This window comes from Peribacillus sp. NPDC056705, from assembly GCF_043656335.1.
This window is the reverse complement of record NZ_JBHTYI010000001.1, coordinates 369,743-482,095: the sequence shown is the minus strand read 5'-3', so window position 1 is coordinate 482,095 and position 112,353 is coordinate 369,743. Positions and strand designations below refer to the sequence as shown.

The window sequence follows — 112,353 nt, the reverse complement described above, 5'->3', positions numbered from 1 at the left end:
CATGGGAGCTGTTTCAAGAAGCCTGTCCCTGAATGGGATTGAGCAGGTGAGTTCAAGAGAATCAACTTATAGTTGCGCTCCACTGCACTCCCTATAGCCTCTTCCAGAAGCTTTGTAAAAATGCCTTTCCTCCGATAATCAGGATGGACCATCCCGCACATCTCCGCTTTGTTTCCAAAATCGTAAAGACCAATAAACCCAACCAGCTTCAATCCATCATAGTGAAAAAAGTCATTCTTTTGCACACCATTCCGACTGCGAAGCGTTTCCCAGTTCAGCTTTAAAGTAAAACCTTCCCGTTCACATTCTTGCTGCAGGATTCGAATATCTTCTAGCTGTTCATCCTTCAAATTCTCCACCCCTTTTCCATATTATCAGTTTATTACCAAAAAATAAGAAAAGCAGCACCCTTTTACTTGGATGCCGCATACTATTCATAAGTTTATTGATGAATGTTGTTTTTTTAAAAGTATTTTCACTTTAATCCATAAAACAAAAATCGTACGAGGGGAGGATTTCCTATCTAATTCCATTGTCGGATGAATTATAGTAGTAAAATGATTCCAAATGACGATTATTTTTTACCTATTTTGTGCTATATTCCAAATAATGGTTTACATTATCTCACTTGACTTTAAAGGAGGGGTTTACTTAAGTCTTGATTTTTCAGAGTACCCATTTCTTTATACCCGAATTCCGGACCCTTTTTAGAATAGAATCCGAAATTCGGTGTTTATCACCTGGCACATTACGTCCTGAGGTTATCGATTTCTCGTTTTATGAGCGGACTTTTTTAAGTTCTCTACGTCCGTTGTCAGTTCTTTTAATTTTTTACCGAAGCGGAAGAGCAAAAACATAGAAACGACGAATGGATAGCCAAATTCGCTAACTAATGAAACCCACATAGTAGCATCCTCAATCATCATCCTCTTCACCCCTTTTCTTGTATCTGATATCTAAAGTGAAACTTGTTTAAAAAAATCAATCTAGCACTATTGATTCATGGAAAAAAGAACAGATGTTCCTATATAATTGATTTATTCCCCTTGTCTATCACTTTATTAATAAAAGGAGGGATAACGATGAACCACTTTACTTCTCATTTTTTTTCTCATTCCTTGGAGTTTCTGCAGCAACAGTACTCATCTTTCTTTGCACAGCCGATCATTCATTTATTTTTACAAAATCCAGAGCATTTAAAGATTTTCACTGAAACTCTTGATTCCCCTTCTTCACACAACATTGATCTTCTCAACGAGACTTTCAGAATTTTCTATTACCGGGCTAAAGTATACAAATACATGTGCTCTTTAATTTACTTTTTCTCTGTTGATTTTGATAAAAGGGCACGGAAGCAACGGGAACGCTATCGAATGGTACTTGATGCAACACCAATGGATACTGGCGGTTTGATCGATCGAATCGGCACGTTGGACGTTCAACTTGAAAAGATGGGGGAAACGAACGAACTCGCTTCACACATAAGTGATGAAGAGATAATCAAAGCCTTGAAGACGTTAACAGCCAAACAAAGCCTGGTATTGACCATGATCTTTTCCTACGGCCTATCGAACAAGGAAATTGCTGCCTATTTCCATGAGTCGCCGCAGAATATCTCAAGCATCCGTAAACAAGCTCTAAAAAAACTTCGAAAGCACTATATGGATGAGGTATATGTTAGAAAGGAGAAAAGCCATTGTGGATAAAAAACTGTCAAAAGAAGAATTGTTGGATCTCATAGACTCTTTGAATCCTAAAATAAAAAAATCGTTAAAAAACACGAACTATCAAGACCGGAATGATCTGGAGCAAGAAATTAAACTCAAGATCATTGAATCATATGAAAAAATCGCAGCAATCGAGGCCCCTAATTTTGAGGAGTTCCTTGCAGAATTCTTTACTAAGCAAAAACAATGAAAAAGTACCAAGTCCAGAGCAAGGATGCTGGGCTTGGTATTTTTTTCAGATATCAATATGATGGTTTCAATGTCAGCTTATCCCCTTTTGGATCGTCCAATGTGGTTTTGTGATAAGTACCTTCTGCCCAATCATCAAGCTGATCGTGGTACCACTCACTTTTAACGTTACCTGATTGACCCGGGCCAACGAGGTGATATCCTTGATTCATGTCGGATAGGTCGATGACGAATCTCCAAGAGCCGCCGTGATTAACGGTTCCATCATCTAAGAATGCCGCTGCCTGTACGGTAACACTGCTACCGCCTACCGGTATTCCGCCGTCGCTGTTAAATAAATAATTTAACGGGAAGACACTCGATAGCGGGTGGTTAAACCTGACCTGATGATAGTCTCCCCATTCCCAATCGGCTATATCGTCACCTTGTGATTCTTCAAGCTCGGTTAACGTCATTTGTAACGACTTGGCAAGCACCTGCTCAAGTCCGCCTGCCTCTTCAATCCAAGGGCCCGGCTCACCGTCCAGTGCCCGCCTTAGTAGTTCATCAACAGCCGAACGCCTTCCATTAAAGAGGTTGAGGGTTTCCTCCGGTATTTCTTCCGTAAGCAGAACATCCCCTATTTTTTTCATCCAAACATTAAAAATCATCGGTGCCGCTTCATCAACGGAATCAATATGATTCCATTTCTTCAGAATCGTCAGTGCCTGGTCTTCCTGTTTCCCCCATGGACCTTTCAATACATCCACGAATTGAGGAACAAACTCCTTGGCTTGCAAATTCACCTTATCCATCTGAAGGCTTTGCATATCCTCGGCAGTAAGCTTTTTATTGGCTTTTAAAAACTCCTGTATCCTCATCTGACGGTACGGCTGTGCCCAGTTATTGCTGATGTGGTAAGGGTAGTCATCCGAGATGACTTTATTATTCGCTGTGGAAATGAATCCCTCTTCCGGATTCACCGTTTTTGGAAGTTCATCAAACGGAATGAAGCCTTTCCACTCAAATTCATCCGTCCAGCCAGGTACAGGCAGCATACTATCGCCTTTTTTCCGGATTGGGATTTTCCCATTCGCCTTATAGGCAATGGTCCCATCGGCTGAGGCAAAGACGAAATTCTGTGCCGGCGTTTCGAATTTCAAGAGGGCCTTTTCGAATTCTTTCCAGCTTCCCGCTTTATTCATATTCAGTACCGCTTCAAGCTCGGCGGATGGATCAAGTGCCGTCCACCTTAATGCAAGCACGGTAACTTTTCCGCTTTTCCCGGCAAACTCGGAGACCACAGGTCCATGGCGGGTAACCGTCACTTGATAATCAAGTGTTTTACCATCCTTCACTTTGATGGGTTCGTCCAAGATATCGGCTTTTTCCCACTTCCCTTTGTAGGAGAATTCCTTCTCGTTTTCCGGGTTTCTCCTCTCGATATACAGATCCTGAACATCCGGGCCGGTATTGGTCACACCCCAAGCGACCTTTTCGTTATGGCCTAGTATGATTCCCGGAATCCCGGCAAAAATAACACCGCTCACATTGACTGCAGGGGCCTCCAAATGCATTTGATACCAAACGGATGGTGTAGCCAAGCCCAGATGGGGATCATCCGCCAATAGCGGCTGACCGGAATCCGTTTTCTTGCCTGAAACGACCCAATTATTGCTGCCGTTGAATTCATAGGGAATAACGGCCCCGGCAAAACTTTTTTCAATATCCAGTTCTTCCTTGCTGATGATATAGGGAGCGCTCTTTGGATAATTAGGAAATAAATCATATGCTTTTTCCTTCGGGAACGTTTGCAGCAAATACTGCCTAAACGCCTGATCCTCCCAGTTCCCGCCTAAATCAAAGGCCATATATTTACCGATGGTCAGCGAATCGACGGGTGTCCAAGGCTCTGGTTCGTATCCAAGAAGGGTGAACTCCGCCGGCCATTTCCCATTCTCCTTCAATTCATCGATATAAAGGTTCACCCCCTCGGCAAACACATCCAAGGCTTCCTTCCCGTCACTTGAATATGCTGCATAAGAGGCTTCAGCCGCCCGCCTCAACCCAAGTGTGCGGAAATACTTATCATTTTTGACAGTTTTCTCACCAATCACTTCACTCAATCTTCCTGACGCCTGACGCCTGCTTAAATCCATTTGAAATAAGCGGTCCTGTGCTTGGATATACCCTTGGGCTAAATACAAATCATGTTCATTCGCTGCGTTAATATGCGGGACCCCACTTGAATCCCTCACCACCGTAACCGGTTTCAAAAGACCTGGAAGCGATATTTCCCCCTTTGTTTCCGGCAAGGACCTTGAAAGAAATACATTTGCAGCAATCAGGACTGACAGCAAAAGAATGATCAGGATACCAAAACTCCATAGCGCACGCTTTCTCCACTTCCGTTTTGGCTTTTGCTGAGGTATGGCAACTTCCATCGCTTCATCTTCCTCTCCCCTTAAAACTCTCTTTCTATTTTAGATATTCCGCGTTTAACCCCCTCTTTCCTACCAACTTCCTTACATTCTCTCTTTTTATTTCCGAAAGTTAGGAAAGGTACAAGGTCGGACTTTACTCGCACAAGGACGGTTTATTCCGAGCAAGGCCGAATTCCTATCGAAATCGCTCCGATAAACATTGAATCAAATGCAAAAACACCGATACAATGTATCGGCGTTTTTGCATTTGATGCTAGCTATTTGCAAGAATGTATTCAATCACTTTATCTGCATCGTCTGTATAAAAGAGAGCTTTATCAAAGTCATGGGCCGCCTTCGTCTCGGCTTCCATGTATTCAATCGGGGAGAGGAGACCAAAGAGCCTCTTCCATTTATAAGTTTTCTCCAGAAGTTTTCTTTCCCTTTTTATATCCTCTGGTATGAATTCATTAATGATAAAACATGGATCGGAAAAGGATGGGTCCTGAAAACGTTCGTTCAAGGCCCGCAATTTATCCCGATCCCATTCCACCCTTACCAAGTCCGATATGACCGAGACATTTTGGACCGAGTCGAGGATGTGTTTGGACAAAACATCATATTCTTCATCTTCCAACCCTTTATCCGTCATGATCCCTACACAATACCATTTTTCGTTATGATCAGGTTCTTCACTTTTCTTGAAAAACACGCTTCATCCACCTTCCTTACACGCTTTACATGTCCTATTTATTTCAAATGAAAATCAACATGTCCGCCCACGTCATTTCACTATAACACGGAGAAATGGCGATGGGCGATAAAATATGAGAGACGCAGGAATGACATAGAAAAAAGATACCCTGAAAAAGGATACCTCCATCATAATGGCTGAACAGCCAGTCCCCTTTGTTTAAACAGATGTTCCATAGCCTGCCTGAACGATAGAAAGGCTTCTACCCGATTTGCAAAATCAAGTGTGACGATCTCTTTCACGACATCAGGGGGAAAGCCGGCAAAAATCGTTTCCGTCCCCATCAATGCCAGTGCCCCCACTAATCGATCCAGCAGGGAGAGCATATTGTTTTCCTTCGTAAAGGTAATTCCGGAGAAATCCATGATCAATACTTCCGCATGCAAATCTGCACATTTTTGCAGAACAGTCGATTGCATCGACTCCATTCTCCAATCGTCAATGCGTCCGATCAATGGCAAGAGCAGCACATCCTTTAATACGGTCTGAACGATCGGGGTGGACAGTTCTTCCATGACTTCTTGGTTTTCTTTTATCTTCCGCAAAGAATTGTTTGCCATTTTCGCCATTTCTTTATAATGATTCACGTAACTGATACTCACACAGTGTATGAATTGGTCCAGGATTGCATCTATTATCGAGCTTGCCTTTAGCAGAATTTCAATGGAGTAATAGCGATTGCTTACCTCTTCTTCAATGAAACTCCAGAAAAGACTGCGTATCAGCTGAGCTTCCTCAATATTCTTATCTAAAGGAATGCCCATGTCCACGATGCGCTTTCCTATTTCCATACCCGTTATTTTCATACTTTCCATCGCTTGTGCTTTTCCATGGATCAAGGCATCTGCATGTATTTGAATAAGCTTTGAACGCACCTCTTTACTCGTTTCAAAATCATAAAGCGGTTCCTCTTCTTCAAACAACTCGATATGCTCCACTAAGATATATTTGAATTTTTCAATTTTTTCACCGATCATTCTTAATTCTTCCATATGGACCTCCCATACAGGGCTTTTATCACATTTTATCAATAATGAATGGTTAAGGATATAAAATCCTTCTATTACCAGTATGATAATAGATGTTTACCCTCTTCTAGATAAGGGTATCATGATATATGACTTGGAGGGATTACCATGAAAAAAGATCAACAAGACTTTGAATCTGAAAACATGAGCGATTTAGTCGAACTCATAAACAGTAAAAATAACAGCCGCAGAATCTTGGATGTACTTCGGCGTAATAAAAAAGATAAAAGTAAAACCAAAGATAAAAAATGAAAAAGCCCAGTCCAATACGGTCTGGGTTTTTGAGCGGATAAAAAAAAGAGCTGAGTTGCTTTATTATGCAACCCCAGCTCCTCCTTCATTAAATATTGATAGCCTCTACCTTTTTCTCCGGATTTCCTTCACATGGTTTCCTTCAGTAGTAATATAGACTGTTTCATCAATTTTGTATTTTAAATAACGGTCACAATCAATTTCCAACGTTTTCCCATTGTTGAATTTCATTGCGCAATTGGATCCCCCTTCGGTTTCCGACACATCAATGACTTCGTTCGTCTTAAAACCGATTGCCTTGCCATCGGAGAAATGAGGATAGTATTTTTCAACAATCTCCACCTTTTCCAATCTGCCCGGACTTGTTAAGTATACAACGAATAATATAATTAAAACGGCTATCAACCCAATGAGAATTACTGCTTTTCGTTTCACTCTATCTATTACCCTCTTCTCTTATCAATCTATTATTCAATATCCATTTTCACTATATTATATTCAGGATTCCGGAAAAACATGATAGAAAAGATCACTTTATTTAAACGGTTTTCACTTTTCCAGCCATCATTGCACAAATGGCCGCCAGGATGATCAGAATGGATACAGCCGAAATGACCCCTCCCCAGCCGAACTTCATCAGGAATAAACCGCCTGATGCCCCCACTACACTTGATCCCGCATAGTAAAACAGGAGATATAAAGCGGACGCTTGTGCCTTTTCGCTCTTATCAGCCAACCTTCCGACCCAGCTGCTCGCAATTGAATGAGCTCCAAAAAAACCGAATGTAAACAGTGCAAGCCCCATTATTTTAAGCAAAAGCGGATCCAATAAGGTTAAAAGGGCGCCCATCAGCATGATTGCGATTCCGATAAGAAGTACATGCCTCCTGCCATATTGATCGGCAAGCTTCCCCATCCATGTGGAACTGAATGTCCCCACAAGATAGATAATGAAAATGAAGCCAATCAATGTTTGTGATAAATGATATGGCGGTCCCATTAAAGGTATGCCCACAAAGTTATAGACAGTGACGAACGAGCCCATTAATAGGAAGGCCATGGTGAACAAGAGTACTAGTCTGCCATTCCTTAAGTTATTAATAAGGGAGGTTCTGATTCTCGAAAATGTGGCCCCTACGCGGATGGCATGCTGCGAAGGCGGAAGCATCCACCAAAAAGCCAGACTGATGATCAAACTTAAAGTCCCAAGGCTTCCAATCGCTATGTTCCATGAGAAATGGTCGGTCAGCACCCCGACAATCAGCCGTCCAGCCAATCCGCCGATACTCGAACCACTCACATAGATCCCCATCACATAGCCCAGGCTTTTCGGATGAAATTCTTCATTGATATAGGCCATCGCAATTGCCGGGAAACCTGCAAGCACCGCTCCTTGAATCGCCCGTATTGCGATAAGGATGTATAGGTCATCCTGGATGAAGCTGACGCATATGGATAACAATGCAGACAGAGTGAGGGCCGTCCCCATTATTTTTTTCCTATCGATATTTTCTGAGAAAAAGGAAACAATCAATAAACAGATGGCAAGCGTTCCTGTTGCGAATGATAATGTAAGACTTGCCATTGCAGGAGAGACTCCGAATTGCTTTGCGAAAACCGGAATGACCGGTTGGGTACTATACAGATCCGCAAACGTTACAAAGCTACCAAGAAATAAAGCCAAGATTGTTTTCCTGAATGATTTACCAGCAGGCTCGATATAATTCACTTTTGTTCAGACCCTTCACTATTTAACTTTCCCCCTATGTTAATACGAACTTCCCGAGTTGTCTATTTCGCCACTTTTGTCCAAAGGGAAAGTTTTGTTCCGCAAATTCACAAAAACCCTTCACTGCATGCAGTAAAGGGTTTTTCATTAATATGAACGTTCATCATCCCGTTCACTTTTTTTAAGGAGCCAATACACTGGCATACCTATAATGAGGATGATCACCGAGTACAAGGCATTTAAAGGTGTATCGATTAATGTACTTACAACAATGTATATTGCTCCAGCAATCGCCACGATGGGGATGAATGGGTAAAACGGCACTTTATAAGTTTTCGCATCCGGATCTTTTTTGCGTAAGATAAAAACTGCGAAGAAAGCTAATCCATAAAAACAGAAGACAGAGAATACAGCCATATTGGTAAGTTTATCAGGGTCTGTTGCAACCATCATGATGATTGCAATGATCACCTGCAATATCGTCGCATTTATAGGCGTTTTGAACTTGGGCGATATTTTTCCGATTTGTTTATGGCCTGGCATCATTTTATCAGTCGCCATCGCCAAGGTAATGCGCGGAAAAGTCAAAAGCTTTCCGTTCAAGCAACCGAAGATTGAAATCGCAATTCCGATTGATATCAATTTTCCGCCCAATTCACCAAATAGAAGCGTTGCCGCAACATTCGCTGCATTCGTGCCATGAGCTATGACTCCCTCCGCCCCCAATACATGAAGCATGGCAAGGTTCACAGCCAAGTAAGCGACCATGACCACGACTAATCCCGTTATGATTGCCCGCGGCAGCGTTTTCTGCGGGTTTTTCATTTCCCCAGCCATGAAGCCGACATTCATCCAGCCATCATATGCCCAGAGCGTAGCCAAAATTGCTCCGGCCATACTGATTTTCATTGAACTTTCACTATCGATATTGAATACAGGCATATCACCTTGTGCGATACCGAACACCGCTATGAAAATGATGGGGATCAGTTTAGCAACGGTCGATAAGGTTTGTATGATACCGCCGTATTTTGTCCCCAGAAGATTCATGCCTGCTATAAATACGATCGTCAGAATCCCTATCGCCAAAGTGTAGCCAGAAGCGATATTAAATATTCCTGCGACTAATAACCCGAAGTATAAACTGAGTGCGCCCATGACTGCAGGTCCATATACCAATGTCTGAACCCAGCCGCATAGGAATCCCCATGCTTTTCCGTACACTTCTTCCATATAAACATATAAGCCTCCGGTTTTAGGGATCCGTGTACTCACTTCCGCAATCGTCAACCCGCTTGCAAGGGTAATGAGGCCGCCTATCAGCCAGGCTAGTAAGGCCATGGTTGAATTACCGCTTAACTCAAGCACGTCACCAGGTCTCATGAAAATACCAGAACCGATAACTGTACCAACTACAATTGATGTTCCAACCCAAAAGCCAACCGTTTTCTTCAATTGGTCATCCCTCATGTTGTCCTCCCCAGATGTACACCTGTACTTTATTTATACTAAAATTATATCATATAAATTATATGAAAATAGTTTATGTAATCATTTGAATATTGAGAAAAATAATCAAACACGTTGGTATCACTACGCTCAGGGAGCTTTATCGCACTTATATTTTTTTTACTAATTATGTCTGGAACCACTCCAAAAACCGAATATTTTTTTATTATCAAAAGATTTATTGACAATTAACTCGGTAATAACGAATTAAAAACACCAAAATAAAATTATTATTCGTAATTATTTTTCTGGGAATTCAGCTTTTTTTCGACCGCAAAAAAAGCCACCCCGAGTCAACGGGGTGGCTCCTCTCCTATTTCACGCTTTATTTCGTATTACCAAATAATGAATAGAAGCACAACCGCCAAGACGATCCGGTAAATGGCAAAAGGAGTCAATTTAACTTTATTGATTAAAATCAAGAAAAAGCGGATACAGAATAATGCAAAGATAAATGCACTGATGAAACCTGCAATAAAGAATGGCAGAACTTCAGGCGTGAAGAACTCCCAATATTTCACAATTTTCAACAGACTGGCACCTGCCATGATCGGCACTGCCATGATGAACGTGAAATCGGAAGCGGCCCGATAACTCATTCCTAAAAGCACTCCTCCGGAAATGGTTGAACCTGAACGCGAGAATCCCGGCCACAGTGACAAACATTGAATTAACCCTACACCGAAAGCTTGTTTATAAGTGATTTGGTCAACCGTTTCTGCAGTCAGCTTTGGACGGAATTTATCCGCAGCAATCATCAAGAATGCGCCAAGGAACAATCCGACGATGACCGTCTTCATCGTAAATAAATGTTCATCAATGTAATCTTCGAATATTAGACCTAAAACGCCAGCCGGCAGCAATCCGACAAAGATCTGCAATAAGTTAAGCTTTGGGCCGTTCGCAGCGGATGTGCCCTTCAGCTTCCTTAACCCAAGCAAGTCCATGAACCGTCCCCAGAAGAGCACGACAACGGCGAGTATCGAACCAAGCTGGATGACCACCTTAAAGGCATTGGCCACTTCACTCCCGAAAAGATCAGTTGATTTCAGCCATAAATCATCGACGATGATCATATGCCCTGTAGAAGATACAGGAGCAAACTCAGTTAATCCTTCTACAAGACCAAGGACAACTGCAACAAAAATTTCCCACATATTCATTTTGTTCACCTCATATTTCGAACACCTATTAATGGAAATACCATATGTATTTTACTCGTTGTTTAAAACATTGTCTATTAAACATTGCTGAAACAATTCAGGGATACATGTATGATAGGGTTCAAGATAAAGTTTAAAGGGGATGTGATGATTTTGCAAAACATACTTATTTTTGCACATAGGGGGTCCAAGGGGACGCATCCTGAAAATACCATGGCTGCATTTCAAAAGGCGGCAGAAATCGGGGCAGAAGGGATCGAGTTCGATGTCCATCTCAGTTCTGATGGGGAATTGGTCATCATCCATGACGAAACACTTGATCGAACGACCACCCTTACTGGTTATGTAAAAGAGCATTCGGCACAAAGGCTGAAAACGGCTGATGCCGGGAGCAAGTTTTCCAAGGAATTCCTTGGGGAGCGAATCCCTTTTTTAATGGACGTTTTCGACTGGGCTAAGGGCAACGCTTTATTGATGAATATCGAAATCAAAACGGATAAACTCGCTTACGAGGGAATCGAACAGAAAATCATTGATCTAATTCGTCAATATCAAATGAAAAATCGGGTGATCCTCTCTTCCTTCAACCATCAATCCATTGAAAAAGTGAAGATGCTTGCCCCAGACCTTGAACGTGCATTATTGTTCGAGGGGCTTCCTGAAAACTACGAAGAGATCTTACGTGATAAAAAAGAAGCGGGTTTTCATCCGGATAAAAACAGCCTGACCCCGGAAGTTAATGAAAAAGCGAAAAAACTTGGATATAAAATCCGTCCTTGGGTCGCCAATGATGAAGCCGACATCGTCAAGCTGGCAGAGTTGGGAGTCGACGTCATCATGACCGATTTCCCTGAAAAGGCAATCAAGATTTTAAAAGCCCGGCAGTCGCATGGCTGAACAATGCGAAAGAGAAGGAGCGATGCTCCTTCTCTTTCTAATCCATATTTATTCAATTAATTAACGAGAAAAGTTTGAACCGCCTAGTTGTTGTTCAGCCATTTGAACCAAACGTTTTGTGATTTCCCCACCAACAGATCCGTTAGCGCGAGAAGTAGTGTCAGCACCTAGGTTTACACCAAATTCACTAGCGATTTCATTCTTCATTTGTTGTAGAGCTTGCTCTGCACCAGCTACTACTAGTTGATTTCTGTTATTGTTGTTTGCCATGTGTTTTCACCTCCTACTAATATTAATTAGCATTTTAAGCTTAAATTATTATTGCCAATTTATTGAATTTTTCCAATTGGGATTCTCTCAATCCTAAGCTCTTTATCATGAATTTCTTTTTATGCTCATAAACTGTTAGGAAACTTTCAGTAGGAGGGAAAAGAATTGCAAATACATGTGGTTAGGCCAGGCCAGACGTTATATGGCATCGCCCAGACATACAGCGTAACCGTTGACAGGCTCATCGAATCAAATAAGATCCCTAACCCAAATAATCTTGTTTCGGGGCAGGCCCTTGTCATTCCGATCGTCGGCAGTTATTATTTCGTTCAACCGGGTGATAGTTTATATTCGATATCTCAAAAAGTTGATGTCCCTGTTCAAGAATTGGCAAAAATAAATGGCATTTCCGAAAATCAAAACCTATCCGTTGGATACCGGATCTATATTCCGGCACGAAAGAAAAGGACCGCCGAATTCAACGGGTATGTCGAGCCGCGGGGTACATCGGTTGCACCGGCCCTTGAAACAGCCGCCAGGGAAGCCGGGCCCTATTTAACCTATTTAGCCCCTTTCAGCTTCCAGGCGCTTCGTGACGGCTCCTTAAAGGAGCCTTTGCTCAATGAATTCCCTGCCATCGCCAGAGAAAATAAAAATGTCCTGATGATGGTCATCACGAATCAGGAAAATGACCAATTCAGCGATGAGCTTGGGCGAATCATTTTAACGAATACTTCCATTCAGAATAAGTTCCTGAACAATATCGTTACAACGGCAAAGAAATATGGATTCCGGGATATTCACTTTGACTTTGAGTTTTTAAGGCCGGCCGATCGGGAAGCGTATAATCAATTTCTCCGAAAAGCCAAGGAACGATTCAAGAAAGAAGGATGGTTCATTTCCACGGCACTTGCCCCTAAAACAAGTGCTGAGCAAAAAGGCCGTTGGTATGAGGCACATGACTATAAAGCACATGGTGAAATAGTCGACTTCGTTATCATCATGACTTATGAATGGGGATATAGCGGGGGACCGGCAATGGCTGTGTCACCTATTGGACCTGTTCGGGATGTTCTCGAATATGCTGTCACCGATATTCCCTCCAACAAGATCCTGATGGGGCAGAATCTATATGGCTATGATTGGACCCTGCCTTTTGTACAGGGATCCACTGCCAAGGCCGTGAGTCCGCAGCAGGCCATCCAGATTGCGGCGGCCAATAATGTTGCCATCGAGTATGATGAAACCGCACAGGCCCCGCACTTCAACTATACCGATATAGAGGATAGGAAACATGAGGTGTGGTTTGAAGATGCCAGATCCATTCAGGCTAAATTCGATTTAATCAAAGAACTGAACCTAAGGGGAATGAGTTATTGGAAGCTCGGCTTAGCCTTCCCTCAAAACTGGCTGCTCATCAGTGATAACTTTAACGTCCGGAGAAGGGTCTAAAAAAAGATGAAGGAATACCGCAACGCAAACGGGCATATAATCAATCATCGAGCATGAAGTCCAGTTCAGGATACGTGACTCAACCATAAAAGCCTTCCGACATCATCCGGAAGGCTTTTATCATTCACCTGGAATATAATGGCAACTTCCCAATATTCATCATTCAAAGTTTGTCTGGCCGCACCCTTATGAGTCAAGCCTTTTTTGACCATACTAAAAGGAACAGCTTAGGGGGGGGAAAAACATGATTCGAATCGGTCCATACACCAGCATCGTTCCCAGATTCCCGCGTTTCATCAGGTTGCTATCCACCATCGCATTATTTTTACTTTCATTCGGGGTCTTGATACACTTTGTGGAGCCGGAGAGATTCCCTACTTTACTTGATGGCATCTGGTGGGCAATCGTGACTATGTCAACGGTGGGATACGGAGATTTCACTCCCGTTACAAATCTTGGTAAAGTCATTGGGATGGTCCTCATTTTGTCAGGCGCCGGCCTGATCACCTCTTATTTTGCGTACATTGCAAAGATTTCCATTTCCAGTGAACAGCAATTTCTAACAGGAAAGAAAGTATTCGGCGGCGACGGACATTTTATCATTGTGGGCTGGAATGGCCGTTCCCAGAGGATCATCCAAAACATTCATGATCGTAACCATCATCAATGCATTGTCCTTATAGATGATACGCTGCAAAAGCACCCGCTTCCAAGAACGAATATCCACTTTATCCAAGGAAAGGCTACATTGGATTCCGTTTTGCAGAAAGCAAATGTAAAGCAAGCCATACGCGTCCTGATCACGGCTGACCTTAAGCAAGACGAGCTGCAAACGGATATGTTTTCGATATTAACATTACTGGCCGTCAAAGGGCTGAATCCTCATGTATATTGTCTTGTGGAGATATTAACGCATGAACAAAAGGAAAATGCTTTACGGGCTGGAGCGGACGGTATCGTGGAAACGAATAAATTTGCGAGTGAATATATGCAGGATTGCTTATCGAAGGGGATCCTTGCGGATGCCGAAGAGCAAACAGACCGGAATGGATTGAACATCAAGCAGTTGTCCGTCCAGGATGACTGGGTTGAATTGACGTTTAAACAGTTGAACGTTAAACTATTCGATCAAGATATTTTATTGGTCGGCATCATTACAGGAGGCAAGACATTATTCAAGCCCCCTGGAGATGTAATCATACATGGTGATGACACCTTGCTCATCATTGAAGATTAATGTAATAAAAGCTTTTCCAAATCACGGACAAGCGCTTTTCCTAATGAGATATAGTTTTCCGGAAATTCGGCATCCGGATCTTCAGGCTCGGCAAACTGATTGAAGGAAGCGGAGAGGTTTCCGATATTTCCTTCATCATCCATCCCGTCCTCGTACTTGTGAGATAGCAAAAACGGTTGTAATAGTTCGACCATTACCCCATCCTTATCGAGCGAACCATCAACAGCCTTGAAAGGGACTCGCAAGAATTGGTAGCCATCTCTGCCATCAATCTTATAATCAAAAGATCCGTGGTCATAATCCCATCCCCCGCCTATCACGTATCCTTCCGGTTTCAACTTCGTCTCCAGATCGAACAAACCGAATGTTTTCCCTTCCAACTGAGAAGAAATTTTAATCATTGTATAAAACCTCTTTCGCTAATTTTCTATTAGCTTAACCAAAGTGCCTTAAAAAAAACCTGAAATGCCCCTTTTGTTCCCTCGATTGGCGAAAGTTTGCTTCCAAGACACCCTTATGCTTTTGTGAAGTTCCTCTCTCTTCGTCGCTTCCTTGATGACACTGCTTTAGCTTTCAACAAAAAAAGGCATCAAGCAGGATGTTATTCCGGCTTGATGCCTTTTATATTATAAGCGCTTTTCGAGCTCCGCTTTTTTCTTTTCATAACCCGGCTTTCCTAAAAGAGCAAACATGTTCACCTTATAGGCTTCCACTCCAGGCTGATCAAATGGATTTACACCCAGTAAGTATCCGCTCATTGCACACGCCTTCTCGAAGAAATACACAAGGTAGCCAAAAGTATAAGCATCAAGCTGAGGAACCGTTACGATCAGGTTTGGAACGCCACCGTCCGTATGGGCTAACAGCGTACCCTCAAATGCTTTATCATTCACGAATTGTACCGTTTTACCTGATAGGTAATTCAGGCCATCCAAGTCATTTGCCGCTTCTTCAATCAAGATTTCATGACGGGCCTTTTCCACTTTGATGACTGTTTCAAAAAGATCACGCCGACCTTCCTGAACATACTGTCCTAATGAATGCAGGTCAGTCGAGAAGTTAGCCGATGAAGGGAATATCCCTTTTTGATCCTTTCCTTCACTTTCCCCAAATAATTGTTTCCACCACTCAGAGAAGTATTGAAGTCCAGGCTCATAGTTTATCAGCATTTCAATCGTTTTCCCTTTATTGTAAAGGATATTCCGAACCGCCGCATATTGGTATGCCTGATTCTCGCCTAACTCGGAAGAACTGAAGTCCACCCTGGCGCGCTCGGCTCCCTCCATGATTTGATCGATATCCGCACCGCTGACCGCAATCGGAAGCAGACCTACAGCCGTTAAGACCGAGTAACGTCCGCCAACATCATCGGGAATGACGAAAGTTTGGAAACCTTCCTCCGTCGCTACCGTTTTTAATGCACCCTTCTCTTTATCAGTGGTAGCATAAATGCGGCCCTTAGCTTCTTCAACGCCGTATTTTTGTTCCAGCAGTTTCCGGAAAATCCTGAAGGCCAGTGCAGGCTCCGTGGTCGTACCGGATTTAGAGATGACATTGATCGAGAAATCCCTATTTTCCAATAGGTCCATTACGTCCTGCATATATGTAGAGCTTATATTATTACCCACAAATAAAATTTGCGGAGCATTTCTTTTATCCGAAGGTAAAATGTTATAAAAACTATGTTGAAGCATTTCAACTGCTGCCCGCGCTCCCAGATATGATCCACCGATTCCGATAACCAGCAGCACTTCTGAATCTTCTTTTATTTTCGCCGCAGCTTTTTTGATTCTTGAGAACTCTTCTTTATCATAATTGGCGGGTAAATCAAGCCAGCCAAGATATTCATTGCCTGCCCCTGTCTGCTCATGCAGGGAATGGTGTGCCACTTTTACAGCATCCTGTAAATAGGTAATTTCATGCTCCCCGAAAAACGGCAGGGCTTTTGAATAATCGAAACGAATATGGGCCATTCAAATTCCTCCTTGAATTCTTTAGTTTCCCTTTCACTTTATCTGATGTAATTCTCATAATCAAGAAATCGATCAAGTAAACAATGAATTATGCATATAAAGTAATCTCCCACCTGACAAGGCGGGAGAATGGATCATATCACTTGTTTATAATGAAGCCCGTAAAATGGCAAGAACATCTTCACGGTTCAGCACTTTGAATCTTCCAAAATCCCCTCTGCTCATCGCTTTATCAGCCATGACTTCCAATTGTGAGTCATCGATGCCATAATCGGAAAGATTGGTCGGCGCCCCTAAGCTGCTCCAAAATGACCTAAGTCTTTCAATGCCTTCAAGGGCAGCTTCCTCATCTGTCTTCCCTTCAGGATCCACATGGAATACACGGACTGCCACTTGTTTAAAGCGTGCGACATTTTCATGCAGCACATGCTTCATCCAATTTGGGAATAAGATGGCCAATCCCCCTGCATGCGGGATGTCATAAACAGCTGAAACGGCATGTTCAATGTTATGCGTTGCCCAATCACCGCTGTAACCGACCCCAAGCGACCCATTCAAGGCCAGGTTTCCGGCATACAGGATGGTAGCCCGGTGCTCGTAATTCTCCAGGTCTTCCAATAGTTTAGGTGCCGTTTCAATCACCGTAGATAACAGCGATTCACAAAAACGGTCCTGTAGCGGCGCATGCGTTTCCGGATGGAAATACGTTTCGAACACATGTGACATCATATCGACCATTCCGTATACCGTTTGGTCTTTTGGTACTGAAAAAGTATTTTCAGGATCCAAAATGGAGAACTGCGGAAATACCAATGGACTTCCCCATCCATATTTCTCTTTCGTTTCCCAGTTTGTTATGACAGATCCCGAATTCGCCTCAGAGCCGGTTGCAGCTAAAGTCAGCACCGTTCCGAATGGAAGCGCCTCTTCGACTGGTGCCTTCTTAATGACAAGATCCCATGGATCCCCCTCATATTTTGCACCCGCAACGATGGCCTTTGTAGCGTCGATTACGCTTCCTCCCCCAACAGCCAGGACAAAGTCGATACCATGTTCTTTACAAAGATCAACACCTTTCCGGACTGTCGAGATGCGTGGATTCGGTTCAACTCCGGAAAGTTCGTGCACCTCTGCATCAATCACTTTCAAGGTATTGACCACTTTTTCATATAAGCCATTTTTCTTTATGCTTCCTCCACCGTATACAAGTAAAACTTTATCGCCATACGCAGGAATTTCAGTTTTTAGGCTTTCAAGCTGACCTTTGCCGAAAATGACTTTAGTAGGATTTTTATAAGTGTAATTCTCCAATGGATATCTCTCCTTTAATGATGCCATATTGACTCCGATTTTGAATTGTCCAAAGTGCATGTGCTAGTTTTTCTTTTATTCATTATGACCAATGTTCCATTTAAATACAAAATATCCGCCCGGAACTTTTGGAGTGATGTATATTTACATGATGAAAAAGCATGATAAATAAAGAACTGATTTTTTTCAAAAAAAGGAGGCAGTACAATGAGTGGAATACAAAGAACTGCACTTGTTCTTACAATAATTGGGGCAATCAACTGGGGATTAATAGGTTTTTTCCAATTTGACTTGGTCGCTTCGATTTTCGGGGGGCAAGGTGCTGGATTAGCCCGTATCGTTTATGGGTTGGTTGGAATCGCCGGTCTCATTAATCTTGGTCTTCTCTTTAAACCAAGCCCTGAAACTTCCAGAGAGCCTGAAACTAAACCGACTCGTTGATGTCATCGACATTGTTTATGTTTTATAAAATAAAGCCGGACCATGGATAAACACATGACCCGGCTTTATTTCATTCATATGCCCCACTGGACAAAAAAAACCGGCTGATCGAAGGATCTGCCGGTTCCCAAAATTATTTTTTGATTAAGTCTTCGCGTTGAGATTGTTCAATCCACTCTTGAAGTTTGTCTTTCAATGTGTTGAAACCTTCAGTAGATTCGATGTGAGATGTCGCTTTAACAGAAGCTTGGCGTTTTTTCGGAGCTTTTTTCGGAGCTTCAGTACGCTCAGGAGCTTCTTCTGTAGCGCGGATCGATAAGCCGATTTTTCCAGCAGCTGAATCGATGGAAAGCACTTTAACTTTCACTTCATCGCCCACTTTTAAATGTTCGTTGATATCTTTAACGAAGCCGTGAGTAATTTCAGAAATATGAACTAAACCTTGAGTTGATTCATCAAGAGCAACAAATGCACCGTATGGTTGAATACCAGTTACTTTACCAGCAACTACCGCACCAATTTCGAATTTTTCAGACATGGTAACACTCCTATTTTATATATATTTTTTCGTCTTTTCACGCAATAAAAAATTATATCACATAATTGGAAAATAATCAAAGTTAAGTATACCATACTTTTTGGGATTTTACTCATTAAAAATGTTTGTTTTTTGGAAATAATAAATATTATAAGTTCTTTATGTATAACTTATCCTAAAAATTTGCAAATAACCTCTATTCCCCTTAAATATTTGCTCATTTTTCTAAAGATTGCAATAGTGAGCACTACCCATTTCCCCAGAATCATAGTAAGATGAGGAAATGTTTTAAATAAGTATTATACAGCTAGATATTCTTTACATCCAAAGGAGTTTTTCCATCATGTCAAAACAAGATCAATGGACTTCAAAACTTGGGTTCATCCTAGCAGCCGCGGGTTCCGCTATTGGATTAGGCGCCATCTGGAAGCTCCCATATATGACTGGGGCAAATGGCGGAGGGGCCTTCTTCCTGCTCTTCATTTTATTCACCATACTTATCGGTGCACCGATATTAATAGCGGAATTCACGATTGGCCGCAATGCACAGAAAGATGCCATTAGCGCATATAAACATATCGCCCCTGGAAAGCCTTGGGCGTTGATTGGATATGGCGGTGTCGTCGCTTCAATCATTCTTCTTTCCTTCTTCAGTGTTGTCGGAGGCTGGATCATCTCGTATTTAGCAAGAAGCTTTACAGGTTCTCTCTCAAACTTGACGCAAGAGGAATATGGGAACTTCTTCAATACGATAATCAGTAATCCATATGAAACGGTTATCGCTCAGTTATTATTCATGGTCTTTACCATTTGGGTCGTGCAAGGCGGGGTTTCCAAGGGAATTGAAAAGGCTAATAAATATATGATGCCTTCCTTGTTCATCCTTTTCATCATTCTTCTTATCCGTTCCTTGACTCTGGATGGGGCGATGGAGGGTGTTAAATTCTTCTTGAAGCCGGACTTTTCCGCATTAACAGGGGAAACGATCCTATTGGCACTTGGCCAATCCTTCTTTGCACTAAGTGTCGGTGTTTCCGTGATGGTAACCTACGCATCCTATTTAAGTAAAAAAGAAGATATTACAAAATCGGCCTTTTCGGTAGTTGGACTGAATATCTTCATTTCCTTGCTGGCAGGTTTGGTCATCTTCCCGGCCGTTTTCGCACTGGGTTTCAGCCCTTCAAGCGGGCCTGGACTGGTTTTTGTCGTGTTGCCTGCCGTATTCAATGAAATGGCGCTTGGCGGGATCTTCATGTTCATTTTCTTCATATTATTATTATTTGCCACCCTTACGACGGCATTCTCCATTCTCGAAATCACCGTTGCAGCCATGATCAAGGGTGATGCTGCAAAGCGGAAGAAGGCTTCTTGGATAGCTGGTATCACCGTTTTCCTGATTGGGATTCCTAGTGCATTATCATTTGGGGTGCTTTCGGATGTGAAGATTTTCAATTTATCCATATTCGATTTCGCTGATTATCTGACAAGCAATATCGCGCTGCCAGTCGGTGCCTTGTTCATATCTCTTTTCATCGGCTATCAAATGAAAAGGATCGAGGTACAAAAGGAGTTCGAATCTGGCCCTGATTCCGGCCGATCACTTTTTAAACTTTGGTATTTCCTGATTCGCTACGTCGTGCCGATCATGATCATACTCGTATTCCTTAAGTCCACTAATCTCATTTAACATCCGACGTGCCGTTTCGATATTTCTCGATGCGGCATTTTTTTCACAAAACCTACATATTCCGTGACTTTCCCTAAGTAATAATATGGTAAAATAATGACAAGAAGAAAATATATTTCCTGAAAAAGGAGTGTCTGACTATGTCAAATATCGCGAAGAATATCCGGCAATACCGAGAGAATCACAACCTCACTCAACAGGAACTTGCTTTGAAATTACGAATCGGCACGAAGAAGATAGAAATGTATGAATCAGGTGAATCGATTCCAGATACACAAACCATTCTACGGCTTTCCACCGTTCTTGACATTCCTGCTTCAGAATTCCTGAAGGATGCCCAAACTGGGAACGCAGCTGGTATCGACGAGAACATAAAAAAACTGATTGAAGAAATCGGAACAAAAAAAGCGGAGCTCATTCTAAGAACAGCCAAGGACTTTAGTGAAGACCAAATTCTGAATGTTATGCATACTTTATATAATACACAAGCTTAATTCAAAAAAAGGGTCATAGTATGTGTATTTTTTTTCAGGGTACTGGATATACTATGATTAACACTTTCTATGTTAATCCATTAGATTAACTCTTTTTTCTAATTCCCCCTATGGAAAGGGATCCGGCTGCTTGGAACGGCCGGATCCCTATTTTTTTGCTTTTATTTGCAATGATTCTTCATGAAACGTTCCATCCTTCTAAGCGCTTCTTGAAGCTGTTCCATCGAGGATGCATAGGAACAGCGGATATGACCTTCTCCGCTTTCCCCAAATACATCACCCGGCACAACGGCTACAAGTTCTTCCGTCAGAAGTTTTTCAGCAAATTCCATTGAAGTCATTCCCGTTTTCTCGATTGAAGGGAATGCATAAAAAGCCCCGCCAGGATTATGGCAATCCAGCCCCATATCGTTAAATGATTTCACGATATAATTTCGCCTTCTTCGATAACTGCGGCGCATTTCCTCCACATCCTGCATTCCGTGCTTTAAAGCTTCCAATGCAGCATGCTGCGCAACGGTCGGCGCACACATCATCGCATATTGATGAAGCTTAAGCATCGCTTCGGAAATTTCCTTAGGTGCACAAACGAACCCAAGACGCCATCCAGTCATCGCAAACCCTTTCGAAAACCCATTGATGACAATTGTCCGCTCAAGCATGCCGTCAATGGCAGCAAAAGAAGTGAATGTCTCATCATATGCAAGTTCTGCATAGATTTCATCGGAAATCACCAGCAAGTCATGCTTTTTAACGATGTCAGCAAGCATCACTAATTCTTCCTGACCAAGTTGGGTTCCTGTCGGGTTATTCGGCGAACAGATTAATACAGCCTTCGTTTTAGGCGTGATCGCCGCCTCGAGTTGTTGGGGAGTCAATTTAAAATCATCTTCCTTGGATGTTTGGACCGTGACCGGTATTCCCCCTGCCATGGTCACAAGCGGTGCATAGGCGACGAAACACGGTTCGACGACAATGACTTCTTCACCCGGATTCAAGATGGTCCTCAGGGCAATATCGAGGGCTTGGCTTGCTCCGACCGTGACGATGATTTGATCCTCCGGTCTATACGAAACATGGAACTGCTTCTCCATATACCCGCTGATTTCCGACCTTAATTCATATAATCCGGCATTGGCCGTATAAGAGGTATACCCTTCCTCCAAGGAGTTGATCGCCGCTTCCCTCACTGCCCAAGATGTAACGAAATCCGGTTCACCCACACCAAGGGAGACGACCCCTTCCAAATTGGCAGCCAAGTCGAAAAAACGGCGGATGCCTGATGGTTTAATCTCTGCAACCGTTTTTGAAACATAACTCGTTTTAATCATGGTGACACCACTATCCGCTTATCTTCTTCAGTTTGCTCGAAAATAGTGCCATCATGCTTGTATTTTTTCATAATGAAGTGAGTCGTCGTAGAAATGACGGAATCCAATGTCGAAAGCTTTTCCGAAACAAAGCTTGCCACTTCATTCATCGAACGTCCTTCGACAATGACCGAAAGATCATAAGCCCCAGACATCAAATAAACGGACTGGACTTCTTTGAATTTGTAAATCCTTTTTGCGACCTCATCGAAACCGACGCCGCGTTTAGGAGTGACTTTTACATCGATCATAGCTGTGACACCATGGTATTCATCCACTTTAGCCCAGTTAATGACTGTTAAATAACGGACAATGACCCGCATATCTTCTAATTTCTTCAATGTAATTTCAATGTCCGATTCTGATTGATCGGTCATTTTAGCCAAATCCTTCATATCAATCCGGCTGTTAGTTTCAATGATTCTCAAGACTTCCAATTCCTCTTCATTCAAGTGCATTGGAAAACCCCCCTTTTGGAATTCACTAATTTAGATGTGATGGTTTGGCTGGCAGATAGTCTCACGAATTACCTTATTAGACTTTTTTAAAAACCTATATGACAATATAATTTAATAAGTCCTATTCTGTCAGGATAAACTTACACTATTATATCAAAATTGGTTGGTGACCTGTTATAGTAATTGTCTTTTTTCATCGTTATTATTACAATTACTGTTATGCAACAGTATTAAAGGACCTTTTTTGGAATATCAAGGAAAACACGAATTTTTATCATGGACCAATTACGGAGGAGGAGCTTTTATGGAAAGTCATACAATCAAAGGCGTCGAACAGGTGGATAATATGGATATCTATTTTGAATATGACCGAATCGACGATTCCCTCCCCACCCTTGTCCTGCTTCATGGATTTTTATCGTCGAGCTTCAGTTTCCGTAAATTAGTGCCCTATTTAATCAAGGAATACAATGTGATTTCCATAGACCTCCCGCCATTCGGGCAAAGCGGAAAAGATTATCGATATACATATTCATTCCGGAACATCGCCAAATCAGTCGTTATGTTCTTAGAAGGAAAAGACATCAGGAAATTCAGCACCATCGGCCATTCCATGGGCGGGCAGATTTCCCTGCAGCTCATCAAATCGTATCCTGAGCTTGTCGACCATGCCATTCTTCTTGCTGGTTCAGGCTATCAGCCCAGCTATTCGGAGAAAATGAAGATGGTCAGTTACCTGCCCTTCTTTTCATTCGGGATAAAAAGGTATCTACAAAAATCAGGTATCGAAAAGAATTTGAAAAATGTCGTCCATGACCCGGCCATGATTGACGATGAAATGCGGCAGGGATATCTAGGGCCCTTCATAAAGAAGCATGATATTTTCCGGGCATTGGGGAGGATGCTTCGGGACAAGGAAGTCGATTTATTGAAGGAGGACCTTAGTGATATTCATACACCATGCCTGCTTATTTGGGGAAGGCATGATCGAGTTGTGCCATTGAATATTGGCCAAAGGCTCCATGAAGACCTGCCTAATTCCAAGCTTGTTGTCCTTGAGGAATCCGGGCACCTTCTTCCAGAGGAGAAACCGGAAGAAGTGTATCAATTAATTAAAGGGTTTATTGGAGTGGCCACCCCAACGTAAACTCACGAGTAAATGGCACAATCTCACGAGTATATCGCGCAAATTCACGAGTATTGCACAAACTACAAGTATACTGCACAAACTACGAGTGTAGAGCAAAAAAAACTAAAAAAGGTGCCCCTGATGGGTACACCCTTTTTCACCTTAGATCGAACAACTGGCATCATTTTTTATGATGAGCAGCTGTTGTGCAACTTCAAGGCACTTTTCCATCTGAACGGATTCATCGAACGAGAACTCGTAAATGGATTTTATTTTTTCCGCCAGTTCCTTTGGTTCATCTATATCCCGGATTGCTACGACCGTATCTGCAATTTCCGGTTCATAAAGATCCCACCCTATCTTGAATGGATCCCATTCTTGCAATACGGCAACCAACGCTAGATTCATTTGCTGTGTATCCATTAATCATCACCTGCTCAATATTTTCAAAGAACATGATTTCATAGTATCATAACAACAAGCTTTTCGCGAAATGACAAATTTTTATTCGGTGGTGGATATTTTGAACAAGTCAATATTCGAAGAACAAATAAACAGGGAAAACTCAGGGTCTGCAAAATGGGATAAAAACTCGCTCACATCATTATATGGTCGCGAAGATGTTCTCCCAATGTGGGTTGCCGATATGGACTTCCCATCTCCTGAGGGCATTCAAAAGGCATTGATGGAACGTTTGAACCATCCAATTTTCGGTTATACGGTCCCTTCTGGAACGGTTTTCACCGAAATTCAAAGCTGGCTTAAAGACCGGCACTCCTGGCAAATCGATAAAGAGTGGATTTCATTTAGCTCTGGCGTCGTTTCTGCAATCGGTACAACGATCCAAGCATTCACGTACCCGGGCGATAAAATATTGTTACAATCTCCAGTCTATACCCCCTTTTTTGATATGATCAAAAATAATGACCGGGTCGTGGTCAATAGTCCCCTTATCATGAAAGAGGACCGCTTCGAGATTGATTTCACCGATTTTGAGGACAAGCTGAAAAGCGGAGTGAAGCTATTCCTTTTTTGCAGTCCGCATAACCCGGGCGGACGCATTTGGACAAAGGGCGAACTGTTACGAATCGGGGAGTTATGTGCAAAATATAACGTAGTCATCGTCAGTGATGAGATACATGCTGACTTATTCCATAAAACATCAAGGCATTATCCGATCGGCTCGCTTTCAAAAAATTTGGCGGACATAACCGTTACATTGATGGCACCAAGCAAAACATTCAATATTGCCGGCATTCAGGCTTCATTCCTGATCGCCAGTAATGAAAAATTGCAGAAGCAACTGCAAAAGGCGCAAACGAAACTGGCCTTCCATGGTCTTAACATCTTTGCCTTAACAGCAATGGAAGCCGCTTATCGAGAGGGCCTGGAATGGCTTGAAGAAATGATTGGCTATATTGAGGAAAATATAAAAGTGGCAGAGGAATTCATTGCTGCCGAAATTCCTTCACTGCATGTCATGCATCCGGAAGCTTCTTACCTTTTATGGATTGACTGCCGTGATTTTGGATTGACCGACAAGGAAATCAAGGATCGACTGATCCATCAAGGGAAGCTCGCATTGGAACCTGGTTCAAAATATGGACCTGGCGGGGAAGGTTTCGTCCGAATGAATCTCGGTTGTTCACGCAGCGTCCTGATGGAAGGGCTAAACCGTTTGAAATTGGCGTTTTCATAAATAAAAAGAAGAACCAGGATTAGAATCCTGGTTCTTCTTTTTCATTCTTTCTCTTCATCGACATAAGGATCATGCTCATATCGTGGCAAATCCCCAAACGAGGTTTGAATATTTTCTTCAAAAAGTTCTTCTTTCAATTCTTGATATTGGGAGTTTGGATAAACCGTTATCTCTTTACCGTATAGATCCACACCAACGAAGTTTTCATAATTTTCGACATATCCGATATTTTCCTCGGACTCGACATACATATCTTCGTAATCGTTTGGCGGATTTACAAAATCGGAAGGCGATTCAGATGTTCCATAACTGGCAACATCCTGCCAAGAATCCTCCGCATCGTATGCAACCGATTCGTGACGGTCATCATAATCGAACTTTCCAAATGGGGGTCCCAGCACTTCCTCTTCCACCGGCCGATTGTCCGAAGTTTCCTGTGATGGGGTATGTTCGACACAATAAGTCGTGGTAGGGATGGCTTTCAAACGTTCAAGAGGTATTTCCTTTGAACAAACCTCACACTTTCCATACACACCAGCCTCGATGGCGGAAAGAGCTCGTTCAATATCCCTTATTTCATCGCGATCATGCTCGGAAAGGGCCAAATCCTTTTCCCGTTCATATAACTCGGTTCCTTCATCTCCGGGATGATTATCGTAACTCGATAACTCACCTGTCGAATCCTCCAAACTTCTTCTTAAATCGTAGTTGCCTGAATCATTTAATCGCTCTTCCAACTCTTGCTTCGATTGCTGCAATTGCTGTTGAAATTCTTTAAGCCGCTGATTGGATAGCATGTGCAACATCCTTTCAAAATCGTTCTTCCCTCTAGTATTTCTCTCATCCCGCCATTCCATAAAGGTACTTTTTACCTTAGGGATAATTTAATTCAGATAACAGAAGCTAACTTAGAAATATTAACTTCAAGGATTTCTACAAAGAAGACTTAATCAATATGATTGTTCCCGATAAGCCTGATCCGAATGCAGCAAAAGTACTTCAGGAAACGCTTGGAGGACAATTCGGTGAAATGCGGACGATGATGCAGTATTCTTTCCAAAGCGCAAACTTCCGCGGCAAGGCTAAACAATATCGCGATTTACTCCGTGGAGTTTTCTTGGAGGAACTTAGCCACATTGAACTTGTCCAATCAACCATCAATCAGCTGCTGAATGGTGCTGGCGGGAATATGCCTGGAGATTCCGCTATCGACGGCGCCCCATTGGATGAAGTCATCAAAGGCGGCGCAAACCCCCATCACTTCATCATTGGTGCGAAAGCATCCCTTCCTGTCGATGCTGGCGGCAATCCATGGAATGGATCATGGGTTTATGATCATGAGCCCTGGCTTGAGTGATTTGAACAATTAAAAAAGAAGGCGGACACATTCCGTGTTCGCCTCCTTTTTTAATTATTGATATATTTCTCGAAAACAAAGCCGAAATCTTTAACATGGTACTTTTTCCGGCTATCCATCAACCATTCGAAAGCTGCAGAATTAATTTCCTTGAAACTTGCAGCCATTTGGCTTCCATCAGTTCGAACCTGGTTCAAAGTGGAAGAAGCAAGGTTTACGCTTTGCTGGGCATATTGAAGGGCATACTCATTCTCATGGCAAATTTCCGAGATTTTCACGAGTGATTTGAATAAGTCTTTTAATTCTTCAATGAATTTCTTATGGACATCAATCGAGAAAGTCTTTGCACCGATCGAAAATTTAATTTCCGCATCCAAATCCACGGTCCCTGCGGTTTCAAGTGTAGCGTTGGAAATATTATGCTGGCTGTAGCTATACCTTGTAAGTGTGCGCTTTTTGCTTATGGCACTTGTGCCGTCCAAATGTATGAAAGCCTGATTCGTAAAACAATACTCATCGGTTTTCGATTTGATCAGGAAATAAATTTTTTCCCCATCTTCATGCATGATATAGTCATCTGCATCCACCTTGTCATAATCAGCAGGCTTAATCACACTTCCAATATCACTAAGACCAAGGGCATCCGCCGCCATTTTCTTAAACATCCCTATTCCCCCTATCAAAATCCAGGTGAATCTCACCTTATTATAAGTATTTCTCCAGTATTATCTCGTCTCTGATCGGAATTCCATCAAAACTGTAAAATGGTATTTCGGGCTTGATTTTCCGTGATTCTTCAACGGCATTTTTAACGATTTCCGAGATGACATAACCACGCTTTTGAAAAAACTTCAATGCCTGTAGATTATCGTTCGTTGTAATCGCTTTAATAATATGGCAATTTTTTTCCTTAGCGATATTTTCCATCACGTAAAGCAACGATGAGCCCACACCTTGATTCTCATGCTCACTATTCAAAGAGATGATCTGACAAACATGGCCGGATAATTTGTATGTTCCCAACCCCGTGATTTTTTCATTCTCGTCCATCACCCCAACACCCTCAAGTTCCGCATAATGAAACAAGCCTCTTGAAAAAACGACTTGAGTCGTCTCCCAGTGCTGAATGAAAAAGTCCTTAACCGTATCTGCCGCAATCATTCTTTTCGCTATGATTTGCATAACCAATTACGCCCCCAAAATTTCTATCTATCTCTATGTTTATAGTATAAAATGCTTATGCTGATAAGGGAACATTTAATTCTTCTCTACCTTCTAACAAGAACATAATACCATTCATATTCAGATACTCGCAATTGCTGGCATTTCCAGGATCAAGAAATGGTATCATCCTTCATTCGCTGGTTCCTTTTGGTGACTTCATCTTCGAATTGCTTGGTTTTCATTTCTTCCTTTTTTGAATATCTTATAATTGCCCTCATCGTAAAAACAGCTGCCACTAAAAAAATGAAGCAGGTTATACCAGCCGAGATATATTCAGTCTTGTCTTCTGGAAAGTAAAGAAACAAACCCAGTAAAGCATGATTGAGAAAATCCATCCGATACATCCTTCCTGATAGGGAATTAAACTGCATTATCCCATTATATCAATTACCAGAACAATCCACTAGTGGGCGTAATCCACTAAAACATAAAAAAACGAGAGGCAGTAAGCCCCCCGCTTTTCTTTTATTTATAATATGGTGATCCCTTTTATGACCACGTCCACTGCTGGCTTGTCTCCCGCAACTGTCTCCACGTTGGCAATCGTATCAACAACGTCCATGCCTTCGACCACTTGTCCAAAAACAGAGTGTTTATGATCCAGCCATGGTGTGCCTCCTTGTTCCATATATGCACTGATGATTTCCTCCGGATAACCGGCTTGCTTCATTTGCTCACCCATCCTGCTGTCCACATGCTGGGCTTGTACGACGAAGAATTGGCTGCCGTTTGTTCCCGGGCCTGCATTAGCCATGGAAAGAGCTCCGCGCAAATTGAATAATTGCATGGAGAACTCGTCCTCAAATGGGGCTCCCCAGATACTTTCTCCACCCATTCCAGTCCCTGTCGGATCTCCGCCTTGAAGCATGAAATCCTTGATGACACGGTGGAAGATGATTCCTTCGTAATAACCGTTTTCAGCATGTGTCAGGAAATTCTCCACTGTCTTTGGAGCCAGTTCAGGGAATAGTTTAATTTTAATATCGCCCATCGTCGTTTGCATGATGACCGCTTTTTCGTTTTCCAAAACTTCACTTGTTAATTGTGGAAAGTTTGTCATTGTATATAACCTCTTTCTTTTTAAAATAAAATGGCATGAAACACCATTTTCCATCTTCATTTGTACACTTTACACGATTTTCATAAAAAAAGCATCTTTACGAAATTGAACAAATTCGCTGTGAAAAGTCGTTGTTCTTATGTATCATGAAGGAAGTTAAAAGAAAGGTGGTAGGGAAATGTCAGAACAGGATTTTAAAATAGGCGATAAGGTTACCGCCATATATAAAACTGGAAAATACATCGGGGAAGTCACCGATATCAGACCTGCAGCATATCTTGTTAAAGTGTTGGCTGTCTTGAAGCATCCCATGCAGGGAGATCTTCATAACCCGAAGCAAACGGAAGTGTCCATGTTCCATCAGCGGCGTGCTCTGGCATTCCGGGAGCAAACCAATGTCCCGAAGAATATGGTAAAGAACTTTGATGAGGAGATTCCTGAGTATAAGGAATCCTTAAGAGAAGCTGTTGAGAAAATGAAAAGCACTTTAAGCGAAGCCCAAACAGAGTGGAATGATAAAAGCTTACAGTTGCTTGAAGATCTAGCAGCAGACTATTTCAAATAAAACATGATAAAAGCCAAATCAGTAGTATATGATTTGGCTTTTATAACGCTAAATGATTCAATACCTTTGATAAATCAATGCGATCGCCAATTGTCGTCGGTTCATGGTTTTTCATATAACTTTTATCTTTCTCTACTAACTTAAAGATATTATATGTCGTAATGGCATCATCCAACGCCCTGTGATGCTTACCTGTCCCTTCTTTTCCATAGGCCTGTACAGCTTTCCAAAGTCCGGTTTGGTTTTGATCCCCGAAAAAGCGTTTATACTCCAGGCAAAGATCAACTTGTTTCCCTGAAAAAGGGAAATCCAACCCTGCTTTCTGACAGTTCTGGCGAAGCACCTTCATGTCCATATTTCCCCATGTAACAATCGTCGTCGGGTGCTGTTCATCTATTTTCTTCAATAAAGTGACCAGCTCTTCAAATGAAATCCCCCGGTCCACCTGATCCTGGGCAATGTTCAAGAACTTCTTGCATCTCCCCGTCAAAACTGGAAATTTCATCGGGTTAACAAAAGATGAGAATTGTTCCTGAATGGTCTCATTAAGGACGGTGACTAAACCAACCTCAATGATTTCTGGATAAAACCCTACTGGATTGGCTTTTCCTTCCGGCATCGTAAATTCAAAATCAATGAATACATATTGCTGTTGTTCCTCCATTTTTATGACCCCCTTCATATTCCTGACATCAACATATAAACAAAAAATGGTTTTTTTCTCATTATAACAGAAGATTTAGAAATTTTTTCTTAGGATCGTAACATACCATTCGGATACGGACCCTGACGTCATACCTAATTTACCCAAAACTCTTTATTGTCTACCATATATGGATTATGATGGATGAGTGGACCAAAAGTACCATTTTTTCATCCCTTCAATCCAAGGACATACTAAAAATATATTAGTGAGGAAGTTGAACTATGCGCACGTATCTTGGTTATATCACGATTTTCCTCTTAGTTCCCATACTGATCTTTTCCATTTTCCTTTCTTATCGGGAGTGGTCCGTAGCGCAATCTCCCTATCATGTACTCGACGAGCGAATTCCCATTGAATCGATAAAACTGGCTATAGTTACATGAAGGCCGCAAATGGAAAGTCATCAGTGAAATTTCCACTGGTGAGAAACGAACTTACCTAAAACTTGAAGACATCACCCCTTTCCTGGAAAATCTGTTCATCGTTACAGAGGATCAGAAATTTTATGATCATGCAGGCGTTGATATATCCGGCATAAGCAGGGCGCTTCTTATCAATTCACAAAATAAAACAATCGAACAAGGCGGCAGTACCATTACCCAGCAACTGGCCAGGAATGTTTATCTCTCACACAATAGGTTGTATAACCGAAAACTCAGTGAGCTCATTTATGCCCATCAGATAGAGAGAAAAAAATCAAAACCGGAAATCATGGAGCTGTATTTGAATGCCATATATTTCAGTAATGGCGCATATGGAATCGAAGCTGCTTCCCAATATTATTTCAGTAAACCGACTGGAGAGTTATCCAAGGCGGAACTTGCCTTCCTGGCCGCAATCCCTAATAATCCGGAAAACTATACCTCTTAAACATTTCGATGCAACGAAACAGCGTCAGGAGATATTACTGAAACAAATGGTGGCCAAAGGTGATTTAAAACAGGACGAGTACGAAAAACTTATCAAAAGTAAGATTAAATTAGACTTGTCCACCCCAGTCGACTTATATCCCGATTACGTGGCGTATGTTCATCAGGAATTGAAAAACCTGGTTGCATCCTCCGAGGGTCTCGACAAAACTCTGCAAAGCCCTGATATCGCTATCCGTAAGCAGGCAGAATCCGAGCTGGATAAAAAGATAAAAAAGCTTTTGAATTCCGGTGTAACCATCCATACCGCCCTCGATACTAAACTGCAAACACAGTCAAAGACTGCTGTTCAATCAAAACTCGGTGTCAATGATATCGAGGGAGCTTTAGTGGTTATACAGCATCATACGCACGAGCTTGTCTCTTTGATTGGGGGAAAGGATTATAAAAAAAATTCTTTCAATCGGGCATACCAAAGCTATAGGCAGCCAGGGTCAGCCATTAAGCCACTTCTCGATTATGCTCCCTAATTAGAAGAAACGGATGCAGACATCAATCAGCTCGTTAGTGGAGCAAGCTATTGCAGCAATAGCTATTGCCCAAAGAATTATAGCTGTGACAGCTACGGGATGGTCTCAATAAGAACTGCCTTCGCTCAATCCTATAACACACCCGCCATAAGGCTTTTTGAAAAGACGGGGGTTGAGACGAGTTTCAAGTACCTGGATGCTTTCGACTTTAAAAAGGTGAGCAAAAAAAGACCACCATACAAGTTCGGCCATAGGCGGATTCGAATATGGCATGAGCCCCCTAGAACTGACGGATGCCTATACTTCCTTCAATGACGGAAACTATCAGCCAGCGCGGGCCATTACTAAAGTCACCGATCAAGAAGGTAAAGTCCTTTATAAATGGAAAGACCGTTCCAAGGAGATATGGAGCAAAGGCACCGTAGCCAAGATGCTGCAGCTGCTCCACGAAACGTCCCTTTCCGGGACAGCCCGCAAAGCCTACTTTCCTACGGATTATGTCGGCGGGAAAACCGGTACGACCAATGACGTGAAAGACATATGGTTTGTCGGTCTGACAGCAAACTATACAACGGGGGTTTGGGTTGGGAGAGACAAGCCATCCACTCTGCAATCCATCTATTCACACTCACCCCATGTATTGATTTGGAAGGATATCAGCCAGACTGCCGAATGAAAAAAGAAGGTGCCGAGTTGGCACCTTCTTTTTTGCTATATGGGAAGACTTGCAATAACGCTGTTATAAAGCTTCAATCCCGCATAAGCGACAATTGAAATCAGTGCCGTCCAAGCGAAGATTGGAAAGAAGACCAATCCCACCAGCCTCGATAAGTCCAGGCTTGGGCTTAACTTATTGACAAAATAAATTAAAGCCACAATATTCGTTGCGATAAAGATCGACCCAAGCCCGATGATGAATTGAACACTGAACAATGAACAGGCACCGCCAATCACATATATGACCGCTCCCTTTCTTACACTGGTAAGGGCTTTACCCTCCGAATCCTTGGAAAAGAATAATAAAGACAGCTCCAATATCGTATCGGAGATCAGCTTCAATGCAGCGAGAACCATGAAGAATGATAGGAGCAATACGATCAGCAGCGCCAGTTTGATGCCGGTTTCAGAAAAGAACTCAAGCATCCCTTAATAGATTCCCAAATTCCCAAATTCCCAAATAACTTGAGCATTTGCATTTCCCCATAAATGGCAAAGGAGAGGCTGAATAATAAGATTGAAATGATTGGTAAATAGCTAAGTAAATATGTGTTTTTCATGATTTTTCCATCCGCGCGCCTTTTATCCTATATTATGCTAGATAACCCACTTTTTCTCAATGGATACTCTATTAATTCACCCTTAAGAAAATTTTTTTAATAAATTTTTCAGGTCTGTTCCCCCTCCTTTTCTACCTATATATAAAACTTCGTTCAAGTTAGCCTTCACCGTTTTCAAAGCCATGCAAACCCACATAAATTGCGTTATACTTTTAAGCGAGGCAAGTATTCGATAAAAAAATACATATTCAGCGAAGATTTCCTAACGTCTAGGATTGCTCAAAAAAAGCATAATAAGACGACTGACTTCGTTTTAAAAAAGGGAGGGAGTTTATGTCTTTACTTCATTGGGCGGTATTATCACCGTTTCTATTAGCAATCATCGTACCAATATTATACAAACTATTCCGACAAATACATACAGGATGGTTTGTATTGATTTTACCGATTCTCCTTTTCACGTATTTTTCAAGGTTCATTTCCGTGACCAAACAAGGGGATATCATTATGGAAAGCGCTACATGGATTCCTTCTCTCGGAATTCATGTTGATTTCTATATAGATGGACTAGGCCTTTTGTTCGCCTTACTCATTACAGGTATAGGTTCACTCGTCGTTCTTTATTCAATTTTCTATTTATCGAAAGAGAAAGAAAAGCTGAACCAATTTTACGTCTTCCTTTTGCTTTTCATGGGAGCGATGCTTGGTGTCGTCTTATCCGATAATCTAATTGTTCTTTATTCATTTTGGGAATTTACGAGTTTATCATCTTTTCTCTTGATAGGATATTGGAATGAAAGGGAGCGTTCACGTTATGGGGCGCAGAAATCCCTTTTGATCACTGTGCTTGGCGGCTTAAGCTTGCTTGGCGGCATCATTCTCCTTTCCATTATGGGGAATACATTCAGCATTCGTGAATTGATTGCCCAAAGCGGGGAACTTATGGACCACTCGCTCTTCATTCCTGCACTTTTGCTTGTGCTGCTTGGAGCGTTCACCAAATCTGCACAGTTCCCGTTCCATATTTGGCTTCCTGACGCAATGGAAGCCCCGACACCGGTCAGTGCTTATCTTCATTCCGCCACAATGGTCAAGGCCGGAATTTATTTGGTAGCCCGATTAAGCCCTGTCTTTGCAGAATCAGGATTATGGTTCTGGCTCGTCTCGATCGCCGGATTGATCACCCTGTTCTGGGGCTCATTCTCAGCAATCAAGCAGACTGATTTAAAGGGTATTCTCGCTTTTTCCACCATCAGTCAGCTCGGATTGATCATGTCGCTTTTGGGACTTGGTGCAGCGGCCCTCCACTATGAATCTTTTGGGGAAAATATATACTTGGCAGCCACGGTTGCTGCAGTATTCCACTTGATTAATCATGCGACCTTTAAAGGCAGCCTTTTCATGGTTGCCGGCATCATTGACCATGAAACCGGTACACGTGATATCAGAAAGCTCGGCGGATTGATGCAGGTGATGCCGATCACTTTCACCGTCGCTGTCATAGGCGCTTTTTCAATGGCTGGACTTCCGCCCTTCAATGGTTTTTTGAGCAAGGAAATGTTCTTGGCCAGCATGGTGAATGTATTGGAATTGAATATCTTCAATATGGAGACATGGGGGGTCCTTTTCCCTGTGGCGGCATGGGTAGCCAGTGTATTCACTTTTATATATAGCATGATCGTCGTGCTCAAACCCTTTACAGGCAAACTTCAGTTGCAACTATTGGACAAGAGGCCCCACGAGGCACCGGTCGGGATGCTGATATCCCCGATCATCCTTGCTTCGTTGGTCATCGTTTTCGGTATTTTTCCAAACTTGCTATCTTCACGGATCATTGAACCTGCGGTAGCCAGCATACAGCCTAGCTTGGCGGGTCCCGATTTCCAAGTTCATATCGCCTTCTGGCATGGATTCAATCCTGAAGTATGGATGACCGTCGGCATCATAGCATTTGGAATTCTTTTATACAAAACGCTTCCGAAGTGGCAGAAGATCACAAGATGGATTCCTGAACGCATCTCCCTGAATGCTTTGTATGATAACGGGGTTAGAGGGCTCGATCGCTCAGCATCATCCGTCATGAAATTTTTAATGACAGGTTATATTCGGACATATCTGCTTTCAATCTTTCTTTTCTTCATTCTCTCATTGGGCTTTACGCTATATTGGAAGGATGCATTTAAATTGGATACAGGGAACTTTGCCCGGATCGGCCTCTATGAATTGATATTGGCTGCGATCATCGTAATTGGCTCGATCGCCATTCTGTTTGCAAGATCCCGTTTAACTTCCATTATCATCTTAGGAGCGGTCGGTTATACGATTTCCTTATTTTTCGTTTTGCTGCGGGCACCAGATTTAGCCCTGACCCAACTAGTCATCGAAACGATTTCGGTATCCTTGTTTTTGCTCTGTTTCTTCCACCTTCCATTAATGGCAAGCAGAAAGGAAGAACGGATGACATTCAAGCTGAATAACGCGTTGATATCCATTGGTGTAGGAGTCATCGTGACATTGATTGCCTTATCGGCACATAGCCACAAACTATTTGATTCCATATCAAATTACTATCTTGAAAATGCTTATAAGGAAGCAGGCGGAAAAAACGTCGTGAACGTCATTCTCGTTGACTTCCGCGGACTTGATACAATGTTTGAAATCACTGTCCTTTCCATCGCTGCGCTCGGAATATTCGCGATGATCAAACTGCGTTTGACGGGGAGGAAAGATAAATCATGAAGCAAAATGACCTAATTCTTCAAACGGTTACGAAAGTCGCCGCCTTTGTTATCCTGCTGTTCGCGGTTGCCATCTTTTTAGGCGGGCATTATTCGCCAGGAGGCGGGTTTGTCGGCGGTTTAATGACTTCAGCCGCCATAGTCCTGCTGTTGCTCGCTTTCGACATTAAGACCGTTACCGGCATCTTGCCGATTGACTATAAGTTAATGATCGGTTCAGGCTTGCTCATATCCAGCTTGACCGTAGCCGGTGGGCTCGTGTTTGGGGTGCCCCTCATGACACATGTTTATCATTATGTTGATTTACCGCTTCTTGGGCACATTTCGCTTCATACCGCGGTACTTTTTGATCTGGGTGTTTATCTTGTGGTTGTTGGTGTAACGATGACCATTATTCAAACGATAGGGGAGAGTGAATAATGGAACTTTTAATGGCCATTGTCATTGGAATACTATTTATGTGTGCGACATATTTAATGCTTTCCAAAAGCATTTTAAGAATCATAATCGGTACTGGGCTGCTTAGTCACGGCGCCCACCTTTTGATATTGACGATGGGCGGTTTGAAAGGCGGTTCCGTTCCATTGCTGAGTGATGAAGCCTCATCCTATGTCGATCCGCTTCCGCAAGCGCTTATCTTGACGGCGATCGTCATCAGTTTCGGGGTCACATCATTTCTGCTGGTACTTGCTTACCGGACCTACCAGGAACTCGGCACGGATGACATGGATGAAATGAGAGGTACGGAAGCGAATGAATAATCTAACTTTCATGCCTGTTTTATGGCCGCTTTTCACAGGCATCTTTCTCATTTTCTTTGCAAAAAAAATCAAACTCCAAAGAGGGATATCCCTTTTTTCCTCTCTAATAGGAATTGCGATTTCCCTTTATCTAGTGTTTACGGTCCATACTCAAGGGATCTTGACTTTAGGTGTCGGCAGCTGGGATGCGCCATTCGGGATCGTGATCGTCGCAGATATGCTTTCTTCGCTGCTCGTACTGACCACGAATATCATTGGATTGGCCATACTGCTTTACTCCTTTTATTCCATAGGGGAGGAACGTGAAAGACATTATTATTATCCTGTATTTCAATTTTTGCTGATTGGTGTAAACGGTGCCTTCCTTACGGGGGATCTTTTCAATCTATTCGTTTTCTTCGAAGTCATGCTGATGGCTTCCTACGTGCTGCTTGTACTGGGAGGGACGAAAATCCAGCTGAGGGAATCATTGAAGTATATCATCGTCAATGTGCTTTCCTCTTCCTTTTTCGTCATCATGGTGGCGTACCTTTATTCAGTTCTAGGAACATTGAACATGGCGGACATCAGCCAGAAGATAGCGGAAGTCAACCAGCCTGGTATCGTCTCGGTGATAGCGATTGGCTTTTTGATCGTATTCGGTTTGAAGGGAGCCATTTTCCCGCTCTTCCAATGGCTCCCTGGGTCCTATTATGCTCCACCCATTCCCGTGATGGCCCTATTCGGGGCATTGCTGACAAAGGTCGGGATCTATTCCATTTTCAGGACCTATACACTCATGTTTTATCATGACCAGGATTTCACCCATACTTTCCTTGCGATACTTGCCATCTTGACCATCATCATCGGTGTCATTGGTGCGATAGCTTATTGGGATGTAAAAAAAATCATCATTTACAATATCATCATCGCCGTCGGGGTTATCCTGTTCGGCATCTCCGTCATGAATGAACAGGCTTTATCAGGCTCCATTCTATATATCATTCATGACATGCTGATCAAGGCTGCACTCTTCCTGCTGGTTGGCATCATGATCAAAATCAGCGGATCGGATGATTTGCGGGACATGGGCGGCTTGATCAAGCAATACCCGGCCGTTGCATGGACCTTCTTCATAGCTGCCATATCATTGGCGGGAATCCCGCCATTCAGCGGTTTTGCCGGCAAGCTCCTGATTCTTCAGGGAGCTGCCGAAAAAGGGGCCTACTTTGGAATGGCCATTGTCTTACTTTCAAGTTTGATGGTCCTATATTCCGTCATGAAAATATTCATGAATGGCTTTTGGGGAACTCCGAAAGCTGATTATACCTTAACTAATCAAACGGTTAATAAAATGCTGGTCCCTGCTGTCATACTTGTGATCATTTCCGTTTTATTCGGAGTAGGAACTGAATCGATTTACCCATTCATTACACAAGCTGTGGATTCATTAATGAATCCCGAAATCTATAACAAAGCGGTTTTAAAGGAGTAGTGCCTGATGTCATTCCAAATTTTATTGAATGTGTTCCTTGCGGTTATCTGGATGTTTTTGAAAAATGAGTTTAACGGGAGCACTTTTATCATCGGATATATATTGGGGCTCGGCATCATGTTCGTCTTCCGTCATTTTTTCAATGAACGTTTTTATTTGAAAAGGGTGAATGCCGTCGTTCTATTGCTCCTCATATTCGCAAGGGAACTCATACTTTCCAACATTAGCGTCCTGAAGGCCGTGCTTAAACCGAGCCTGGATATGAGACCTGGCATATTCGCATTTGAAACCGTGCTGACTAAGGATTGGGAAATTACGATACTATCGAATTTAATTACACTTACACCAGGAACACTTGTCGTTGAGGTATCGGAAGATAATCGGATTCTTTATATCCACGCGATGGATATTGCCGACAAAGATGAGGCTGTGGACAGCATTAAGAATACATTTGAAAAAGCGATTATGGAGGTGGGCAAATAATGTTCGATCTAATGCTTAAAATCGCGTTGCTAGGTGTTTTGCTTTCCATGATTGGATTCTTATACCGTTTAATCAAAGGGCCTTCCGTACCGGATCGGGTCATCGCACTCGATGCAATGGGAATCAATCTTATCGCAATCGTTGCACTTGCCTCCATTGTCATGGATACAAGCGCATATCTGGAAGCCATTCTACTGCTCGGGATCCTATCATTCATCGGAACGGTCGCTTTCGCCAAATTCCTTGAGAAAGGGGAGATAATCGAAGATGACCGCAATCGTTGAAATCCTATCAGCCCTATTCCTATTAATGGGAGTCTTTCTCTTTTTAGTCTCGGCTTTCGGCATCATCCGGCTGCCCGACGTCTATACAAGAAATCACGCTGCCTCAAAGAGCTCGACTCTTGGAATCATGTTCATCCTGATCGGCACCTTGTTATATTTTTACTATGAACATGGCCATTTCGATTTCCGGGTCGTGCTCGCGATCATCTTTATCTTCATGACCAGTCCTGTTGCCGGACATTTAATCATGCGCTCGGCTTATCATACTGGCGTCAAGATGTGGGATCGGAGTGTCCAGGATGATTTAAAGAAAACCCGGTGATCCCTGCCATGCAAAAGAGCTGCCCTGATTACAGGAGCAGCTCTTTTCTGTTTCAATCCTTTAAAAATACCTGGTCCCCCACTCTGATTTCACCTGTTTTGATGACCGAGGCATATACGCCAAAATGATTGTTCCTTTCCTTGACGACAGTTTTCAGGAGAGTTGGATCTCTATGGGAATCGCTTGGATTGACCGTTATGATCATACAACGCTCACAATACCTTTTGATCTCCAATTCCACTTCATTTCCGATTAGAATCCTTTTTCCGAACCATTGCTCTTCTAAAAAGGGCGTTTTGTTCACTAAAGATAGCACCAAATTTTGCCTGAATCTCCTGCCATCCAGTTCTTTTCCCCAAAGCTTTGTCAATTCGCCAATCGAGGCATCACTGACAAGCAGGATGTTTTCTTCTTCAATCGCACCTACCGGAATATGTGCAGGATGATAAACAACTGGTGCTGCCTCCTGTTTCAACAACCGCTCCATTTCCTCCTGAAAGGCTTCCTCTCCCCATGTCAGCACCTGTCCTGTTGGGGTCTTCACCTTGATTTCCGGATATTGGTCAACGGTTTCCTCACCAGAAAAAGCAGCTTGATAACGGACCATTTCCGGGACTTGGGTTATCGTCAGGAATTTCCCATTTTTTCCTTTAAAGGCATGGCTGCGATCTCCATATAGTCCATAATCCATCACCCTCGTTTTCTGTACCTGTTCACCAGTGAATGATTTTACAGGATGACGGGTGATTTCTTGTATATGACCAACCAGCATAAAAACACCTCTTCTCATACAATAATCTGCTGCCATATTATACTTAAACCGGATACTGTGGGATCATTGCGCCACTTTATTGCGATTGTTCTATTGATTCATTTTGGCTTTGGTAAGTCGATAACGGCCAATGTACAGCGTGAAACGCAGATAAGATGATCCTCTTCATCACGGATTTTCACGTCCCACACCATCGTCGTCTTCCCGCGATGGAGGATGTTCCCTTCTGCGGTAACAAAACCGGAACGGACGCCCCTTACATGATTGGCATTGATTTCAAGTCCGACGACAGCCTGTTTTGTACGATCCACCAGCTGCATGCCGCCAAAACTTGCAACAGATTCAGCAAGGGCAACGGACGCTCCCCCGTGCAATAAACCATACGGCTGCCTAGTTCGTTCATCTACAGGCATCTTCGCAATGACTTTCCCATCACCGACTTCTTTCATTTCTATCCCAAGCGTGCCGATCAATGACTGTTCAATATTTCTTTCCATCCCATTACCCCCAACTTTTTTCTATAAATAAATGAATCACTATTCATATCAGTATACAAAAAAAGGATGACCCAAGTCTATCAAGTCATCCCTCAATAATGTGAATTGAATTATTTGGAGAGGATTTCTTTTAATTCAAACCAGCTTGTCAGTCTTGGAATATCCAATTCCCTGTTATAGGAATTATCTATTGCATACACTTTCGTTGGAATATCCAATAAAGTTTCCAGCACTGCCGGTTTATCATCAAAATAATAATCCAATTCCAATTTGCGGATCGTATCAATTTTTTCATGATCCTTCATACCACAGTAAAAATGGTCATCCTTAACCGGAAAGCCGTTTTCAATCAGCCATTTTTTCGTCCGTTCACCATGCTCCGCTTTTCTGGCTGTGATGTAATAGATTTCATGACCATCGCGTTCAAGCTCCTGCAGCGTTTCCACTGCGCCCTCGAAGGCTGGACAGGATGAATAATAAACTTCATCGGCAAGGCTGTTCCACATCTTGCCCCCAGCCTCTTTATCAAGCCCGAAAGCTTCATGGATCTCCAACGTCTTTAAAGCTCTGAATTTCGATATCTCTATATTCGTATTAAGCTTTTCATTATAAAGATGGAACGCAAACTCCCTCAAGTTAATAAGGGTATCGTCAATATCAAAACCAAATTTCATATCTTTCACTCCCATTCAAACATAAGCGGCGGCAAACTGTGATGCGAAGGAAATTTCCTTGTCCACCTGAATGGCCTGTAATCTATCAATTTCGGCTTTTCTTTCTGGCTCAGCGATTTTAAGCCCAAGGAAATCAGCATCTCCCTGCAGGATGCATCCAGAAATAAGCTCGGCTAATATATCGGCATCCTTCATGGCACAATTGAGACCGAATGCACCTGTAGGTGTCATCGTATGGGCTGCATCACCTAATAAAGCAACGCCATCCTTTGTCCATGTTTCACAATAGCTACTGTAAACGTCCAATAAAATGAAGTCATGCCAAGAGCGGATATTTTCACTCACAACCTTTTTTAATTCAGGAAAGGCAAAAAGCAAATCTTCGATGAACGGATCAAAATGCTGTTTTCGCAAATGCGGAAACGAACCATGTTCGATATTCCAGCCAATTTGGATGAAACCTCCAGCCTGAGTGAAGAGGGCAACCTGTGAGCCATTGACCAATGCCATCTTGATTGAAGGCTTCCATCCCTCGGGGGCTGGGATTTTTGCCCACAGTAAATCATAACCATGATTTTTTATCACGACTGGAATCCCCGCTTTTTTTCGAACGATGGAAAATCTGCCGTCCGCTCCGATTATCAATGAACTTTGCACTTCCAGGTCATTTCCGCCATTTCGAGCCTTGACACCTGTAAAACGGCCCATTTCATTCTGTATCAAGTCCGTAACCCTCGTATTCATCATCAATTGAAAAGAGTCCAGCTTTTCGGCTTCATTCAATATAGCTGTAAGGAGATGATTTTGAGGGACATGTATCCCAACATGATCGACAGGCCATTCAGGGAAAATCCTTTTGAATATTTCGCCGTCATTCCAATATTCAATTTGTTCCATCCTAAGCAAGCCTAGTCTTTCCACACTCTCGAATAAACCATGTTTTTTAAGAATGCCCTCTCCTTCATCGTTCAGGAACTCGCCCCTGAACTCCCTTGAAACCTCAGGATGCCTCTCAAGCAATACGACTGAAATGCCCTGCTTGGCCAATAGGTAAGCCAACAGGGCTCCTCCAGGTCCTGATCCGACTATGCATACATCTGATTTAACCAACATGCCTCTTCACCTGTTGTCTATTTTAATTTAGGATAAGCCGTGATGCGTATGTCCTCGCCAAACGTTTCCACGCCAGAGAAGGAAACATCCATCGCTTCATCCATCGTATCCACATTCATTCCAGTAAACGGTGTTAATGAGTTTCTTCCGCCCAATAATTTAGGTGCTATATAAATCAAGTATTTATCGATGAGCCCTTCCCTAAGGAAAGAGGCATTCACTTCGCTTCCGCCTTCCAGCAAGACATCCGTAATCCCCTTTTTATACAGCTCTTCCATCAAAGCGCTTAGATTCAGTCCCGTCCCGTTTTTGGGGATGAAAATGAATTCGATCCCTTTTTCACGTAAACGGTCCATTTTATCCGCAGGTGCATTTTCCTGTGTTACAATCAAGGTTTTCGCATCTGATACTTGTACAACATTGGCATCCAAGGGAACCCGTAATTCACTGTCTAAAATGATCCGGATCGGATTTTTCCCTCCGCCTTCCGGAAGTCTGGTCGTCAGTGATGGATCATCGGCCAATACTGTCCCGATACCAACAAGAATGGCATCCACCTCATCACGCAGCAAATGAACGGAATGACGTGATTCTTCCCCTGTTATCCATTTTGAATGGCCTGTGTGGGTTGCAAGTTTTCCATCGAGCGTCATCGCATACTTCGATATGACAAATGGCCGATTCGTCAGCATATTGTGAATGAAACGCTCATTCAGCCTTTGAGCTTCCTTTTCCAGGATGCCAACTTCCACTTCAATGCCCGCTTCCTTTATGATCGATATCCCTCTGCCGGCCACTTCCGGATTCGGATCTTGAGTAGCCACTACAACTCTCCGGACACCTGATTCTTTCACCAAATTTGCACAAGGAGGGGTCTTTCCATAATGTGAACAAGGCTCAAGAGTCACATATAGCGTTGCACCTTCTGCATACTCACCCGCCATTTTGAAAGCGTGCACTTCCGCATGCGGTTCACCCGCTTTACGGTGGATCCCTGTCCCGGCTATCACGCCGTCTTTGACTATGACTGCACCGACCACTGGATTCGGGTTCGTCTTTCCTTTTGCACTGGCCGCCAGATCCAGTGCAAGCTTCATGTAATATTGATCATCATTCATCCTATAGCTCTCCTTATACAATCAAAGTTGGCTTCTTTTGGGGAATATGTCCAGACTTCTTAACTTTTGTATCCAGATAGAAACTATTATCTTCCGTCAAACCGCCCCAAAGCGGAATATGGTCCTTTGCCGCAAGTCCATGCTTCATGAGGGCGTCCAGCTTTTTGGGGTTGTTCGTGATTAAAGTCACCGGATTCTCGCGCAGTTCACTCAACACTCGAATGGCTCCCTCGTAAGATCGCGTATCATCTTCGAATCCTAAAGCCTCATTCGCCTCGACCGTGTCATAACCCTCCTGCTGAAGCAAATAGGCAAGTGATTTGGAAAACAGGCCGATCCCTCTTCCTTCATGGTCTGCAAGGTAAAAGATGGCCCCGCACCCATGTTCGGCTATCATTTTCATCGATTGGTGGAGCTGGTAGCCGCAATCACAGCGTTTACTGCCGAAGATATCACCCGTGTGACAGATGCTATGCATCCGGACAAGTGCATCTCCCGAATTTTTAAAATCTCCATACACCAATACGGAGGATTGCTGTCCAAAAGCGAGGTTGGCTTCCGAAAGCGAATCAAGCACCGCTTCCTTGCCATTATCCGCGCCGTCAAGCTGAAGCCATGTATACCATTGGAAAACCGTTGAGAAATCTCCTTGTTCAACAGGCAGGTTCACAGGTCCCACAAGGCATATATCAGCTTTTCCCGGGGTTTTGATGATATTCATTTTATCTATTAAAAGGTTTTTTGTTTCCTCGGTTATTTTCATGTTAACATCACCTATTTTATAATTTATAGTGTGCCTTCTCCTTACTTTAGGTAAGTAAGTATATTACTATACACTATACCTGTCAATGAAGCAGTTTACAAATAATAGTGTGTCTTTGATCATAATTTTCAAGAAGTTTGTTTGCAGGAGAAAGGTCATTCACAAACCGCAATCATATCGTCTGGCCTTTATACATATTTTAACGTATAACGAAAACGTGTCTATAGACAGACTTAAGGAAAGGACGGAAACCTTTTGGAGGATTTCCCTTATTTTTTATATGACCCCATCCTATTTACGCCTCACGCCGGGGCAATGAATATGAATCGGGAACGGGAAGGAACATTGCGTCCCTACTCGGCAACCAATCCAGATCTGCTGGTTAAATCGGCAAAGACCTCGCAATTTTTAATGCCTGATGTAAAAAAAGTCATGGATACTTTAGCCACATCCAAGCCTTTCTCGAACCGGTTGATGACCGCAGCCCAAGCATCGCAAAAGAGTGTCGTGATCGATATGATCCGAAAGATAGGAATTAATAACGAGCCTGATATCACGTATAACCCCGATGGGATCCGTTTTGATTTTTATCCTAAAGCGGGGGAAGAAAATTGTCATATCATCGTCAGTTTGAAATGGAGGGATGTATAACGTCCACCACACTCTTTTGGTAAAAAAACCGAAGCCTATTTTCGGCTTCGGATATTTGGGTTCATCTTGTTTTCGTTTCAAAGGTTTCAACCAATAGTGCAAGCGTTCGTGCCATTACACCGGTAGCCCCCGCCGTACACAATTCGGAGTTGTTCGAGGTTGTGGAAGTTCCGGCAATATCCAGATGGACCCACGGAGTGCCTTCAGCAAATTCGCCGATGAAGGCCCCGCCCATGATTGCATGTCCTGCCCCTCCAGGTGAATTATTCAAATCCGCTATTTTACTATTGCGTACCCGTTCTTTATCCTTTTCTGTAATCGGCAATCTCCAAATGGGCTCTCCGGCCTCCTCTGAGGCGTTGGCGACCTGCTCATAGAATGCCGTGTCATTAGTCATTGCACCCGTCATTTCCATGCCCAGCGCCGTTATTACACCGCCCGTTAAAGTGGCAACGTCAATAAGATAGTCAGCCCCATGATGTTTAGCGTACGTCATGGCATCCGCCAAAACCAGCCGGCCTTCCGCATCCGTATTCAATACCTCTATCGTCTTGCCGCTCATGGCAGTGATCACATCATCCGGCTTGAATGCATCACCGCTGATCATGTTATCAGTGGTTGGAATGACAGCCACGACATTTTGATCGGGTCCTAATTCGCCGATAATTTCCATTGCACCTAAAACAGCTGCCGCACCGCCCATATCCGTTTTCATCCCAACGATTCCAGCCTTCGTTTTCAATGAGTATCCACCCGTATCGAATGTGATGCCCTTACCGACCAGCCCGATAACATCCTTCCATTCATCCTTTCCTTGATACTTCAGAACGATCATTTTCGGAGGTTCGGCCGAACCTTTATTGACAGCAAGAAGTGCGCCCATCCCCAACTTGAGCATATCTCCCTTCTCGAGTATCTCCACTTCAAAACCATAACGTTCGCCCAAGGCGGATGAATAGTCCGCCAAATCCGTGGAAGTCAACAAATTGCCTGGTGCGTTGACCAATGTTCTGGCTGAGTTCGTCGCCCTTCCGAAGATTCTCCCTACATGAAGCGCGGCACCGACCTCTTCTTGACCATATTCACTGTAAACCGTGATCGATTCGAGGCTTTTTTCAACCTGATTCGATTTTTGCTTGTATCCTTCAAATTTATAGGAAGCAAGTTCGAAAGCCTCAGAACAAGCATGCGCTGCGTCCAATGCATCCAGATTTTCAGTCGTGAATGTATCCAAAGCGATCGAAAGAGTCGTAACCTTGGATTCCTTAATCGTCTTACGTGCTTTTCCCAACGCTTCGCGAAGGGTCTCAAAGGATAGCTCCTTTTCCTTGCCCAACCCTACGAAAATCAATCTCTTTACGCTTAATTTACCTAATGTATGTATTTTGACCACCGATTTTTTCTTGGAAGAGATTTCTCCGGCTTTCACTAACTCTGTTAGCTGGCCGTCCAATCGCTCATCCGCTTCTTTTCCTATGCCTGTAAATTTTACGGGCCCGTCAAACACGCCTAGAATCAGGCATTCATCAATCAAATCTATATTCAGGGAATCTTTTACTGTAAACATCCTGCTACCTCCTCCATTCAATTACACTCATTATAACGAAATCTTCAAAAATTTTCGAATAAGGCCTGCGAAAATAATAATAAAAAGGGATATAGTTTAGATTGGGTGACTTTAGAGTAATAGTATAAGAAAGATCATATTTATACTATTACCAGCAGGGAATCGACAGGACTGAATGGAACTAATAATAAGGGCCTTATTCCGAGCAGGATGTATTTACCCAGATATGGTTTTCATCTTTACTTATAACTAGAAAGAAGGCTGATACTCTTGGAATTATTACTCAACTTCCCTTTAATCGCAGCATTGATTGCCATTTTCTTTGCTCAATTCATTAAAGTGCCCATCCACTTCATAGCATTTCGTAAAGTGAACTGGTCACTCATTAACTCCACAGGCGGTATGCCAAGCTCCCACTCTGCGGCCGTGTCAGCCCTAACCGTAGCGGTAGGAATCGAAACCGGAATGGATTCCCCTGTATTTGCGGTTGCCACGATCTTTGCAGTCATCACGATGTTCGATGCAACAGGAGTGAGACGGCAGGCAGGAGAACAGGCAGCTGTCCTGAACCAGCTCGTTACCGACTTCAATACATTTGTCGAGCAAGCAAAGAACTGGCAGAAAAAAGAAGATAAACAGAAACAGCAACAATTAAAGGAACTGTTGGGCCATAAGCCAATCGAGGTATTTTTCGGAGCCTTGACCGGAGTATTCATTGCACTGGCACTTCACTTTTTCATCTTTCAAGGGTAGGTGTTCAATTTGAAAATAATCTCTCTTTGCCCCAGCAATACGGAACTATGCACATATCTAGGGATTGAAGATCAGCTTATCGCCATCGATGACTACTCTGATTGGCCTGAAACCATACAGCACCTACCCAAGGTGGGGCCCGACTTATCGATCGACATCAATCATGTTGAATCACTAAAACCCGATTTGGTGCTGGCTTCCCTGAGTGTACCGGGCATGGAAAAAAATATTGAAGGGCTAAAAGAACGGAACATCCCTCATATCATCTTCAACCCGCAATCACTTGAAGATATCGCAAAAGATTTAGTGACCTTGGGCGAGGCCATCGATCTTAAGGAAAAAGCAGAGGAACAGGATGCCAAATTCCGTCATGCCATCCTTCAATATAAAAACGTCGCCGACAAAATTGAAACAAAGCCTTCCCTGTATTGGGAATGGTGGCCTAATCCCTTATTCAGCCCAGGGGGAGTTAATTGGTTATCCGAGATCAGCACGCTTGCAGGAGGATATAACCTTTTCGAAGATGTCGACATGGCAAGCATTCAAGTCACTTCCGAAGATGTCAAAAAAAAGGATCCCGACCATATTTGCTTAGCTTGGGTCGGTGTCCCTTTACGAAAGGTAAACCCAGAGCTGGTCAAGAAACGGAAAGGGTGGTCTGATATGAAGGCCGTCCGGGATAACAATATTCACATTATGGAAGAACCATTATTCTGCCGGCCTTCTCCGCGTTTACTGGATGGTCTTTCCAAATTGGCAAAGACCCTGCATCCTGAAGCCTACAAAAGCATGGCCTAAGGGCGTCACAACTGAAGCAGACAATCAAAAAGGCTGCCTCAATCGAGGCAGCCTTTCACCTTCACTTTCTCCGATTTGTCTATCAAACATTAAAAAGCAAAGGAAGCTACATTCTCGTTCAGTGTTTTCTCAGCGATTTTCGGCTTGAATACCTGCTTGATCTTTGTTTCATTCAACTTGCTTAGCTGTTCTTCAGATAACTCGCCATTCCCTTTTTGCACAACATATACTTCAAGGGTTTTCTTGCCCCAGTTCTCGTATACATCTTGTACCGTTTCGTAGTATAGGTCCAGGTGGTTCCCTTTGATCGCACCACCCTTGTCCGCTACAACCCCATAGCCATAGCCCGGAATCCAAAGGATGGTTCCGAGAGGGAATACGGCAAGATCGGCGGCAATGGTGGAAAACAGATCCCGTTTCACCTTCACCCCTGAATAAGTGATTCCATAGGATGGGCTTTCCGGGTACTTTCCTGTCGACTCATACCCTGCTGTATATCCTGTAGCCAAAACTTCATGCTTCGGGTATTTCGAGAGCTCGATTGCCTCCGCTATCGTCGTCGGACCATTGCTAGTGGATGCCGATGCCATTAGCGTTGCAACTTGACCTCCACTATGGATCGCTTTATATTCGAGACCAAGCATTCGATGCTGTCTCATTGCCTCCTCAAAAGGATGGCCTTCAGGCACAGCCCCAAAAACATGATTTAAGGTTGATTCGATGGCCAAGATAAATAATATGATAATAGCAACCCTCAGAAATAATGCCTTTACAATCTTCATATGTATTAATTCCACTCCTCTCACAAGGATATTTGTTCCCTTTCCAGAGTGAAAGTATTCATAAAGCGTGGAAAGATCCAATTTTTCCTACAAAAAAAGGACCGTCCATAAATGACGGCCCTTTCCATTATCAAAACATTTGATATCCTTTTTTCCTTAGAACCTTGATGACCACACCCGCTAAAACCGCACCAAGCAGCCCGCTTGATAAAATAACGATGTCTGCCGTATGAAGGGATGTAAGGTTCGTTCCAAGATTGGAAAAAGAGATTCCCGGATTTCTAAAATACTCTATTAGCTTTGTTTCATTGACAATGATGATGAAGACGATTGGAAATAAGATGACCATGATCCACGAAGAACGAAAAAGCATATTCAGCAAAAAGCCAATTCCGAAAAACAATATGAAAAATAAGAGTATTGAGATAATTAAAACAGGCAATGGCATGTTATTCTTGACCCTCCTTAAAAGCGACACCTTTAGTTTACTGAAAAAATAATTGCTGCGTCAACGACTTATACCAAATAATTCCGAAGAAAAGATAATTACCCAAATCACATGAATAATTTATATGATGTATATCCAAATTGATCTCCCGGGTTCAACCCGTCAAGCATCGTCTGCATTCTTTCCTTTTTAAAAGCTAAAAGCTGTTCCAATAGTAAAGATTGCTTCCCCTCCTGCATGAGTAAATCAGGGTCATAAAATTTAGCTTCATATAATTCACCCAATTGAGCGGTTACTTCAAAACTGACTGGTTTAAGTAAAAATATCAACATATTATCACTTATATCCCCTTTGATGACTCCGCTTCTCATACCTACAATGCCTTCGATTTCTGTTTGAACACCCGTCTCCTCCAACACTTCCCTTACGACAGCTTCATCGACGGTTTCATCATTTTTGACAAAACCTGCCGGAAGCGACCATTGCCCTTTCAATCCGCCATACCTTTTATTCACGACCAGCCACTCACCTTTATCAGATATCACAAGGCCGGACACTGCCAGCCAAACATTTTTGCATCGTTCCACCAAAATCCACTTCCCCCATATTCATTATAATCAGGATAAACTCCAAACAGCAGAAGAACATATGGTACCAAAGGTAAGGACTTTCTTGGTGCGCTTCGCCATCCTTATCCCCATTATATTCCGCATAAGAAAGGGGCATACTCCGCTATGACACACTCATCGATGGATGAGATTCCAATGAAAAAGCCATTCAGGGACAATCCCCAAATGGCCATCATTTATATATCGAAAAAATTAAAGGACGTTGAATTTACCTTTTTTAGCAACAAGGGAAGCTCCGCCAATCAATAACAATGCTCTGTTATCAACCATTTTCTTCATGAATGATGCAGTCTTACCTGTAACTTTCTTGCCGAAGACAACACCAATCGCGTTGTCTTCACCAAGTGAACATACCGTTCCTTTGTTTTCGAAAGTGAAAGTTTCAAGGTCACTTTCATTACGAACCAATTTAGTCAGGTTCTTCGCAATGACCTCACCTTGCTGCATGGCGATTTGGGCAGTAGGTGGATATGGACGATTAATTTCCTCGTTGATGATCAAAGCGCAATCCCCCACGATGAAAATATCGTCATGACCTGGTGCCCGCATGTCAAGGTTCACTTTGATGCGTCCGCGCATAGCTTCAAAACCGGAAGCCTCTATCACGGAATTTCCACGTACGCCAGCTGCCCAGACAACGGTGCCCGCTTTGATTTCTTCCACTTCATCTTCGCCTTTTGCCACGATGATGCCTTCGGGAGTCGCCCCCTTGATCGGTGTACCGATCTTGAATTCCACACCTTTTTTCTCAAGGTAAGATACTGCATAATCCACCAATTCCGGATCAAAGCCAGGAAGGACCGCTGGTGCTGCTTCCACACAGTACATACGGACCTTTTGGAAGTCGATGTCGTATTCTTTACATAGTTGAGGGACACGGTTTGCCAATTCGCCAAGGAATTCAATACCCGTAAATCCTGCTCCTCCAACAACGATCGTCAAGCGGTCTTCATTCTTCTCGACCTCAGAACTGTACGTAGCGAATTGCAATTGGATATGGTCACGGATTTTTCGTGCAGTGTTCACGTTTGAGATAGAGAAAGCATATTCTTTTAGCCCTTGGATTCCGAATGTTTCCGATTCAGGTCCAAGTCCAATCACTAAGTAATCATAAGAAATTTCGCCGTTTTCAAGGATGACTTTTTTGTTATCTGTTTTCACTTCCAAAACAGAGTCCTGGATGAATTTAACTTTGCTGTTAATGACACTTTTGATTGGATAGCGCACACGATCATGATGTAGAGTTCCAGCAGATGCTTCATGCAGCCATGTTGTTTCATAGTGGTAATCATTTTTGTTAACTAATACGATTTCTGCTTCATTTTGACCTAATGCCTTCTGTAAGCGAGTAACAGTCATCAATCCACCATAACCTGCTCCCAAAACAACGATAGTTGGCTTTTTCAAAAGTATTCGTCCACCTTTACGATATTTTCTTGTGATGCTTTCCATAACTAAAATATATTGTCTATCTTATTAATTTCCATTATAAAAAGCACTCTTATACATTTGTGACGTATTTCACTTAACACTTCATAAATGTCATAAAAAATTCATAAAAATTTTACCAAATGATGTCTAATTAAATATTAGTCTTTTTCCATACCTTTTTCAAGTAACAAACCGAACTATTTCGGGTTAAAATAAAGCCGAAAAGCATTACTTTTCACCCAGTTCCGAACCATATTTATACGAAATGCTTAACATTGGTAAAGAGTAATTTTACCCACTTTTGAAAGAGAATGAAGAACATTCATCGTGAAACTGCTCATATATAGTCGAAACTTTCTCACTTTTCTAACTTTACCCGTTTTTTAAAAGATCATCTATGTTAAAATAAGAGAATAAATTTCAGCAAACCTAGTATATCGGAGGGATAACGTTGGAAGTTAATGAAAAAGTTTATGATATTACCATCATTGGCGGAGGCCCAGTTGGATTATTCACTGCATTTTATGGGGGAATGAGACAGGCATCCGTAAAAATCATCGAGAGCCTACCACAATTAGGCGGACAATTGTCTGCTCTTTATCCTGAAAAGTTCATCTATGATATCGCCGGTTTCCCCAAAGTGCGCGCACAGGAGCTAGTGAATAATTTGAAAGAACAAATGGCAAAGTTCGAACAGGATATTGTCTTGGAGCAGGCCGTTCAAGAAGTGGAAAAGCAAGCCGATGGAGTTTTCAAGTTAACGACTGATAAAGAAATCCATTACTCCAAAACAATTATCATCACAGCTGGAAATGGGGCTTTCCAACCCCGCCGCATAGAGATTGATGATGCAAAAAAATATGAAAGCAGTAACCTTCACTATTTCATCGATGACCTCAATCATTTTGCCGGCAAAAAAGTGGTGGTTTTCGGAGGTGGAGATTCAGCGGTGGACTGGGCCCTGATGCTGGAGCCAATCGCCGAGAAAGTGAGCATCATACACAGAAGGGATAAATTCCGTGCCCACGAACATAGTGTAGAAACACTTAAGAATTCAAAAGTTGAAATAAAGACTCCTTACATACCTTCAGAGTTGATTGGTACAGACGGCCGGATCCATACAATAGTCATCAAGGATACAAATGGTGAAGATACAGAGACCATGGAGGTAGATGCAGTCATCGTCAACTACGGCTTCGTTTCTTCCCTTGGTCCCATTAAGGAATGGGGACTCGATATCCAGAAGAACAGTATTTTGGTGAATTCCAGAATGGAAACGAATATCCCCGGAATTTATGCAGCAGGTGATATTGCAACATATGATGGCAAAGTAAAATTGATTGCAAGTGGTTTTGGTGAGGCTCCCACTGCTGTCAATCACGCCAAACAATATATTGACCCAAAAGCAAAAGTCCAGCCGATGCACAGCTCTTCCATGTTTTAAAATCACGCAAAAAACCTGGCTTTCACAGCCGGGTTTTTTGTTGTCCCCAATTCGATGATTGTGGATAACTTATTTCCATTAGTTATCCACAGTGCTTAGCATTGTCATTCTAAGGGTAAAGAGTGGGATAAGCCAAGAAAGGGGAATGCACATATATGAATATTTTAATTGCAGGCGCCAACGGAACGACCGGGAAACAGATCATTGGGGAATTATCAAAAAATCCGCAAATGAATGTATACGGGATGATCCGGAAAGAGGAACAGGCTCAAACGATAAAAGAACTCGGCGGACATCCAATCCTTGCCGATCTAGAGGGAAATGTGGATAAAGCAGTGGATAACATGGAAGCCATCATTTTTGCCGCCGGATCTGGACCAAAAACAGGGCCGGATAAAACGACAGCTGTGGATAAGAACGGAGCCATTAAACTGGTTGATGCCGCCAGGAAGAAGGGCATCGAACGGTTTGTCATGTTAAGCTCTGTCGGTTCCGATAATCCGGAACAAGCCCGAGAAGGAATGCGCCATTATCTCGAAGCAAAGCATGATGCCGATGAACATTTAAAAGCAAGCGGACTGACCTACACGATTGTCCGGCCGGTTGCTTTGACAAATGAACAAGCCATCGGAAAAATCTTTGCGGATGAGAAAGTGGATCATACTAATAAATCCATTCCAAGGGCCGATGTCGCCGCCGTTCTTGCCCAATCAGTCACAGAGGAAAAAACATTCAATAAAACATTCGAGATTTTCAGCGGCACCCTCCCAATCAAAGAGGCCCTTTACAATATGTAAGGCAGCAAATAAGCATAAAAAAGGGGGCACTCGTTAAAGTGCCCCCTTTTCCAATGTTTTAGAGTTTTTTAGCAGTTTTCCGGTGTACCAGCGTTTTTTGCCGTTTTGAAAGAAGACCCGCAACCGCATGACGCGATAGCATTTGGGTTCTCGATCGTAAAGCCTCCGCCCATCATCGTTTGTTTATAATCAATTACCGTTCCATTCAATATATCTGCATCCTCGGCATCAACAAGGATCTTGATTTCAAACTGTTCCAGCTGGCTATCTTTTTCCCCAGGCTCTTGTTCAAAACCCATTCCGTAGGATAATCCGCTGCAGCCTCCGCCTTTAACGGCCACTCTTAAAAATGAACCCTCTTCGCCATTATGTTTCATCATTTCTTTTATCTGAAAAGCGGCAGCTTCTGTTATTTGAACAACTTCACTCACAATAAATCCCTCCTTCTTCTGATATGTGAGATAGAACTATTCCTCTTTATAGTATATACCAAAGAAATTCACACGCTCAATTTTCCAGCTTGAAAAAATTCATATTCCCCCACCTATTTTACCAACAAAAATTAGTTTATAATAAGATTAGTGGGTATAATGAACTGTTCTATTGGACCCACTTCCAAATTACAATAAAGGGGGTAATCACCATGGAAGGTATACATCCTCTATATGACAAAAGAATGGAATGCCTTTTATGCAAGCAAAAATCAACCACTAAAAAGGTACGGTCGCGTTTTGTAAAAGTAGCTAAGTATGACACGGACTTTCACCCCATTTATGCTGATTCAACCGTTAACACACTTTATTATAATATTTTTGTTTGCCCTCACTGCGGCTTTTCTTATTCCGAGGATTTCTCCCGGTACTTCCCCCCCACCACAATGGAAACCATTATGGAAAAAGTCAGCTCCCTTTGGGTTCCCCATCATTTCAGCAAGGAGAGATCCATTATAGATGCGATCAATACATACAAGTTGGCGAGTTATTGCGGAGCTTTAAAAAAGGAAAAACATATTATCCTTGCCGGAATCTGTTTACGGATAGCCTGGTTATACAGGATCAACCAAACCAAGGAACAAGAAGAAAGATTTTTGAGGTTCGCCCTGAAGGAGTATGAAGCATCCTATTCAACAGGGGACTTCAGCGGCACCCAGGTATCTGAAGCAAGGCTCCTCTATCTAGCTGGCGACATTTCTAGAAGGATAGGAAATGAAAAGGCAGCCATCAAGTATTTTTCATTAGTGTTCGAAAGACAAAAAAATGCCCGGGAAGCCTCCATCATCCAGATGGCCAGGGATCGCTTTAAGGAACTCAAGCAGAAACATGAAACATCCCGTCCGATGCTGCATAACTGAAAATTAAAAAGGCTGTTCCATCGAGGAACAGCTTTTATTCGCCGTTGATGATTAGAACATTTCATATTCATCAATGTACTTATATATTTTATCCACCAATTCATCCGTAGTGTCACCAAAAACCACTTCACCGTTTACAAGTGCATATAAGTTACTGGAGCACCTGCCGCAATATCCCAGACAACCATATTCAATGATATCTAAATTCGGATCCCGCTCCAATCTTTCCAGAGCCTCCTGAGCGCCACTGGCCAGATTGCTTACACAAAATTCAATAATCGGGTACATTGTTTCACCTCACAGTTACTAACAAACCATCTTATTACTTTTCCCATAAACAGTCAATATTTACGCATAAAAAATCAGCCGATTTCAAGATATCGGTTGTGATTTCCTTTTATATTCGTTATACTTTTGTCGGGGTACGTAAAAAAAGAAAATTATCTAATTTTTTATTCTTGTTACTAATTGGGGTATATATATTTATTTACACTTTAAAGGGGACCATTTGGGGGAATCCTATAGTTAAATGCTAGCCAAATTTTTAAGAGATCAAATAAAGGGGAAAAATCATATGAAGAATCTAGTCATACTTGGTGGCGGGTATGGTGGTATGCGCATGTTGCAAAGATTGCTGCCTAATCAGCTTCCTGAAAATGTGAGCATCACGCTTATCGACCGTAATCCTTATCACTGCTTAAAAACGGAATATTATGCTTTAGCGGCAGGTACCATTCCAGATCAGCACATCCGTGTTGCATTTCCTGAACATCCTCGCTTGAAGAACGTATACGGAGAAGTACTTTCCATCGATATGGAAAATAAACAAGTCATTATAGAAAATCAAGATCCTGTCGTATATGATGATTTAGTCATTGGCCTTGGCTGCGAAGATAAATACCACGATATTCCTGGTGCAGACACACATACTTACAGTATCCAAACAATCGATAAATCACGTCGCACATATTCAGCTCTGAATAATTTAGGTGCCGGTGCAACCGTTTCGATCGTTGGTGGCGGATTGAGTGGTGTTGAGCTTGCAAGTGAATTGATTGAAAGCCGTTCAGATTTAAACGTTAAGCTATTCGACCGTGGACCGCATATTCTATCTGCATTCCCAGAAAGATTAAGCACCTTTGTTGAATCATGGTTCGATAAACATACAATCGAAATCGTCCATCATTCAAATATAACGAAAGTTGAGCCAAACCTTCTTTATAATGGCGACGAAGCCGTTCAAAGCGACGTCATCGTATGGACAGCTGGAATTCAGCCAAGTAAGATCATCCGCGATATGGATATTGAAAAGGACCGTCAAGGAAGAGCTGTCCTGACTCCTCAGCATTTCCTACCTAATGATGACAGCATCTTTGTCGTCGGCGACTGTGCGAGCCTGCCTCATGCGCCAAGTGCTCAATTAGCGGAGTCTCAAGCAGAGCAAATCGTCCAAGTTCTTGTGAAGAAGTGGGCAAATGAACCACTTCCGGAAAGCTTCCCTACAATGAAATTAAAAGGAACATTAGGTTCCCTTGGGAAGAAGCAAGGTTTTGGTCTTGTTGCAAATCGTCCAATTACAGGCAGAGTGGCACGCCTAATGAAATCAGGCATCCTCTGGATGTATAAATACCATAACGGTTGATTCCAACCACGCTACATTAAACTGGCCCCAAGAACTGCATGCAGCTCTTGGGTCAGTTTTTCTTATTTCTTCCATTATATATCACACTTGTATCGTATATCCGTATTTTTCCATAGTTTCCACCACTTTTTTGAGACGCACATTTCCTTCTGCAATGATCTCGCCTTCAATGAGGACCAATGGATAAAATAAATCTTCTTCGATCATCTTCGCGGCAAAGCTCTTTTGCTTCAACGTTTCTGGGGGATTATACATATCTATATAGGATATTTTGAATTTCTGCTCAGGAAACTTTCTCGTTAAAGCGGCTTCTAGCCACTCGCAAGTATCTTTCGAAGAAGGGAGATTCACACAGCTCGCGCAAATTTGCTCCGCTCCATACACTTCTATTTCAATTTCTTTCATTACCATTTCTTCCTCCTTCATTTTAGTATATATACTTCATTTTGAATACTTTTTAGAAACATTCACCTGTTTCCATCATACCAGAATAATATAGATTATATTTCCGCAAAGTTACAGTTGGATTTTTTATTACCTTCGCATTATAATATGATTAGGAAAGGAGTCGATTGCAATGTCCGACCAACAAACAATGGAAGTCCAAGTTCAAGAGGTTCTAGATAAGCTTCGTCCGTTTCTTCTTCGTGATGGCGGTGACTGTGAACTAGTTGACGTAGAAGATGGAATTGTAAAATTACGATTACTAGGCGCCTGCGGAAGCTGTCCAAGTTCGACCATTACGCTAAAAGCTGGGATTGAGCGTGCCCTTCTTGAAGAAGTTCCCGGTGTAGTGGAAGTTGAACAAGTTTTCTAATAGCCCTTTAAAATAACATGCAGCGTATGGATGAAGGATCACTTCATCTATAAACGTTCAACCTTTTTCATGCAGGTTGGAATCTTTTCGGGCTGTAATAAAAATAAAGCTGACTCGGCTTTTGCCCTATCAAATGAATTGATACGGCTTGATGCGAGTCAGCTTTTTTATTTGGACAGCAAATGAACAAGGCTTACGATTTCAAAAATTTCAATTCCTTTTTTTCCTGTTCTGAAAGGATTGCCGTATAACTGCCATCATTATCGATTTCCAATTCTTTCACAAGAAATTCCGGAAACCTTTCCTTCAATCCAGTGAGCAAACCTTCACTTTTTTCTGCCGATGCCAAGCATAAAACAGTTGGTCCCGCTCCGCTTAATGCTGCACCAAATCCGCCTTCATTAAGGACAACCTCTTCTATAAGCGCTAAATGAGGGACTAACTCCGCTCTATATGGTTGATGGAAACGATCACTTTGCATCATTTCACCAACAAGCTTCCAATCTTTTGATAGAACACCCGCCAGCAAAACATTTGCGGCTGCACTTCCACTTATTGAATCTTTATAGGAAAGCGAATTCGGAAGGACATTTCTTGAATCCTCAGTAAGCAATTCAAAATTGGGAATGACAGCAATCACCTTAACTCCCTCGATTGGAAACGATACGACATCCGTTCTTTCATCCGTATGAAGGCCCACGACCAATCCACCATACACAGATGCCCCCGCATTATCCGGATGTCCTTCAAAGAGGGAAGCATGCCTATTCTTCTCATCATCGGATAAATGCAGTTCACCAACGATGTTCGCCAATTCAATCCCCGCCACAATGGCAGAGGCACTGCTTCCAAGACCCCGCGCCAGCGGAATTTCGCTAGAGACGAAAAGCCTGCATGGGGATAGTTCCTTTCCATAGTAAGCCGCCGTTTCCTTGGCAATCTGGACGATATAATTACGATCATCCCTTGGAAAAACAGACATTTCCTCTGAAAGCGGAACGACTTCCCAATGATCTGATGAAGATCCGTGTATTTCCAGGTAAAGTCCTAACGCCAAGCCGATGGAATCGAATCCCGGGCCTAAGTTGGCTGTACTTGCTGGTACACGGATCAAGAACATCTCCGATTCTGCACTCATGCCTGCTTCACACCCTGCAGATGTTCTAAAATGACTTCTTCGTCCATTGGCAGCAATGTCGGCTGAATTGTACTTGTATCGACAGCCACATTCGGATCTTTCAATCCATTTCCAGTCAATACAGCAACAATCTTACTTCCTTTTTTGATTTCACCGTTTTTTAGTTGTTTATAGATACCTGCAATGGAAGCACAAGATGCCGGCTCTGCAAATACCCCTTCTTTTTTAGCAAGGAAATGATAGGCTTCCAGAATTTCTTCGTCTGTCACCTCATCAATTTTGCCTTTGGATTCATTTGCTGCTTCCACAGCAAAGTTCCAACTTGCAGGATTTCCAATCCGGATGGCTGTTGCAATCGTTTCTGGACTTTCAATGATGCTATCCCGGACAATTGCAGCCGCACCTTCAGCTTCGAACCCTCTCATTTCAGGAAGGCCCGTTTGTTTCGATTCGTTATATTCTTTAAAGCCTTTCCAGTAAGCAGTTATATTACCTGCATTCCCGACAGGAAGCGCCAAAATATCCGGTGCCGAGCCGAGAGCATCACAAATTTCGAATGCCGCTGTCTTCTGCCCTTCAATCCGGTATGGGTTGACCGAATTCACAAGAGTTATCGGTGAGCTCTCACTAAGTGAACGAACGATTTTTAAAGCTTGGTCGAAGTTCCCTTCGATCGAGATGATTTCCGCTCCATACATAACGGCTTGGGCAAGCTTGCCCATGGCTATTTTACCTTCCGGGATGACAACGATACAGCGCAGGTTGGCACGGGCCGCATAAGCTGCTGCAGCTGCTGATGTATTCCCGGTGGAAGCACAGATGATCGTGTCGCTGCCCTCTTCTATCGCCTTGGCGACAGCCATGACCATTCCGCGGTCTTTAAATGATCCAGTTGGATTTGCCCCTTCATACTTTACATGTAAGTCGATTCCCCACTCTTCGGATAACCGATTCAGTCTGATTAAAGGAGTATTACCCTCCAAAAGGGTTAGTCCAGGTGTGTTTTCATTAACGGGTAAAAAATCTTTATACGTGCTTATAAGTCCTTGCCAGCTCATTTGATGTCCTCTCCTTCAACTCTGTATGTGCTTTTCACTTCTCTTACCATATTGTAATCATTTAATTTCTGTATTATTTGCTCAAATGCAGCCTTTGTGGCAGTATGCGTAACCAATACGATTTCGGAAGATTCCTTTTCATCCAGGGGCAATTGAAGGATTTTATCGAATCCTACCCCATGCTCGGCAAATAAATTCGTGATTTTGGCTAAAACGCCGACTTCATCTTGAACATGTAATCGAATGAAGAATTTAGCGAAAATCTCAGTACCATCTTTCAATTGTTTCGGGTACTGAGGTGAAACGGCACTGCGGCCATTTACGCCCAGCCTCATATTCTTAATGACCGTCACCATATCCGAAACGACTGCAGTCGCAGTAGGAAGACTGCCAGCCCCCGGTCCGTAAAACATCGTTTCCCCTACGGCTTCCCCATAAACGTATACTGCATTATACTCATTATTTACCGATGCCAGCGGATGTGCTTCAGGAAGCAGTGCAGGCTGGACACTTACTTCGACCCTATCCCCTGCCCTGGAAGCTACACCGATCAATTTCATTGTATAACCAAGCTTCTTGCTATATCTCAAATCCTCTTCGGATATCTCGGTAATGCCCTGTACCTCAACATCATTCAAGCCAATGTTCATGGAGAACCCGAGTGTGGAAAGGATCGCCATTTTTCGTGCCGCATCCAAACCGCCTACATCGGCTGTCGGATCAGCTTCAGCAAATCCCAGCTCCTGAGCTTCCTTCAATACGTCATCATAAGCTCTGCCTTCCTTGCTCATTTTCGTTAAAATGAAGTTTGTCGTTCCATTGACGATTCCCATCATTTTCGTGATGCGGTCAGAAGATAATCCATCCACAAGCCCGCGTAAAATCGGGATTCCCCCTGCAACACTTGCTTCATAGAACAAATCACATTGATTCTCGGTGGCCAATTCCAGCAATTCCGGTCCATATAAAGCCATTAGGTCTTTATTGGCCGTAACGATATGCTTTTTATTCTTTATTGCCTCTATCAGATAACCGCGTGTTTCTTCGATTCCACCCATCACTTCTATTACAACATCAATCTCGGGATTCGAAAGGATATCCTCGGGATTGTCTGTTAATATACCTTTATCGATCTCGATAAGCCTCTCCTTCGTCGTATCTTTGACTAGTATCTTCTTAATGGATATGGAACAGCCCACTTGGTGCATGAGCTTGTCCTGATGGCTTTCAATGATTTGTACGACTCCTGATCCAACTGTACCTAACCCCAATAAACCGATCGAGATGGCTTTCATATTTCTGTTCCCCCTTAAAAACTGTTTTCCTGAAGAAGACGTTTGTATTTGTATAGTAGACATTATAAGTTTAATTCATATAATTATCAATAGTTAGAAAAGATGGATGCACGAACTTTTTTCGTCCATCCCTTGAACGAGTAAGGACGGGTAAAGCTAAATTTTTTATGGCAAACCATTTTGATGATTATTACTTAACGCTCTTCAATGAATCATTAGTGCCCATTACAATATGTGGCTTTTGAACGGGATCCATCCATTTCAGTATACTGACGACATTCTTTTCGGCCGTGGCTGTACATCCAGCCGTCGGTTTTGTACTCCCTCTCCATATATGAAGGAAGATTGCACTTCCTTTTCCTTTTACGATGGGATTCGTATTATAATTGATGACAGCCCCATACTTATAGAGTTCATGATTCATCCTTTCGAAAGACTTCCATTTAACTGCAGGATTTCCTTTGTAGGTTTTCCACTTGTTATAATCTGTGGATGTCTGATCATCAACCCAGTAGTCATATTTAGTTGTTTTCTTATAACTCATTTTCACTCCTGCCGGCTTCGTTTCGCTTCCAAAGGCCGTACCAAATGAATAAATCCCGACCGGGGATTTCCCATCACCCTCTTTTTTGCTCTTCGTGAAGCCATTCTTCCCAATGACACCCTCCATCTTCTTCAATGCCCGGCGCCATTCCCCTTGTTTCTTCTCATAAGTTTGGATCGTGACCTTCGTATCACTCATCGCTTTACCTGTCACAGATACAATTTGGTTAACGCCTTTTCTCCCATCGAATTTCTTCAAAATGGCTTTTTCACCGGAACTGAACACCTCTTTTGCATCTGCCATATTGATATATGCGGTCCTATTTGAGTGACAGACCTTATACCAGTTACCGGTTCTTCCGCTTGCCGATAATTCTTTATTTTTCTTATAAGTTTTTAACGTTTTACTTGCAGCCGACGCCTTTTCCTTCACATCCGCATCAGACTTCGTGACAATCTTGAATTGAGTTGCTTCGCAGCCCGTTTTCGTTTCAGCTTTCGCAAGATTTGCCGCTTGGATGATTAAAAGGGTTATAAAGGCGGCCATCATCAATCTTTTCATGGTCCCATCCTTCCGTAGTGATCAATATCTAATTATTCTAAAAAATCTTGTTATCATCATAACATAGTAAGTAAGAATGAATCATATTTCTTTCCCGTTTTTATCTAAATCCAGTCAATTTTAGGCAGATCATATTGCTTGGCAGGGATCTCTGCCAATTCATAAAAATGTTTGAGGAAAGACTCATATTGTTGGGAGGATTTCGTGATCGAATATATTTTATCCTCCAATTGGTTCGACCTTGATTCCGTCGTTTTTGAAAAATACTCTTCCACCGTTTCAAAATAATGAATGGGAAATAGCATCCTCGAATATAATAACCGGGCCGAAAAGCTGGAGAACGGTTCTATGGACTGATATTCGTGAAAGAAATGGGCAATTCCCCGCTGATGGGTATGCACATTTTGAAAATAATGTTCCCTCACCCATTCCGCGACATCCCTGGTTCCGTGGTCAAATACCCAATCGAACGGATTTTTCATCCACTTATTGCTTTTCCACGTATCATGTAAAAAACGTTCATAACATACCGTTCCACTATCGACAATTTGCGGGGTATCATCGATTTCCGTGTCGACTAAATATTGAATCGCATTTTCACCTAGGACCATATAATAGGGAAAGGTTTCTATAAATAATTTTTCAAACTGGTTATCAGGATGGGCGATGAGCTTATCCCGCCAAATCTTTTCTAACTGATCGATCCTTTGTTCCCAGAGTTCTTTCCATTTACCGATCCTTGAACATGTACGAATCGTATCATTAATCGTTCTCCCACGCTGATGGAATCTTGCCAGACGCCTTCCTGGGTTGAAATTTCTCGGACCTTCCAATGCCTGATTGGCAAGAAGGACGAATAATTGTTCATCCGCTTCCGAAACATAGCTTCCATGATTGGCAAGGACAAAGGCGGATACGTGACGATCACCTTGTGAAATCAGATGTTGAGACATTTTATAACGTTCCACTAATTCCTCCTGCTCCATATTTTCTATGGGAACGATACTGTACACCATATTTCCTGAACGGAAGCTTGGAAACCTGACATTGGTTTCTTCAAGCTCCACCTGTATCCCATAATTATTAAAAATGATTTCTTCTATCATGGAATGGCCCCCCTCATCAAATGGATATAATAGAAATATTGGACATCATACTCTTATATATATGTGGAATAACCCGTTTTCTGAATGATTATCGAAACCTTATTAGAAATTCCAATCAAAACGTTTAATCAAATCAAACTATCTGCATTAGAACCTTCCCTTTAAAATATAGAGAAATGGGTGATGACATGGCTAATATCGAACAATCAATGTCTGAAAAAACGGCTCGAAAATGGCTAATTGACCGAGGAGTGAAATTGGAGGATATCGCTGAGCTTGTCATGTATTTACAATCAGGCTACCATGAAAATCTCCAAATGTCCGATTGCCTTCACAACGTCGAACGTGTCCTTTCAAAACGCGAAGTCCAAAATGCCATCCTTACCGGCATTCAGTTGGATATTCTAGCTGAGAAAAAACTGCTCGAGGAGCCATTACAGAGCATCATTGAAATAGATGAAGGCCTATATGGGGTCGATGAAATATTGGCATTTTCAATTGTGAATGTTTATGGATCCATCGGCTTTACCAATTATGGTTTCATCGATAAACAAAAGCCGGGTATCTTAAAATATTTAAACGATAAAAGCACGGGTAAGGTGAACACCTTTTTAGATGATATTGTTGGGGCAATTGCAGCTGCCGCTTCAAGCCGGCTTGCTCATAGAACCGAACATGGGGAATAGTAAACTTATGATATTCACGACAAAAAAACCAGGGCTGCATTCGCAGGCCTGGTTTTTTTCATTCGAAGCGCCATAAGTCGAGGGTGTCCACTACATGCGTCGGCTGCTTCTTATATTGCTTTAAGCGTTCTTTTGTCGTTACGCCAGTATGTACAAGCAGTGTATCGATCCCTGCATTGATCCCGGCAAGGATATCCGTATCATAGTTATCTCCAACCATGATTGTCTCTTCTTTAGGTACCCCTAGTACTCTTAGAGCTTGCTCGACTATGACGGATTCAGGTTTTCCGATGAAAATCGGCTGTACCTGGGTCGAAACGGAAACTACTGAGGTCAAGGCACCATTCCCCGGTAAAAGGCCTTGCTCTGTAGGAATGGCAATATCACCATTGGTCGAAATGAAAACAGCGCCATTTCTTACAGCAAGACAGGCTTTTGATAATTTTTCATAATTGACCCCGCGGTCGATGCCCATTACCAGAAAGTCTGGATGCTCTTCCACAAGCTTCATTCCTTTTTCCTTAAGAGCCTCGATGATGCCTTCTTCACCTACCACATAAACCGATGCATCTTTCTTTTGTTCAGCAATGTAATTGGCAGTGGCCATGCTTGTCGTGAAAACCTGGTCATCTTCCGTCGATATACCGATGCTTCTCAATTTATCAGCCACCTGTGCCGGAGTCCGGGATGAATTATTTGTGACGAATAAATAAGGGATATCCCTTTTCCTTAGGTCATTAATAAACCCTGCGGCTTCCGCAATTTGTTCAGTCCCGCGATACATGGTGCCATCCAAGTCAATTAAATATCCTTTATACGACTTCATTTGAATTCGCCTTCCTAACTGCTAGTTTTTAAAAGCTGATACAGGTCCCAATTCATTTGTTAAATAGTTCCTCACCAAATCCGGGAATTGCTTGAATGCCTCGATATTTTCCGAAAATACGGCATGCAGTTCTTCGTGATTCACTTCAATGAAGTCTTGAACCAGCATTTTCCTTAGCGGCAACACCTTTTTGAATTGTATCGCTTCTTCTTCAGAAATGACTTTTTCATCTTGAAGGATATCGATAATATCTTCATAACTTCCTGGATCACGCATAATAAAACCATCAATTACCGCATTTCCTACGTCCAATACGGAATCGATGGAAGTTTGTATGAGCCTTTCAGCGATAAGTTCCGAAAGATCTCCATCCCAATTATCATGCCCTTCAAAAAGTCCAAGCTGCTTTTCAAGAAAACCTAATATTTGTTCAATCTTTTGGCGGTCTACAAAGTACATTTTTTTCCAGATCCTTTCTGATCTAAGATGATATAGGGAATCATTGGTTGAAATAGCGGCATAATAAACCCCTGTGCCGAACCAACCTTATTCCTTGATAATACCATAGCTTCTCCCTTACTCTCAATTCCTTCAACCACAACCATTGTACCATCCAATAACTAACAGAAGCGGGTGTGTTACACATTGCCTTTTCTATGGGGGCGTTTCCCAAGATCAACTCCAAGAAAAACAATTCACGATCCCATTTATATTCTTACCATTTTCATTTAATCGATGAACGCTTATGATTGCCGGAGGCTCCTTAGGCTCATGAGGAGCCACGCGGTTCTCAGGCAGAAGCCCCGAAAATGTTTGTTCCCCAATTGAAGTCACCTTTGTTATGATGGAACTACAAATATGAAGATAAGAAGGGAATGATACTATGGAAGATCGTTTTTATTTATACAATGACGTCGTTGATTCAAAAACCCGGTTCATAAGCTTCATGGGAGAGGAATCAAGATTCGATCTGGCCATCACGACCACCGATCGTTTTTATGGAAAGAAGCTTGTCTTAAATATGCAGAGTAATCGTTTCGCGATTATTGGGCCTGATGATTTAGAAGAGGAAGGCTATCTTGAGCATGCCTTTCAGTTATCAGAAGCGGAAGCCGAAGAGCTGCGTCACTTTTTAATGGAAATCGTCTGAGAGCTGAAGTTTTTTATCTTAAACGGGAAACCTACTGAATGTAAGATCGATTACATGAGGGGGGATTATCTTGGACAAAGAAGAATACCACGATTTTTCCAATGTCGAAAAACAGAGGGATTATTTAATTCCTGAAGAATTTCCCGAAGGGCCTTTTGGATCAGCCATAGCAAAAGATGCACCAGTTCAGAATAAAAACACCCCTTGGCAGGAAGGGCAACGATATCAAAGTGCCTTTAATTATGAAAATAAGTCGTTGCACGAAAATTTACCTCGAAAATATCCTGGTGCTCATCCGACACATGATGATTCAGAAAAAGATGAACAGCCTCCATATAAAGGATATGGCAGCTCTTAACACGGAAAGGCCAGAGAGAATTCTGGCCTTTTTATTTCTTTATTTTCTTTACGACGAAATAAGGACAGCCAAAATTGCAGTATTCATATAAATATTCACTAAGCGTACTTATTTTCGTATCAAAGGTCGCTTTCTGATTATTATCGTCAAAAAATCCACGCAGTCTCAATTGCCCATAACCCCAATCCCCTACTATATAATCATACTTCGTTAAAATCTCACTGTATCTGGCCTTAAACGCTTCTTCGTTATAGCCTTCCCTTTCATTCTCAATTATTTCATAGGTCATGTTATTAATGTTAATCATTGTTTTCACCTCTCATATATACATTCCTTCTTTAAATTATAACTGATTCCCCATCAATTACTAAGCGAAAAATAGAGAAATATGTTCATCCTAAAGTTACGGGGGTGTTATTGATGAAGAAAACAATAATAACGATAGGTTTAAGTTCGATTATTGCACTTACCGGATGTGCTGATAAAGCAAAAGATCAGGGGCTTGGTGCAAAAAACAATGCCGGTAACCCAACAAACGTAAATAATCCCACTCAATATTATGACGAGGATTATCGTAATAATGACAATAAAAGTGATGATTTCGGTTTTACCCGCACAAATAGTGCAACCATTGATGGCCGTAACATTTCCAACAAAGCAGCTTCCATTGACCGTGAACAACTATCTGATGTCATTTCTAAACTGAGTGTTCAGATTCCGAATGTCAATGATGCCGCTACCCTCGTTACTGATGAGGAAGTGCTTGTCGTATATGATACCAATGCCAAGGATCGGACGGAAACCGCAGACCAAGTTAAACGCACTGCCATGTCCGTCGTGCCTCGCTATTATCATGTTTACGTCAGTGATGATTATCAAGCCCTTGCCCAAGATGTCGAGAACTTCTCTACTTTGAAATCCGGCAGCAAAGGGATTGACTATACGATCGAACAAACCATCAAACGAATGCTGAAGTCGCCGCAAGGTTACAAAATGAGTGACGAAGAAAATGAAAACGGGGAAATGGTTAACGATAAAAGAGATCATCACGATAACATCCATCAAAAAATGGATAACCGTTAATAAAAAAGGACCGAATTTTTTCGGTCCTTTATTTCACTCTATTTCAATAATTCTTCACCTTTGTTTTGCTTATGTTTTGCCGCAGCATTAACCTGTTCATCCGCATGGTAGGATGAACGGACAAGCGGACCGGACTCACAATGGCTGAAGCCTTTTTCCAATGCACGTTCCTTCAGCTCGGCAAATTCCTCAGGCGTGTAGTATTTCAGCACCTTTAAATGCTTTTTAGTCGGCTGCAAATACTGGCCGATCGTCATGATATCCACATTATTAGCCCTTAAGTCATCCATGGTCTCGAGGATTTCTTCCCGCGTTTCACCCAAACCTACCATTAAACTGGACTTTGTCGGGATTTCCGGATACAGTTCCTTGGCTCTTCTTAAAAGCTCCAATGAACGTTCGTATTTGGCCTGAGCCCGTACACGGTCGGATAAACTTCTGACAGTCTCTATATTATGGTTCAGGATATCTGGTTTAGCATCCATCAAAGTCTTGATATTTTCAAACACCCCGCCCATATCGGACGGTAATACTTCAATTGATGTAAAAGGATTTTTCCGTCGGATGGCACGGACGGTTTCAGCGAAAACTTCAGCGCCTCCATCCTTTAAATCATCACGGGCAACAGCTGTAATGACGACATGCTTTAAATTCATCAAAACAACTGAATCGGCAACACGCTCCGGTTCAGCCCAGTCCAATTCATTTGGACGTCCGGTTGTAACAGCACAAAAGCGGCAAGCCCTTGTACAAATCTCACCTAAGATCATGAAAGTAGCCGTCCTTCTCACTGCCCAGCATTCGTGAATATTCGGACATTTTGCCTCTTCACAGACGGTATGAAGATTTTTCTCGCGCATCATATTTTTTAAACCGAGGTAATTTTCGTTAGTATTAAGCTTTATTTTCAACCAATCTGGTTTACGAAGAATTTCTTTATTTGTAGAAGACATGAAAATGCCACTCCATTCTATAGAAATTAACACACCCTACTTTAACAATAAAAAAGCATTTATACAAGTTATAGTTGGTTTCCCATTATTTATTTTTCATGTTTATAGCTAAATCAGCAAAACTATAAAAGATGGATGGACTGATGTCTTTTAAATACGGAAAATGTCATGAAAGGAGCCTGCCCCGTTGAAAAAATTATTCCTTATTACCATAACATGTTTGTTTATTTTGAATGCACCAGGCCAAGTGGCTGATGCTGCCGATGCCCCAGATGTATATGCCGGGAGGATCGAGCTATATAAAAATATGGAGGCCACCCTTCAAATCCCGTGGTATTACCTTGCTGGGGCTGATCAATATGAGCACAGCCTCAGGGCTGCACGAAGGGATTTGGAGCCGGCAAAGGGTTTAATTGGCATCCACATCGAGCCTTCAAAGTGGAGCGGGGCCCTCAATCCTGATTTAAACGACGTGAACCCGCTCACGATCGCATTTTTTGATGGGCTGGGCCATGATGGTGATGGTGATGGCAAAGCTGATATCACGAATGATACAGATCGATTGTATGCGTTTTCGAGGCATCTCCAATCTTATGGTGCTGATGAAGATAATATCCGGATCGGCTTGTGGAATTATTATAAACGAGATAAAGCCGTCAGCATCATTATCGGCAATGCCGAGATTTATAAAAAATATGGCCGGTTGGATCTACATGAAAAAGCCTTCCCGGTTCCAGTACGCACTCATTATACGTACTTAAATACATGGGGAAGCGCTCGTGGATGGGGCGGAAGGAGAATCCATGAGGGCACTGATATTTTTGCGGATTATAGCCTTCCCGTTCGTTCCACGAGCTATGGGATCATTGAAATGAAAGGCTGGAATAAATTCGGCGGTTGGCGGATTGGGATACGGGATTTAAATAATACCTATCATTACTTTGCCCATTTAAGCGGCTTTGCCAAGGGGTTGAAAGTCGGACAAATCGTCGAGCCAGGACAAGTCATCGGAGGTGTCGGCAGTACAGGTTACGGCCCTCCAGGAACTTCCGGAAAATTCCCTCCACATCTTCATTACGGAATGTACAAAGACAACGGAATTACAGAATGGAGCTTTGACCCTTACCCCTATTTAAGATTATGGGAAAGGAAGGATCTGGCTAAAAAACAAAAGTGAGCGGCGTGAATTTTACGCTGCTTTTTTTTGATTCGAACATAAACCCCCAAACTTGATGCATAGTTATTAGTAAAGGGGGCTAAAGCGTGTTCCGAAAAAGATTTCGAACGAAGAAATTCCGAAAAAAGGGGCCTCTTCCCACCCGAAAAGTATTTCTCTATTCATTTATCCTGTTTATCATATCAAGCATCATGACCCTTTGGTACGTGGACAAATCAATCGAACCCGTGATCATGAGTGTAGCCGAATATGAAATCAAACGGATTGCAACGGAAACGATTCATGAATCTGTCGATGAGAATATAGCGAAGGTTGATATGAACAAAATCATCACCAGCACCAAGGGCGATAAGGACTCAAGCTCTTCCTATAGCTTCAATCCGGTCATATACAGTGAATTGCGGGCTAACATTACGAATGATATTCAAGAAAAACTTGGCATCAAACAGGGAAACCCTTTTAAAACAGGTTCAGCCAAAATAAATGATGAACAATATAAAAGTGTGGTCTATTATATACCTTTTGGTGTCGTAACCGGGAATAACCTCCTTTCCAATTACGGCCCTGAAATCCCAGTGAAAATGTCGGTCATCGGGAATGTTGAATCGGATTTGAGGACAAAACTGACAAACGCAGGCATCAATAATGTTTATTATGAATTGATTGTGGATTTCGATGTCAATATTCAAATCGTCATCCCCTCCTTCACAAAGGAGACCAAGGTGAGCCAGGAAGTGACAGTCGGAAGCCTGCTGATCGAAGGCGATGTTCCAAGTTATTTTAGTAACGGAAACGGTTCGGTGGCACCTCCCATCATGAAGGAAAACAAGGAATGAAAAAAACCAGCTTATCCTTGAGGTTAGGCTGGTTCTTGTATATTAAGACATTTCATGATAAGCAAATGCAGGTTTTTATTCAAGTCCACTTCATACGGCTCTTTGATTTGCTCCCCATCTTCTTCAAGAATCCTTATCATGGGACGGTCTCCTATCCCCTCGTTCTGAGCGGATACTACCCCTTTCCTCCCATCATTCAATTCAACGGATAGACCATTAGGGTAAATGGCAACCGCCCGGCGGAAAGCCTCGATGACCGTATTGTCGAACTTTTTGCCGACTCCGGCATAAAGGACTTCCAATCCTTGATGCGGCAGCATGGCCTTACGGTAAGCCCGGTTGGAAGTCACGGCATCAAACACATCGGCAACGGCAATGATCTTGCAGAAATAATGGATTTTATCTCCTTTTATCCCACGGGGATACCCTGATCCATCTAACCGTTCATGGTGCTGATAGGCACAATTCGCAACTAAAAGGGACACGGCATGAACATTTTTAATTAGATGGAAACCGTAATCGGCATGTTTTTGGATTTGTTCAAACTCCTCTTCCGTCAGCTTACCCGGTTTATGGAGGATTTCCAAAGGCACGAGCATTTTGCCGACATCATGTAAAATCGCTCCCAGCCCAAGAATTTCGAGATTCTTATCATTGATTTTCAATTCCATCCCGATCGCCAGGGTATATAAGGTCACATTAAAGGAATGAGTAAAGATATAATCATCGTATGTATAAACGTCGGCCAATAAAGTCATTAACTCCTTATTCCTTTTCAGCTCGCCCATGATGTTCCGAACTATTTGAGTGAACTTGACGTTAGCCTGCTCTATCGTGAATGACCCAGCAAGGTTCATTTTGTTCTTCATGTCCAGGAAAGTGGTTTCAATCGTATTAATGGCTTCTTTTCGTAGTTTACCTGACACTGGAGGCCTGGGAATAATGTCATCCGTCCTGGAATCTTGAATGTAAACAAAGGGAATATTTAGGGACACCAGTCGATTGATCATTTTCTGCGTTAATGTAAGACCCTCGCACAATAGAATATGGCCCCGCTCATTATAGATGTTTTTACCGAGCCTCGCTCCAGGGCTTAGGGACTTTGTAATAGCTAGCCTCATACTTGTACTCCATTTCCCTATTCAATATTTGTAAATCAAACCGTTTCTTTCCTTTATAAGGATTATCGGAAAATATTTTGATAAATGAATCTGTTTGAACGCATTTATTGAAAAATATTATCAGCATTTTCTTTGATAAAAAAATAAGGCCCCCTTCAAAAATAAGAAAGCCCCCCTTTTCAAATCATTTTGATTAATGCCTCTCTACCAATCATTCCTGGATGAATGCCCTTTTCCACAGCCTCCCAGGTAACTGATTCAAGCGGCGCTTCCAATAGTTCTTCAATCGATTTAACTCCTGTGGCCCTTCCTGCAAGGATTTTACGATCTCTCAATTTATCATTCAGCAGCCCAACATCTAACGCACCGCACATTATATACCCTTTTTCGGACGCGATAGCAAGTAAATTCGTTTTGGGAAGTCGGACAGAAATGGCAAGGAATGTATGATTATCAAGAATGATTGGTATCATGTTAATCAAATGGTTTCGCCCCTCTCTTCCCCATACTCTATGAAAAAAAGGGCGAAACCGTGATTTTAGAATTTGGTGTTTGCGTATATTTTTTCCAGCTTCCACAAAAGGATATCCCGTAAGAATTCCGGTAGTAAGTATTCCTTGCGATTGGAACGCTGGATACTTGGAAAGAAGTGCCCAAACGTGAACATATCAGGTATTGCCAGTTTATAGGACTTATCCGTCTGCAGTTTCTCCCCTTTTATAAGTATCCCTTTTACGATCCCATTCTCCATTTCGTTAAATTCAATTTGTTCATAATGCATGACCCCCATGATTTTTCCGCGGAAACCGAAACCTCTCACCTGTACATGAGGCCACTCCTCATTTCTCGATTGCATCAAGATTTCTTTTAATTCATTCCCATTAACTTCAACGACGCAAGGATTGATGGGGTGTGGACAGATTCTGTGAATATCCCCTTTTGTGATAGGTCCCTTTGGCAGCCCTTCGAGCAGAAGACCGGCATTCAAAAAGGAACAATCCGCCTGAGTCCACTCCCTTAGGGCATCCACAAGGAGTTCAGTTAAAGGACTTCCTTTGAACCAATCATTATCCAGTGGTTCGGGTAACTCCACTGCAACCTGTTTTAGCGTTTCCCCTCCGGCCTGGTATATCTCTTCAATCCATGACCGTTCATTCTCCAATTCCAAAAAGTCATTGGTATCATAAAGAATGGCACTCTTATGGCTAACTTTCCTTTCCCGATTGACGGTCATTTCCACCTGTCCAACATAGAAGCCATATTTCCCTGCACCGCAAAGGAGTGTATCATTGATCAATTTACCTTGGTGGAGGATGTGGTGGGTATGTGCGCCTAGTATGATGTCGATTTCCGGAAAATCCTCTGCCATCCTCTCATCGTCATGGATGCCCAGGTGGGAAAGGATGATGATTACATCCGCCTCTTTTTTGACCTTTTCGAGTTGTGCCTTTAACTCCACGAATGGGTCTGTTATTTCCCAGCCCATCGCAGAATAAAACTTTTGAAAAAAGGCCGTCAAACCTATCATGGCAACTTTGGTGCCTTTTACCGTCGTATGTATCCAATATGGCAGCGCCCATTCCGGCCTTTCATAATCACCGTAATAAATATTGGCTGCCAAGACCTTGAACTTTGCATGATCATACAAGGAGTCTAACGCCTCATGAGGTAAAGTGATTCCTTCATTATTGCCGATGGTCACATATTGGTAGCCCGCTTCATTTAGCAGTTCAATATTTCCTTTACCCAACGTACCTTCTGTATAAGGATGCCAACGGTCCACATGATCGCCTATATCCAGTATGATCGCTTCTTCTCCCGTTTCTTGATGAAGTTGTCTTCTTTCCTTAAGAAACTTATCAATACGAGGCCAATTCTCAAAATGACTATGGAGATCATTGGTGTGATACAAATGGATGATTTCTGACATCATTTCTCCTCCTCGTTTATCCTGTAATACCTTGATATATAAGACGTAAACCAATGATTATCAGCACTATTTTCAACATATTTTCCAGCGAACCACTCTTTAGGCGCGTATTGATGAATGCGCCCAATTTAGCACCGAACCAAGCACCAGGAATCAGGGCAAAAGCATATGGCCAATTTACATTTCCAAGGGAAATATGCGTAATCGAATTAGTGATGGAAGATAGAAATACCATGAACATCGAAGTCGCTACAGCCATATGCGGAGGGAAGAAGAATAGAAGCATCATGACGGGAACCATTAAGGCCCCACCGCCAATTCCAAATAACCCAGAGCAGAATCCCACGACAAAAGAAATCAATATAGCCAACAGGGGGTGGTAACCATAGGAAAATGAATGTCCATTTTCAGTTTTATACGTTTTTACAATTTTCCCTTTTCCAGGCTTGAAAAGCATTGGCTTCAAACTATTTTTCACTAATAACACAATAGCCATGAAAACCATGAAAATTCCAAAGTACAACGAAAAAGCATCGGCGTTAAGATTTTTATTTACATTGGCCCCTATTATTCCACCAGGAGCACTGCCAATAAAAAAGATTAAGCCGGCCTTATAATCCACCACTTTATGTTTTAAATAAGATAAAGTAGAAGAAAGGCCGGTAAAAATCATGATGACTGTTGAAATACCTACGGCGACCTGAGGGGTCAGCTCATCGATAATATTCGTAGATGTACCTAAATATAAAAGAGAAGGCACAATGATAATGCCGCCGCCCAGACCGACAAGAGCGCCTATTGCTCCCGCTAATAATCCAATCCCAACTAATACTAACCATACCATGAAGAAATCCGCCTTTACCTGTTTGTGAGGATATTACCTCTCTAGCTTGTCACATCATCTCTTTATTAATTATATAATGCCCCTTAAAACAAACCAAGCTGCTTAGGAGCCAGTCCTTCATATTCTATACCAAGCAACTCAATCATTTGTTTGGCATTATCAGCAGCGTCTCCGCCTGAGTTATTATTGAATAGGACATATATCTCCTTGGATTCCTTTTCCAATTCCCTGATTTTCTCCACCCAGTCTATCAATTCCTGGTGATTATATCTATATAAGTATCTGACCTCACGCCAGTTATCACCTGAAGGAGGCCTTTGCCAACCATGCAGGTTACGGCCATGAAAGCGTATAAGGGTTCTATCATTATCGGCGGCATGCAGAACGACAGGAATGGACCCCTCTCCAGCCCGCGGCTCATCGCATACAGTATGGATCCAGCCTTCCTTTTCGATAAAGTCCAAAGTCTGCTGAAATACATTGGGCCTGTACCAGCTTTGATTCCGAAATTCAATGGCAACTGGAATATTGCCCATTTCAGCTTTGCACCATCGCAGGTAATTCACATTTTCCCGTTTACAATCAAACCATGGCGGAAACTGAAATAAGACCATCGCGAGCTTGCCGGACTTCTGATAAGCCTCTAGAGAGTCGCAAAATGCCTTGAACATTTCCTTCTTGCTTTCAAATGGGATTTCCCCACGCTGATGTCCTGTCATCCCTTGATAGGCTTTAACGACAAACTGGAATGATGCAGGCGTCTCGGATACCCACTTTTCACTGTTCCTCTTTGGCTGGACTGCATAGAATGAGGCATCCACCTCCACAACGGGAAAATGAGCACCGTACTCTTTGAGTTTATCACGCTGGGACACACCGCCATGATACAAACTATCATGATCACCCCAACCGGTCACACCAACATAAATCATCTGCATCATCACTCCTTTGGGACGGGCCCCAATTACTGAAGACCTCTTCTTTTATTATTTTTTACCCTTATTGAGTCATATCTAATCTTTGGTATAAGGGAGTGAATATCAAAAACAAAAAGCCTGCCAGACAGACCCGGCAGGCTTTTTGTATGAATGGTTATCCTGAATCGCCTTACAGGCAGGCCAGTCGGTTATTACCCGATGGATCCTTCCATTTCGAACTTGATCAGACGGTTCATTTCAACCGCATATTCCATTGGAAGTTCTTTTGTAAATGGTTCGATGAAGCCCATTACGATCATTTCCGTTGCTTCTTGCTCAGAAATTCCGCGGCTCATCAAGTAGAACAATTGTTCTTCAGATACTTTGGAAACCTTCGCTTCGTGTTCAAGGGAAATGTTATCATTCAAGATTTCATTGTAAGGGATCGTATCAGATGTAGACTGATTATCCATGATTAATGTATCACATTCAATGTTGGAACGAGCTCCATCCGCTTTACGTCCGAAATGAACGATACCACGGTATGTTACTTTACCGCCCTGTTTAGAAATTGATTTTGATACAATCGTTGAAGATGTATTAGGAGCCAGGTGAATCATTTTTGCTCCAGCGTCTTGGTGTTGGCCTTTGCCGGCAATGGCAATTGATAATGTCATACCGCGAGCGCCTTCACCTTTTAAGATGACAGCAGGATATTTCATTGTCAATTTGGAACCGATGTTACCATCGACCCATTCCATTGTTGCATTGGCATCACAAACCGCACGTTTCGTAACTAGGTTAAACACGTTGTTTGCCCAGTTTTGGATCGTCGTGTAACGGCAGTAGGCATCTTTCTTGATGACGATTTCAACAACCGCACTATGAAGGGAATTAGTCGTATAAACAGGTGCTGTACAACCTTCGACATAGTGAACGGATGCGCCTTCATCAACAATGATAAGCGTACGCTCGAATTGCCCCATGTTTTCAGAGTTAATTCGGAAATAAGCTTGAAGCGGAGTATCCACTTTTACGCCTTTTGGTACATAGATGAAAGATCCGCCTGACCAAACTGCTGAGTTCAATGCAGAGAATTTATTGTCAGTAGGCGGGATCGTTTTTCCAAAGTGCTCACGGAAGATATCTTCATTTTCACGAAGTGCTGAGTCCGTATCTTTAAACACGATACCCATTTCTTCCAATTCTTCTTTCATGCTATGGTAAACCACTTCTGATTCGTATTGAGCAGATACGCCGGCAAGATATTTTTGTTCGGCTTCAGGAATTCCCAATTTATCAAAAGTCTGTTTGATTTCATCAGGAACTTCATCCCAAGATTTCTCTGATTTCTCTGATGGCTTAACATAGTATGTGATTTCATCAAAATTCAGGCTCTGCATGTCGCCGCCCCATTGAGGCATTGGCATGTTGTAAAAATGCTCCAATGATTTCAAACGGAAATCAAGCATCCATTGCGGTTCATCCTTCATTCGAGAAATTTCTTCCACGATTTCTTTTGTCAGACCACGCTTTGAACGGAAGATGGAAACATCTTTATCCGCAAAGCCATATTTATAATCGCCGATTTCAGGCATTTTCTTTGCCATAGCTCGTATTCCTCCATTTCAAATGGCTGAATGACAACAGCTCATTTTAATTTAATTATTCCTTCAATCCCTTTTCCATGGCTTTCCAAGCTAAGGTCGCACACTTGATTCGGGCTGGGAATTTAGAGACACCTTGAAGGGCTTCAATATCCCCCAGATCCATCTCATCGTCGTATTCTTTTCCCTGGATCATTAAGGAAAAAGTCTCGGATATCGCTAGGGCAGTATCAACATCTTTGCCCTTGATGGCTTGAGTCATCATGGAAGCCGAACTCATGGATATCGAACAACCATCACCATCGAATTTAACATCGCTGACCTTGCCACCTTCTATCTTCATCGTTAAACGAATCCGATCGCCGCAAGTTGGATTATTCATATCGATAGTCATGCTTCCATCCTCTAGCATGCCCTTATTACGCGGTTTCTTATAGTGATCCATAATGACTTGTCGGTAAAGTGTATCTAGGTTATCAAAAGACATTACTGAAATACTCCTTCGTTTTAACAAGCCCGGATACGAGCTTATCAATATCTTCTTCCGTGTTATATAGATAGAAACTTGCTCTTGCCGTCGATGATACGTCCAACCATTTCATTAATGGCTGTGCGCAATGATGACCGGCGCGGACAGCAATTCCATCTGCATCAAGAACGGTAGCGACATCATGTGGATGTACGTCATTAATATTAAAGGTTATTACACCCGCACGCTTTTCTGCATCTTTAGGACCGAATATGGTCAGCCCTTCGACTGCTGACATTTTTTCCATTGCATAAGCGGCAAGCTTATGTTCATGCCGTTCAATATTATCCAAGCCGATTTCTTCCAAGAAATCAATTGCAGCACCAAGGCCGATGGCGCCGGCAATGATTGGGGTACCGCCTTCGAATTTCCACGGGAGTTCTTTCCATGTAGACTCTTGTAAACCTACAAAATCAATCATCTCTCCGCCGAATTCAATCGGCTCCATTTTTTCCAGAAGTTCTTTTTTGCCATATAATACGCCGATACCTGTTGGACCGACCATTTTATGACCTGAGAAGGCAAAGAAATCACAATCCAGATCACGGACATCGACTTTTAGGTGCGGCGTGCTTTGCGCCCCGTCGACTACCATTACGGCACCGTGTTCATGGGCAATTTTCGCGATTTCCTTCACAGGATTGATGACACCAAGTACATTCGAAACCTGCATGATGGAAACGATTTTCGTTGCGTCTGTAATCGTTGCCCTAACATCATCAAGGGAAATCGTGCAATCCTCTTGAAGCGGAATATACTTCAGTACAGCGCCTTTTTCTTTGGCAAGCTGCTGCCACGGAATGATATTACTGTGATGCTCCATGTAGGAGATGACGATTTCGTCACCCTCTTTAATATTTGCACCACCGTAACTTCTTGCTACAGTATTTAAAGAAGTCGTTGTGCCTCTTGTAAAGATGATTTCTTCTGTAGAAGAAGCATTAATGAATTTACGTACCTTTTCACGTGCACCTTCATACGCATCCGTAGCTTTTGTTCCAAGTGTATGCACCCCGCGGTGAACATTCGAGTTGTATCCGCGGTAATATTGCTCAATCGCTTCAATCACTGCAGCCGGTTTTTGAGAGGTTGCAGCACTATCTAAATAAACTAATGGCTGACCATTGACTTCTTGATCTAATATCGGAAAAAGCTTACGAATTTCGTATGGGTTCATTACTGTACTTTCCTTTCAATGACCGCTACTAATTGTTTTTTAACTCCCTCAATTGGAAGCTGGTTAACAACAGGGGCCAAGAATCCGTGAATGACAAGTCTTTCTGCTTCTTTCTTAGTAATACCACGGCTCATTAAATAATACAGTTGAAGCGGGTCGACACGACCGACGGAAGCAGCATGGCCAGCCGTTACATCATCTTCATCAATCAAGAGGATTGGATTGGCATCTCCGCGTGCTTTTTCACTTAACATTAATACGCGTGATTCTTGTTCGGCATTTGACTTTGTAGCGCCATGCTCTATTTTCCCAATTCCATTAAAAATGGAGGATGCAGCGTCTTTCATGACACCGTGCTTAAGGATATAGCCCTCAGAGCGTTTGCCATAATGAATGATCGCTGTCGTAAAGTTCTGTTTTTGTTCCCCGCGTCCGACTACAACGGATTTAGTATCACCGTGAGAGCCATCGCCCATTAGATATGTTGTATTATCTGATATCGTATTTCCATCGTTCATCATGCCAAGTGCCCACTCAATACGAGCGTCACGTCCTGCCACCCCACGGCGGTTAACGTACGTCGTGAAGCCTTTAGAAAGGGTATCGACCGCTCCGTACTCCACTTTGGCATTCGCATTTGCAAATACCTCCGTTACGATGTTGGCAACCCCTTCGTTAGACTCAACGCTTGAGAAGTAGTTCTCTACATATGTGACAGAGCTATTATCTTCCGCTACGATCAAGACATGGTTGAAAAGTGTAGCATCTGGATTATCCAATAGGAATACCGACTGGATCGGCTCTTTGATTTCTACATTTTTCGGAACATAAAGGAATGCTCCCCCATTAACTAATGCAGCATGAAGCGCCGTTAAACGATGTTCATCTACCTTAACGCCGTCTTTCATGAAATATTTTTGCACGAGCTCAGCATGGTCGCGAGCCGCTGTTAAAATATCCGTGAAAATGACGCCTTGTTCTTTCACATTTGCTGACAGATTGATATGTGCCGGCGTATTATTGCGTTGAATGTATAAGTTTTCATTTTCTTCAATGATGGATTTAATATCTTCCGGAAGCTCCTCTAAAGAAGCAAAAGCTTCACTTTCAACCGTATGAGTCTGGAAAGAAGTAAAATTCCATTTATCGATTTTCGTTTTATCCGGCTTTGGCATCGGGAGCTTTTCTAATTCAGAAAACGCTTGAATCCGAAGCTCGGATAACCAAGCTGGATCATTATTTTTAGTTGAATAGGAGCTTATATCCTCTTGTTCAAACGGTAATTTCGTTTCTGTAGTCATTGCAAATCCTCCTACTTACGCTTCTTCGCCAACAGTTTCGTCTTCAATGCCCAATTCTTGTTTAATCCAGTCATAACCTTCCGCTTCCAAGCGGGCAGCAAGTTCAGGACCGCCTGATTTAACGACACGTCCTTGCATCATAACATGTACAAAATCAGGAGTGATGTAATTTAATAGACGTTGGTAGTGAGTGATGATCAAGCATCCAAAGTCTTCTCCGCGCATTTCGTTGATTCCTTTTGAAACGACTTTAAGTGCATCGATATCTAGACCTGAATCAATTTCATCCAAGATTGCAATTTTAGGTTGGATCATCATTAATTGAAGAATCTCGTTACGTTTTTTCTCTCCGCCTGAGAATCCTTCATTCAAATAGCGTTGCGCCATATCTTCATCCATTTCAAGGAACTCCATTTTTTGGTCCATTTGACGGATGAATTTCATCAATGAAATCTCATCGCCTTCTTCACGGCGTGCATTAATGGAAGAACGCAAGAAGTCAGCATTTGTAACACCGCTGATTTCACTTGGATATTGCATAGCTAGGAATAGGCCGACACGAGCGCGCTCGTCTACTTCCATTTCCAATACATCTTCGCCATCGAAAGTGATGCTTCCGCTAGTCACTTCATATTTAGGGTGACCCATGATTGCTGATGATAAAGTGGATTTACCAGTTCCATTTGGTCCCATGATCGCATGGATTTCTCCACCTTTGACTTCAAGGTTTACCCCTTTTAAAATCTCTTTGCCTTCAATTGATACGTGAAGATCTTTAACCGTTAATGTAGAAGCTGACATAATAATACCTCCGTGAACTAATTCCAATTTTATTACCAGAAAGTAAGGATTACTTTCTTTACTGTAATTTTACGTAAAAGCATTCTCACTTTATTCTCATTCCAATTTTATAACAAATCCAATTTGGAATCAACTAAATAGATAGGGGTTTTCACTTCCGTCATGTTTAAAACCCGTCCTATTCTTACAATACTAACAGATATGGCCTGTTTACTGCATATCTATACTTATTTTAGTTTTTGTTAAAATTATCTTATTATTCAGCAAATCTTCATCCTTATTAATATATGCTCAAAGAATTCGATTGCAAGGTATGAACGTTCCGCTTTAAAAAGAAAAAATCGGACTGCCAGGCACTATGTAAGTTTATCCAATAAGGCAACCCTTATTTATGGACCACTTTCCATTTTACCTCTACAGACCGATCTTTTAAAGAACTCTTTTATATGCTTATCCGTGAATTTTGCGTTGTAGGTTCTGGACCATTTTATTGCACTTTACATGTTCCCTATCCCGTTCTTTCTCAACCTCGATACGGAGGTCTAAGTTTCTACTGTACTCACTGTAGCCAATCCCATGTGAAGACTGCATCGCCTTTTCCATTTCGCTTGTTACATTTAAATCCAGAGTATTGATAGTGAACCATCCTTTCAAATTTGTGTATCATTTTAATGCCTTCATTACCTCTATACCCTTCACTTTCATGATTAAACATAAAAAAACGGCCTGAATTAAATCAGGCCGCCATTCTTGAATTATTTATCCGCCGGTACAACTGCACCTTTGTATTCCTTAAGGATGAAATCTTGAATTTTTTTAGAATGCAACACTTCTACAAGCGCTTTGATTTCTTCTTTATTTTCATCGCCTTTGTTTACAGCGATGACATTCACATAAGGTGATTCGGAATCTTCAATCGCAATTGAATCTTTCAATGGGTCCAAGCCAGCGTCGATTGCATAGTTAGAGTTGATCAAAACAGCATCGCCTTCGCCGCTTTCATAGATTTTTGGAAGTAATGCCGCTTCATATTCAGCGTCGAATTTAAGGTTTTTCTTATTTTCAATGATGTCTTTCGTTGTAGCTGTCGTTTTATCGATGCCCTCTTTCAACTTGATGAGGCCATTCTTTTCCAACAGGGATAAAGCGCGTCCATGGTCAGCGACAGAGCTGCTCAAAATGATCGTTGCTCCATTAGGAAGTTTATCGATGCTTTTATATTTTTGAGAGTATAGTGCTATTGGCTCGATATGGATTCCCCCAGCATTGACGAAATCATATCCATTTTCTTTAATTTGCGACTCTAAGTAAGGAATGTGCTGAAAATAGTTAGCATCCAATTCCTTATCATTCAACGCCTTATTCGGTAAAACATAGTCCTGGAATGTTTCGATTTCCAAATCGATTCCTTTTTCTTTAAGAAGCGGCTTAGCTTCCTCAAGGATTTCAGCATGCGGAACATTGGATGCCCCTACAACTAATTTTTTCGATTCTTTTTCTGTATCACCGCCGCTTTTATCCTTTTCACTTCCACAAGCAGCCAAAGCGATAGATAACACTAAAATTAATGCAAATCCTAAAAACTTTTTCATCCTATTCATCTCCCTTTATCTTTTATCCAATTTAGATGTAATCACATCTCCAATAATTTGAATTATGAAGACGATAATTAGAATAACGATAGTCGCCACAAGCGTAACGTCATTTTGATTTCTTTGATAGCCTTCCAAATAGGCTAGATTACCAAGTCCGCCTGCGCCGATGACCCCGGCCATTGCGGTATATCCAACCAATGCAATCGATGTTACCGTAATCCCGGAAATAAGGGCAGGCATCGACTCTGGAAGAAGGACCTTCCAAATGATCGTGCTCGTTTTTGCCCCCATGGATTTAGCGGCTTCAATTACACCTTTATCGATTTCACGCAGGCCGATTTCAACCATACGCGCATAAAATGGGGCTGCACCGATAATAAGTGCCGGCAATGCAGCGTTCTCTCCGATCATGGAACCGACAAGTGCCTTAGTGAAAGGAATGAGCAGCACGATCAAAATAAGAAATGGAATCGAACGGAATATATTAACGATAGCACTCATGACCCCGTTAATTACCCGGTTTTCCCACATATTACCCTTCCCTGTCAGGAACAGGATCAATCCTAATATTATGCCTATAAAAAAGGTTGCCACTACAGAGACGCTTGTCATGTATAGCGTTTCTTTCGTTGCTTCAATAATGTCTTCCCAATCAATATTCGGCAATAATTCTTCAAGCATGAGTAATCACCTCCACGCCTACTTGCTGTGCTTTAATGAATTCGATTGCGCGGAGCATTTCATCCTCTGTGCCATCAAGATGGATAAACAATGTTCCATATGAACCGCTTCTTGTTTGGGATATCTTACCTTGAACGATATTGACATCCAACTCGAAGTTACGTACAAGCTTGGTGATCAACGGGCTTTCTGCATGATCACCTACAAAGGTCAATTGAATCACTTTGCCTGCAGGATAACGTTCGAGCAAATGGTCCATCGTTTCTTTCGTTTCTTCTGGTTCAGTTACCTGCTGCACGAAACGCTTTGTCATTTGTTCTTTAGGATTCTTGAAAACATCCAGGACAGGACCCTGTTCAACAACTTGCCCGTTTTCCATCACGGCGACGCGATGACAGATTTTACGTATTACATGCATTTCATGTGTTATCAAGACGATCGTCAATCCTAGGCGCTGATTGATGTCAACAAGCAATTCGAGTATGGAGTCGGTAGTCTGTGGATCCAAGGCAGATGTCGCTTCATCACACAGCAGCACTTTAGGGTCATTTGCCAGAGCCCTGGCTATTCCCACCCTTTGCTTTTGCCCTCCGCTTAATTGTGAAGGATAGGCCTTTTCCCTGCCTTCCAGTCCGACTAACTTGATCAACTCGTTCACACGCTTGGTTCGTTCAGTTTTAGAAACTCCTGCAATTTCCAATGGGAAAGAAATATTTTCCTGAACGGTCCTTGACCATAATAGATTGAAATGTTGGAAAATCATGCTGATTTCTTGACGGGCCTTACGGAGCTGAGCCCCTTTAATTTTTGAAATTTCCTTCTCAGCCACCACAACGGATCCCTCTGTAGGAGTTTCCAATCCATTGAGCATTCTGATCAAAGTACTTTTCCCCGCTCCACTGTAACCGATGATACCGAAAATCTCGCCTTTATTTATTTCAACATTCACATTATTTACAGCCTTGATCGTCTCACTGTTTCCTTTTCCTGTTCGGAACAGCTTACTGACTTTCGTCAATGTAATCATTAATCCTCACCTCTTTTATCCAATAAAACCTATGAACTTAGTTGATTTCTTTACATTATTAGTCTGTTTCTCATATCATGCACATGTTTTCCCCATTAAAACAGAAAAAACCTTTCTGCATGAGCAGAAAGGCAGGTGAAGAAACAGGCCTTTCTCTCATCTTCCAAAGTAATTAAACTTTGTGTGAATTGGCACCTTTCCAAGGAAATCTCCTTGTCGGTTGCCGGGTTTCATCGGGCACATCCCTCCACCTCTCTTGATAAGAGCTAATATATAGAATATTTGTACATCATTAAGTTCTTTAGTATGGAGAAATTTTATCATAGATAAAAAAGGAGCGCAATGTATATTATTTCTAGTTCAAGGATGAACAGGAACTTTGCTTAAAGCGTTTTGGAAGTCAAGGAGACGATATTCGTCGCTTTTTCAATTGCCTGCTCTAAATCTTCTATTAAGTCGTCTACATTTTCAATCCCAATTGATAAACGGACTTGATCGGCACTTACACCCGCTTTCGCAAGACCCGCCTCATTCAATTGTTGATGGGTCGTACTGGCTGGGTGGATGATCAAGCTCTTCGCATCCCCTACATTCGCCACATGGGACCATAATTCCACCGAATTGATAAGTTTTGCCCCAGCTTCGCGATTACCTTGTATTCCAAAAGTCACGACAGATCCAGCTCCCTTAGGCAAATATTTATCCGCAAGGGCCTTATCGGGATGATCCTCATCACCAGGATGCGAAACCCAAGTCACGGCAGGATGGTTTTTTAAATATTCAATGACAGACTTGGTGTTTGATAGATGCTCTTTCATCCTTACATGCAGCGTTTCAAGTCCAAGCGTAAACTGGAATGCACTTTGGGCACTTAGCGCAGGGCCTAAATCACGAAGTAACTGGACTCGGGCTTTCGTTATGAATGCGGCAGGTCCAACTGCCTCGGCGTATACCAGACCGTCGTAACTTGGGTCAGGCTCCGTGAAGCCAGGGTAGTTTGGCGAGTTCCAATCGAACTTCCCTCCATCCACGATGACACCGCCTAGTGTCGTTCCATTTCCCAGAAGCCATTTTGTAGCGGAATGGATGACGATGTCCGCGCCAAAATCAATTGGTCTGCAAAGATATGGTGTTGCAAAGGTATTATCAATGATTAAAGGTATGCCGGCTTCATGGGCGATTTTCGCCACCGCTTCAATATCAAGCACCCTCAAACTTGGATTACCGATCGTTTCGGCAAAAATGGCTTTAGTTCTTGGCGTAATCGCCCTTTTGAAATTTTCAGGATCATCGGGAGAAACGAACTTCACTTTGATTCCATATTTAGGAAGAGTATTTTCAAAAAGGTTATACGTACCGCCATATAATGTAGAGGCTGAAACAATCTCATCACCTGCAGCGGCAATGTTCAGGATTGAAAGTGAGATGGCAGCCATTCCGCTTGCTGTTGCCAATCCGCCGATGCCACCTTCCAATAAGGCCATTCTTTCCTCAAAAACGCTGACCGTGGGATTATGAAGCCGTGTATATATATAGCCATTCTCCTTTAGGCCAAATAAATTCGCTGCATGGTCGGTGTCTTTGAACAAGTATGCATTGCTTTGGTAGATAGGAACTGCACGGGCACCTGTTTCATCAGTTTGCAGACCGCCATGAACACTCAATGTTTCGAAACGCAACTTTTTCCCTGACATATGGTTTCACCTTTTTCTATGGATTTAGTTGGAATTATATGATATCTGGCCTTTTATAAACAAAAAAACCACTTCAACAAGAAGAGGTCTCAAGAACACACCTCATCTACCAGAGCCAACACTCTGCTGGAATTAGCACCGTATATAAAATTATACCGGTTGCCGGGCTTCGTCGGGCCAGTCCCTCCGCCACTCTTGATAAGAACTATTAAATTCTGCCATTACTTAATTCAAAATATATCATTTTAGAATAAATCAGTCAATTAATTGTTAGAATATTCTTTGTTTAATTCAAATGTCCGCAACAAAGAAACCAACCACGGCTCTGATTGGTTTCTTAGCTGATTTCCTTAAGCAATCCGTACAAATAAGGAACGGATTGAAAGGCATATATTTTTTTGTGCAGCTTTCCTTTTTTGAAAAGCAATAAACAGGGCACACTTTCGATTTCATATGATTCGGCAATTGCTTGGACATAGTTCATATTCATTTTGCCTGCCTTCAATTCCGGGAACAGCTCCAAGGATATCGTCAGCATCTTGGAGGCGACCTGACAAGTGCCGCATAAAGGCGTATATAAATATAAGCAAAAGGTTTCCCCATTTTCAACAGCAAGCTTACACTCTTCTTCTTTCCATTCCTGCATCAATTAGTCGTTCACCCTTTGACTTAAAAATTTCATTTTCACATTCATATTGGCAGATAGTAGCACAGTTGCGATATGATGTTCGGGTGAGCTTTCCACTTCTTTGTACATTTTATTAATATACAGGTGGTTCGCTTCCGGCATTTCCCTTCGGAACTGCTTCCGCAGCTTTTCTCCTGATTCATCTGCGTCAAAAAGGAGATAAACATCACGATCCATCAATTCATCCACTAATTCATCCAGCTTAGTTAATGATATGGTCCCATTTGTACATCTTATTTCCACATCTTCATTTAAAACGGAGGCAACTTTTCTTCTATCGGAACTGCCTTCTACAATGATCACTTTATCGAATTCGCCCCACTCCATGTCATCACTCCATCTCATGAATTATGTGCGCAACTGCCGCTGTATAAAATGAAAAAGAGAGCAGGCCTATTCAGTCCCCCCTCTCCTTCTTTTTAACCGTTGATTAAACTCTCATACTCTTCGGCGCTCATCAAGTTTTCAATATCATTGCTATTAGATGGTTCAAGCACGACCATCCATGCCTTTTCATAAGGAGACTCATTTACATATTCAGGGTTGTCACTTAAATCTTCGTTTACTTCAACAACCTTGCCACTGATAGGTGCATAAAGCTCAGAAACGGTCTTAACGGATTCAACACTTCCAAATGGTTCGTTCGCTTTCAATTCATCGCCGATTTCCGGAAGCTCAACGAATACGATGTCCCCAAGCTCGGACTGTGCGAAAGCTGTAATCCCAATGCGCACTGTTCCATCTTCCGTTTTGACCCATTCATGTTCTTTAGTGTAACGAAGTTCTTTTGGTGTTGTCGTCATTATTAACCCTCCATATGTACATCTTATTTATCTATTTCATTATAAGGTAGATAGTGTGTTTAAGTAAGGAATTAACCAAATATTTTGTGAAATTTCAGTTCCAAACCTGTTCGAATTGCTCTTCTTTGAAACCTACCGTCACTTTAGTGCCATCTGTAACAATCGGCCTTTTCAGAAGCATGCCATCCGTGGACAATATATCAAGCATCTCTGCTTCAGTAGCTTCTTTCAGCTTATCCTTTAAGCCCAGCTCCCGATATTTTTGACCGCTAGTATTGAAGAACTTCTTCAATTCCAAATTGCTGATTTTATATAGTTTTTCTATTTCTGTTCGCGAAGGCGGATTTTCAGCTATATGGATCGCTTCATATTGCAGTTCATGATTATCAAGCCACTTCTTCGCGTTACGGCATGTGCCGCATTTTGGGTACCAATATAATGTTAAGCCCATCATTTCACCACCTATCAATAGAATACCCGTTTTCAGCACGCAATACAACGAAATATCTTTTGAATTTCCGTTGCGATTTCATCAAAGGAAATAAAGGGAATGCCTTTACGGGCATTCCCTTTACAGATTCTGATTCATTGCTTATAGAGCATATTTTTCCGCTTCGATCACCTTTACGGAGGCTTCACGTTTTTTCGCAATGACATTGATCGGATTGTGTCTTGTCAGCTTGCGGAGCGACGAAAGCATGATTCGAAGAGTATCGCCTGTTTCCACCGCAATTAACGTTTCTTTTGCATGCTGTTCTATTTCATTGAAAGCTTCCTGAACGAAGATTTCAGTGTAAAGCACTTTTTGTTTGTTCTTCTCCAGGCCTGTAGCTGCAATAGCTTTTTCCGTACGCAATACCACGGATTCAGCTGCATAGGCAAGGGATACGATATCGGCAATGTTTGAGAGGATTTCTTGTTCTTGATCAAGAGTTTTGCCGTATTTCTGTGCCGCTAGGCCAGCTGCCAAAATACCGATTTTCTTAGCGTTCCTAACAAGCATCTTTTCTTGTGCCAGTGGCTCATCGCCAGGCTCTTCCGGCATCATCATCATTAATTCCTCTTGCAAGCCTTGGGCTTTTTGAAGAAGCGGCAATTCCCCTTTAAGTGCTTTCTTCAGAAAAGTTCCCGGGACAAGCAGTCGGTTGATTTCATTTGTACCTTCAAAGATCCGGTTAATACGGGAATCGCGATATGCTTTTTCAATTTCATACTCCTGCATGAAACCATAACCGCCATGAAGCTGTACGCCTTCGTCCGTAACATAATCCAATACTTCGGAAGCGAAGAATTTATTCAATGAACACTCAATGGCATATTCAGCAACTGCGGCCGCCATTGATTTCCCATCTTTCACTTGCTCATCCGTCAATTTGCTTTGTCTTTGATCATAAAGGCCAACGGTGCGATATACAGAGCTTTCTGCAGCATAAATTTTAGCGGCCATTGTTGCAAGTTTTTCTTTCGTCAAGTTAAAATCGGAAATTTTCGTTTTGAACTGTTGACGTTGATTCGTATAAGCAGCTGTAATCTCAAGGGCACGTTTAGATCCGCCGACCGCACCAACGCCTAATTTATAGCGGCCGATATTCAGGATATTGAAAGCGATGACATGCCCTTTTCCGGCTACACCCAAAAGGTTTTCGACTGGTACATGTACGTCTTCAAGTATTAATGTACGTGTTGATGAGCTTTTGATTCCCATTTTCTTTTCTTCAGCGCCAGTTGATACGCCTTTATAATCACGCTCAACAATGAAAGCCGAGAATTGTTCGCCGTCGATTTTGGCGTATACACAGAAGACATCTGCAAAACCTGCATTTGTAATCCATTGTTTTTCACCGTTTAAAATATAGTGTGTTCCTTCCGAATTCAATTTCGCCGTCGTTTTTGCTCCCAAGGCATCTGAACCTGAGCTTGGTTCCGTTAAGGCATACGCAGCAATCTTCTCACCTGTCGCCAGTAAAGGGAGGTATTTTTTCTTTTGTTCTTCATTCCCGAATAATACGATCGGCAAAGATCCGATACCTACATGTGCACCATGTGTAATTCCGAACCCGCCTGCAAGCGCCATTTTTTCCGTGATCAATGCCGAACTGATTTTATCAAGACCCAATCCGCTGTATTCCTCAGGAACATCAGCACCAAGTAAACCAATTTCTCCTGCATGCTTCAGTAATTTAACGGAACGGTCAAATTCATGGTTTTCTAAATGTTCAACCTGCGGCAGAATTTCATTCACTACGAAATCTTCCGCAGTCTTGGCGATCATTTTATGCTCATCAGAATAATCTTCCGGTGTAAACACTTGATCATACGTAATATCTTCCACTAAAAAGGCTCCGCCTTTAATGAGGTTACCTGTAGTTTGATTTGACATGTTATTTCCTCCTAAGTATTTAAGATGGTAAGCCCGCCGGAAGCATGAGATTCCGGTAGGCGTGGGATTACGCCAATAATTCAAATACTCCAGCAGCACCCATTCCGCCGCCGATGCACATTGTCACGACTCCGAACTGTTGGTTTCTGCGCTTCATTTCATGAAGCAGGCTTAATGTCAATTTTGCTCCCGAACATCCTAGTGGATGGCCTAAAGCGATTGCTCCGCCATTTACATTGACAATCTCTTCATTCAATCCGAGCTCACGAATGATTTGGATGGATTGGGAAGCAAAGGCTTCATTCAATTCAAATAGACCAATATCCGATAACTCAAGACCTGCCAGTTTCAAAGCCTTAGGAATGGCTGCAATCGGTCCGATGCCCATAATTTCAGGCGGTACTCCTGCTACAGCAAAGGAAAGGAACTTACCCATCGGTTTCATCCCTAATGAAGAGGCCTTTTCCCTATCCATGACCATGACAGCGGCTGCACCATCACTCGTTTGTGATGAATTCCCTGCTGTTACGGATCCTGTAACAGAGAATGCAGGTCTCAGTTTTTTCAACACTTCAGCAGTCGTACCTGGACGAACGCCCTCATCCTGTGTAAAAGCAAATGACTTTTCCTTTAATTTAAGATCTGGTCCCACTGAACGGAGGGTCACTTCAACCGGTACGATCTCATCGGAAAACTTTCCTTCTGCAATGGCCTTAGCAGCCTTTTGATGACTTCTAACAGAAAATGCATCTTGATCTTCACGGGAAATGCCGTATTTTTTTGCAACGGCTTCAGCAGTGTGACCCATGCCCATATAATACTCCGGTGCCGTTTCCGCAAGCCTCGCGTTCGGACGTGTTACATGGCCCATCATAGGCAAAAGGCTCATGGACTCCGCTCCGCCTGCAATGACTGTATCACTTTGGCCGAGCATGATTCTTTCCGCTCCATAAGCGATACTTTGCAACCCGCTTGAACAGTAACGATTAATCGTTATGGCCGGTACTGAATAAGGCAATCCTGCCAATGCCCCAATGTTACGCGCCATGTTCAATCCTTGCTCCGCTTCAGGCATTGCACAACCGATAATCAGGTCATCTATGGTGCCTTCATAATCCCCTGCCCGCTTTAACGTTTCCTTTACAACAAGAGCCCCTAAATCATCAGGACGTACACTAGCAAGAGAACCTTTTTTCGCTCTTCCTACCGGAGTCCTTGCTCCAGCTACTATTACCGCTTCTTTCATGAGGATCCCCCTTACTCATTTTTAAGCTATCGATCTATTAATCTTCGTTTTTTGCCATATCATCTATTCATCAATTACGGAGCGGTTTACCTTTAACAAGCATGTGCTGCATCCTTGCCTGGGATTTCGGAGTCGAAATCAGTTTTAGGAATGCCTGCTTTTCTAGGTTCAAGATATACTGTTCATCTACTTCCGTGCCAAATGGGAGTTTTCCTCCTGCCAGGACGTATGCAAGCTCTTTGGCTATGACAAGGTCATGATCTGATAAGAATCCTGAAAGGCGCATGGATTCCGCCCCTAATAGGAGTGTGGCATATCCAGTTTCACCTACGACAGGAATCTTTGTGCGGGCTGGAGCGGTATAACCTTGTTCATGCATGGAAAGTACCGCCTGTTTCGCATCATATAGCTGATGATCCGCATTCACGCTTATTCCATCAGCTATATTAAGGAAATTATTCTCTCTCGCTTCCTCGGCTGATGTCGAAACTTTTGCCATGGCGACCGCTTCAAATACTTGGTTGGCCACTTTCTGTAAGTCGAAGTCAACGCCCTTCGGCATATTCTTCAACGTCTTCACATAAAGTTCTTTAGTCCCGCCGCCGCCTGGGATCAACCCTACGCCAGCTTCCACTAATCCCATATATGTTTCAGTCGTTGCCTGGATGCGCGCTGCCGGAAGTGACACTTCTGCACCCCCGCCAAGTGTCATATTAAACGGGGCAACCACTACGGGAACTGCACTGTACTTAATTTTTAGCATCGCCTTTTGGAATTGGCTGATGACCATATCGAGTTCAAGAATATTGTCATCCTGCGCTTCCATCAGCATCATTGCAATATTGGCGCCTACACAGAAATTCTTTCCTTGGTTTCCGATGACCAGGCCTTTAAAATTCGCTTCCGCTTCGTCGACCGCCGCATTGATCATTTGTATGATATCCAGACCGATTGCATTATTCGGTGAAGTGAATTCAAGAAGAGCCACACCATCGCCAATATCCATCAGGCTTGCACCACTGTTTTTCTTGATTACGCCTTTTTGCTTCTTGATCGCTTTAAGATTGATCACTTTAGGATTTTCGACAAGTTCTTTATATTCACCATCATCATAATAGTGAACAATGCCATTTTCTTCTTTATAGAAAGAAGTGAAGCCTTTAGCGAGCATATCCTTCACCCATTGCGGAACGGCGATGCCTTCCGCTTCCATTCGGGCTACCGATTTTTCTATCCCTATCGCATCCCAGGTTTCAAAGGGACCTGTGGACCATCCGAAGCCCCATTTCATCGCTTGATCGATCGCCACAATGTCATCCGCGATGTCCCCAAGCAGCTGGGCAGAATACACAAGTGCCGGATTCAGAACATTCCAAAGTAATTGGCCGGCACGGTCTTCGCTATAAACAAGCGATTTCATTTTATTTTCCAAGCCCTTGGCCTGCTTAGCCATTTCGATGGAAGAGGTTTTTAATCGTTTTCGTGCAGCATATTCAAGGGTTTCGGGATTCAGTTCAAGGATTTCCTTGCCTTTTTTCAAGAAAAAACCTTGGCCTGACTTGCTTCCAAGCCACCCATTTTTAAGCATTTCATTCATGAAATCAGGTATTTTGAAAACCTCTTTTTCTTCTCCATCAACCTGGTCATATACGTTTCTGGCAACATGTGCAAAGGTATCCAATCCAACTACATCAAGTGTCCGGAAAGTAGCGCTAGTAGCCCTCCCAATCAACGGACCTGTAACCGAATCGACCTCACCAACACTGTATCCGCCTTTTTGCATTTCACGCAAAGTGACCAATAATCCATAAGTTCCAATGCGGTTTGCGATGAAGTTAGGGGTATCCTTGGCTTCGACGACACCTTTTCCCAGTACATCTTCGCCGAATCGTTTCATGAATCCGAGCACTTCTGGTGAAGTTGCTTTAGTAGGGATGATCTCCAACAATTTAAGATAACGCGGCGGATTGAAGAAGTGGGTTCCCAGGAAGTGCTTTTGAAAATCCTCCGAACGGCCTTCTGCCATCGCTTCGATTGAAATTCCGGATGTATTCGATGAAACGATGCTTCCCGGTTTACGATGCTGATCAACCTGGGCAAACACACTTTGCTTAACCTCAAGCTTCTCAACGACCACTTCGATGATCCAATCGACATCCTTTAAACGACTTATATCATCTTCCAGGTTTCCCGCCTCGATCAACGCAATGTTCCCCTTAACCGAAAGCGGAGCTGGTTTCTGTTTTAAAAGTTTCGTAATCGCAGTTTGGCTGATGCGGTTACGTACTTGTTTATTATCTAATGTCAGTCCCTTTTTCTTTTCATCCTCAGTGAGGTCACGAGGTACAATATCCAATAGTAAAGTCGGAATGCCGATGTTAGCAAGGTGTGCAGCAATCCCTGATCCCATAACTCCTGACCCTAGAACAGCAGCCTTTCGTATTTGTCGAACCAAGTTTATATCCCCCTTACGCATTTTATTGAATGAATGCTCATTCATTTTTAATTCAAAAAAATTTGAATATTTTTTCTTATTACTAATATAGAATATATTTGGAAATTCCGCAATGATTAAACAGGAAAAAAATATTTTTTTCTCCGGGTTCTTTAGGTTATTTCTCCTCCATTCAGCTAAAAATAACCAGGCAGGAGGTGACTTATATAATGAAGCGTAAAGATAATCCTTCTAAAGCAGCCGTGAGCGCAGCAAGCGTTAAAGGCAATGCCGGACCTGGCGCCGAACGTCAACATGGAATCAATAAAGTGAACAGCCAGAACAATCAGTTCAAAAGATAATCCTTCTTAATTTGAGCAGCCGTCTCTTTTCCGGGGCGGCTCTCGCATCTATTTCTTGAATAGGCCTTTTAAAACGAAAGCAATATTGGCCGGTCTCTCCGCAAGGCGGCGCATGAAATATCCATACCAATCCGTCCCATATGGAACATACACCCTTACCTTATATCCTTCTTTAGCAAGTTCAAGCTGCTTTTCAGTGCGGATGCCATATAACATTTGAAATTCAAAACGATCCAGGGGAATTCCCTGATCTTTGACCAAGTCCCTCGTATAATCAATGATTTTATCATCATGTGTGGCAACGGCTGTGTAATGGCCATTTTGCATATGCTTCTTGATGATTTTCTTGAAATTCTCATCCACATCTTTTTTCTCGGGAAAGGCCACTTCCCTCGGTTCTTTATAAGCTCCTTTAACCAGTCTTAGATTCGGCTGGTATGCATCCAATTCCTCGATATCCTTCTCAGTCCGATACAGATATGCTTGGATGACAGTCCCCAATTCATTATATTCAGACTTAAGGTTTTTGAATACATCCAAAGTCGGCTGACAGCGCGGAAAATCTTCCATATCAAGCGTCACGAAAACACGATGGGCTTTAGCTTCATCTAATATCCTCCGCATGTTATTCATTACTACTCGTTCGGATACATCCAGGCCCATCGAGGTCAGCTTCAGTGATAACTGTGAATCCAGTTCATTTGTGCCGATCATGCGGATCGCTTCGATGCACTCATCTGCCATCTTCCTTGCTTCTTGTTCATCCTCAATGAATTCACCTAAATAATCGATGGTGACAGCAAGCCCTTTCCGGTTAAGATCTGCAATCACTTCACATGCCATATCCAAGGATTCCCCTGCCACGAAACGAGATGCCCCAAACCGCAGCCCGTATTTTTTCGCTGCCTTTGTCATGCCTTTATTCTTGGATAAAAAAAGGAATAGATTTTTCAAAATTCTTTCCATCTGCATTTCCCTCCAAATCATTTTGGAAAATAGATGCACAAGATTACTTTACCATTTAATTCATTTTTCAGATATTTAGAATCAAGAATAAAAAAAATCATGAAGGGAAAATTAAGCTCGTTTAAAGAACACGTAAGGAGGTAGAATGATGGAACAGCAAAATTCGTTTAATAGCCAACAGCAATCCACCGGCTTTATGAAACAGCCGCCGGAAATGGTTTCGGTGAAAGATAGCCTATACTTAACCGATATGCTTGCCTGGAATCTTAATGCGGTTAAAAAAGCACATTTTTTTGCCACACAGTGCAAGGACCCGCAAATCATTGATGCGTTAAATCGGTGCGGACTCATGCATCAGCGCCATTACGATACCATTTTGAAACATTTGAACCCGGACCAAAACCAGGTTCAACAACAATACCAGTAAAGGAGTGTTCCTGATGCCCAATGAAAACAAAGTCCAAAATCCTGAATCTCCCGTGGCAAAGACACCGCAAATGAATGACAGGGATTTTATAAATGATATGCTCACAACTGAAAAGTACTTTTGCAACTCCCTTTCCGTTGCCCTGCATGAGATGAGTAACCAATCATTATTCCAAGACATTTTCTCCGTTTCCAAAGAAAACCAGGAAATGCAGCGAGAACTCTATAACATTATGTTCGAAAAAGGCTGGTATAGTTTAGAAAAGGCGCAAGCAACAAGCTTAAACCAATCGTATCAACAATTTTCCGGTTATAAAAATCAATTTCCATCTGGAATGAACATTCAATAAGCGAACATTGAGGGGGGTGAATTCTGCTCCTTTTGTTTTTGTGCTACAAGTAAAGCCGGCCCATGGGGGGCCGGCTTTATTTTTAGATATCCGTTGAAAACATATACTTCTTATAGTGATACCGAATGCTGAATATTAAGCCCATGGCCATCATGTTCCCCATTAGCGAGCTTCCTCCATAACTGATGAATGGAAGCGGAATCCCCGTAATCGGCAAAAGCCCTACCGTCATGCCGATATTTTGAAAGACGTGGAACGTCAACATGCTTATAACACCAACACAGATATATGTATAGAAGTTATTTTTCGTGTCCATTCCCGTTTTTGTAATATGATAAATCAGAAGGAAAAACAAGGAAATAATGATGCTTGATCCGATGAAGCCGAATTCTTCACCGATGATGCTGAAAATGAAATCCGAATGGCTCTCAGGCAAATACACTTCCCTCGAACCGATTCCCTTACCTGTGGTCTGGCCGGAGCCGATGGCCAGTAATGATCTGGTTAAGTGATACCCTTCGGAGCTGGCATAATTATATGGATCCAGCCAAGAATAGATACGGCCGAATTGATACGATTTTACCCCTAGATATTTTTCCAGGATCTCCGGCTTCCAAAGTACAAAATACAGGACCGTTGAAGCGACGACAATTCCTCCCGAAACGATCGGCAGCAGGATCTTCCATGTTACCCCTGAAATGAAAATCATTCCGAGCATGATGGACAGGATGACAAGCGCGGTACCCAAATCCGGCTGTTGCATGATTAACATTAAGGGGGCACCGGTCACAAGACCGATTTTAATAAGCAGCCAGATATCCGTTTGGATCGTTTTCAGCGTGTTTTTGAGATGGTGGTTCGATATGACATTGGCTAGAGCCAAAATCAGGAAAACCTTCATGAATTCCGATGGCTGAATCGAACCGACACCCGGAATTTTGAACCAGCTTCTTGCACCATTTATATTAGGTACGATACTATCTGGCATAATGATCAGCAAAAATAGCAAAAACAATCCGAATCCATAGGCGTACCAAGAAATTTTTTTCAGTTGGTCCGAATCCAGTGTGATGAACCCTAATACGATTCCAACCCCCACTATATACCAAAAAATTTGTTTAATTAAGAAGTTTTCAGCGTACTGTCCAGTCGTTTGGGCACTATAGATTGCTAAGCAACTTCCAACGCATAATAACAGCAATATTGTGACCAAAGAAAAATCTATTCGAGATGAAAATTTATTTTGTTCTTCCATACTTAACTCTCCCTTAAAAAGGCTCCTGCGATACATCTATAAATACACTTATTCATTATACTTTAAACAAATAAAATCACAACTATATCGAAGAATTGTTTAAAGGCTTCTTGGAGTTATTTCCATGAAGCCCGTAGGGGACAGGGGGAACTATGCATGTGATTCCTTTGATTTTCTTCGTTTCAGCAATCTGCTGATCAATCCATGGCTTGGGGAAAAGAAAAAGGCCAATCCGAATAATATGGCGGCCGATCCCACCATGCAACCTGAGATCGAGGCATCCAAAATGGTGGCTGAAAAGTAGCCGATGACGGAACTTAGCACCCCGACCCCGATACTGATCCATATCATACGGCTTAAACGGTCTGACAGCAGATAAGCCGTCGCCGCGGGTATGATGAGCATTCCAACTACTAAAATGGAACCTACGCTATCAAAAGAAGCTACAGTTGTCAGTGAAATGAGGCTCATCAATAAGTAATGAAAGAACAGTACAGGAATTCCCATTGCAGCCGCAAGTAATGGATCAAATGACACGAGTTTAAACTGTTTGAAGAAAAGGAAGATCAGTATGAGGTTCAGGATAAAGCAACTGCCGACAATCCAAACAGCTTTTGGTCCAGCTTCGATTCCCGCGATTGTCATCGTGTTCCAGGGAGTATAGGCTATTTCGCCATAAAGGACATGTTCCAGGTCAAAATCTATTTGTTGCGTATACAAGCTCACGAGTACGATCCCCGTTGCAAAAAGGGAAGTGAATACAATCCCGATCGCTGCGTCAGATTGAACGCCCGACGATTGGAAAAGCTGGATCAAGAATACGGTGAGCAAGCCGAGCGCAGCTGCCCCTATCAGCATCGGAACAGAGTCACGAGTCCCGGTTATTAAAAATGCCAATACGATTCCAGGCAAAATGGAATGACTGATGGCATCCCCAATCAACGTCATTTTCCTGACTATCAAAAAACATCCCAATACACTGCAAGCACCCGCCACCAATGCCCCGACTAAAATAATCCAAAAATCATTCATGATGAGTGGCTCCCTTTCCTTCTATTCTGTTCGAGAGAATATTTCTTTTTCGTCGATCCCCTTCTCCATATAGATGAAAGCACTCCTCGTTTAGGTGCAAAAAGCAAGGAAAAGAAAAACCATACTGTCGCGGATAAGACAATTAACGGTCCTGTTGGCAAATCATTGACCGATGTACTGATCAACGTTCCAGACACCCCGCTCAACATTCCGAATATGCCAGACAGGATGACCATGATATGAAGCCGCTCAGTCCAATACCTCGCAGAAACCGCAGGCGTGATCAGTAAAGATGCCATCAATACGACACCTACAGCCTGGATACCGATCACCACAGCTGCCACGATCAGCATCATGATGAAATAATCCAGAAAAACAACCGGCAATCCCATCCCCTTAGCAAACCCAGGGTCGAAAGACAGTAATTTGAATTCTTTAAAAAATACGGTACAAGTGAAAATGAGAATAAAGGAAACAGTCATCATCATATATACATCGGACATGACCATTGACGCCGTCTGCCCGAATAAAAAGGTATCCAATCCACTTTGGTTTCCATACTCACTCTGCTGAATCTGTGTAAGCATGATAATTCCGAAGCCAAAGAAGGAAGATAAGACAATTCCCAAGGCCGCATCCTGCTTGATCTTACTGTATCTCGTAAGCACACTGATCAAGAAGACAGCAACTAAGCCAGCCAGGGCCGCACCTATTAGAAAATAAGAAGTGGATTTCACTCCAGTTAAAATGAAGGCGACACAGATACCGGGTAACGCTGCATGTGCGAGCGTATCGCCAAGCAAAGACTGCTTTCTGAGGTAGGCAAAACTGCCGATGACCCCGCTGCTTAATCCGAGGAACATCGTGCCAAGCAATATCCAGCTTGTATTTGGATCAGTAATAATATCCAGCATGTTCATCATGTACACCTCATTTTAATAAAAGGCCGGATTTCGTGTCTGATAGTATCGCTAAACGGCCTCCATATGTTGCCTGTAAGTGTTCTGGAATGAATACTTCCTCCGTCGGACCTATTTTCATCACCTTTTTATTCAATAACATCGTCCAGTCGAAATATTCCTTCACGGTCGATAGATCATGGTGCACAACTAGAACGGTTTTGCCTTTTTCCTTCAATTCCATCAGCAATTGTATGATTGCTTTCTCAGTTGCGGCATCCACCCCTACGAACGGTTCATCCATAAAATAAATATCCGCTTCCTGTGCCAATGCACGGGCCAGGAATATCCGTTGCTGCTGTCCACCTGATAGCTGGCTGATCTGGCGGTTAGCATATTCAGACATCCCTACCTTTTCCAGGCACTCCATCCCCTTCTGCCTTTCGGACTTACCTGGTCGCTTCAACCATCCGAGATGACCATATCTGCCCATCATCACGACATCGAGTGCGTTGGTCGGAAAATCCCAATCCACTGACTCCCGTTGTGGTACATAGCCGATACTCTTCCTCATCGATTTATAAGTAGAACCCCTTATTGTTATTTGCCCTGATATTTTGGGGATCAATTCGAGTATCCCCTTTATCAATGTCGACTTCCCTGCTCCATTGGGGCCAATGATCCCGATTAAATTCCCTTCCGGCACCTCAAATGAGACATCTTCGATAACAGGCTTCTTGTGATAAGCAATCGTTAAACTCTCGACCTTCAAAGCTGCTAGATTCATAGTTTCTCCCCCTTATTTCAAAGCACGGACGATTGTATCGGTATTATGACGGACCATTCCGATATACGTTCCTTCTTCCGTCCCTTTTTCACCCATGGCATCCGAGAACAATTCACCGCCGATTTCCACGTTGTGACCCTGCTTACCTGCGCCTTGAATGACAGCCTCGATGGCCTTCCTTGGTACGCTTGACTCAATGAAAATCGCTTTAATTTTGTTCTTCACAAGATAGTTCCGCATATCCGTCACATCTTTTGATCCATATTCCGATAATGTATTGATCCCTTGGAGCCCTCTTACGTCCAGGCCGTATGACTGACCGTAGTATCCAAAAGCATCATGTGCTGTAACGAGCACCCGCTGATCTTTTGGTATTTTATTAATTTCGTATTGAACATATTTATCAAGTTCCTCCAATTGCAGAGCGTACTCTTCATAATTTTCGCGAAACTCTGCTTCATGGTCCGGATCATTGGCAATCAATTCTTTCTCCACTGCCTCCGCCGCAACGATCCAAAGCTTTACATCAAACCATACGTGGGGATCATGTTCCGATGCACTCACTTTGCGAAGTTGGTTCTCCTTGAAGGCCTCCGTTACGGCAATCGTCGGTTTATCCTTGCTCATCATTTCAAATATACCCGTCATTTTCCCTTCAAGATGCACACCGTTATAAAAAATCATATCAGCCGAATCCAGTGTCTTAACATCACCCTGTGTCGCTTTATATAGATGGGGGTCGACTCCCGGACCCATTAAACTTGTGACCTCGACATGTTTACCGCCGATATTCTCAACCAAATCTCCAATCATTCCCGTTGTTGCAACGATATTCAGCTTACCATTGCCTTTATCACTTTCAACCGTATCATTGCCACACCCCGTTAAAATCAGCAATGCAGCAATCACGCTCCAAATGGATTTCAGAAAGCCCATCCATACTCCCTCCCTTTTTCCTCTTTCTAAAATAGTTTGCCATGCGCAAAAATAAGTGTAAAAATTTTTACATTGTCGTAAATGCTAAAAAGTTTCCTCTATACAACTTATTTCATACTATACACAAATATACAAAAAAAGTGCAACTATTTTTTCAAACATTTCAAAAAGGACAATGAATTTCGCACACGTAAAAAACTGTCAGGAAGCTCCACTGGGGAGCTTCCTGACAGTCGGTCATGCCGTACATGAAACGAACTCTGAAGTTATATTTATATTGTGGGGTTCTAATGGTGAATATAAACTATGGGGGCTATTTCGAACATTGTGAAATTCACGGGTAATAGCGCTGATTTTACGAGTAAAGTGCCAAAATTCACGAGTAAACGCGGGATTTTACGCATTCCATGTGCATTGCCACTCATTTTTTCAAGGAAATTGCCAAGTACGCAAATCCCAATTCAATTCCGCAAAGCACAAAAAGGGTGATTAGGGTTTGAAACATCATGGTCTCCTCCTCCTCTAAGACTTAAAACAATCTTAAAGGATGAAACCCATACCAGAACAAGACCTTATTTGAAGAAATCTTCAGCAGCCCCACACTGTTCTCTTGCCCTGAAATGGGTTTCATACTGTACAATATAAAAAAAGAAAAAACGGTGATACCATGACAAATATTAAAGAAATAGCTCAATGTGCCGGTGTATCTGTCTCAACAGTGTCCCGTGTATTGAATGATCATCCATATGTAAGCCCAGATAAAAGAAAGAGCGTCTTGGAGGCCATCGATCGTTTGAATTATACGAGAAACATAAATGCCATTCATCTTTCAAAAGGTAAAACCAATCTTATCGGCATCATCATCCCCTTCAACAATCACCCATATTACGGGGCAATCGTTAACGGAATCACTAAACAGGCTAATGCAATTGGCTGTCATATCGTCATCTTTCAAACAAATTATGACAGAGAGAAGGAAATCGAGGCTTTTAATATGCTGCAAATGAAGCAGCTCGATGGCATTATCGTTTGTTCAAGGATTTCGGAAATGAAAATCCTTTTGGAATATCAAAAATACGGACCGATCATTTTATGTGAAGATACGGCCCAGGCTGAATTCTCATCCATCAGCATTGATCATTATGCAGCTTTCTCCTGTGCCCTTGAGTACGTGATTGCTAAAGGATATAAGAAAATCGGATACAGCCTCGGCCGTAAAAAGAGCAGAAATAGTTCCCATCGTACAAAGGCCTTTACCGATATCATGAGTAAACATCAACTGATAAACAATAAGGAATGGCTGTTTGAAGGCAGTTATCACATCAAAGACGGTGAACAATTGTTTCAGGAATGGAATTCGATGATGGATAAACCTGAAGCCATCATCATCACGAATGATGACACGGCGGCTGGCTTCATTCTTACCGCTAAGAAATCAGGTATAAGGGTCCCGGAGGATGTGGCCATTCTCGGTTTCAATAATGATAGCCTGGGTGAAATGCTCGACATCACGACCATTTCCCTGCCGTTGGAATGGATTGGGAAAATGGCGGTGGACCTATTTGAGAATCCTGAGCTGGTCAAACATGTAAAACTGGACTACGCCCTTATAAAAAGAAGGACCGTTTAATGATCTCCATGCTTTATTTTGGTATATCGCCATTTGAATTCTTCCTTGCCGCCATCATTCATTAACTAGGAAAAAATAACCACATAAAATAATCATTGCGATATTCATGAGATTATTTTATAATTTTGATATAGTAAAGTTTACTCAATTACTAGCAATCTATTAGCGATTGCATGAATTTCATGAGAACTATCGTCTGACGTCACTTACAAGCTGGCGCAACGATTTTAGAAAATTGAATACTTCCTCATTTACCGATGAGTTAGAGGCTGCAGCTTATAAAAGTAAAACGGACGAGATTCTGGAAAATTCAAGACTCCGTTTGAAAGGATAAATTGCCGAAGTAAGGGTATATTCCATGTATATTCTTGCTGGCGGTGTTACCGAACAGGAACACCACTGTCACGCTTTTTCAAAAAAGCGTGGGGAGCTATCTTCGGAAGGATAAACGGGTTTATTATAAACAGCCGTCGATCTTTTTCGACTGCTGTTTTTTATTTTTCGTTCCCTTCCAATAAAAAGGAGTGTAACATCAATTGTCAAATTCACAATCAGCATCAAGCCCTACTGAACTGAAAAGGAGCCTGAAAGCGCGTCATTTAATGATGATTTCATTAGGTGGAACGATTGGAACAGGTTTATTTTTAGCAAGTGGCGGTGCCATTCATTCAGCCGGTCCCGGCGGTGCCTTGGTGGCATACGCAGTCATCGGCATCATGGTTTATTACTTAATGACAAGTCTTGCAGAAATGGCAGCGTTCATGCCAGTGGCCGGTTCATTCCGTGTCTATGCATCCAAATTCGTCGATCCGTCTTTCGGTTTTGCGATTGGTTGGAACTACTGGTATAACTGGGCAATCACCATTGCCGCTGAATTGGCAGCCGTTGTCTTAATTATGAAGTTCTGGTTCCCGGATAGCCCTTCAATTATCTGGAGTGCCATTGCATTAATCACTATGTTTCTTATCAATTATATGTCAGTAAAAGGTTTCGGGGAGGCAGAATTCTGGTTTGCCATGATCAAAGTCGTGACAGTCGTCATTTTCTTGATCACGGGTGTCCTGATCATTCTCGGGATCATGGGTGGGAAAGACCCAATTGGATTTTCAAATTTCACAATGGGTGAAGGTCCCTTTATCGGTGGGTTCTTTACGATCCTGGGCGTATTTATGGCTGCCGGCTTTTCATTCCAAGGAACGGAATTGCTTGGAGTGACTGCTGGTGAAAGTGAGGATCCAGAAAAAAATATCCCAAAAGCGATCAGATCCGTTTTCTGGCGCATCATCTTATTCTATATCCTTGCCATTTTTGTAATTGGCATGATCATTCCGTTTACCGATTCACGATTATTGAGTGAAGATGTTGCCGTAAGTCCATTCACGCTTGTATTCGAACGGGCAGGCCTTGCATTTGCTGCATCCATCATGAACGCGATCATTCTATCATCCGTACTCTCTGCCGGTAACTCTGGCATGTACGCTTCAACCCGTATGCTATGGGACTTGGCACGTGATGGGAAAGCACCGAAATTCCTAGGCAAGTTAGATAAAAGAGGAGTACCCGTGAATGCACTTATCGTGACTTCTTTAGTAGGCTGCGTTGCATTCTTAGCTTCATTTTTCGGTGACGGCGTCGTTTATATCTGGTTATTGAACGCTTCAGGCATGGCAGGATTCGTCACCTGGGTCGGGATCGCGATTGCCCATTATCGGTTCCGCAAAGCTTACGCAGCTCAAGGCCTTGATATGAATGCTTTACCATTCCGGGCAAAAGGCTTCCCATTCGGGCCTATATTCGCACTTGTCCTTTGCCTTATCATTATCATCGGACAAGGCTATCAAGCTTTCAGCAGCAATGGGATCGACTGGAATTCAATGTTTGTTTCCTACATTGGCTTAGTTTTATTTTTCGCCCTATGGCTCGGCTATAAAATCAAGCATAAAACGAAAATCATTCCCCTGAAGGAATGTGACCTTAAATCAAAATAATGCGCAAAGGACCTGTTCTATGGAGAACAGGTCCTTTTTTCATTTCAAATGATAAACACGGCATTCATATGGACGCAGAGGTTTGCTGGAGATTCCTTCTTCTTCCTGATCATAATTGCCTATCAGCCTTGTGGCTGAATATGCATGCAGTTCTTCAGGCAAAGTATAGGAGGCCTCCTCTTCTTTAAAGTTACATAGCACCAGCAGCTTTTCTTCTTCAAACGATCTCGTGTAGGCAAATATTCGTTCATCATCCGGCCATAGCAGTTCAAAACGGCCATAAACGACGATTTCATGTTTCTTTCGTAATTGGATAAGTTTTTTATAAAAATGAAAAATGGAATTCGGATCATTATAGGCTTTTTCTGCATTAATCTCTGGAAAATTGGGATTAACCTTAATCCAAGGCGTCCCTTTCGTGAATCCTGCGTTCCGGGAGTCATTCCACTGAATCGGTGTCCTCGCATTATCCCTGCTTCGGGCGTGGATGGCTAACATCATCCTCTCTTTTGACCAGCCATGCGAATCGACGAGTTCTTCATATGAATTCAATGTTTCGATATCCCGGTAATCATCGATGCCCTCAAATGCAACATTGGTCATGCCCAGCTCTTCCCCTTGATATATATAGGGTGTCCCTTGAAGCATATGAAGGCAAGCTGCAAGCATCTTTGCGCTTTCAATCCGATACTTTCCATCATCACCAAACCTTGAGACAATCCGGGGCTGATCATGGTTGTTCCAGTATAAACTGTTCCAGCCATCCCCCTCCAAACCAGTCTGCCACTTGGAGAGAATTCGCTTTAAATCGGTAAGCTTCCACTTGTCATTACTCCATTTCCCTGCCGGCCCGCTCCCCAAATCCATATGTTCGAATTGAAAGACCATATGTAGCTCACCACGATCTTTACCTGTGAACAATTGCGCCTCCTCCGGTGTGACGCCTGGCATCTCCCCAACCGTGATCACGTCATGTCCAGAAAGTGCCCGTTGATTGATTTCCTGCAAAAACTCATGTATGCGCGGGCCGTTCAAGAAAAAGGGGCTTCCATCGCCATACTGTTTCCCATGATGAACGGATCCATCTGAATAGCTTTGATCTTTTGAAAGGAAATTGATGACATCCATCCGAAAGCCATCGACACCCTTATCCAGCCACCAAGTCATGATGCTATAGATCTCTTCACGGAGCTTAGGATTCTCCCAGTTTAAATCCGGTTGTTTCCTGCTGAATAAATGTAAATAATATTCATCGGTCCCTTCATCATATCCCCATGCTGAACCTTTAAAAATGGACTCCCAATTATTCGGTTCTTTTCCATTCTTTCCAGGTTTCCAAATATAATAATCTCGCTTCGGATTATCTTTTGAGGATCGGGATTCCTTGAACCACGGATGTTCATCAGAAGAATGGTTGATCACCAGGTCCATCATGATCTTCATTCCACGTTCATGAACCGCCTTCAACAACCTATCGAAATCAGCCATGGTCCCGAATTCAGTCATGATCGATTTATAATCACTGATATCGTACCCATTGTCATCATTGGGAGATTGATAAACAGGGGATAGCCATATCACGTTCACGCCCAGCTCTTGTAAATAATCGAGTTTCATCAAAATCCCGTTTATATCCCCTATCCCATCTCCATCACTATCCATAAAACTCCTTGGATACACTTGATACACAACTGCCTCTTTCCACCATGCTTTGTCCATGTCTTTCCCCCTCTTTGGCCGCATTGATATGATCATTACACCAATACCCCTATTATAAAGGGAAAAACTTCAGAATATTCTCCTTTTATTCAGCTATTCCCGTTTGAATCATTTCAATATCCAGATCTACCTCGATTGGAATATAAGGATATGCCTTCTCCCAATGTTCCTGATTGAAATTTCTTGTTTTACTTTTAGCATGATTACCGATTGCAATCGGATCGATATTGTTCTCCTGAAGCATGGTTACCATCTCATTTAATTTTTTTCCAATGACATGCTCGGCCCTGGCCTCTATTTTATTCAGGTCGACCGCTTTGCCCAAGTCATAGCCTTGGACCTCCAGCAGACTCGCTTTTAATTTCACTTCAATCCTGACCTTGGGGTCTTGATTTGCATCCGAAATATGATAATGGACACGTGACTCTACGTTATTGATATCTGTAAAAACATTTTCCTTCCACTTAATTTCATAACTCCCCATCTTAAAGTTTTCAGTAAGGACTTTAAATAAAAATCCGTCCTCATAAGGAATATATTTGCCAATATAACGATCCTTTTTAAACAAGGCGATCCCTTTTACCCGTATTTGATCCCCTGCCGTTTCCAATAAGGGCAAGACCGGGTCGATTCCTTTACCATGACATGCATATAAATACCTGTGAAGATCCACATTAGGCAAATTAGTCTTTATATTCTGTTCGATCAGCTCTTTCGCTTGAACCCCTGGAGTTTTAATCAACTTCGGCTCCATTTTAACTACATCCTCCGCTTTGCCATGAACGATCGCTAAATACAAGTTCCTTCCCACCATGGGGTCACGCCTATATGTATCGACATAATCATTCAATCCATTTCCTGCCAATTTTTCACCATAGAGAATGACCGTCAGTCTACCACCGACAATCGGGAATGGCGTTTTTGCATTTTTCTGCTGGCGGGTTGCCTTTATATCATGGGAGACCGCTTCATATACTTCTTTACCTAGATTTGCTTGCTCCCCATGCTGAGGCACGCTGACAACGACCGTACCTTTGATTTTTTTGCTTTCGGCATCATCATAACCTACGACTTCAGCAATTAAAATATCTTCTAATATTTGTTTTTCCACGCCGCAGGACGTCATCAAGAAACCTGCCAATATTATCAAGATAAGTCGGATTTTCACGATTTATGCCCCCTGACTTTATAGACAATCGACTGCCATATGAATAAGAGAGGAAGATACAAATAAACGATATAAAAACCAATTTCCGAACTTATCGTGTTAAACTTATCGATTCTATAGCGGTTATCCATGAAAGTGCAGGAAACTAAAATGATCAGCAGAATGAAGATCAACATCTTTCTTTGCCTTAGTCCAAATACTCTTTTTGCTGCCCTGCTCGCTGCCCAAACCCCTATGCAAACATTCGGCAGCACCATGAACAGCCAAACGGAAATCCCTATGTATTCGAACCTTTCAATGAATGGAAGGTCAACAATTTTCCATAACGTCAAGGTTGCCCATATTACATCTTTCAGTTGATCTTGATGATAGTAGGCTAATGAAACGATGATGGATACTAAATATATCGCCATAGTAAACACTGCCCCTAAATGGGCCCACTTTTGAGATTTTTCGGGGTCTTTAATGAAAGGGTAATAAATAAGGAGTAATTCAAAACCAAGGTAATTCAGGGTCATTTTCTTACAGGCCTTCATGATTTCCAAAAAGGAATGATCAAGAAAAGGACCCAAATTTTCAAAGTGGGCGTACTTCAATGGGAAATAATTCAAAAGGAATAATGGCGATCCGATAATAAGCCCGATTATGCAAAAACCGGTGATGACCCTGAACCCTCCCTCCACAAAACTATAGACGAGAATAAGAATGATGGTTATTAGCATCAGGATATTGACACCAGGGAACATCCAAACCTGAATGACTTCTAAATAAGTCCTGATAAGAATGACGGAAATCATTATAAAGTAGAGGATGAATAAAACATTGAAAGCACTTCCGACCCATTTACCGAACAAATCCTTGTGGATGGCGACCAAATCAAGGGTTTGGGGACCCCTGCCTAAAAGCTTGAAACACATCCAAAGCAGAACATTTACGATCAACCCTGATATGAGTACAGATAACCATGCGTCTTGACCAGCCTCTTTCGCTATGACCCGTTCAAACCCCAATATCCCTACCCCAATCTGCATGCCGGGCATGAGGAAAAAAACAAAAAATGGAGATATTAGTTTAGTTTCATTTGGTTTGACTTCCATACCTTCTCACCGCTTTCTACACCTTATTCATCAATATCACTATGGGAGTTTCGCTCTTCCGTCTCCTTCCTTATCCTTAGTGGATTTTCCGTCCGCAGAAATTGCGGGCGTTTTTTCTGCTTTGAAAAAGGGAGACGAATGAGACTGTCTTTAAAGTCATGAATTCTTAATGGGTAAAGCGGGTCTAAATAAGGGCTGCCAAGCGAAGTCAATTTCAATAAATGACTTAAAATGAATGCACTGCATAAAGCCATTCCAAACAAACCGTATAACTGGGCTGCAATTAGAAAAGGAAAGCGGATAAGGCGGATGGTATTACTGATTTGGTAAATCGGCACCGTAAATGAAGCCAAGGCAGCCAAGGCGACAAGCATCAGTAAGACATTACTGACAAATCCAGCTTCCACAGCGGCTGTACCGATGACTATACCGCCAACAATACCAATGGTGGAACCAACTTTAGCAGGCAGCCTGACCGCTGCTTCCCTCAGCAATTCAATTGTCCCTTCCAGCAAGATGGCTTCCAAGATCGGAGGAAACGGGATCACTCCCCTGGATGAAATTAAGATTGGCAGCAAATCCGTTGGAATCACTTGATAATGATAGGTTAAAACGGCAACATACAGAGGTGAAGATAAAACGGAAAACAGCACTGCGAAAAGCCGAATCAAACGGAATGAGGTGCCGAGATTCCAAATTTGAAAATAATCTTCAAATGATGAAAAGAACGAAATGATGGTGTTTGGACCAACTAATGCATGTGGAGATCCGTCCAGCATGATTCCGATTTTCCCTTCCGATAAAACACTGGCCAGATGATCAGGCCGCTCCGTATCAATCAGTTGCGGAAACATCGAATTTCGATTATCCGTGATCATCTGGCTTACAAACGAAATATCGACGATCGTATCATAATCTATATCATCTATCCTCTGTATGACTGTATTAACGATCTGTTGATTTACTACCCCATCTATGTAGAGTACCGCTAACCTTGTTTGCGAGATGCTGCCGACCCTTAATTCCTTGGACTGCAAATCAGGAGTGGGCAACCGGTTACGAATCAGATTCAAATTCGAATCAAGCGATTCAACAAATGCCTCCTTGGACCCAACGACCGTATACTCCGACTCTGGTGTGGAAATTTGCCTTTTCACACTATGAACACATGGAATCAACAAACACATTTCATCATCTTGCTTGTATTGAACCATGATTGTTCCTGCCAAAACCAACCTTTGAATGTCTTTTAGATCAGCCGTCAATTTCATATCTTCAATCGGAATATCACCTTTTAATTGCTTAAGATCCTTCTTTGGTTGATTCGACATGACAGCCAATACTTGTTCATGAAGCTGTTGTACACTAACCAGTGAATTGAAGTAGGAAATAGTGTAGCCATCATCATTCGGGAATTGGAAGGTAAGAAAATCATTAGATGCTTTAAACTTTTTAAGGAGTTCCTGAAAATCCTTGGAAGTAACCTGAAAGGATGCTGCATCCATTTTCCTCCCGCCCTTAAAAAACCTCACCATCCCACCCCCATTTCCATCTTAAAGTTTTTCGTTCATTCGATTATTGTAACCACCCTATTTAAAGTTAGTCATGATCCACCGATATCTTTAAAATTGGAAAAGACCTATCCGGAATCCACCGGATAAGCCTTTACGTTTTAATTCTTTTACTGAATACCAATTACCTTGGACTTGGAAAAATGCGTGTTACTAGATCACGGAACTCATCAGCGAATCCTGCAACGGGTTTTCCATTCTGAATATCATTCGCATACCCTTTTATCCTTTGAACAAAGTCCGGGTTTGTCGACACATAGACTTGGTCCACGGATGGATCTGCTCCCCTTACTGCATCAGCAATCCTATCTTTAAGGTCATTTGAGATATCCTTATCCCCGCCGTCTTTCAATACTGCCCCTACATAGGCATTATTTTCAGTAACGATGACACTTGCGTTACTTACTTCCTTCAAGGCTTCGACCCGGTTTGAGATATCCTCGGAGACCCTCATATCGTTTATGCCATTATCATTGTTGTCATTATTATCATTAACGTTATCATTAACGTTATCATTAACGTTTTGCCTTGTGTCGCTTACATTCATCGGATTATCCAAATTATCTTGATGGGTACGATTCAGGCCAAGATTTTCACTGGCACCTTCTTTATTATTAGCTGAACAACCTGTAATCACTAAAGCCATCATCACACTTGATACTAACGCTTTATAATTCATGATCTTCACTCCTCTAAATCGTTTAACATTACTATTTACGAGGAGAGGATGGATTATTCAGAAGAAGTGATTTTCAAGCCGATAATCCCAACCAAAATAAAACCGACGAATACCAAACGCATCGCATCCTTAGGCTCGTTAAAAACGATAATGCCAACCAGAACAGCCCCAAGAGCCCCTATTCCGGTCCAAATTGCATACGCTGTTCCCATAGGCAGGGTTTTTATCGCCGATGATAAAAAATAAAAACTAATGACCATACCGGCAATCGTTATGATAGAAGGCAATAATTTCGTAAAACCCTCAGTATACTTTAAACTTGTCGCCCATACCACTTCAAATAATCCGGCAATCACCAATTGAAGCCAAGCCATCTTTTTTCCCTCCAATTACAGAAAAAGCCCGAAAGGTCATAATTCATAACCTCCCGGGCTTTTTTCCCTCCGTGTACGCAGATTCCTGCGCGTTTCTCTTGGACCATTCCGGTAAGATTCAACCGAGGAACCCTAGAAACTCATTATTTCCATACTATATCATGTACATTTCAAATCGGTCAAACACTTATGCATCGCTTCTGTTTCTTAGCTTCCACTTGTCACCTTTTATTGAAAACCAAATATTTTTAAATGGTTCAGGTATTTCTTTAGCCGCATCAACCGTATATTGTACGGCCTCTTTTTTATATTGAACATCTTCAGTGATTTCTTGCTGTGTCATGGCGAGTTGGTCCGTCTCCGATTTAATTTGGTCCGTTTTGGCCTGGATACGCGTAACGGTTTCAGTCACATTTTCAATTGTCGGTTTGGAATCCTTAAATGTTTTAAAAGCAAAAAACGCTAAATAGATAATCGAGCCGATAAAGAGGGCAAGACTAATATATACAATGATCACCTAGATTCCTCCTTTTATTTTACCTTTACTATACCCGTAATAATTGGGCAGAAAACGAATCCCCATGTATTTTCTTTTATGCCTGGTCATATTATTGATAGAAAAAGGAGGAATGAAAATGAATCAAATGCCTCTGCTTAAAGCCTGTTTTAAAGCTGGAATACACTACATTAGACATCTGACCATACAGCAGGCTGCCACTATTGCAGGAATCATTTTTTTAATCATTCATCCAGAAGTTTTCAGCCCCCTTTGGCTTACATTGGCAACCTCAGTCCTTGTATTGATCCTGCTTTGAAGAATATTAGTGACCTCCCGCACACTGGTTGAGTTATCTATTTCTTCGCTAACATCCCCATCCAGATCAGGAGAACACGAAGGATATGCAACTACATTCCTCTCTTGATCTTAGAAGAACGTTCCTGCACGAATCAAGCTGCCATGGAGATTCGAAAAATAGAACTGCTTCTATTCATACTATCATATGGAAGTATATACAGTGGAAAACACTATTTCCGCTCTTCTGAAATTACGGCATTGAATTAAAAATCTGCACACTTAAATTCAAACTCTTCATAATCATGGACTTTAAGTTTAATCAATCGATTGATTAAAAAGGAATTTGGCTTGAACCCTCTTGTGACATCAGCACTTCCCTCCCCTTTATCCATTGAATACACTACATTCACCATTTTATCAAATGGAAAACTATTAGAAAATTAGAAAATTTGTGTATAATTAGGTTATATTCATTAACTCTTAAGGAGGAATCATAGTCATGGATACTCTCATTCAACAGTTCAGGAATTTGCCCACCACGGCGATTTCCGATGCAATGGAAGGGCTAAGCAATCTGGAATCAGCGATTAAACCCTTAAAGGAAGAATTTCATATGGCCGGACGAGCTTTGACTGTACAGATGCCCGTCGGTGATAATTCAGCCGTGTTAAAAGCAATCGGCCAAGCAAGGCCTGGGGATATAATTGTCGTTGACAGCAAAGGTGATACATACCGGGCTATAGCAGGAGACTTCGTAGTCGGCATGATGCAGACCATGGAAATTGGCGGCCTCGTAGTAGATGGAGTCATTCGCGATCTTGAAGCCATTAAAGAGTTGAATTTTCCTGTTTTCAGCAAAGGGACGACGGTTGCCTCAAGCGGCAAAGCAGGTGTAGGCGAAATCAATATCCCCATTTCCTGTGGGGGTGTCACCGTATTTCCAGGGGACCTTATCATAGGGGACATAGATGGAGTCGTGGTCGTGCCACAAGCCATGGGTGAAGAAATCCTTACCAAAGCAAAGGATAAAATCATGAAAGATGAACAGCGTGCTGAAAAATATGCAGGGAAGCCTGATGAAATAAGAAAGTATATTGCCATGATGACCAATAAAGCATGATCTGACGCATAAAAGAACAGGCAGGAAGCGATGGCTTCCTGCCTGTTCTTTTCATTAGCCTTATTTCTCGGTCTTGTCGTCTTCCTTTGAACCTTCTTCATCATATGTGTAATCATAATCATTAGGATCTATCGGTTTGAACTCATTTGGAGTATAGAAACGGAGTAAGTCACCGTTCACTACTTGGTCGGATAAATTGAGCATCGTTTCAGCTCTCTTTTTATAATTGAGGATATCATCATTTTC

The 112,353-nt window shown here is 42.4% G+C and carries 127 protein-coding genes, 1 pseudogene and 4 riboswitches (2 of these 132 only partly in view); of the genes and pseudogenes, 44 read left to right on the top strand and 84 right to left on the bottom strand.

What is annotated here, in order from left to right:
- Positions 1–350 carry the beginning of a GNAT family N-acetyltransferase gene (locus ACFRAK_RS02345; RefSeq protein WP_394571226.1) on the bottom strand. 481 nt of this gene lie to the left of the window's left edge, so only the first 350 of its 831 coding nucleotides appear in the window; it begins with the start codon at positions 348–350; the stop codon falls past the left edge of the window.
- A gap of 411 nt (positions 351–761) precedes the next feature.
- On the bottom strand, positions 762–926 hold the full coding sequence (locus tag ACFRAK_RS02340) for a YvrJ family protein (RefSeq protein WP_387603882.1): 165 nt from the start codon (positions 924–926) through the stop codon (positions 762–764).
- Between the two features lie 156 nt (positions 927–1,082).
- Here ACFRAK_RS02340 and ACFRAK_RS02335 point away from each other — a divergent pair, with 156 nt between their 5' ends.
- Both ACFRAK_RS02335 and ACFRAK_RS02330 read left to right on the top strand, forming a co-directional pair.
- Entirely contained in the window at positions 1,083–1,706 is a 624-nt protein-coding gene (locus tag ACFRAK_RS02335) for a sigma-70 family RNA polymerase sigma factor (RefSeq protein ID WP_387603885.1), read from the top strand.
- Positions 1,699–1,917 carry a hypothetical protein gene (locus tag ACFRAK_RS02330; RefSeq protein WP_081395591.1) on the top strand — a complete coding sequence of 73 codons (219 nt, stop codon included), beginning with the start codon at positions 1,699–1,701 and terminating at the stop codon, positions 1,915–1,917. Before ACFRAK_RS02335 ends, ACFRAK_RS02330 begins: the two co-directional genes overlap by 8 nt.
- A 52-nt stretch (positions 1,918–1,969) precedes the next feature.
- Here the strand turns inward: ACFRAK_RS02330 and ACFRAK_RS02325 are convergent, their stop codons facing one another.
- From ACFRAK_RS02325 to ACFRAK_RS02315, 3 genes are all read right to left on the bottom strand, one after another.
- Entirely contained in the window at positions 1,970–4,339 is a 2,370-nt protein-coding gene (locus ACFRAK_RS02325) for a penicillin acylase family protein (protein ID WP_394571225.1), read from the bottom strand.
- Between the two features lie 253 nt (positions 4,340–4,592).
- Positions 4,593–5,030, bottom strand: coding sequence for a hypothetical protein (locus ACFRAK_RS02320; RefSeq protein WP_260285660.1), 438 nt, complete (start codon positions 5,028–5,030; stop codon positions 4,593–4,595).
- 170 nt (positions 5,031–5,200) lie between these two features.
- Positions 5,201–6,064 carry an STAS domain-containing protein gene (locus tag ACFRAK_RS02315; protein WP_394571224.1) on the bottom strand — a complete coding sequence of 288 codons (864 nt, stop codon included), beginning with the start codon at positions 6,062–6,064 and terminating at the stop codon, positions 5,201–5,203.
- Between the two features lie 144 nt (positions 6,065–6,208).
- Here ACFRAK_RS02315 and ACFRAK_RS02310 point away from each other — a divergent pair, with 144 nt between their 5' ends.
- Positions 6,209–6,352 carry a hypothetical protein gene (locus tag ACFRAK_RS02310; protein ID WP_179086062.1) on the top strand — a complete coding sequence of 48 codons (144 nt, stop codon included), beginning with the start codon at positions 6,209–6,211 and terminating at the stop codon, positions 6,350–6,352.
- Between the two features lie 105 nt (positions 6,353–6,457).
- On the opposite strand, the gene ACFRAK_RS02305 is transcribed toward ACFRAK_RS02310, so the two are convergent.
- From ACFRAK_RS02305 to ACFRAK_RS02290, 4 genes are all read right to left on the bottom strand, one after another.
- The gene (locus ACFRAK_RS02305) at positions 6,458–6,787 is read right to left on the bottom strand and encodes a hypothetical protein (protein WP_387603895.1); all 330 of its coding nucleotides are present in this window, start codon (positions 6,785–6,787) and stop codon (positions 6,458–6,460) included.
- 103 nt (positions 6,788–6,890) lie between these two features.
- On the bottom strand, positions 6,891–8,081 hold the full coding sequence (locus tag ACFRAK_RS02300) for an MFS transporter (RefSeq protein WP_387603898.1): 1,191 nt from the start codon (positions 8,079–8,081) through the stop codon (positions 6,891–6,893).
- Between the two features lie 147 nt (positions 8,082–8,228).
- Positions 8,229–9,551, bottom strand: coding sequence for an APC family permease (locus ACFRAK_RS02295; RefSeq protein ID WP_387603901.1), 1,323 nt, complete (start codon positions 9,549–9,551; stop codon positions 8,229–8,231).
- A 374-nt stretch (positions 9,552–9,925) separates the two neighbouring features.
- A complete protein-coding gene (locus ACFRAK_RS02290; protein ID WP_387603903.1) occupies positions 9,926–10,753 on the bottom strand; it encodes an undecaprenyl-diphosphate phosphatase in 828 nt (275 codons plus the stop codon).
- A 153-nt stretch (positions 10,754–10,906) separates the two neighbouring features.
- Here ACFRAK_RS02290 and ACFRAK_RS02285 point away from each other — a divergent pair, with 153 nt between their 5' ends.
- The gene (locus ACFRAK_RS02285) at positions 10,907–11,650 is read left to right on the top strand and encodes a glycerophosphodiester phosphodiesterase (protein ID WP_394571223.1); all 744 of its coding nucleotides are present in this window, start codon (positions 10,907–10,909) and stop codon (positions 11,648–11,650) included.
- 60 nt (positions 11,651–11,710) lie between these two features.
- Here ACFRAK_RS02285 and ACFRAK_RS02280 read toward each other — a convergent pair whose 3' ends face one another.
- A complete protein-coding gene (locus tag ACFRAK_RS02280) occupies positions 11,711–11,920 on the bottom strand; it encodes an alpha/beta-type small acid-soluble spore protein (protein WP_387603909.1) in 210 nt (69 codons plus the stop codon).
- Positions 11,921–12,085: 165 nt separating this feature from the next.
- Here ACFRAK_RS02280 and ACFRAK_RS02275 point away from each other — a divergent pair, with 165 nt between their 5' ends.
- Together ACFRAK_RS02275 and ACFRAK_RS02270 are read left to right on the top strand one after the other, a co-directional pair.
- A complete protein-coding gene (locus ACFRAK_RS02275; RefSeq protein ID WP_387705516.1) occupies positions 12,086–13,372 on the top strand; it encodes a glycoside hydrolase family 18 protein in 1,287 nt (428 codons plus the stop codon).
- 244 nt (positions 13,373–13,616) lie between these two features.
- Positions 13,617–14,609 carry a potassium channel family protein gene (locus ACFRAK_RS02270; RefSeq protein WP_387603915.1) on the top strand — a complete coding sequence of 331 codons (993 nt, stop codon included), beginning with the start codon at positions 13,617–13,619 and terminating at the stop codon, positions 14,607–14,609.
- Here ACFRAK_RS02270 and ACFRAK_RS02265 read toward each other — a convergent pair.
- The 3 genes from ACFRAK_RS02265 to ACFRAK_RS02255 form a co-directional block, all read right to left on the bottom strand.
- Complete coding sequence (locus ACFRAK_RS02265) at positions 14,606–15,010, bottom strand: YugN-like family protein (protein WP_387603918.1); 405 nt, start codon at positions 15,008–15,010, stop codon at positions 14,606–14,608. The two genes, ACFRAK_RS02270 and ACFRAK_RS02265, sit on opposite strands and share 4 nt — an antisense overlap.
- A gap of 225 nt (positions 15,011–15,235) precedes the next feature.
- Positions 15,236–16,582 (bottom strand): glucose-6-phosphate isomerase, encoded by a 1,347-nt coding sequence (locus ACFRAK_RS02260; protein WP_387603921.1) that lies wholly within the window; start codon positions 16,580–16,582, stop codon positions 15,236–15,238.
- A 147-nt stretch (positions 16,583–16,729) separates the two neighbouring features.
- On the bottom strand, positions 16,730–17,920 hold the full coding sequence (locus tag ACFRAK_RS02255; RefSeq protein ID WP_387705514.1) for an iron-containing alcohol dehydrogenase: 1,191 nt from the start codon (positions 17,918–17,920) through the stop codon (positions 16,730–16,732).
- 180 nt (positions 17,921–18,100) lie between these two features.
- Between ACFRAK_RS02255 and ACFRAK_RS02250 the strand changes: the two genes are divergently transcribed.
- Positions 18,101–18,334 (top strand): DUF378 domain-containing protein, encoded by a 234-nt coding sequence (locus ACFRAK_RS02250; RefSeq protein WP_387603925.1) that lies wholly within the window; start codon positions 18,101–18,103, stop codon positions 18,332–18,334.
- A 133-nt stretch (positions 18,335–18,467) separates the two neighbouring features.
- Here ACFRAK_RS02250 and yugI read toward each other — a convergent pair whose 3' ends face one another.
- Entirely contained in the window at positions 18,468–18,872 is a 405-nt protein-coding gene (gene yugI, locus ACFRAK_RS02245) for a S1 domain-containing post-transcriptional regulator GSP13 (protein ID WP_034310304.1), read from the bottom strand.
- Between the two features lie 343 nt (positions 18,873–19,215).
- On the opposite strand from yugI, the gene ACFRAK_RS02240 reads away from it, so the two are divergent.
- On the top strand, positions 19,216–20,559 hold the full coding sequence (locus ACFRAK_RS02240) for a sodium-dependent transporter (protein WP_260285673.1): 1,344 nt from the start codon (positions 19,216–19,218) through the stop codon (positions 20,557–20,559).
- A gap of 140 nt (positions 20,560–20,699) precedes the next feature.
- Positions 20,700–21,053: a helix-turn-helix domain-containing protein gene (locus ACFRAK_RS02235; RefSeq protein WP_394571222.1), complete on the top strand. Its 354-nt coding sequence runs from the start codon at positions 20,700–20,702 to the stop codon at positions 21,051–21,053.
- 161 nt (positions 21,054–21,214) lie between these two features.
- Here ACFRAK_RS02235 and ACFRAK_RS02230 read toward each other — a convergent pair whose 3' ends face one another.
- Both ACFRAK_RS02230 and ACFRAK_RS02225 read right to left on the bottom strand, forming a co-directional pair.
- Entirely contained in the window at positions 21,215–22,384 is a 1,170-nt protein-coding gene (locus ACFRAK_RS02230) for an aminotransferase (protein WP_260285675.1), read from the bottom strand.
- A complete protein-coding gene (locus tag ACFRAK_RS02225) occupies positions 22,381–22,881 on the bottom strand; it encodes an Lrp/AsnC family transcriptional regulator (RefSeq protein ID WP_387603931.1) in 501 nt (166 codons plus the stop codon). The genes ACFRAK_RS02230 and ACFRAK_RS02225 overlap by 4 nt, the downstream gene beginning before the upstream one ends.
- A gap of 304 nt (positions 22,882–23,185) precedes the next feature.
- Here ACFRAK_RS02225 and ACFRAK_RS02220 point away from each other — a divergent pair, with 304 nt between their 5' ends.
- Entirely contained in the window at positions 23,186–24,028 is an 843-nt protein-coding gene (locus ACFRAK_RS02220) for an alpha/beta fold hydrolase (RefSeq protein ID WP_387603934.1), read from the top strand.
- Positions 24,029–24,172: 144 nt separating this feature from the next.
- Here ACFRAK_RS02220 and ACFRAK_RS02215 read toward each other — a convergent pair whose 3' ends face one another.
- Entirely contained in the window at positions 24,173–24,433 is a 261-nt protein-coding gene (locus ACFRAK_RS02215; RefSeq protein ID WP_192206904.1) for a DUF1871 family protein, read from the bottom strand.
- A 100-nt stretch (positions 24,434–24,533) separates the two neighbouring features.
- Here ACFRAK_RS02215 and ACFRAK_RS02210 point away from each other — a divergent pair, with 100 nt between their 5' ends.
- The gene (locus ACFRAK_RS02210) at positions 24,534–25,709 is read left to right on the top strand and encodes a MalY/PatB family protein (RefSeq protein WP_387705510.1); all 1,176 of its coding nucleotides are present in this window, start codon (positions 24,534–24,536) and stop codon (positions 25,707–25,709) included.
- Positions 25,710–25,750: 41 nt separating this feature from the next.
- Here ACFRAK_RS02210 and ACFRAK_RS02205 read toward each other — a convergent pair whose 3' ends face one another.
- On the bottom strand, positions 25,751–26,506 hold the full coding sequence (locus ACFRAK_RS02205) for a TraR/DksA C4-type zinc finger protein (protein WP_387603937.1): 756 nt from the start codon (positions 26,504–26,506) through the stop codon (positions 25,751–25,753).
- A 119-nt stretch (positions 26,507–26,625) separates the two neighbouring features.
- Between ACFRAK_RS02205 and ACFRAK_RS02200 the strand changes: the two are divergent.
- Positions 26,626–27,048: pseudogene (locus tag ACFRAK_RS02200) on the top strand (manganese catalase family protein); the annotation flags it as partial.
- Positions 27,049–27,116: 68 nt separating this feature from the next.
- Here the strand turns inward: ACFRAK_RS02200 and ACFRAK_RS02195 are convergent.
- From ACFRAK_RS02195 to ACFRAK_RS02180, 4 genes are all read right to left on the bottom strand, one after another.
- Positions 27,117–27,731 (bottom strand): PH domain-containing protein, encoded by a 615-nt coding sequence (locus tag ACFRAK_RS02195; RefSeq protein ID WP_098371437.1) that lies wholly within the window; start codon positions 27,729–27,731, stop codon positions 27,117–27,119.
- 40 nt (positions 27,732–27,771) lie between these two features.
- Positions 27,772–28,248 carry a GNAT family N-acetyltransferase gene (locus ACFRAK_RS02190; protein WP_387603940.1) on the bottom strand — a complete coding sequence of 159 codons (477 nt, stop codon included), beginning with the start codon at positions 28,246–28,248 and terminating at the stop codon, positions 27,772–27,774.
- A 152-nt stretch (positions 28,249–28,400) separates the two neighbouring features.
- A complete protein-coding gene (locus ACFRAK_RS02185; RefSeq protein ID WP_192206910.1) occupies positions 28,401–28,625 on the bottom strand; it encodes a hypothetical protein in 225 nt (74 codons plus the stop codon).
- Positions 28,626–28,759: 134 nt separating this feature from the next.
- Positions 28,760–29,350: a peptidylprolyl isomerase gene (locus ACFRAK_RS02180; RefSeq protein WP_034310270.1), complete on the bottom strand. Its 591-nt coding sequence runs from the start codon at positions 29,348–29,350 to the stop codon at positions 28,760–28,762.
- Between the two features lie 178 nt (positions 29,351–29,528).
- Between ACFRAK_RS02180 and kapB the strand changes: the two genes are divergently transcribed.
- Positions 29,529–29,915: a kinase-associated lipoprotein KapB gene (gene kapB / locus ACFRAK_RS02175; RefSeq protein ID WP_260285688.1), complete on the top strand. Its 387-nt coding sequence runs from the start codon at positions 29,529–29,531 to the stop codon at positions 29,913–29,915.
- Positions 29,916–29,955: 40 nt separating this feature from the next.
- On the opposite strand, the gene kapD is transcribed toward kapB, so the two are convergent.
- Entirely contained in the window at positions 29,956–30,579 is a 624-nt protein-coding gene (gene kapD, locus ACFRAK_RS02170; RefSeq protein WP_387603945.1) for a 3'-5' exonuclease KapD, read from the bottom strand.
- A 263-nt stretch (positions 30,580–30,842) separates the two neighbouring features.
- Between kapD and ACFRAK_RS02165 the strand changes: the two genes are divergently transcribed.
- The 3 genes from ACFRAK_RS02165 to ACFRAK_RS02155 all read left to right on the top strand — a co-directional run bounded on the left by ACFRAK_RS02165 (position 30,843) and on the right by ACFRAK_RS02155 (position 32,696).
- Positions 30,843–31,004 (top strand): hypothetical protein, encoded by a 162-nt coding sequence (locus ACFRAK_RS02165; RefSeq protein WP_387705507.1) that lies wholly within the window; start codon positions 30,843–30,845, stop codon positions 31,002–31,004.
- 19 nt (positions 31,005–31,023) lie between these two features.
- The gene (locus tag ACFRAK_RS02160) at positions 31,024–31,491 is read left to right on the top strand and encodes a transglycosylase domain-containing protein (RefSeq protein WP_394571235.1); all 468 of its coding nucleotides are present in this window, start codon (positions 31,024–31,026) and stop codon (positions 31,489–31,491) included.
- Positions 31,492–32,291: 800 nt separating this feature from the next.
- Positions 32,292–32,696, top strand: coding sequence for a hypothetical protein (locus tag ACFRAK_RS02155; RefSeq protein WP_394571221.1), 405 nt, complete (start codon positions 32,292–32,294; stop codon positions 32,694–32,696).
- A 35-nt stretch (positions 32,697–32,731) separates the two neighbouring features.
- Here ACFRAK_RS02155 and ACFRAK_RS02150 read toward each other — a convergent pair whose 3' ends face one another.
- Entirely contained in the window at positions 32,732–33,163 is a 432-nt protein-coding gene (locus ACFRAK_RS02150; protein ID WP_387603955.1) for a DUF5366 family protein, read from the bottom strand.
- 467 nt (positions 33,164–33,630) lie between these two features.
- Here ACFRAK_RS02150 and ACFRAK_RS02145 point away from each other — a divergent pair, with 467 nt between their 5' ends.
- The 7 genes from ACFRAK_RS02145 to mnhG are packed head-to-tail and all read left to right on the top strand — an operon-like array spanning position 33,631 to position 39,359.
- Entirely contained in the window at positions 33,631–36,036 is a 2,406-nt protein-coding gene (locus ACFRAK_RS02145) for a Na+/H+ antiporter subunit A (protein WP_394571220.1), read from the top strand.
- A complete protein-coding gene (locus tag ACFRAK_RS02140; protein ID WP_260285694.1) occupies positions 36,033–36,455 on the top strand; it encodes a Na(+)/H(+) antiporter subunit B in 423 nt (140 codons plus the stop codon). Before ACFRAK_RS02145 ends, ACFRAK_RS02140 begins: the two co-directional genes overlap by 4 nt.
- Positions 36,455–36,796, top strand: a complete 342-nt coding sequence (locus ACFRAK_RS02135; protein ID WP_387603964.1) for a Na(+)/H(+) antiporter subunit C — start codon at positions 36,455–36,457, stop codon at positions 36,794–36,796. The genes ACFRAK_RS02140 and ACFRAK_RS02135 overlap by 1 nt, the downstream gene beginning before the upstream one ends.
- Positions 36,789–38,270: a Na+/H+ antiporter subunit D gene (locus tag ACFRAK_RS02130; RefSeq protein ID WP_349728815.1), complete on the top strand. Its 1,482-nt coding sequence runs from the start codon at positions 36,789–36,791 to the stop codon at positions 38,268–38,270. Before ACFRAK_RS02135 ends, ACFRAK_RS02130 begins: the two co-directional genes overlap by 8 nt.
- A 6-nt stretch (positions 38,271–38,276) precedes the next feature.
- On the top strand, positions 38,277–38,753 hold the full coding sequence (locus tag ACFRAK_RS02125; protein WP_076368131.1) for a Na+/H+ antiporter subunit E: 477 nt from the start codon (positions 38,277–38,279) through the stop codon (positions 38,751–38,753).
- Positions 38,754–38,764: 11 nt separating this feature from the next.
- Positions 38,765–39,037, top strand: coding sequence for a Na(+)/H(+) antiporter subunit F1 (locus ACFRAK_RS02120; protein ID WP_394571234.1), 273 nt, complete (start codon positions 38,765–38,767; stop codon positions 39,035–39,037).
- The gene (gene mnhG, locus ACFRAK_RS02115; RefSeq protein ID WP_076368132.1) at positions 39,021–39,359 is read left to right on the top strand and encodes a monovalent cation/H(+) antiporter subunit G; all 339 of its coding nucleotides are present in this window, start codon (positions 39,021–39,023) and stop codon (positions 39,357–39,359) included. The genes ACFRAK_RS02120 and mnhG overlap by 17 nt, the downstream gene beginning before the upstream one ends.
- Before the next feature lie 52 nt (positions 39,360–39,411).
- Here mnhG and ACFRAK_RS02110 read toward each other — a convergent pair whose 3' ends face one another.
- The 6 genes from ACFRAK_RS02110 to ACFRAK_RS02085 all read right to left on the bottom strand — a co-directional run bounded on the left by ACFRAK_RS02110 (position 39,412) and on the right by ACFRAK_RS02085 (position 44,296).
- Complete coding sequence (locus tag ACFRAK_RS02110; protein ID WP_387706077.1) at positions 39,412–40,131, bottom strand: MOSC domain-containing protein; 720 nt, start codon at positions 40,129–40,131, stop codon at positions 39,412–39,414.
- Between the two features lie 98 nt (positions 40,132–40,229).
- Positions 40,230–40,628 carry a hotdog fold thioesterase gene (locus ACFRAK_RS02105; protein ID WP_260285699.1) on the bottom strand — a complete coding sequence of 133 codons (399 nt, stop codon included), beginning with the start codon at positions 40,626–40,628 and terminating at the stop codon, positions 40,230–40,232.
- A gap of 110 nt (positions 40,629–40,738) precedes the next feature.
- Positions 40,739–41,302, bottom strand: coding sequence for a 5' nucleotidase, NT5C type (locus ACFRAK_RS02100; protein WP_387603970.1), 564 nt, complete (start codon positions 41,300–41,302; stop codon positions 40,739–40,741).
- Between the two features lie 15 nt (positions 41,303–41,317).
- A complete protein-coding gene (locus ACFRAK_RS02095; RefSeq protein ID WP_394571219.1) occupies positions 41,318–42,415 on the bottom strand; it encodes an FAD-dependent monooxygenase in 1,098 nt (365 codons plus the stop codon).
- A gap of 17 nt (positions 42,416–42,432) precedes the next feature.
- A complete protein-coding gene (gene ribD / locus ACFRAK_RS02090) occupies positions 42,433–43,533 on the bottom strand; it encodes a bifunctional diaminohydroxyphosphoribosylaminopyrimidine deaminase/5-amino-6-(5-phosphoribosylamino)uracil reductase RibD (RefSeq protein ID WP_387706081.1) in 1,101 nt (366 codons plus the stop codon).
- Positions 43,534–43,546: 13 nt separating this feature from the next.
- Complete coding sequence (locus ACFRAK_RS02085; protein ID WP_387603976.1) at positions 43,547–44,296, bottom strand: GTP cyclohydrolase II; 750 nt, start codon at positions 44,294–44,296, stop codon at positions 43,547–43,549.
- A gap of 321 nt (positions 44,297–44,617) precedes the next feature.
- On the opposite strand from ACFRAK_RS02085, the gene ACFRAK_RS02080 reads away from it, so the two are divergent.
- A complete protein-coding gene (locus tag ACFRAK_RS02080) occupies positions 44,618–44,947 on the top strand; it encodes a YuzC family spore coat inner layer protein (RefSeq protein WP_387603979.1) in 330 nt (109 codons plus the stop codon).
- A 61-nt stretch (positions 44,948–45,008) separates the two neighbouring features.
- On the opposite strand, the gene ACFRAK_RS02075 is transcribed toward ACFRAK_RS02080, so the two are convergent.
- Complete coding sequence (locus tag ACFRAK_RS02075) at positions 45,009–46,514, bottom strand: leucyl aminopeptidase (protein ID WP_394571218.1); 1,506 nt, start codon at positions 46,512–46,514, stop codon at positions 45,009–45,011.
- Positions 46,515–46,784: 270 nt separating this feature from the next.
- On the opposite strand from ACFRAK_RS02075, the gene ACFRAK_RS02070 reads away from it, so the two are divergent.
- Positions 46,785–47,267, top strand: coding sequence for a divergent PAP2 family protein (locus ACFRAK_RS02070; protein WP_098371458.1), 483 nt, complete (start codon positions 46,785–46,787; stop codon positions 47,265–47,267).
- Between the two features lie 9 nt (positions 47,268–47,276).
- Positions 47,277–48,065 (top strand): cobalamin-binding protein, encoded by a 789-nt coding sequence (locus tag ACFRAK_RS02065; RefSeq protein WP_394571217.1) that lies wholly within the window; start codon positions 47,277–47,279, stop codon positions 48,063–48,065.
- A gap of 89 nt (positions 48,066–48,154) precedes the next feature.
- On the opposite strand, the gene ACFRAK_RS02060 is transcribed toward ACFRAK_RS02065, so the two are convergent.
- The 4 genes from ACFRAK_RS02060 to ACFRAK_RS02045 form a co-directional block, all read right to left on the bottom strand.
- Positions 48,155–48,847: a 3D domain-containing protein gene (locus tag ACFRAK_RS02060; RefSeq protein ID WP_260285708.1), complete on the bottom strand. Its 693-nt coding sequence runs from the start codon at positions 48,845–48,847 to the stop codon at positions 48,155–48,157.
- 130 nt (positions 48,848–48,977) lie between these two features.
- Complete coding sequence (locus tag ACFRAK_RS02055; RefSeq protein ID WP_387603991.1) at positions 48,978–49,295, bottom strand: YuiB family protein; 318 nt, start codon at positions 49,293–49,295, stop codon at positions 48,978–48,980.
- Positions 49,296–49,402: 107 nt separating this feature from the next.
- Positions 49,403–49,885, bottom strand: coding sequence for an NUDIX domain-containing protein (locus ACFRAK_RS02050; RefSeq protein WP_387603994.1), 483 nt, complete (start codon positions 49,883–49,885; stop codon positions 49,403–49,405).
- 231 nt (positions 49,886–50,116) lie between these two features.
- On the bottom strand, positions 50,117–51,331 hold the full coding sequence (locus tag ACFRAK_RS02045) for an NAD(P)/FAD-dependent oxidoreductase (protein WP_387603996.1): 1,215 nt from the start codon (positions 51,329–51,331) through the stop codon (positions 50,117–50,119).
- Between the two features lie 475 nt (positions 51,332–51,806).
- Between ACFRAK_RS02045 and ACFRAK_RS02040 the strand changes: the two genes are divergently transcribed.
- Together ACFRAK_RS02040 and ACFRAK_RS02035 are read left to right on the top strand one after the other, a co-directional pair.
- Complete coding sequence (locus tag ACFRAK_RS02040) at positions 51,807–52,799, top strand: NAD(P)/FAD-dependent oxidoreductase (RefSeq protein WP_387603998.1); 993 nt, start codon at positions 51,807–51,809, stop codon at positions 52,797–52,799.
- 155 nt (positions 52,800–52,954) lie between these two features.
- Positions 52,955–53,596, top strand: coding sequence for an SDR family oxidoreductase (locus tag ACFRAK_RS02035; protein ID WP_387604001.1), 642 nt, complete (start codon positions 52,955–52,957; stop codon positions 53,594–53,596).
- Positions 53,597–53,664: 68 nt separating this feature from the next.
- Here the strand turns inward: ACFRAK_RS02035 and ACFRAK_RS02030 are convergent, their stop codons facing one another.
- Positions 53,665–54,027, bottom strand: coding sequence for a HesB/IscA family protein (locus ACFRAK_RS02030; RefSeq protein ID WP_241592743.1), 363 nt, complete (start codon positions 54,025–54,027; stop codon positions 53,665–53,667).
- Between the two features lie 212 nt (positions 54,028–54,239).
- Here ACFRAK_RS02030 and ACFRAK_RS02025 point away from each other — a divergent pair, with 212 nt between their 5' ends.
- Positions 54,240–54,947, top strand: a complete 708-nt coding sequence (locus ACFRAK_RS02025; RefSeq protein ID WP_394571216.1) for a DUF2225 domain-containing protein — start codon at positions 54,240–54,242, stop codon at positions 54,945–54,947.
- 51 nt (positions 54,948–54,998) lie between these two features.
- Here the strand turns inward: ACFRAK_RS02025 and ACFRAK_RS02020 are convergent, their stop codons facing one another.
- Positions 54,999–55,235 (bottom strand): YuzB family protein, encoded by a 237-nt coding sequence (locus ACFRAK_RS02020; RefSeq protein ID WP_098371467.1) that lies wholly within the window; start codon positions 55,233–55,235, stop codon positions 54,999–55,001.
- 286 nt (positions 55,236–55,521) lie between these two features.
- Between ACFRAK_RS02020 and ACFRAK_RS02015 the strand changes: the two genes are divergently transcribed.
- Positions 55,522–56,589 (top strand): NAD(P)/FAD-dependent oxidoreductase, encoded by a 1,068-nt coding sequence (locus ACFRAK_RS02015; protein ID WP_076368149.1) that lies wholly within the window; start codon positions 55,522–55,524, stop codon positions 56,587–56,589.
- Positions 56,590–56,670: 81 nt separating this feature from the next.
- Here ACFRAK_RS02015 and ACFRAK_RS02010 read toward each other — a convergent pair whose 3' ends face one another.
- Positions 56,671–57,000: a YuzD family protein gene (locus ACFRAK_RS02010; RefSeq protein WP_387604006.1), complete on the bottom strand. Its 330-nt coding sequence runs from the start codon at positions 56,998–57,000 to the stop codon at positions 56,671–56,673.
- Positions 57,001–57,166: 166 nt separating this feature from the next.
- Between ACFRAK_RS02010 and ACFRAK_RS02005 the strand changes: the two genes are divergently transcribed.
- Positions 57,167–57,406 carry a NifU family protein gene (locus ACFRAK_RS02005; protein ID WP_076368151.1) on the top strand — a complete coding sequence of 80 codons (240 nt, stop codon included), beginning with the start codon at positions 57,167–57,169 and terminating at the stop codon, positions 57,404–57,406.
- 193 nt (positions 57,407–57,599) lie between these two features.
- Here the strand turns inward: ACFRAK_RS02005 and thrB are convergent, their stop codons facing one another.
- From thrB to yutH, 5 genes are all read right to left on the bottom strand, one after another.
- Positions 57,600–58,544 carry a homoserine kinase gene (gene thrB / locus ACFRAK_RS02000; RefSeq protein ID WP_394571215.1) on the bottom strand — a complete coding sequence of 315 codons (945 nt, stop codon included), beginning with the start codon at positions 58,542–58,544 and terminating at the stop codon, positions 57,600–57,602.
- The gene (thrC, locus tag ACFRAK_RS01995) at positions 58,541–59,602 is read right to left on the bottom strand and encodes a threonine synthase (protein WP_394571214.1); all 1,062 of its coding nucleotides are present in this window, start codon (positions 59,600–59,602) and stop codon (positions 58,541–58,543) included. The genes thrB and thrC overlap by 4 nt, the downstream gene beginning before the upstream one ends.
- A complete protein-coding gene (locus ACFRAK_RS01990) occupies positions 59,599–60,897 on the bottom strand; it encodes a homoserine dehydrogenase (protein ID WP_192206941.1) in 1,299 nt (432 codons plus the stop codon). The genes thrC and ACFRAK_RS01990 overlap by 4 nt, the downstream gene beginning before the upstream one ends.
- 190 nt (positions 60,898–61,087) lie before the next feature.
- Positions 61,088–62,002 (bottom strand): L,D-transpeptidase family protein, encoded by a 915-nt coding sequence (locus ACFRAK_RS01985; protein WP_394571213.1) that lies wholly within the window; start codon positions 62,000–62,002, stop codon positions 61,088–61,090.
- Positions 62,003–62,106: 104 nt separating this feature from the next.
- The gene (gene yutH, locus ACFRAK_RS01980; protein WP_387604013.1) at positions 62,107–63,108 is read right to left on the bottom strand and encodes a spore coat putative kinase YutH; all 1,002 of its coding nucleotides are present in this window, start codon (positions 63,106–63,108) and stop codon (positions 62,107–62,109) included.
- A 188-nt stretch (positions 63,109–63,296) separates the two neighbouring features.
- Between yutH and ACFRAK_RS01975 the strand changes: the two genes are divergently transcribed.
- The gene (locus ACFRAK_RS01975) at positions 63,297–63,794 is read left to right on the top strand and encodes a phosphatidylglycerophosphatase A family protein (RefSeq protein WP_387604015.1); all 498 of its coding nucleotides are present in this window, start codon (positions 63,297–63,299) and stop codon (positions 63,792–63,794) included.
- A gap of 58 nt (positions 63,795–63,852) precedes the next feature.
- Here the strand turns inward: ACFRAK_RS01975 and ACFRAK_RS01970 are convergent, their stop codons facing one another.
- The 3 genes from ACFRAK_RS01970 to ACFRAK_RS01960 are packed head-to-tail and all read right to left on the bottom strand — an operon-like array spanning position 63,853 to position 65,225.
- Positions 63,853–64,620, bottom strand: coding sequence for a TIGR01457 family HAD-type hydrolase (locus tag ACFRAK_RS01970; protein ID WP_387604017.1), 768 nt, complete (start codon positions 64,618–64,620; stop codon positions 63,853–63,855).
- A gap of 21 nt (positions 64,621–64,641) precedes the next feature.
- Positions 64,642–65,079, bottom strand: coding sequence for a DUF86 domain-containing protein (locus ACFRAK_RS01965; RefSeq protein ID WP_394571212.1), 438 nt, complete (start codon positions 65,077–65,079; stop codon positions 64,642–64,644).
- Positions 65,067–65,225, bottom strand: a complete 159-nt coding sequence (locus ACFRAK_RS01960) for a hypothetical protein (protein WP_394571210.1) — start codon at positions 65,223–65,225, stop codon at positions 65,067–65,069. Before ACFRAK_RS01960 ends, ACFRAK_RS01965 begins: the two co-directional genes overlap by 13 nt.
- A gap of 278 nt (positions 65,226–65,503) precedes the next feature.
- Here ACFRAK_RS01960 and ACFRAK_RS01955 point away from each other — a divergent pair, with 278 nt between their 5' ends.
- Both ACFRAK_RS01955 and ACFRAK_RS01950 read left to right on the top strand, forming a co-directional pair.
- Entirely contained in the window at positions 65,504–65,770 is a 267-nt protein-coding gene (locus ACFRAK_RS01955; RefSeq protein ID WP_098371475.1) for a DUF3055 domain-containing protein, read from the top strand.
- A 70-nt stretch (positions 65,771–65,840) separates the two neighbouring features.
- Positions 65,841–66,128 (top strand): cytosolic protein, encoded by a 288-nt coding sequence (locus tag ACFRAK_RS01950; RefSeq protein ID WP_387705441.1) that lies wholly within the window; start codon positions 65,841–65,843, stop codon positions 66,126–66,128.
- Positions 66,129–66,159: 31 nt separating this feature from the next.
- Here the strand turns inward: ACFRAK_RS01950 and ACFRAK_RS01945 are convergent, their stop codons facing one another.
- Positions 66,160–66,435 (bottom strand): YutD family protein, encoded by a 276-nt coding sequence (locus tag ACFRAK_RS01945; RefSeq protein WP_076368161.1) that lies wholly within the window; start codon positions 66,433–66,435, stop codon positions 66,160–66,162.
- A 113-nt stretch (positions 66,436–66,548) separates the two neighbouring features.
- Here ACFRAK_RS01945 and ACFRAK_RS01940 point away from each other — a divergent pair, with 113 nt between their 5' ends.
- Entirely contained in the window at positions 66,549–67,211 is a 663-nt protein-coding gene (locus tag ACFRAK_RS01940) for a YhcN/YlaJ family sporulation lipoprotein (RefSeq protein ID WP_387604023.1), read from the top strand.
- Positions 67,212–67,249: 38 nt separating this feature from the next.
- Here the strand turns inward: ACFRAK_RS01940 and lipA are convergent, their stop codons facing one another.
- Positions 67,250–68,164, bottom strand: a complete 915-nt coding sequence (lipA, locus tag ACFRAK_RS01935) for a lipoyl synthase (RefSeq protein WP_063234033.1) — start codon at positions 68,162–68,164, stop codon at positions 67,250–67,252.
- Positions 68,165–68,351: 187 nt separating this feature from the next.
- On the opposite strand from lipA, the gene ACFRAK_RS01930 reads away from it, so the two are divergent.
- Both ACFRAK_RS01930 and yunB read left to right on the top strand, forming a co-directional pair.
- Positions 68,352–69,341 carry a M23 family metallopeptidase gene (locus ACFRAK_RS01930; protein ID WP_387604025.1) on the top strand — a complete coding sequence of 330 codons (990 nt, stop codon included), beginning with the start codon at positions 68,352–68,354 and terminating at the stop codon, positions 69,339–69,341.
- 86 nt (positions 69,342–69,427) lie between these two features.
- Positions 69,428–70,177, top strand: a complete 750-nt coding sequence (yunB, locus tag ACFRAK_RS01925) for a sporulation protein YunB (protein WP_394571209.1) — start codon at positions 69,428–69,430, stop codon at positions 70,175–70,177.
- A 23-nt stretch (positions 70,178–70,200) separates the two neighbouring features.
- Here the strand turns inward: yunB and ACFRAK_RS01920 are convergent, their stop codons facing one another.
- The 22 genes from ACFRAK_RS01920 to ACFRAK_RS01820 all read right to left on the bottom strand — a co-directional run bounded on the left by ACFRAK_RS01920 (position 70,201) and on the right by ACFRAK_RS01820 (position 92,994).
- Positions 70,201–71,298, bottom strand: coding sequence for an HD-GYP domain-containing protein (locus ACFRAK_RS01920; RefSeq protein ID WP_260285725.1), 1,098 nt, complete (start codon positions 71,296–71,298; stop codon positions 70,201–70,203).
- Between the two features lie 179 nt (positions 71,299–71,477).
- Positions 71,478–71,780: a YunC family protein gene (locus tag ACFRAK_RS01915; RefSeq protein ID WP_387604028.1), complete on the bottom strand. Its 303-nt coding sequence runs from the start codon at positions 71,778–71,780 to the stop codon at positions 71,478–71,480.
- Positions 71,781–71,836: 56 nt separating this feature from the next.
- Entirely contained in the window at positions 71,837–73,228 is a 1,392-nt protein-coding gene (locus ACFRAK_RS01910) for a bifunctional metallophosphatase/5'-nucleotidase (RefSeq protein WP_387604030.1), read from the bottom strand.
- A gap of 16 nt (positions 73,229–73,244) precedes the next feature.
- On the bottom strand, positions 73,245–74,072 hold the full coding sequence (locus tag ACFRAK_RS01905; protein WP_394571208.1) for a sulfite exporter TauE/SafE family protein: 828 nt from the start codon (positions 74,070–74,072) through the stop codon (positions 73,245–73,247).
- An 83-nt stretch (positions 74,073–74,155) separates the two neighbouring features.
- Entirely contained in the window at positions 74,156–75,004 is an 849-nt protein-coding gene (locus ACFRAK_RS01900) for a DUF72 domain-containing protein (protein ID WP_394571207.1), read from the bottom strand.
- Between the two features lie 197 nt (positions 75,005–75,201).
- Positions 75,202–76,599 (bottom strand): Fe-S cluster assembly protein SufB, encoded by a 1,398-nt coding sequence (gene sufB / locus ACFRAK_RS01895; RefSeq protein WP_260285730.1) that lies wholly within the window; start codon positions 76,597–76,599, stop codon positions 75,202–75,204.
- 55 nt (positions 76,600–76,654) lie between these two features.
- On the bottom strand, positions 76,655–77,083 hold the full coding sequence (gene sufU / locus ACFRAK_RS01890; RefSeq protein WP_387604036.1) for a Fe-S cluster assembly sulfur transfer protein SufU: 429 nt from the start codon (positions 77,081–77,083) through the stop codon (positions 76,655–76,657).
- Positions 77,073–78,302 (bottom strand): cysteine desulfurase, encoded by a 1,230-nt coding sequence (locus ACFRAK_RS01885; protein ID WP_141992867.1) that lies wholly within the window; start codon positions 78,300–78,302, stop codon positions 77,073–77,075. The genes sufU and ACFRAK_RS01885 overlap by 11 nt, the downstream gene beginning before the upstream one ends.
- Positions 78,302–79,603: a Fe-S cluster assembly protein SufD gene (gene sufD, locus ACFRAK_RS01880; RefSeq protein ID WP_387604040.1), complete on the bottom strand. Its 1,302-nt coding sequence runs from the start codon at positions 79,601–79,603 to the stop codon at positions 78,302–78,304. Before sufD ends, ACFRAK_RS01885 begins: the two co-directional genes overlap by 1 nt.
- Positions 79,604–79,618: 15 nt before the next feature.
- Positions 79,619–80,404, bottom strand: coding sequence for a Fe-S cluster assembly ATPase SufC (sufC, locus tag ACFRAK_RS01875; RefSeq protein WP_034310141.1), 786 nt, complete (start codon positions 80,402–80,404; stop codon positions 79,619–79,621).
- Positions 80,405–80,854: 450 nt separating this feature from the next.
- Positions 80,855–80,995 (bottom strand): YuzK family famiily protein, encoded by a 141-nt coding sequence (locus tag ACFRAK_RS29810; protein ID WP_483878278.1) that lies wholly within the window; start codon positions 80,993–80,995, stop codon positions 80,855–80,857.
- A gap of 164 nt (positions 80,996–81,159) precedes the next feature.
- The gene (locus ACFRAK_RS01870) at positions 81,160–81,996 is read right to left on the bottom strand and encodes a MetQ/NlpA family ABC transporter substrate-binding protein (RefSeq protein WP_387604042.1); all 837 of its coding nucleotides are present in this window, start codon (positions 81,994–81,996) and stop codon (positions 81,160–81,162) included.
- 15 nt (positions 81,997–82,011) lie between these two features.
- Positions 82,012–82,680 carry a methionine ABC transporter permease gene (locus tag ACFRAK_RS01865; RefSeq protein ID WP_377394084.1) on the bottom strand — a complete coding sequence of 223 codons (669 nt, stop codon included), beginning with the start codon at positions 82,678–82,680 and terminating at the stop codon, positions 82,012–82,014.
- Positions 82,673–83,707 carry a methionine ABC transporter ATP-binding protein gene (locus ACFRAK_RS01860; RefSeq protein ID WP_377394086.1) on the bottom strand — a complete coding sequence of 345 codons (1,035 nt, stop codon included), beginning with the start codon at positions 83,705–83,707 and terminating at the stop codon, positions 82,673–82,675. Before ACFRAK_RS01860 ends, ACFRAK_RS01865 begins: the two co-directional genes overlap by 8 nt.
- A gap of 153 nt (positions 83,708–83,860) precedes the next feature.
- Positions 83,861–83,973: riboswitch (SAM riboswitch) on the bottom strand.
- A 117-nt stretch (positions 83,974–84,090) separates the two neighbouring features.
- The gene (locus ACFRAK_RS01855) at positions 84,091–85,401 is read right to left on the bottom strand and encodes an O-acetylhomoserine aminocarboxypropyltransferase/cysteine synthase family protein (RefSeq protein ID WP_387604044.1); all 1,311 of its coding nucleotides are present in this window, start codon (positions 85,399–85,401) and stop codon (positions 84,091–84,093) included.
- Positions 85,402–85,500: 99 nt separating this feature from the next.
- A riboswitch (SAM riboswitch) is annotated at positions 85,501–85,606 on the bottom strand.
- A 132-nt stretch (positions 85,607–85,738) separates the two neighbouring features.
- The gene (locus tag ACFRAK_RS01850) at positions 85,739–86,047 is read right to left on the bottom strand and encodes a thioredoxin family protein (protein ID WP_342615886.1); all 309 of its coding nucleotides are present in this window, start codon (positions 86,045–86,047) and stop codon (positions 85,739–85,741) included.
- A 3-nt stretch (positions 86,048–86,050) separates the two neighbouring features.
- Complete coding sequence (locus ACFRAK_RS01845; RefSeq protein WP_048688210.1) at positions 86,051–86,416, bottom strand: toprim domain-containing protein; 366 nt, start codon at positions 86,414–86,416, stop codon at positions 86,051–86,053.
- 92 nt (positions 86,417–86,508) lie between these two features.
- Positions 86,509–86,892, bottom strand: a complete 384-nt coding sequence (gene gcvH, locus ACFRAK_RS01840) for a glycine cleavage system protein GcvH (protein ID WP_057278066.1) — start codon at positions 86,890–86,892, stop codon at positions 86,509–86,511.
- 94 nt (positions 86,893–86,986) lie between these two features.
- Positions 86,987–87,343, bottom strand: coding sequence for an arsenate reductase family protein (locus ACFRAK_RS01835; protein WP_387604046.1), 357 nt, complete (start codon positions 87,341–87,343; stop codon positions 86,987–86,989).
- Positions 87,344–87,484: 141 nt separating this feature from the next.
- Positions 87,485–89,272 carry an acyl-CoA dehydrogenase family protein gene (locus ACFRAK_RS01830; RefSeq protein ID WP_387604048.1) on the bottom strand — a complete coding sequence of 596 codons (1,788 nt, stop codon included), beginning with the start codon at positions 89,270–89,272 and terminating at the stop codon, positions 87,485–87,487.
- A 67-nt stretch (positions 89,273–89,339) separates the two neighbouring features.
- Positions 89,340–90,518, bottom strand: a complete 1,179-nt coding sequence (locus ACFRAK_RS01825) for an acetyl-CoA C-acetyltransferase (protein WP_387604050.1) — start codon at positions 90,516–90,518, stop codon at positions 89,340–89,342.
- 70 nt (positions 90,519–90,588) lie between these two features.
- Positions 90,589–92,994, bottom strand: a complete 2,406-nt coding sequence (locus ACFRAK_RS01820) for a 3-hydroxyacyl-CoA dehydrogenase/enoyl-CoA hydratase family protein (protein ID WP_387705447.1) — start codon at positions 92,992–92,994, stop codon at positions 90,589–90,591.
- A 185-nt stretch (positions 92,995–93,179) separates the two neighbouring features.
- Here ACFRAK_RS01820 and ACFRAK_RS01815 point away from each other — a divergent pair, with 185 nt between their 5' ends.
- Positions 93,180–93,314 carry a YuzL family protein gene (locus tag ACFRAK_RS01815; protein WP_072273724.1) on the top strand — a complete coding sequence of 45 codons (135 nt, stop codon included), beginning with the start codon at positions 93,180–93,182 and terminating at the stop codon, positions 93,312–93,314.
- A gap of 48 nt (positions 93,315–93,362) precedes the next feature.
- On the opposite strand, the gene ACFRAK_RS01810 is transcribed toward ACFRAK_RS01815, so the two are convergent.
- On the bottom strand, positions 93,363–94,280 hold the full coding sequence (locus ACFRAK_RS01810) for a proline dehydrogenase family protein (protein WP_387604054.1): 918 nt from the start codon (positions 94,278–94,280) through the stop codon (positions 93,363–93,365).
- Between the two features lie 148 nt (positions 94,281–94,428).
- Here ACFRAK_RS01810 and ACFRAK_RS01805 point away from each other — a divergent pair, with 148 nt between their 5' ends.
- A complete protein-coding gene (locus ACFRAK_RS01805) occupies positions 94,429–94,707 on the top strand; it encodes a hypothetical protein (RefSeq protein WP_192206987.1) in 279 nt (92 codons plus the stop codon).
- Positions 94,708–94,720: 13 nt separating this feature from the next.
- A complete protein-coding gene (locus tag ACFRAK_RS01800) occupies positions 94,721–95,056 on the top strand; it encodes a spore coat protein (protein WP_387604056.1) in 336 nt (111 codons plus the stop codon).
- Positions 95,057–95,138: 82 nt separating this feature from the next.
- Here ACFRAK_RS01800 and rodA read toward each other — a convergent pair whose 3' ends face one another.
- From rodA to ACFRAK_RS01775, 5 genes are all read right to left on the bottom strand, one after another.
- Complete coding sequence (rodA, locus tag ACFRAK_RS01795) at positions 95,139–96,311, bottom strand: rod shape-determining protein RodA (RefSeq protein WP_260285742.1); 1,173 nt, start codon at positions 96,309–96,311, stop codon at positions 95,139–95,141.
- A 150-nt stretch (positions 96,312–96,461) separates the two neighbouring features.
- Positions 96,462–97,343, bottom strand: coding sequence for a metal ABC transporter permease (locus tag ACFRAK_RS01790; RefSeq protein ID WP_387604059.1), 882 nt, complete (start codon positions 97,341–97,343; stop codon positions 96,462–96,464).
- On the bottom strand, positions 97,340–98,266 hold the full coding sequence (locus ACFRAK_RS01785; RefSeq protein ID WP_387604061.1) for a metal ABC transporter permease: 927 nt from the start codon (positions 98,264–98,266) through the stop codon (positions 97,340–97,342). The genes ACFRAK_RS01790 and ACFRAK_RS01785 overlap by 4 nt, the downstream gene beginning before the upstream one ends.
- 7 nt (positions 98,267–98,273) lie before the next feature.
- Positions 98,274–99,029, bottom strand: a complete 756-nt coding sequence (locus ACFRAK_RS01780) for a metal ABC transporter ATP-binding protein (RefSeq protein ID WP_387604063.1) — start codon at positions 99,027–99,029, stop codon at positions 98,274–98,276.
- A gap of 12 nt (positions 99,030–99,041) precedes the next feature.
- Positions 99,042–99,965, bottom strand: coding sequence for a metal ABC transporter solute-binding protein, Zn/Mn family (locus ACFRAK_RS01775; protein ID WP_387604065.1), 924 nt, complete (start codon positions 99,963–99,965; stop codon positions 99,042–99,044).
- A gap of 667 nt (positions 99,966–100,632) precedes the next feature.
- Between ACFRAK_RS01775 and ACFRAK_RS01770 the strand changes: the two genes are divergently transcribed.
- Together ACFRAK_RS01770 and ACFRAK_RS01765 are read left to right on the top strand one after the other, a co-directional pair.
- The gene (locus ACFRAK_RS01770) at positions 100,633–101,595 is read left to right on the top strand and encodes a LacI family DNA-binding transcriptional regulator (protein ID WP_387604067.1); all 963 of its coding nucleotides are present in this window, start codon (positions 100,633–100,635) and stop codon (positions 101,593–101,595) included.
- Positions 101,596–101,850: 255 nt separating this feature from the next.
- Positions 101,851–102,036, top strand: a riboswitch (Lysine riboswitch).
- Between the two features lie 95 nt (positions 102,037–102,131).
- Positions 102,132–103,583 (top strand): amino acid permease, encoded by a 1,452-nt coding sequence (locus tag ACFRAK_RS01765; RefSeq protein ID WP_394571205.1) that lies wholly within the window; start codon positions 102,132–102,134, stop codon positions 103,581–103,583.
- Positions 103,584–103,622: 39 nt separating this feature from the next.
- Here the strand turns inward: ACFRAK_RS01765 and ACFRAK_RS01760 are convergent, their stop codons facing one another.
- From ACFRAK_RS01760 to ACFRAK_RS01730, 7 genes are all read right to left on the bottom strand, one after another.
- Complete coding sequence (locus ACFRAK_RS01760; protein WP_387604071.1) at positions 103,623–105,302, bottom strand: glycoside hydrolase family 13 protein; 1,680 nt, start codon at positions 105,300–105,302, stop codon at positions 103,623–103,625.
- Positions 105,303–105,387: 85 nt separating this feature from the next.
- Entirely contained in the window at positions 105,388–106,470 is a 1,083-nt protein-coding gene (locus ACFRAK_RS01755) for a Ger(x)C family spore germination protein (RefSeq protein WP_387604073.1), read from the bottom strand.
- The gene (locus ACFRAK_RS01750) at positions 106,467–107,567 is read right to left on the bottom strand and encodes a GerAB/ArcD/ProY family transporter (protein ID WP_387604075.1); all 1,101 of its coding nucleotides are present in this window, start codon (positions 107,565–107,567) and stop codon (positions 106,467–106,469) included. The genes ACFRAK_RS01755 and ACFRAK_RS01750 overlap by 4 nt, the downstream gene beginning before the upstream one ends.
- Positions 107,568–107,590: 23 nt before the next feature.
- Positions 107,591–109,102: a spore germination protein gene (locus ACFRAK_RS01745; protein ID WP_387604077.1), complete on the bottom strand. Its 1,512-nt coding sequence runs from the start codon at positions 109,100–109,102 to the stop codon at positions 107,591–107,593.
- A 160-nt stretch (positions 109,103–109,262) separates the two neighbouring features.
- Positions 109,263–109,817: a YhcN/YlaJ family sporulation lipoprotein gene (locus tag ACFRAK_RS01740; protein ID WP_387704268.1), complete on the bottom strand. Its 555-nt coding sequence runs from the start codon at positions 109,815–109,817 to the stop codon at positions 109,263–109,265.
- Between the two features lie 53 nt (positions 109,818–109,870).
- Positions 109,871–110,191 (bottom strand): quaternary ammonium compound efflux SMR transporter SugE, encoded by a 321-nt coding sequence (gene sugE / locus ACFRAK_RS01735; protein WP_260286250.1) that lies wholly within the window; start codon positions 110,189–110,191, stop codon positions 109,871–109,873.
- Positions 110,192–110,239: 48 nt separating this feature from the next.
- A riboswitch (guanidine-I (ykkC/yxkD leader) is annotated at positions 110,240–110,338 on the bottom strand.
- Positions 110,339–110,378: 40 nt separating this feature from the next.
- Positions 110,379–110,708: a DUF948 domain-containing protein gene (locus ACFRAK_RS01730; protein WP_098371506.1), complete on the bottom strand. Its 330-nt coding sequence runs from the start codon at positions 110,706–110,708 to the stop codon at positions 110,379–110,381.
- 118 nt (positions 110,709–110,826) lie between these two features.
- On the opposite strand from ACFRAK_RS01730, the gene ACFRAK_RS01725 reads away from it, so the two are divergent.
- Positions 110,827–111,006 carry a hypothetical protein gene (locus ACFRAK_RS01725; RefSeq protein ID WP_387604082.1) on the top strand — a complete coding sequence of 60 codons (180 nt, stop codon included), beginning with the start codon at positions 110,827–110,829 and terminating at the stop codon, positions 111,004–111,006.
- A 480-nt stretch (positions 111,007–111,486) separates the two neighbouring features.
- Entirely contained in the window at positions 111,487–112,107 is a 621-nt protein-coding gene (locus tag ACFRAK_RS01720) for an RraA family protein (RefSeq protein WP_387604084.1), read from the top strand.
- Positions 112,108–112,167: 60 nt separating this feature from the next.
- Here the strand turns inward: ACFRAK_RS01720 and ltaS are convergent, their stop codons facing one another.
- Positions 112,168–112,353, bottom strand: partial view of a lipoteichoic acid synthase gene (ltaS, locus tag ACFRAK_RS01715; RefSeq protein WP_394571204.1) — the end only. The gene runs 1,788 nt beyond the window's last position; the window shows 186 of its 1,974 coding nt (coding positions 1,789–1,974); the start codon falls outside the window, past its right edge; it ends in the stop codon at positions 112,168–112,170.

What these genes read in the sequence shown, in the direction of transcription:
- ACFRAK_RS29810 (WP_483878278.1), bottom strand. Translation starts at nt 80,995, where the DNA reads ATGCAGTCTTCACATGGGATTGGCTACAGTGAGTACAGTAGAAACTTA.
- ACFRAK_RS02020 (WP_098371467.1), bottom strand. Translation starts at nt 55,235, where the DNA reads ATGTACCCGATTATTGAATTTTGTGTAAGCAATCTGGCCAGTGGCGCT.
- ACFRAK_RS02180 (WP_034310270.1), bottom strand. Translation starts at nt 29,350, where the DNA reads ATGACAAACTTTCCACAATTAACAAGTGAAGTTTTGGAAAACGAAAAA.
- ACFRAK_RS02325 (WP_394571225.1), bottom strand. Translation starts at nt 4,339, where the DNA reads ATGGAAGTTGCCATACCTCAGCAAAAGCCAAAACGGAAGTGGAGAAAG.
- ACFRAK_RS01750 (WP_387604075.1), bottom strand. Translation starts at nt 107,567, where the DNA reads ATGGAAGTCAAACCAAATGAAACTAAACTAATATCTCCATTTTTTGTT.
- sufU (WP_387604036.1), bottom strand. Translation starts at nt 77,083, where the DNA reads ATGTCTTTTGATAACCTAGATACACTTTACCGACAAGTCATTATGGAT.
- mnhG (WP_076368132.1), top strand. Translation starts at nt 39,021, where the DNA reads ATGACCGCAATCGTTGAAATCCTATCAGCCCTATTCCTATTAATGGGA.
- ACFRAK_RS01775 (WP_387604065.1), bottom strand. Translation starts at nt 99,965, where the DNA reads ATGGGCTTTCTGAAATCCATTTGGAGCGTGATTGCTGCATTGCTGATT.
- ACFRAK_RS01975 (WP_387604015.1), top strand. Translation starts at nt 63,297, where the DNA reads ATGGCTAATATCGAACAATCAATGTCTGAAAAAACGGCTCGAAAATGG.
- ACFRAK_RS01870 (WP_387604042.1), bottom strand. Translation starts at nt 81,996, where the DNA reads ATGAAAAAGTTTTTAGGATTTGCATTAATTTTAGTGTTATCTATCGCT.
- ACFRAK_RS02150 (WP_387603955.1), bottom strand. Translation starts at nt 33,163, where the DNA reads ATGCTTGAGTTCTTTTCTGAAACCGGCATCAAACTGGCGCTGCTGATC.
- ACFRAK_RS02100 (WP_387603970.1), bottom strand. Translation starts at nt 41,302, where the DNA reads ATGAAATTTGGTTTTGATATTGACGATACCCTTATTAACTTGAGGGAG.
- ACFRAK_RS02025 (WP_394571216.1), top strand. Translation starts at nt 54,240, where the DNA reads ATGGAAGGTATACATCCTCTATATGACAAAAGAATGGAATGCCTTTTA.
- ACFRAK_RS02310 (WP_179086062.1), top strand. Translation starts at nt 6,209, where the DNA reads ATGAAAAAAGATCAACAAGACTTTGAATCTGAAAACATGAGCGATTTA.
- ACFRAK_RS02190 (WP_387603940.1), bottom strand. Translation starts at nt 28,248, where the DNA reads ATGCAAATCATAGCGAAAAGAATGATTGCGGCAGATACGGTTAAGGAC.
- ACFRAK_RS01825 (WP_387604050.1), bottom strand. Translation starts at nt 90,518, where the DNA reads ATGAAAGAAGCGGTAATAGTAGCTGGAGCAAGGACTCCGGTAGGAAGA.
- ACFRAK_RS01945 (WP_076368161.1), bottom strand. Translation starts at nt 66,435, where the DNA reads ATGATTAACATTAATAACATGACCTATGAAATAATTGAGAATGAAAGG.
- ACFRAK_RS01805 (WP_192206987.1), top strand. Translation starts at nt 94,429, where the DNA reads ATGGAACAGCAAAATTCGTTTAATAGCCAACAGCAATCCACCGGCTTT.
- ACFRAK_RS01860 (WP_377394086.1), bottom strand. Translation starts at nt 83,707, where the DNA reads ATGATTACATTGACGAAAGTCAGTAAGCTGTTCCGAACAGGAAAAGGA.
- ACFRAK_RS02315 (WP_394571224.1), bottom strand. Translation starts at nt 6,064, where the DNA reads ATGGAAGAATTAAGAATGATCGGTGAAAAAATTGAAAAATTCAAATAT.
- ACFRAK_RS02120 (WP_394571234.1), top strand. Translation starts at nt 38,765, where the DNA reads ATGCTTAAAATCGCGTTGCTAGGTGTTTTGCTTTCCATGATTGGATTC.
- ACFRAK_RS01790 (WP_387604059.1), bottom strand. Translation starts at nt 97,343, where the DNA reads ATGAATGATTTTTGGATTATTTTAGTCGGGGCATTGGTGGCGGGTGCT.
- ACFRAK_RS02110 (WP_387706077.1), bottom strand. Translation starts at nt 40,131, where the DNA reads ATGCTGGTTGGTCATATACAAGAAATCACCCGTCATCCTGTAAAATCA.
- sufC (WP_034310141.1), bottom strand. Translation starts at nt 80,404, where the DNA reads ATGTCAGCTTCTACATTAACGGTTAAAGATCTTCACGTATCAATTGAA.
- ACFRAK_RS02280 (WP_387603909.1), bottom strand. Translation starts at nt 11,920, where the DNA reads ATGGCAAACAACAATAACAGAAATCAACTAGTAGTAGCTGGTGCAGAG.
- ACFRAK_RS01745 (WP_387604077.1), bottom strand. Translation starts at nt 109,102, where the DNA reads ATGGTGAGGTTTTTTAAGGGCGGGAGGAAAATGGATGCAGCATCCTTT.
- ACFRAK_RS01920 (WP_260285725.1), bottom strand. Translation starts at nt 71,298, where the DNA reads ATGAGGCTAGCTATTACAAAGTCCCTAAGCCCTGGAGCGAGGCTCGGT.
- ACFRAK_RS02335 (WP_387603885.1), top strand. Translation starts at nt 1,083, where the DNA reads ATGAACCACTTTACTTCTCATTTTTTTTCTCATTCCTTGGAGTTTCTG.
- sufB (WP_260285730.1), bottom strand. Translation starts at nt 76,599, where the DNA reads ATGGCAAAGAAAATGCCTGAAATCGGCGATTATAAATATGGCTTTGCG.
- yugI (WP_034310304.1), bottom strand. Translation starts at nt 18,872, where the DNA reads ATGTCTGAAAAATTCGAAATTGGTGCGGTAGTTGCTGGTAAAGTAACT.
- ACFRAK_RS01725 (WP_387604082.1), top strand. Translation starts at nt 110,827, where the DNA reads ATGAATCAAATGCCTCTGCTTAAAGCCTGTTTTAAAGCTGGAATACAC.
- ACFRAK_RS01955 (WP_098371475.1), top strand. Translation starts at nt 65,504, where the DNA reads ATGGAAGATCGTTTTTATTTATACAATGACGTCGTTGATTCAAAAACC.
- ACFRAK_RS02220 (WP_387603934.1), top strand. Translation starts at nt 23,186, where the DNA reads ATGGAAAGTCATACAATCAAAGGCGTCGAACAGGTGGATAATATGGAT.
- ACFRAK_RS02215 (WP_192206904.1), bottom strand. Translation starts at nt 24,433, where the DNA reads ATGGATACACAGCAAATGAATCTAGCGTTGGTTGCCGTATTGCAAGAA.
- ACFRAK_RS02340 (WP_387603882.1), bottom strand. Translation starts at nt 926, where the DNA reads ATGATGATTGAGGATGCTACTATGTGGGTTTCATTAGTTAGCGAATTT.
- ACFRAK_RS02085 (WP_387603976.1), bottom strand. Translation starts at nt 44,296, where the DNA reads ATGAAAATAACCGAGGAAACAAAAAACCTTTTAATAGATAAAATGAAT.
- ACFRAK_RS01810 (WP_387604054.1), bottom strand. Translation starts at nt 94,280, where the DNA reads ATGGAAAGAATTTTGAAAAATCTATTCCTTTTTTTATCCAAGAATAAA.
- gcvH (WP_057278066.1), bottom strand. Translation starts at nt 86,892, where the DNA reads ATGACGACAACACCAAAAGAACTTCGTTACACTAAAGAACATGAATGG.
- ACFRAK_RS02095 (WP_394571219.1), bottom strand. Translation starts at nt 42,415, where the DNA reads ATGTTGGTTAAATCAGATGTATGCATAGTCGGATCAGGACCTGGAGGA.
- ACFRAK_RS01900 (WP_394571207.1), bottom strand. Translation starts at nt 75,004, where the DNA reads ATGATTTATGTTGGTGTGACCGGTTGGGGTGATCATGATAGTTTGTAT.
- ACFRAK_RS02015 (WP_076368149.1), top strand. Translation starts at nt 55,522, where the DNA reads ATGAAGAATCTAGTCATACTTGGTGGCGGGTATGGTGGTATGCGCATG.
- ACFRAK_RS02130 (WP_349728815.1), top strand. Translation starts at nt 36,789, where the DNA reads ATGAATAATCTAACTTTCATGCCTGTTTTATGGCCGCTTTTCACAGGC.
- ACFRAK_RS01940 (WP_387604023.1), top strand. Translation starts at nt 66,549, where the DNA reads ATGAAGAAAACAATAATAACGATAGGTTTAAGTTCGATTATTGCACTT.
- ACFRAK_RS02230 (WP_260285675.1), bottom strand. Translation starts at nt 22,384, where the DNA reads ATGATTAAAACGAGTTATGTTTCAAAAACGGTTGCAGAGATTAAACCA.
- ACFRAK_RS01850 (WP_342615886.1), bottom strand. Translation starts at nt 86,047, where the DNA reads ATGCAGGAATGGAAAGAAGAAGAGTGTAAGCTTGCTGTTGAAAATGGG.
- thrB (WP_394571215.1), bottom strand. Translation starts at nt 58,544, where the DNA reads ATGAGTGCAGAATCGGAGATGTTCTTGATCCGTGTACCAGCAAGTACA.
- ACFRAK_RS01800 (WP_387604056.1), top strand. Translation starts at nt 94,721, where the DNA reads ATGCCCAATGAAAACAAAGTCCAAAATCCTGAATCTCCCGTGGCAAAG.
- lipA (WP_063234033.1), bottom strand. Translation starts at nt 68,164, where the DNA reads ATGTCTTCTACAAATAAAGAAATTCTTCGTAAACCAGATTGGTTGAAA.
- ACFRAK_RS01970 (WP_387604017.1), bottom strand. Translation starts at nt 64,620, where the DNA reads ATGAAGTCGTATAAAGGATATTTAATTGACTTGGATGGCACCATGTAT.
- ACFRAK_RS01990 (WP_192206941.1), bottom strand. Translation starts at nt 60,897, where the DNA reads ATGAAAGCCATCTCGATCGGTTTATTGGGGTTAGGTACAGTTGGATCA.
- ACFRAK_RS02205 (WP_387603937.1), bottom strand. Translation starts at nt 26,506, where the DNA reads ATGCTATCCAATCAGCGGCTTAAAGAATTTCAACAGCAATTGCAGCAA.
- ACFRAK_RS01785 (WP_387604061.1), bottom strand. Translation starts at nt 98,266, where the DNA reads ATGATGAACATGCTGGATATTATTACTGATCCAAATACAAGCTGGATA.
- ACFRAK_RS02235 (WP_394571222.1), top strand. Translation starts at nt 20,700, where the DNA reads ATGTCAAATATCGCGAAGAATATCCGGCAATACCGAGAGAATCACAAC.
- ACFRAK_RS02060 (WP_260285708.1), bottom strand. Translation starts at nt 48,847, where the DNA reads ATGAAGATTGTAAAGGCATTATTTCTGAGGGTTGCTATTATCATATTA.
- thrC (WP_394571214.1), bottom strand. Translation starts at nt 59,602, where the DNA reads ATGAGCTGGCAAGGACTTATAAGCACGTATAAAGATTTTTTACCCGTT.
- ACFRAK_RS02055 (WP_387603991.1), bottom strand. Translation starts at nt 49,295, where the DNA reads ATGCCATTGCCTGTTTTAATTATCTCAATACTCTTATTTTTCATATTG.
- ACFRAK_RS01760 (WP_387604071.1), bottom strand. Translation starts at nt 105,302, where the DNA reads ATGGACAAAGCATGGTGGAAAGAGGCAGTTGTGTATCAAGTGTATCCA.
- ACFRAK_RS02225 (WP_387603931.1), bottom strand. Translation starts at nt 22,881, where the DNA reads ATGCACTTGAATGAAGAGGAATTGGAAGTCTTGAGAATCATTGAAACT.
- ACFRAK_RS02125 (WP_076368131.1), top strand. Translation starts at nt 38,277, where the DNA reads ATGTCATTCCAAATTTTATTGAATGTGTTCCTTGCGGTTATCTGGATG.
- ACFRAK_RS01865 (WP_377394084.1), bottom strand. Translation starts at nt 82,680, where the DNA reads ATGCTTGAAGAATTATTGCCGAATATTGATTGGGAAGACATTATTGAA.
- ACFRAK_RS01965 (WP_394571212.1), bottom strand. Translation starts at nt 65,079, where the DNA reads ATGTACTTTGTAGACCGCCAAAAGATTGAACAAATATTAGGTTTTCTT.
- ACFRAK_RS02005 (WP_076368151.1), top strand. Translation starts at nt 57,167, where the DNA reads ATGTCCGACCAACAAACAATGGAAGTCCAAGTTCAAGAGGTTCTAGAT.
- ACFRAK_RS02010 (WP_387604006.1), bottom strand. Translation starts at nt 57,000, where the DNA reads ATGGTAATGAAAGAAATTGAAATAGAAGTGTATGGAGCGGAGCAAATT.
- ACFRAK_RS02265 (WP_387603918.1), bottom strand. Translation starts at nt 15,010, where the DNA reads ATGATTAAAATTTCTTCTCAGTTGGAAGGGAAAACATTCGGTTTGTTC.
- ACFRAK_RS02105 (WP_260285699.1), bottom strand. Translation starts at nt 40,628, where the DNA reads ATGGAAAGAAATATTGAACAGTCATTGATCGGCACGCTTGGGATAGAA.
- kapB (WP_260285688.1), top strand. Translation starts at nt 29,529, where the DNA reads ATGTCAGAACAGGATTTTAAAATAGGCGATAAGGTTACCGCCATATAT.
- ACFRAK_RS02080 (WP_387603979.1), top strand. Translation starts at nt 44,618, where the DNA reads ATGAATCGGGAACGGGAAGGAACATTGCGTCCCTACTCGGCAACCAAT.
- ACFRAK_RS02290 (WP_387603903.1), bottom strand. Translation starts at nt 10,753, where the DNA reads ATGAATATGTGGGAAATTTTTGTTGCAGTTGTCCTTGGTCTTGTAGAA.
- ACFRAK_RS02155 (WP_394571221.1), top strand. Translation starts at nt 32,292, where the DNA reads ATGAGCCCCCTAGAACTGACGGATGCCTATACTTCCTTCAATGACGGA.
- ACFRAK_RS01780 (WP_387604063.1), bottom strand. Translation starts at nt 99,029, where the DNA reads ATGAATCTAGCAGCTTTGAAGGTCGAGAGTTTAACGATTGCTTATCAC.
- ACFRAK_RS01910 (WP_387604030.1), bottom strand. Translation starts at nt 73,228, where the DNA reads ATGTCAGAAATCATCCATTTGTATCACACCAATGATCTCCATAGTCAT.
- ACFRAK_RS01835 (WP_387604046.1), bottom strand. Translation starts at nt 87,343, where the DNA reads ATGGGCTTAACATTATATTGGTACCCAAAATGCGGCACATGCCGTAAC.
- ACFRAK_RS02035 (WP_387604001.1), top strand. Translation starts at nt 52,955, where the DNA reads ATGAATATTTTAATTGCAGGCGCCAACGGAACGACCGGGAAACAGATC.
- kapD (WP_387603945.1), bottom strand. Translation starts at nt 30,579, where the DNA reads ATGGAGGAACAACAGCAATATGTATTCATTGATTTTGAATTTACGATG.
- ACFRAK_RS02295 (WP_387603901.1), bottom strand. Translation starts at nt 9,551, where the DNA reads ATGAGGGATGACCAATTGAAGAAAACGGTTGGCTTTTGGGTTGGAACA.
- ACFRAK_RS02240 (WP_260285673.1), top strand. Translation starts at nt 19,216, where the DNA reads ATGTCAAAACAAGATCAATGGACTTCAAAACTTGGGTTCATCCTAGCA.
- ACFRAK_RS02145 (WP_394571220.1), top strand. Translation starts at nt 33,631, where the DNA reads ATGTCTTTACTTCATTGGGCGGTATTATCACCGTTTCTATTAGCAATC.
- yutH (WP_387604013.1), bottom strand. Translation starts at nt 63,108, where the DNA reads ATGATAGAAGAAATCATTTTTAATAATTATGGGATACAGGTGGAGCTT.
- rodA (WP_260285742.1), bottom strand. Translation starts at nt 96,311, where the DNA reads ATGGAAGAACAAAATAAATTTTCATCTCGAATAGATTTTTCTTTGGTC.
- ACFRAK_RS02255 (WP_387705514.1), bottom strand. Translation starts at nt 17,920, where the DNA reads ATGGCATCATTAAAGGAGAGATATCCATTGGAGAATTACACTTATAAA.
- ACFRAK_RS02270 (WP_387603915.1), top strand. Translation starts at nt 13,617, where the DNA reads ATGATTCGAATCGGTCCATACACCAGCATCGTTCCCAGATTCCCGCGT.
- ACFRAK_RS01855 (WP_387604044.1), bottom strand. Translation starts at nt 85,401, where the DNA reads ATGTCAGGGAAAAAGTTGCGTTTCGAAACATTGAGTGTTCATGGCGGT.
- ACFRAK_RS02195 (WP_098371437.1), bottom strand. Translation starts at nt 27,731, where the DNA reads ATGTTTAAGAAAATGGCGGCGGATGCCCTTGGTCTTAGTGATATTGGA.
- ACFRAK_RS01770 (WP_387604067.1), top strand. Translation starts at nt 100,633, where the DNA reads ATGACAAATATTAAAGAAATAGCTCAATGTGCCGGTGTATCTGTCTCA.
- ACFRAK_RS01845 (WP_048688210.1), bottom strand. Translation starts at nt 86,416, where the DNA reads ATGGAGTGGGGCGAATTCGATAAAGTGATCATTGTAGAAGGCAGTTCC.
- sufD (WP_387604040.1), bottom strand. Translation starts at nt 79,603, where the DNA reads ATGACTACAGAAACGAAATTACCGTTTGAACAAGAGGATATAAGCTCC.
- ACFRAK_RS01960 (WP_394571210.1), bottom strand. Translation starts at nt 65,225, where the DNA reads ATGGTTGTGGTTGAAGGAATTGAGAGTAAGGGAGAAGCTATGGTATTA.
- ACFRAK_RS01820 (WP_387705447.1), bottom strand. Translation starts at nt 92,994, where the DNA reads ATGCGTAAGGGGGATATAAACTTGGTTCGACAAATACGAAAGGCTGCT.
- ACFRAK_RS02165 (WP_387705507.1), top strand. Translation starts at nt 30,843, where the DNA reads ATGCGCACGTATCTTGGTTATATCACGATTTTCCTCTTAGTTCCCATA.
- ACFRAK_RS02185 (WP_192206910.1), bottom strand. Translation starts at nt 28,625, where the DNA reads ATGGATTTTCTCAATCATGCTTTACTGGGTTTGTTTCTTTACTTTCCA.
- ribD (WP_387706081.1), bottom strand. Translation starts at nt 43,533, where the DNA reads ATGAATGATGATCAATATTACATGAAGCTTGCACTGGATCTGGCGGCC.
- ACFRAK_RS01830 (WP_387604048.1), bottom strand. Translation starts at nt 89,272, where the DNA reads ATGTCAAATCAAACTACAGGTAACCTCATTAAAGGCGGAGCCTTTTTA.
- ACFRAK_RS01885 (WP_141992867.1), bottom strand. Translation starts at nt 78,302, where the DNA reads ATGAACCCATACGAAATTCGTAAGCTTTTTCCGATATTAGATCAAGAA.
- ACFRAK_RS02260 (WP_387603921.1), bottom strand. Translation starts at nt 16,582, where the DNA reads ATGGCCCATATTCGTTTCGATTATTCAAAAGCCCTGCCGTTTTTCGGG.
- ACFRAK_RS02140 (WP_260285694.1), top strand. Translation starts at nt 36,033, where the DNA reads ATGAAGCAAAATGACCTAATTCTTCAAACGGTTACGAAAGTCGCCGCC.
- ACFRAK_RS02075 (WP_394571218.1), bottom strand. Translation starts at nt 46,514, where the DNA reads ATGTTTACAGTAAAAGATTCCCTGAATATAGATTTGATTGATGAATGC.
- ACFRAK_RS02250 (WP_387603925.1), top strand. Translation starts at nt 18,101, where the DNA reads ATGAGTGGAATACAAAGAACTGCACTTGTTCTTACAATAATTGGGGCA.
- ACFRAK_RS01905 (WP_394571208.1), bottom strand. Translation starts at nt 74,072, where the DNA reads ATGGTATGGTTAGTATTAGTTGGGATTGGATTATTAGCGGGAGCAATA.
- sugE (WP_260286250.1), bottom strand. Translation starts at nt 110,191, where the DNA reads ATGGCTTGGCTTCAATTGGTGATTGCCGGATTATTTGAAGTGGTATGG.
- ACFRAK_RS02135 (WP_387603964.1), top strand. Translation starts at nt 36,455, where the DNA reads ATGGAACTTTTAATGGCCATTGTCATTGGAATACTATTTATGTGTGCG.
- ACFRAK_RS01720 (WP_387604084.1), top strand. Translation starts at nt 111,487, where the DNA reads ATGGATACTCTCATTCAACAGTTCAGGAATTTGCCCACCACGGCGATT.
- ACFRAK_RS01740 (WP_387704268.1), bottom strand. Translation starts at nt 109,817, where the DNA reads ATGAATTATAAAGCGTTAGTATCAAGTGTGATGATGGCTTTAGTGATT.
- ACFRAK_RS01985 (WP_394571213.1), bottom strand. Translation starts at nt 62,002, where the DNA reads ATGAAAAGATTGATGATGGCCGCCTTTATAACCCTTTTAATCATCCAA.